Here is a 115,343-nt window from a genome sequence, read left to right as displayed (position 1 = left end):
CTTTTAAGAGTTCAGCTGGACCAATTGTATCCACACATTTCCCTTGATTTTTTGATTGCCAGCAATATGTGCCGAGTTTTGTCTCATACATTCGGCTACCAATCTGAATCTCAGCCTTAGGCGGTTGCTCTCCCTCAAGGTTCTTACCTATTGGCTGTTTTTCACCATTTGATTGAGTACCAGAACAACCAACTGAGCCCATAAGCATAAGAGTCATCACGAAAAACAATAGAAATCTCTTCAAATCCAGTCCCTCCAGTCTTTATAACGACGTTTATTGTTCAAACGAAAGAACAAGTATTAAGGTTGCAATCAAAAATATAGGGATTAGTGAGCAACATGTATGACTCGTCATTTTCATAATTCCCGTAACCTCATTGAGCGATTCTGCTCGTTAACGTAATGAAGAAGCTACCGATCGTGTCGGCAGCTTCTTCATTGATGTTTATTCAACTAAAGTTCTGCTGTTACTTTAACGATGTAATCGAACTGAAGCTAAATGCATTAGATCCAAATATCATTGACTGCTGTTAATTCTGACTCAGTCCCACCAGTGTTTACTACGCCCCTGGGCTCTACCAACATGATATGACACTCTTTGTTAGCGAAAGGTTTGTGTTCGACACCCCTTGGTACAATAAACATCTCACCTTGGGAAATCTTTACTTGACCATCGCGGAAATCGATGAACATCTCCCCTTCGAGCACGATAAACACCTCGTCGGTATCTTGATGATCGTGCCATACAAAATCCCCATCTATCTTGACCAATTTAAATTGATAGTCATTCATTTCACCAATGACTTTCGGAGACCAATGTTCATTGAACTTAGATAATTTCTCATTCAGATTAATAGCTTGGTAATGAATATTAATCCCTCCTTTTTCTTGATTTTCAATATACCATATTATTAACTTGGATAGCTTAAAAGATAATATTCATCAATACAGCGTGGGTATCCTGCCCGTTACTTCAACAGACTGCCGATTAAGCCGAGTTATTGCTTTTATCGTTTTTTTCAAACAGATTAAATACATGCTAAGGAAGTGCCAGCTTTCCCAAGTCGAGTTGATTGATCTTATCTTCAGGCAGATTTTTAATCTTATTAACCGTTTTTATACCACTCAACGTAATACTATATTTGTTCTTTAAATACGCATGGATATCATTCATCTCTTCTTCTGTTATTTTAGTTATACTCTGTTCTCCTTTTAGCTTTCCAAGTATGACACCAATGACTTCAGCAGCCAACGAAGTGTTGGCTTGGATACGAGCACTACCATAAGCGACTGCTGAAGCCCCCACGTTCTTACCCGCTAGAATTACATTTGAATAACCTTTTGGAATAAAAGATCGTAAGGGCATCCCATATTTGTCTGGGTCTCCACTATGCTGACCCCAAGTATGGCTAGCTGTTCCTTGCAGATCTATGGGGTATCCCCCAATACTTACGTTATCCCAGAACATCTTTCCACTCATAAGATCTGATGCTTGCAGGACATATTCAGTTTGGTAACGGTTATAATCACGTATGTATAAGTAGTTTGGATAGCCGTTGATTTCAGCCTTTTCCCAACCTGGCAGTTCTTGGCGAAGATGAGGTAGGATACGTATCGTTTCCGATTTCCCCAAGTCTATTGCCCTTTGGATGCTTCCATTGTTAGAAGGATCGACATTAAATAGTAAAAGGGCGTTTATCAGCACCTCACCGTCTCGTTGGTTGATCGTGTTTAACCCACGAAGAAACACTTCCCTGTTACTTGGAGTGAAATTTGCCCCGACATTCCCGAAGCCCCACGTAAATTTATCTGTAACAGTAGAAGTAGAACCATATTTATCCTCAATTTCTTTTCTAGTTAAACGATTGATTTCCGTTTGGAACTTCTCCCAATCTACATTGCGAAATTTCATCATTACCGAAGACGCCATGTAATCTTTTGTTCCACCAAATACGGTTTCGATACCTGGAATGCGTTCTAATCCTATGCCACCTGTTAAAGCATTGAAATCTGTATTCTCTACCCAGTAGTTAGCACTGATGGTCTTTTCTAAACCATCTGCTGTGCGATAAGTAATTGAATTAATTTTCTGTGTTGACGTCCCAATATTCTTTGCCTTATCCACGTTAATAATTGTGATACCAGATTCCATTGGTATCCCTTTAATAAGTGAGTTATAGTATTGTTCAAATTCATTTGCCTTACGAATCTCACCTTTTTTGTAGCGAATAAATAAGTCTTTGACTCTTCCTTGAAGCAATGAATTATTTTGATCATCGATTGGTTCATCCAAAAACTGCATTTGACCTTGAATGAGTTGACCTCCTGGTTTTTCCCTTGGATCTAAAATAATCACTGTCAGTCCTTCATCCATGGCAGCTCTTGCCAAATAAACCCCTTCAATTTCTGAACCGATCACAACAACATGTGTCTGACCTGAAGCATTCTTTTCATTTTGAATATGGACTTTATCTCCTTTACAAGCTGCTAAAAATAATATCCAAGCAAAAAGTAACACTACTAATAAAATCGGATGTCTTTTCATCGTTTCCTCCAAATACATAATATGGATATTAACTAATAGACGATAATGGTGAACTAAAGTTTCAATCTCTATCACATAGATGTATGGATATAAGTTTAGTTGGGGATATTTTGAACATTTCTGCCCGTTCGGAATAGGCCGCCGAGTGGATCACTCGCAGCCTAGATAGTACAATATTATGAAGCTATCGTTACCCGTTAGCGTAACGAAATACAAAAAAGTTATTATTTTTCTAACTTTTTTGATAACCAATGTAAACGTATTACTAATATGGATGTATAAACGGACGGGAGCAACAAGAAATAGCTCTAAAGAAATTTGAATTTAGTTGTGAGTTTCATAATCTTCATGTGCATTAACAACAATGAAGGAATGGCTCCCATTATTAGGACTATCTGTACTATATAGTCGTGCACTAGGAGTAAAAGAAATAGATGAGTTATAGTAGCCTCCACTAAAAAATAGAAATGCATCACCTTTAGGGTGTACTCTACCTTGAACCCAATAATGGGTACCAGATCTCAAAATGTAACTACCACTCCTCGGAATCTGAGGACTCCAGTTACCATTAGATGTGTTTAGATCAAAAGTGTTCTGAGAGCCTTGAGATTTAGAATAAAGAACTGTGTTATCGTCCTCCTGCGAAGATAAAACTTTATCCCAAATTTTAGAGTCTTTATCCATGCCTAAACTTGTCATGTTCATATATCCGCCTGTAATTAGACCAGGTCCCGCATCTATGTCATTTTGGATAACGACTTTAACACGGGAATATGAAACATAAGATTTGCTCGGAGCCTGCATAATTTGAAGATTTGTACGTTTGCCGCTAGAATCGTAGGTTGCAAAGTTAAACTTCATATCAACAACTCCGTTTCTATAAGGGTCATTAGGATCTTCCATATCGACAACGATAAACTCTTCACCGTATTCGTGATAGTTGCCATCACTAGACTTCCAATTTGCCTGGGTAATATCAAAGTTATCTATGAAGTTTTGAGGAAAATATCGTGGCCACATAGTAAATACGTTTGTTCCATGCCAATGTACTTCAGCACGAGATACAGCATGTTTATCTACTTTTAGTTTGGTGCCATTCTTAACAGAAAGTACCCTCTCAATTATGGTCACAGATTGAGCACGTGTCGTTGTATTGTCCACTCCAAGTATACCTGTATCATCCATACCCATTATTAAACCTGCTTTTGTTGCCAAATACATCCATTTATTATCATCAGTGTTCTTATCACCTGTAGCAGCACGAACGGCTATGCGAGCCATTTCTTGGCGTGTCAGAGCGGTATTCCAATCCCCACTGGAAAAGTCGCTCCACTGATGAAATCCTGAAGTTACTGCTGCGTTAATGTACGGTACATACCAAGAGTCACCTATTTTTTTTCCCGCCACGCTTACATGAAGAGCATTATCAACCATTTTGATAAACTCTGCTCGAGTGATATCTCCATTGGGTTTAAAAGTGCCATCTGGATATCCATCTACATATCCTTTGTCAACAGCAGCTGTAATTACTGACTCTCCCCAATGCCCCTTTAAGTCCAAAAACTCTGTAACATTAGGATCTGTAATTTTCGATGCATTAATATTGGACAAAGCATTACTTTCGGCGTTTGATTGATTGGGGGAAATCATATATCCCATTAGTACAAGTGCAAGTACTTGCTTTGATAAATTTTTGTATCTAATCATATTATTCTCCCTAACTATAACGAATTAATAAACAATAGCCATTTAGGCGAAACAACTACTCATTTACCTTTTTTTGGATAAGATTCACGGTTCAGTATATCTCAAAATGTCATATTTATCATCTATATATTTCAATAAAAAAACCTTGAAGGGAGAATTCGGCGTCTTCAAGGGAGTAAATACCGCTTTTTATACGGCTTAATGATAAAATCCTCTTTTCAGTTGCTACCATGCTAATCTGCTCGTTACTTTAATGAAAACAGGGAGCAGCTGCCGCGGCAATCTGCTCCCTGTTTATTGTGCTATTGTTTTCCGTTAGTTCAATAGATCATTTTAAAAACAACAAACCAGACAGTTAATTATTAAGCTTAAATGAGGTTTTGATTTTGTTTATCTGATCCGACATTGAGAGGTATTCTGCCTTTAACTTCTCATCATGAACATCGTATTCAACATCTCCTGGGGGGCTTAGTGTGAATACTTTATCCCCGTCTTCTCCTATTTTATATATTTGACCAACCTCGATAGCTGATGGACCGTTTTTGATCCAATCCTCTTTTGTCCATACAGAGATAGAAAAAATCATTCCTCCGTACCTTATATTTGCTTTATCAATAAAACCAAAACTTTCAAAGATTGAAGATGAACTTACAGTGTCCACGACTTCATATTTCCCTTCCCAACTTTTAGGAAGCTTAAGCGTGAAATTGTATTTCGTGTTTTCATAAATTATGCTTGGTGCTTCACTAATAATATGATTGTTTACAGCACCGATATGAAGGTTGACCGCTGAGTAGGCTCTGAAATCACCTGAACCCTCTGACACGAATGTTTGGGAATCGACCCCAAAATCATTTCCGTTTATGGCAATATCGCCAATTTTTTCACTTTTATCATTATAAAAAGATAAACTTGCTCCAATCATATTTTTTGTGCTTCCTACACCTTCCATTTTCAATTGACCAGTAACTTTTGTGTTATTACCCTCTTTAGTTAATATTAAATTACCAATAGATATACCTTTGTAATCTGGATCTGTTAAGTCTAGGGTTTTATTTTTGACAAAAATCTTTTGTGATTCAGCATCATAGTCGATGGTTCCTCCCAAATTTTCAGCTATAAAGCGAATGGGTACATACGCATGTCCATCTACGTTCAGAACCTTGTAATCATTATTTAATTCAATATCACTACCATTAATTTCAAAGCTTGCTGGAAATAAAAATGCTTGGATAGAACCCGATGCGAAAGCAACAGATGAACAGGCAATAGCTAAACCTAAACTCAATCCCAATATGAATTTTTTCAAAATGACACCTCTTTTTCATTGTTTATAAGTGTAGACGTTAATTAAATGAATTTGTTACCAAAATATGGTTCTTATTTAAAAATAATTATAAGAATCCTTATTCAACCATTCTGCCCGTTAGCGTAACGAGGTTGCCGTTCGTTTCCTGCGGCAACCTCGTGGTGTTGGATTTTGAACTATCGTTCTGCGTTAGCGTAGCTAGCCATTTGATCCGATTTGGAGTATAGCGGGCCTGAAATATTTCCCTACCTTCTCAAGCTCATTCATTACGTATCTTATTCTATCTTCATCTAGAAACCAGTTATCCTTGGAAGTACCCTTCTTGTCAATCACTGGACTTACGTAAAAAATTGTCTCTCTTGGAAAAATAATTTGATATGTTAAAAGTGCTCTACGTGCGTGATAGTTTTTACAAACCAGCACTACTTTTTTAGGGTTTAATCCTTTATCTTGTAATACTTTTAAAGAGAATCGTGCATTTTCAAAGGTATTAGTTGCTTTATCTTCTTGAAGTATTGCTTGTGGAGGAACGCCTAACGACACCCCTACATTTCGCAAAAACTCCCATTCAGTTGTTTCTACATGTGGGGTGACACCACCAGAAGACAGGATCAACGGAGCTATACCTTGTTGATATAACATTGCGGCTCTTTCCATTAATTGAGGATGGCTTGCACCTGGAACTAAAATTACATCTGAATGACCCAACTCGGTTTCGAAAAACATAAAATCACTAATACAGTCAAATGGAAAAGACATATAAAAATCTCCCTTCTAACCATACGGGATAGATTAATTCATTTTTGTCTGAAATTTTTCAAAAAGCACGACTTATTACTTGACCATGATACTCCAATGCGTCTAAAGCCCTTATTCGTTGAACCTCGCTTAGTGAAGAAATATCCGCCCATTTATATTCAGAATGTTCGGAACTAAGTTTTATTTCCGCATCCTCTGGTATGGAACAGCGAAATATTCCAACTTGTGCATTAATACTACTATGATAATAAAATCCCGTTAATACAGCATTCTGAACTTCTATCCCAAGCTCTTCACAACATTCTCGAAATAACGCTTGATGAATAGTTTCACAAGCGTCTACACCACCACCTGGTAAACTCCATCCCTTATTTCCATATGTTCGCTTTAACAGAAGTATTTGACCTTCGGAATTTGTTATTATAGCATGAACGCCAAATCCAAACGTAACAAAACCCACTAATATCCTTTCCATTTCAAATCTCAGAGCCATCGTCAATTTCGGTTCAGTGCTTTTTTATAATACCACATATTGTAAGTATCCTGCCCGTTAGCGGAGCGAAGGGTTGCAACACTGAAACTCCTTACGATATCCAACTTTTTTTCTCTCCGCGACAATCGGTACAGATTCTTGTCATGGCACTTCCGCGAGATGTTGTACCGATAAATAAAAAAACCGCGATTTTCGCGGTCTAAAATCGGTAAAGATTTATGACTCTCGACACTTGTCGAACTGTCGTCGGAGGACAAGAACATATATCGTTAAAAGACAAGAAATATAACGTTTGCCCGTTTGCCCACTTTTGCGACCAAAACATTGCCTCGATGGATTTTCTGGCAGTTACATATATTGCCTCAATATATAATTCTACAGTAAAAAAGCCAAGTTAGTCGACTCGGCAATCAGATTCAAAGCTGGCTAAGATACCTGCCGTTCTCTCTCGTCGCTTCATCAGGATGGGTCTCCGCGTATGCAGATTCCTCCTCTACCATGATCCAACCCTGATAACCAGACTGTTTCAGCAGCGAAATCAATTCAGGATGAGGAATAGTTCCCTTCCCCATTGTTCGCCATTCACTTGTTTGCAGATCATAATCCTTGAAATGCACATGCTTGATCTGAGACATCTGCTCCGTAAATATCTTTACAGGGTCCATCCCTCCCCTTGCGATATGACCGGAATCGGGGCAATACCCAACATACCTGTCATCGAGTCCTGCAAATAAGATCCCATAATCCTCCTCTGTTCTGAATACAGAGCCGGATGGGGAATTTGGATGGTAAGCAGCTGTTATTCCAGCTTCATACGCACGTTTGCCTATGGCATTTGCACAGGCTATTGCGGTTTGCTGTCTGGAGGCTATATTCATGTGATCTTTGCCTGGGAGCTGAACCAGAATGAGCTTTGCCTCAGGAAAATGCTGCAAATAGCGAATCAGCTTGTCAGCATTCGCTCGTTCTTCAGCCGTTTCTTCCATTTCTAGCCAAGGCTCAGCCAAGGTTAATGCGGCCAAGCGAAGATCGCGTTCCGCTAGGTCTCCCGAAAGAAGCTTTGGATTCTCATAGTACGCCCCTAACATGAAGACCTCAGCCTCCACGCCGCGAAATCCCGATTGCTGGATAACATCCAAAATGGCGGTAAGTTTATCCTGGTAACAGTTGAGATTCATTTGCCAGGTGTAGGTCTGGCAGCCATAAGTGATCATGATCGAACTGCCTCTTTTATGGCATTGCGAATGAAACGGACAGCCTGTTTCCCCCATGCCTCAACCTCAGCATTGAAGCAGAAATCAACACACCACCAGTCCAAAGGCCGGATAATACTCTCCGTTTCTCTCAGAAAGCTCGGAAAGTCGATCTTGCCGGCACCGAACTCTGCGTGCGTACTTGTTTCTTCATCATGCAACGTGCCATCTGAATCAATCAGGTGGAAATGTCCAATATGCCCTTCTAGCTGCTTAGCGTATGCCACAATTCCACCATGTAGCCGTTCTTGCACACCTGCTTGTCTAGCGCCTACAACACCGCTCATATACGCATGACTTGTATCGAAAAGCACCTGGAACGCAGGATGATTAACTTCCTTGACTGCACGCACGACCTCACTAGGCTTATTCAGCCAAAAGCCTGGCTCGAATTCCCAAACAATTCGCAAGCCAGCTTCTGCTGCTAACTCTGCGGACGCATGCCAAGTATCCATTAATCGATCAAAACGATTGGCATACGTCTGTTCATTTACTGGAGCTGGAGACGTAACGGTATCCACACGTAAAATATCAGTACCCAAATCGACGGTAAAGTCAATGTAACGCTTTAATAACTCCACATAGGCTTCTTTATCCGCGACTGCAGGAGGAGCCTTGCGAAAATCAGGGGCATACGCAGATACAGCAAGTCCATGGGAGCGAATTTCATTTAGCAGCTCCTTACGTTTGGCAATCGTATCGTATACATCAGGAACTGGATGCGGAAGAAAGCCATTCACTTCAACACCGTCATATCCCGATTCCTTGGCATAAGCTAAAATACGGGAAAAAGACCACGGTTGCTGCTCATAGGGACCAAAGGCGAATGCCCATGAGCCAATGGATAATTTAGGATTCATTCAAAGCTCTCTCCTGTCTTAACATAAATGATAACGTCAACTGATTAAACCTCTCTAGCTGATCCCAGTGATGCGTATGTCCGCTGCCTTCAAAGACAACAAACTCCACTTGAGAAATTTCATCTGCAATTGACTGCGACAAATGAGGTGGCGTAAAGACATCCCGTTCCCCCACAGTGACGAGCGTTGGCGCAAAGATGCTTCCTAGAAGTCCTACCGTATCATGCGTCATGCAGGCATCGCATTGGGCTTGAAAGGCATGGATCGGCATCGGATGCTCATACTCACTGGCCACTTGCTGTTTCGCCAACAGGTCATCCAAATGTGCTTCATGGTAAGCAGGAGTAAAAATGATCAGCTGCAGCAGCTTCTGAAAGTCGCTCACATTCATAATTTCATAAGCAATCCGCAGTGTTTCAAAAGTCCTACGCGTATATATATCAACCATTTGCCATGGACAATTTAAGGTTAACGAGAGAATTCGTTCCGGACAGAGCAGCGCAACCTGCTGTGCAATTGCACTTCCCATGGAAATGCCGGATACATGGGCTCGTTCAATGCCAAGTTCATCGAGCACCGTAAGTGTATCTTTCGCCATCTTCCGAGTTGTATAAGGACCACTAGGCTTGCCGGACTGTCCCGCACCTCGGTTATCGACAAGAATACATCGGAAGTGCGCCTCATAAGCTTGCACGTGCTGTTCCCAAACCGAGCTGTCAGCCCCCAGTCCCATCAGGAGTACTAAGGGAGTACCCTTTCCTCGTTCCGTGTAATAAATCGGGCAACCCTCATGATCAATGGTTGGCATGCTTAGCTGACCTCCGTTCCACAGCTCGTCGTAACTGTTCTTGAATATAAACGATTCCCTGACTAGCAGCAGAATCGGTACTCTCCGCATAAGCTCGCCAGAGGTGCAGTCGAGGAATCAGATCTGGCACTGCCTGACTGAAGGCCTCAATGGACACCCATTTGTCATAGTCAAGATCTACCAGTAAATCAAAGATGTCCTGAGGTATGGCATGGCCAGTCCCAGGCACTCCACGATGATTCTCAGAGATATGTACATGATAAATATACGATGCTGCCTCGCGCCAAGCATCGACTACGTTTCCTTCCTCGATGTTGCTATGATGTGTGTCAGCAAGCAATCCTACGTTCGGAAGGTCCACTTCCTTCACAAAGCGCAAGCCTGCTTCCATCGTATTCACCATATACATCTCAAAACGGTTCAATGGCTCTAAAGCCATTCGTATGCCGAGTGATTGTGCGTATTCGCCAACCTCACGCAAAGTCTCCACAGCATATTGCCACTCATCGGGTTGTGGACCTTTACCGCTGAAGCGGCCCAAACCTTGGAAAAGGGGGCCGCATAGCAGCTCTGCACCGAGGATATGCGTATGATCCAGTGCCTTTTTAAGAACCTCAACTGCGTTCTTGCGTAAGATTAGATTTCGACTTGCAGGATCGGCAATATTCGCGTCAAGGGCCGCAATCGTTGTTCTGCCTAGGTTAAGTTCGTCAAGAAGTTCACGGAATGTTACCGCGTCAGACCTCTCCATGGAATCAGCAGCTAGCTCTACGCCGTCAAAGCCCCAAGCTTTAATTTGTCTTAGTAGTGGAGCATGGATATCCGGCTTGGCTTGATCCGTCCATAATAGCAGATTCATTCCAACTTTCATCGCACTCACTCCCATGGTTTCAGAATGATTTTACCGCTACGGCCTGATGCAGAAACTTCGAATGCTTCTTGAATATTGCTCAGCGGGAATGTATGTGTAATTAAATCCTCTGTTGATGGGGAGTTCTTAATGATCTCCATTATTTTGTTAAATTCATTCAGGTTATAATGCCAGGAGCCGATTAATTGAATGCCTTTGCGCAGCATATCATCGCTAATTCGAATTGGCGTTTCTGCATTGCACTCTCCTACAAAGGTTACTTTTCCCTTACGCTTCACGGCATCAATTAATAAACGATGTGCCGATACAACACCGGAGCAGTCGAGTCCATAATCAGGTCCGATCGCCCTCGTTATTCCTTTAATCTTGGCAACAGCATCCTCATCTCTGGGATCAATGATATGGTCCACGCCTAGCTTTCGAGCTAATTCAATGCGAAATTCGTTCATTTCAACCGCAATGACTTGAGCTCCTCGATATTTGGCGGTCACGATCGCACCTAATCCCACAGGACCCAACCCTGTTATCAGGACAGTCGAGAAGGCATCGACACCCATCACTCCAAAGGCCCCATGTGATGGCCCAAGCGCACAGCAAGCAAGCGATGCCTTATCGTACGTAACTCCGTGTGGAATTTTCGGGAGAATCCAAGACGGCTTTGCAATATATTGAGCCATAGTCGCACCTGAATATGGCAGGTTATGCTCACAATAGATATAATCTCCCGATAGACAAAGTTGGCACTCTCCACACGGATATTGCGGCATCACAACTACCCGATCTCCCACTCTAAGGTGGCTGCCAGAAGCTACTTTGACTACCTCGCCTGCTGCTTCATGCCCCAAACATTCGGACGTGTGTCCATGCAGAAAACCTTTATATTCCGCACACATCGGTGCGGCATGAATCTTGACTAAAGCCCAACCCTCGCGCAGTTCCGGTTCAGGTAAATCCCTAATACCAGTAAGCTTTTCTCCAATAATTGCTGCCTGTTTCATTGCCACTCACTCCTCTAATTCTGTTTGTAGAGCCCAAATTATGCTATTCTTCACAAGCGTCCGAAATGCCCCATGTTCAAAATCCTCCTGATGCCCAATCGTCGTCATGAATACCTTGCCTCCCCAAGGGTTCGTTCTGGTCCATGCCACAGGATGAATCCTAGGTGCATGCATTCTCTTATCTTCATCGAGTTCAGGTTCTACTGTTTGACCGTTTAACAAAATGTGGGCACCTTCTGGCGGATATGGCAGCGTGTGATATAGCCAGCTCCTTACATGGAAAAATGGGGGTACACCCTGCACGATCGGATGCGTTTCCGCACCCCAAGCTAGGGAGACATCCGTTGATGAGGAATGTCCGAAGTGATGGATCCAGGGCGCCCCTAGAACGTCTATGCCGAATCTATCATTTAAATCCTGCCGAGCATGACCCTCTGGATACCGAAAAGCATGCGTACTTGTCCGAAAAGCAATGACTGGCTTTCCGGATTCCACATAATTTAACACATGATTCAATTGCTCTTCAGGCAGTTCTCGAAAACGTAAATACAAGATAGCTAAATCCGCTTCTTTGAGAATTTCCAATTGTGGAATATGGGAAGGAAACGTTGGATCGGGAATAGAGGTCAACAGCGTAACACGAGCGCCATATAACTCCTGGACCTCTTTAGCTAGTGACGCTAAGGTAATCTCCGAATGATATTCATCTTCACCGGCTATAAAAACGATATGCTTCCTGGCTAACAAATTGCTGTTACTCATTTTAATTACCCTCCAATATTTTACACGAATCAGTTAGGAACACCTTCATTATATCGCTTACATTCTTTATTGAAATGGACTTCTCATTTGATGATTTGCACTTTCCTTTTGCCATTTAATGAAAGCAAGGTTGCAATCACTGACATCAAGCTTGTACAATTTAGCTAACCCTTACATTGGGAATTGACCAGAGGAGGTATTGAATGAATGCACCCATTGACATCATTTTATTTGGAATGGATACACCGCATGATCCCGATTTTGTCATTGACCGCCCCTCCGGGTTTGAATCCTATGTGCTCATGTGTTTCTCCACGCCTTTCTTTACACAAACCCTACATAGCATTGAACTCGGTAAACCGGGAGATTGTATTCTCCACGATCCTAATTTTCCTGAATATCATGGGACACCAGAGGGGATGGTGGAAGGGTTTCGAAATGATTGGATTCATTTCACAGGTAATACGATTACTGAGATAGCCCAACGATATCAAGTCCCCTTTAATGAAATTATTCACACAGGAGAGCCAAACCTTCTAGGGCCTTATATGCGTGCAATCGCATTGGAATTATCCGTACGCAAACCATTTTGGGAGCAAAAGATTAACCTGTTGATGGAAGACATCTTATTAATACTGGGCAGACATAAGCAGCTACAGGATGAATTTGATAAACTCACACCCACAGAGCAAGATTTCAAGGACAAGTTCGTGACAGCCCGCATGTTTATTCACCAGCATTACGAGCAGGATTGGACGGTTAAACAAATGTCTGAGTTAGTCAACTTAAGCCCAGAACGATTTTGGGTTCTCTATCAGAAATATTTTCGTAATAGCCCAAAAGATGACCTTATTTCGAAGCGGTTAGAGGAAACCAAAATTCACCTTATCAACAGCCATCAAAGCATCGAGCAAATTGCACTGCAATGCGGATTCCATAGTTTATATTACTTTTCGAGAATCTTTAAAAAACGTGTGGGCTGCTCCCCCAGTGACTATCGTAGGAATATGGGAAATTGAAAAAGGAATTCAAGATTAACTTGAATTCCTAGATATATAGATTCTTTGGCATTTAATGTAAAAAAGTTATTTTTTCTATTATTTCAACTCCTTAGGTGTTGGTATATGTTTTAATCTTTAACATTATGGTCTATTGTGAATTTATCTATAAGATATAAAGAAAAAGGCAATTGATCCACTAATGTGATCAATTGCCTTTTCATTTGCTAAACTTGCTAAACAAACGATTTCCTGATAGTTGATTTAAACTCTTCTCCTTTAAGGTTCCTGACTTTCATACTTTCCTTCAACATAACAAAGGCAACCGATCTTATATTTAACCGGTTGCCTTTTTCTTTGTTGAACTATTGTTCCTCGTTAGCGTAATAGGGCCGCCAATTTATCGGCACCCCCTACGTTATTAAACTTAGTTTACAATTATGACCCATAGTTCCCGAAACTCATTCTTATCTTTTTTTATTAATTCTTTCCAGCGACCTATAATACTCATCTGAATCATTTTGTTTAGATCCTTCGATAAAGTTAAGTATCCTTAATAAAGCTATACCTGCAAATATTAATATAAATGGAAGCATGTAAAGTGAAAAACCAAAAACGATTGTATAAACAATGATTAAAACCAATATCAAACATATTAGCCAAAACCACTTTTTCATAGGATTACCCCGATCTTGTAATGTTGATTACAATGGTTTCATTAAGTTTTATTGCTATCCTATAATACCATATTTAGGAATAAGTCCGTGTAAAATTTATCAAGAATTCACATTTATCTTTACATCACATAACTGCCCGTCCCTCGGAATAGGCTGCAGAACGTTTCACCCGCAGCCTGGAGACTATATTATTATGGAGCTATAGTTTTGCGTTAGCTCAATGGCTTCTCAAAGGCTTGGCTTTGTACTATTTTCACTTACTTGAATCCGGCCATTCATCGCCTTCTCTTCTGCAAACCCAATCAAAATACATTTCGGAGCCAAATGGTTCTGTTGCCATCTTAACCCCATTCTTTGCAATTTCAAAGCCTTCAAGGTTAATCTGATCGGTTAAATAAACAAGAACATCATGGATCCCACCATCGCGAGCAGATTGAGCAATTAGTGCAAATACTCTTTTTGCTCTGTATTTAGCTCGCCTAAGACTTTGTTGACCTTTTCATTCTCAACCGTTTTAGGCCAACCATCTCCCATTATCCAGCGAGGGAGCACACCTGGGCGTAGCTTGACTAAATCATCAATGAATGTTTTATAAAGTTCTAGTGCTTCCCTGTCCATTCGCTTATCCCCCAAGTTTATGTAGTATCGGGTCTTTGAACTTCTTTACCACTTATATTCAGCTATCGTTCTGCGTTAGGTTAATCTAGTAACGTGCAATCACTTTCCTTAATGAACATTTTAACTGTTCCCCGATGGCTAAAACATCATGTTCAGAAATATCTATCGACGGGTTCAATATTTCTATTGAAAATCGAGCAAAGCCAGCCTCCCAGTTATAATTTAGTTCATTTAGTGTTGTCTTCTGATTACAACATGGGGTTATTGATGTGAGTTCGTGAAAAGAACTTTCTGAAGCTTTCTCCATTTTGTCTTGCCACCATTTGATCTCAATGGCACTAGAACAAAAAGGACATTTAATATCCTCAAAATTTTCTTCCTGATCTATGAAACGCACTTCATCGGTAATAACAATTTGTGCATTATACTGTTGTACCATTCATCGATCATTTCAATGCTTTTCGCAGTTGGAACATATTCTGGAATAGTTGGAATTAAGTTAATAACGGTGGCAGACATCTTATCTCCACACCTTTCTGTCCTGTATCCTGATTTGAAATATAGGCTATATTCAAGACAATCACCACATAATCCTGCCCGTTAATTGAATCGAGTAGGAGGGGGCGGCTAGCCCCCGACCTCTCACACCACCGTACGTACCGTTCGGTATACGGCGGTTCATGACATATTCCGTAAGTAGTTGTTCTGTCCAACAGACTCTTGAATCCATTGGATTTCCAGTATTGGTTGTCCAATGTTATCCCTAAGATCGGACTTCCTGCAATTCGCCAATACCCTTTTCGGGTATTTCCCCATTCAAAGGCTTTATTCTTAGGAACCCCCAAGGATAGAAGCCTTTTTACTTTGGTTTTCGGTAACTTCCTTTGCTTCCAAAGGCACATACGCAGCCTTCTTCGAATCCACTTGTCCATATCTCTAAAGATACTTGGCGTATCTGCGAGCGAGAAATAGCCGCACCATCCTGTTAGAAATTGATTCAGCTCTTTTATTCGCTCCTCCATCTTCATTGGCTTCCTCCGAGAAGTAATCTCTCGGATTTTAACTTGAGCTTTCTGTAGAGATTGCTTGGCAATTCTTACTTTCGGCTGCTCGTTTTCGCTAAAACTAAACCCTAGAAACTTTCGTTTCCAAGGGCGATCTACCGCACTTTTCGCTTGGTTTACCTTAAGTTTGAGTTTGCTCTCAATGAAATGGGTCACAGATGCCTTGACTCGTTCACCTGCTCTTTGTGTTTTTACTTAGATATTGCAGTCGTCCGCATAGCGGACGAAACGGTGTCCACGTTTCTCCAATTCTTGGTCTAGTTCATCCAGTACAATGTTGGATAACAGCGGACTTAATGGACCACCTTGTGGCGTTCCTTCCGCTGCCCACTTGACCAGACCACCTTCCATGACGCCTGCCTGCAAATATTTGCGTATAAGAAGGAGGAATTTCTTGTCCTTCACTCTAGTCGCAACTTTCATCATGAGCCGGTCGTGATGGACACGGTCGAAGAATTTCTCCAAATCAAGATCGACGAAGAATCGATATCCTTCTGTCATGTACGCTCTAGCCTTCCTCACCGCGTCATGTCCTCGCCGCTTGGGACGAAAGCCATAGCTATGTTCGGAAAACTGTGGATCGAACAATGGTGTTAGTACCTGAGCGATTGCTTGTTGAATCAGTCGGTCTGTCACGGTAGGGATACCTAACATCCGTATCCCGCCATTCGGTTTCGGGATTTCGACCCGACGAACAGGACTCGGATGGTAGACTCCTTCTTCTATTTCTTGCCGTATCGTCTGCCAGTTTTGTTTGATGTGTTCTCGTAAGGATTTTACAGACATTCCATCTACGCCATGGCTTCCCTTATTGGCCTCGACACGCTTTAATGCTTGTAGAAGATTTTCCCGTGACAGCAATTGCTCCAACAATTTTTTTTACCTCTCCTTACGTGATTTGTACCTTCCTCTTGTGCCAGAGATGAATTCTGCCCTTTTGAAGTCCCCCACGGATTCACCGTTTCCTCCTTCGGATAAGTCCTTTCGGATTTTCTGCTTTCACTACTCACTCTGAACGCCTTGATGTACAAATACCTATTTCATGTTCAGCCCTTCCGCAGGGTGTTGCAACACCTCACGTACTATGGCTTCTGCTGACTTCTGTACGTTCAGCCTGTATTCCTATACAGGTTTACAAAGTTCGATTTGCGTTCCGTACAGATCTCCCCAGGTAAGAACGCTATCTTCCTCTCCATCTATCTGCTCCATTTACTCTCGTACGCCTTCGGCAGTAAGGGCTTTGACTTGTTACGCAGTCTCTCCCAACGTACGCTAGCCTTATATGGAATTCGTGTTCCTCAGACCGGAGATTTGCCGCCGACTTCCTTCAGATTCGACCTCGCGGTCGACACCCTTGTCTTAAGCTATGGCTACTACTGCCTTCGCCATTCGGGACTTGAACCCTAGAGATAGCGCCCATGCTGGGCGCACGTAAAAAGCCGGCCCACGGCCGGCTTTTATTAAGCTATCTTTTCCTCGTTAGTCCCGCAATCCGTCGTTGATGGTAATCCATCTTGGAAAGCTCATCTTGAGGCAACCAAACGAAACGAGCCTAACCGTAGATCAAAATGGAGCAATGAAAGAAGACGTTCGCGCTGCAGCTGAACATCAAGCTAAACGCACCGTAACGATAGCTAAATCGGTAAAAGAAGGTTTATAACTATGATATAAGGCATCATATACTTGAGATCTTATAGTTGGATTTAGAATAAAGATCTCGGTGAAACCGGCTACCTGACGACTCCGATCTGTCAGTAATACATAAGAAGCCCCCTATCGACCATGCGGCCGACAGGGGGTTAGGTAACGATCTGAAACGCCAGTCGTGGTCACACTACGGCGTCGTTGGGTAGTCCCAAACATCGGGCGGCAGCTTATCCTTGAGCGATTCATACATGGAGTCGCGGAACAGTTTCACCGCCGGATACGGCCGGAGGGCAATAGTGCGCTCCTCTATCAGCCCCTGCTCGTTGTCCACGATGATCTCCAAGCTCTCGATCTTGTGGCCATCCATGGTCCCCACCCAGCGCAAGAAGGTGGTGCGCTCATCGAGCTTAAACTCGGCTGTGTAGGTACCGGAACCACGCGTAGAGCTCGACTGAGCGAAAATCGCCGCGATGACGTCACGCCCCTCGATCGGCAGTACCAGGATTGGGCTGTTGAATACGACGTTTTCGGCAAGCAACTCTCTCACCTGGGCAGGTGTAGCATTACCGGATTCCCGTAGTTTGCGTAAAGGATGCATTGTGATTTCTCCTATGCTATGTTATTTGCTGCTGAAATCGAGCAAAGGCTTACCCTCGCGACCCATCTTTTGGAACCAGCCCTCAACCGCAACGCTGTATAGGGTAGCCTCGGGGCAGATAGCGTCATTTCAAAGGCGGATGAGCGCCACCTTAAGTATCTGTAGGATTATAGCCTATTATACCGTTCCCGACACTGGGTAAGGGCTCGCTGGCTGACCTCACGATGATCGTGAAAAGCTTCTGCGTGCACAGCGTGACTAGAGCCACGATGCGAAAAACCGTTTTAGGCGTTCTCGGCATTAGCGTGACGTGCATGAAGTCGCTTATATTACGGGTAACCCATGAAGTTATTTGGAGAAATAATACGATATAACAAATCGAAACGAATCCGCCAACATACTTCCCCAAGACTTTATTAGATTAGCGAGAGATCCGGATGCTGGCTCGATAGGTAAATCCATATTGCCCCGATCGCTATCCCGAATCTGGTACTCCATAATTGAGCCACCCACCCATACTGTTTCGAATCAATGATCGTTGCAGTCGGTAGTAAGAGAAAGGTTGTTCCAACCACGTAGCAAGTCGTAATAAAAAACATTTGAATCGCACTTATCGATGTTTGTCCAATGGAAATCCCCTACTCATATGGTGTAATCATGTTACCCTTGGTCGTTACTTTCGATTGAACTTCAAAGTCCACAGTAAAATCTTCCCACTTGGTATAGCCTTGTTTTGTATCACCAATACCAAGCAAATCCCAATGATGATCCCAGGCGAAACGTACAAACTTATTTCACTTTTCTTTATAATAATCATTGAAATATTTTTTCATTTCGTCAATATTCTTTAATGTTAATAATCGATTCTGTGCATTGTACGTGATTCCCAACTCCGTATGGATGCGAATATGGTTAACACTCTCTTCATGTAAGGAGAAAGCTTCATGGCTGCGATGTGAAAACCCGTTTAAGTCATAAAACATTTTTTTATGTCTTTATCTACCTTTCCGACCATTTTCGCATGAAGAAATTAGATATAATACGTTTAACCATGCATTTCTTGAGAAGACCAAACTTTCTCTTGAGCACATGATCACTTCCGCTTCCAGCGACTTCATGTCCTGGAGTCCTTGGATATGATATTCCAGGGATTATCCCATTCTTTTTGGAACGGAGCTCTTAGCCATCTTTCAATGTAAAGAATGATCCCTTTTTCCCAAGCTTGGTCCGCCACATCCTTATATGTAACCATTGGGACATCGTAGGCACGGCTGTTGCGAACAGGAATACAACGGCAAATCCTATAATTTTCTTGTACACATGTTTCTCTTCTTCTCTGTAACGTCAACTCTATTAAACGTACAGAATTTACTCTCGGGTAATCATTCCTTCTTCCAAACCTTTTCGCAACGCATTTACTCGTTTTGATTTCATGAAATCTAAGATTCATGCCTATGAAAAACTCCAGGAATTAATTGTTAACTACTGGGTAAATTAACCTTTAGATTGAATTTGGAGAGGAGCATACTAAGAATATACATGAACAAATCGGAACGGTACGCCAATATTATACCAATGGTTGAATTGAACACGAAGGAAAAACGACTTCAACCTTTTTCGGTGTTTAACCAACTTCGCCAAACGACGCCTGTTCGTTATGATGAAAGTAGAAGTTGTTGGGATGTATTTCGCTATGAAGACATCTATCGTATTCTCAAAGATTCCGCCACCTTCTCTTCCAGACGAGGATTGGCTGTAAAAGACAGAGAGACCATTCTTACGATGGATCCTCCTCGTCATGCACAACTGCGGGGTTTGGTAAGCAAGGCGTTTACACCCAAGGTAATCTCGGATTTGGCATCACGAATCTCCTCAATCACCGAAGAATTGCTGGATGCTGTGGAAATCGAAGGAACTATAGACATAGTTTCCGCTCTGGCCGTTCCTCTGCCGGTGATTATTATAGCGGAGCTGCTTGGGGTCCCCCCAGAGGATCGCAACTTATTCAAGGAATGGTCGGACATTCTTGTGAAGGGACCTGACCAAAATACTGACGAGGCGTTCAATCAAGTCATCGCGGAGAAAGAGAAGGCCACTGACGAGCTGAATGATTATTTCGCCCAGATTATCGAGCAGCGTCGTATGGAGCCTAAAGAGGATCTGATTTCACTTCTGCTGAAAGCCGAAGTAGAAGGAGAGAAGCTCAGCGACAAAGAGATTCTTGGCTTTTCAATCCTACTCCTCGCTGCTGGTAATGAAACGACGACCAATTTGATTACAAACGCTGTCCGCCGCGTGACGGAAGACCGAACGCTCCAACAGCAACTTCGCGGTAACCCAGAGCTTATTCCTGGTTTTATTGAAGAAGTCCTGCGTTTCTATCCCCCCATTCTGGCCATAGGACGAGTAGCGACGAAGGACGTGGAGATCGGAGACATCATGATAAAAAAAGGGCAACAAGTCGTCTCTTGGGTGGCATCTGCTAATCGCGATGAGGCTAAATTTGCAGATCCGGATACGTTTATTGTGGACCGCAAACCAAATGCTCACCTTTCGTTTGGATTCGGCATACATTTCTGCCTAGGAGCACCTTTAGCACGGCTTGAAGGGCAAATCGTGATTGAGATGCTCTTGAAACGGCTCGGGGATATTCAATTTGTCACAGATTCGGAGATGACGTATATTCAAAGTCCTTTTGTTTATGGAGTTAAACAGTTTACAGTTAGCTTCGCTAGTTTCTAATTCGATAAAACGAAAGCTAGATCAAGAAGGCGGGGTTCAGTGAGAATAAAGTTTAGACTGAACACCCTGTGAATCATTAGAAATTTCTTAAAGACTTTGACGACAGCTCCTATGAATTAAGTTGTGGAATCTGTATTAGAATAAAAAGGCAGCTACTGTTTAGAATTTGAAGAAATAGTCTCAGACTTTCAGCCTAATGGTTTCTCTCGCGTATACTCACTCCATTCTTTAAGCCAAGTTTAGACCTGCTTTGGACCAAGGCCTTTGATCGATCGAAGTCGATTGGCCAGGAGAAGTCTTTTAAATGAGTTTAAATAAAAGATTCGACAGACTCGGTTAAGCATAGCTAATCATAATGTTCCTGAATTCCAGCATTTTTGATTAATAGATTTATTTTATACAAATAATGCAAAAAAAGGCCACCCAACATCCGGTAACCTGATTATGATAAATTTAAAACTTTATAATTTCTATATGCTTAATCCTAATTTTCTATAATGTCTCTCTAATTCTCCCTTCAGCTTTTTCCAATTCTTCGAAGGCCTTCTTGGGAGTTAGTCCTTTCAATTTCATGATGATGGTAACCTTTGCACCACCTCCGATTGTTCCACCAGTGGTTACAATACTATCTCAAGCCCCTGGCCGACAAGCTGAACCGTCTTCAGAACACGCTGGGTCATTTCATTACCCAGCAAAGAATCAATCACCCAAGCCGACAAATCTTGTCCGGCCAAACACCCGGCAGCCGTGCTGATGTTACCGTTATTTACAAAGCTCTCGTTAACGATCTCTACGCCAAACACGGCTAACTGTCCGGCCACAGTCGGATAAGTGGTAGCTCGCTTCCCTGCCAAATAACCCAATGCTCCCAAGAGCAAAGCACCCGAACACATGGATCCGATCAATTGCCGATCCGGAGAAAGTTGAAATCGGCTTAGATAAGCCGGGTCCTTGAACAAGGGCTGCACTCCTCTTCCGCTCGCGAATAGGACGGCATCCAATGTATTCGCCTCCTCAACCATCCCATGCATGGGGATTCTTAATCCGGCCGAAGAAATATGTGATGATGCGGTCCCCAGCAGCTTTACTTCCCAATCGGCGATACCACCGACCAATCGCACTCTATTCAACAAATCCCAAGGCATGAACACATCAAGATCCGTAAAATCATCAAAGCAAATGATGGCTATTTTCATTTGTAAACAGCCCCTCTCACCTTTTTTTGGGAAACGATACCTAATCCCTAGTATAGCGCATCCTTAAGAGTTTACAATTCCTAATTTTTTTCTTTTTTTTAAGAAAATTTCTATATAAATATCAGATGCTTCAAAACAATAATAAAAACGGAGGATTTTAAATGCTTAGATTTTCCACTTTAGCATTATTCAGACATTTAGCGGGTATAGCAATTTATATCTAGGCTCATAATAAAGTGTATATTTTAACTGTGGGGTGTTCCCAATTCCAGAAAATATATATACGGTTTTGAAAGATACGATCAAATCGAATGATTTAGTACAAACAGTGCATGCTTTTCATAATAAACGAATTCACTTTACATATTGCAAAGCCATTGTTGACCAAAATCTTATTCACAACGAAATATTGCACCGAATTCAAATTTCGAGAACTGAAATTGATAATCTTCTTTCGTTACAAAATTTGATTCCGATAGAGAATATCAAGTTATCTTCAGATATGGACGAGATCTCACAAGGTTTGCTTAAAGGGTTTATTTATGTTCAGTTGGAACCTGATTTACATGAAGGGCTACTAATCAATATTGCGGATTTAAAACGCGGGTATCGGAGTAATAATGAAGCGGATAACGAATACAGCGTCATTGGTCCGAAAGTTGGCTTTGTGGAAGATCTCGATACCAACTTAAATTTACTTCGAAAAGAGATTATTTCTGACAGTTTACGATTTGAGGAGCACATCGTAGGTTCAGTTTCACAAACAAGAGTAACGATTGTCTATATGGACGGAATTTGCAACCCCCAGCACATAAACACGGTAAGACAAAGAATAGTAGATGCCGATGACGACGTGTTATTTGATAGTTCTATTCTTGACCAAATCATAACGGATAACGCAAACTCACCTTTCCCTTTATTTATGTCCTCGGAACGCGTAGACAGGGCGAAATTTAATCTTATTAACGGCCAAGTGGTCATATTAAGCAGTGGGTCACCTTATTTCATTTCCGGACCTACCACTGTGTTTGATTTTTTTGCCTCACCCGAAGATTACTACCTGCCATGGATTTTGTCTTCTTTCTTTCGATGTATTAGGTACTTGGGAGTTGCCTTCTCTATTCTTGCGTCTCCCTCCTATGTTGCAGTGTTAACCTTTCATTATTCGGTCATACCACAATCTCTTCTAGGACCGATTATAGAATCTAGAGCAAACGTTCCATTTGCGCCGTTTCTTGAAGTATTGCTCTTAGAATTCACCGTGGAACTATTACGTGAAGCTGGCGCCAGATTGCCGAACAAAGTCGGACAAACGTTGGGGATTGTAGGCGGTATCGTACTCGGAGAAGCAGCCGTACAAGCCTCTCTTACGAGTAATATATTAATTATCATTGTTTCTTTTTCTGCTCTTTCCTCGTTTGCTACACCTATTTTCAAAATGGCGAATACCATCCGCTTTCTAAGGTTTCCATTGATAGTCTTAGCGGCAGCATGGGGGGGGGCTAGGCATAATGATTGGAATTGTGCTTATTTTAGGCCATTTATTGAGATTGAAATCGTTGGGTACTCCCTATTTTGTTCCCTTGTTCCCATTTCGTTTCCATGAATTCACAGATAGTATTATTCGCTCCTCCCTCACACTTACTTTTAATCGACCTCGTTATTTACGACCACTCTCGTTGAAAAGATATAAGGTAAGCAAACCGAAGGATATTAGTCACGATTACAATAACGAATAAATTACTAAGTAAGGGAACTAGAGTCAATGAAAAGATATTTCTCCCTCCTTTTCTTTTGCTTCCTTTTATCGGGATGCGCAAAAGAACAAATTATAGATCGAGTTAAGCTCATAAAAACCATTGGATTAGACTTGCAAGGGGAAACATTTAGAGTGAGTGCCTCCTATTCTGCATTTGAAAAGAAAGCGAAATTGTTTTTGCTTAATGGAGAAGCCAAATCGTTTAATGAGGTACTTACATCTTTCACTTCGCAATCGGATCACCAGATTGCAATCGGTCAATTGCGGACATTTGTAATTAGTGAAAAAACGGCAAGAAGAGGCATTTCAGAGCTTGCCGGCTCCATTGTTCGAGATCCTCTTATTAGTAATCTCTCTACACTTGTTTTAACAACAAATCAGGCTAGTGATATCTTAGCAGAAACTTTAAAATATCCACCCGTCTATTTATCTAATCTGATTAAACAAAATATGGAGAACGGGAATACACCTTCCACAAATGGCCATATATTTCTTGACCAATACTTTGGAGAAGGACAAGATGTTTTTTTGCCCGTTCTGGTTAAAAGCCCCGATGATGTTTTGCAAATAAATGGTGTAGGTGTTTTTCATGGTGATAAATTAAAACTTTTGCTCACAGATAAAAAAGGCTTACTCATTAAGCTCCTTAAAGACGATAAAGTCGATATTCAATCAAGCACATACACCTTCAAAAATGACCAAAACGAGCAAATTTCATATAAAATTATTTACGCGAAACATAAAATGATCGTAGAAAATGAAAAAGCCTTAATTTCACTTCATCTCAATATTTACCTTGGAAAATATCCTGCAACCTTAAATGCTTTTGAAAACAACAACGATATGCTTAATTTGAAGAAAGAAATCGAAAATAACTTAACAGTGGAAATTAAAGCCATGCTGGAAGATTTCCAAAAGAATCATGTAGATCCAATTGGAATAGGCAATCTTCATAGAGCTCGTCAAAGAAATTGGAATGAGCAAAAATTTACTGCTCAAATTTACCCAAAACTAAAATTTGATGTTGTGACAGAGTAAAAATATTATCTTTGGGAGTTGGGCATTAGTGCAGAACGTGGTAAAGGAAAACTACTTGGTCTCCGGTTTCTTTGTATTTTTCCTCATCCATGCTTCTATGGTCGGGGTTGGTATGTTAAGTTTTCAACATTTTATTTTTGAATTTGCAGGCAACGATGCTTGGATCCCGGTTCTGTTAATGGGGATAAGCCTTCATGTCATAATTTGGATGATATTTAAAATGCTTGGTAATCCATCCAAAGATGTAATCGACTTACATCGCATCCTTTTTGGAAAATTCCTAGGGAGTGTCTTTTCCTTTGTTATGATCGGGTACTATTTTATAATAGCTTTAACAGTCTTTCGCAGCTATATCGAAATCATCCAAATTTGGATGTTTCCCAACCTTAGAACATGGTTATTGGCATCCTTGCTCGTCTTTATCATTTATTACGCCGTTTCCGGAGGATTTCGAGTATTAGTCGGCTATTGTTTTTTTGGGGTCATTTTCGGCTCGCTGCTACCATTGTTATTGTACTTCAATATCAAATATGGACATTTTATTAATGTATTGCCTATGTTTAATCATTCTATAAAAGATCTGCTCACGTCTTCAAAATACTCAGGCATTATGTTTATGGGATTCGAAGGCTTACTCATATATTTTCCATTTATAAAAGCCCCCGAGAAAAATGTAAAATGGGCTCATCTCGGTTTATTTTTTTGTACACTCAAGTATTTCATACTAACGTTTGTAACGCTCATATATTTTAGTCAGGGACTATTAAGGCATACCTACTGGCCAACCTTGGTCATGATAAAAGTGATTGAATTTTCGCTTATTGCAAGGGTTGAATTTATTTTCATATGTATCTGGCTAATAATTATTATCCCCGTGCTTTGTCTCTCGATTTGGAGCTGTACAAGAATATTAAAAAGAGTTACGAATCTTAAACCCACATTGTCACTAACACTTATCCTCATTGCAGTCTTCCTGGCTTCTCTTCCATTTAACGATCGCGTTAAGATTGACTGGTTAGGAAGAAATGTTGTTGAGATTGGGTTTTATTTTATTTATGCATATATCCCGTTACTTTTCATCCTTTATTTAATTCGAAGCAAAATCTTACAGAAAAAATCAGCGATGATACAATCCGAATAAGAAAACCAGTCCAACATGAACAATGTTGGACTGGTGTATAAACGAACGCCGGCCGCGCTTTACAATCTAATGGCAACAATTCACGTGTATTAAGAATATCCTTGGCCTTCTCCTCAATCTACCGGAACCGTCCGTGGATATCACATCTTCATCACTCTTATTTAAAAATTTTTCGCCATATATTAACCGATAAATGCATCCTTATTTGCTCGAGCAAAAGTCTCAAAAGAGGTTGCTTTTTGTCCGGTTATTTCTTCTACCGTACTGGAAACTTTTGCAGTGTATCCTAACTTCATCATTTGATAATGTTCTAACAAAGCTTCGACGATTTCAGCAGGCATGCCTGCTTTTTGCATACCAGCGCGAGCAGCTTCAACCGGTGCATCTACGTACTTAATTGATTTTCCGGTTACTGAAGAAAGAATATCCGCAATTTCGGCGCTGGAAAGTGCTTCTGGCCCCGACAAGTAATATGCTTTGTTCTCATGGCCTTCTTCCGTTAAAACCCGATGGGCAACCTGGGCTATATCGCGGGCATCAATGTAAGCCGATTTTCCGTCGCCATGCGGCTCATAGAAGGCTCCCTGAGCACGAATGGTATGAGAGTTGAATTTAACAAAATTTTGCATAAAAGTATTTGACTGCAAGAACGTATAAGCCATGCCGGACTGCTCCATTTCTTTTTCGACTGCCCTATGCCACTTGGCCATTGTATCCATTTCAGCCCCGCCGCCCGATAACTTCACTAGATGCTTCACACCGGCTTTTTTAGCTGCACGAATAATCGAAGAAGAAAGTTCCACCATATTCGGAACAAGAGGTGTTGCAAAATATACTTTTTGGAGGCCGTTCATGGCATTTACCAGTGAGTCGACATCGGTTAGATCAGCTTGAACCAATTCGACTCCCAATGCTTGCAGTTCACTTGTGTTGCTTGTCGAACGAACGGTAACACGCGTTTTTTGGCCGTTCTTCGCCAGAAGTTTCACCAATTCTTTGCCTGTTGTTCCTGTTGCTCCAATCACTAAAATAGCTGCGTTCATACTAAATAAACCCCTCTCATTGGTAAAATTCACTTTAATTATGATCAAAATTTCAAAATTTATTATAATTAATCGCTCATTCCTTATGCTGCCGCCAATTCTTCTCCTTATTTGATGCGAGGCTTACGAAGAATTAAGCTTAAAATCGCACCACCCGTGGCAATGCAGGCTATAATTAAGAACGTGTCACCAAAAGCTAAGGCAGAGATCTTTAAATTTTGGGCGTGTTCACCAGCTTCCACCATACGCTTTCCTATTCGCGAAGATAAGTGTCCCGTTAAAGCAGCTATGGCAAATGAATTCACAACCTGTAAAGAAGCTGAGTTTAATGGTGTTACTCGGCTTACCAGTTCACGCGGAGCAGACTTTAAAATATGCGCATTTAAGGGCATCATTGATAAGGCCATCCCACATCCCACCATAAAAAGTGGAATCATTAAAGTAATTACTCCGGTATTGAGGTTTACCCCCGAAAGCAAGAATAAAGCAATGGACATAAGGCTCAAACCGCTAAACACAAGAGGTCGAGCGCCAATTTTATCTGATATTTTCCCCGCGAATGGCGTAAATAGTAGACCTCCCAAAGAAATGGGGAGGGAGATTGCCGCACTTACGAGGGGTGTTCGACCTAATACTCCTTGCTGGAATAAGGGATTCAAGAGAATAGTCCCGATCATGGAGGCTTGCAAAGCCCAGTTTATAATAATACCGAGAGTAAAATCTGGTGATTTAAATGCACGCAACTCCAGCAATGGTTGCTTATGACGCAGCTCCACGAAAATGAATAGAAGAAGTGCGACACCCCCAACAATCAATCCCGTTAATGCGCCAGTGGAACTCCAGCCCCTTCCCCCCTCACTCATACCATAAGTCAGCATGGAAAAGGCGATCGGGGCAAGAATTATTCCTAGAATATCGAGGGCAGGCGCTTTACCACGCTGCTGATTGGGCAGAAATTTAAGACCTACAATCACGGCAGCGATTCCAATAGGTAAATTGATTAGGAAAATCCAATGCCAAGATGCTATTCCAATTAACCATCCAGATAATAAAGGACCTGTAGCAGGGGCAATTAGCATAGGTAAACCAAGCATCCCCATAACGGCTCCTCTTTTATCGGGGGGGGCCATCCTAAAAGACATTGCCATACCGATGGGAGCTACCATTCCACCACCAAGGCCTTGTATTATGCGGAATATTACGAGCTGTTCAGTAGTTTGGGCTAAGGCACAAAGGACTGAACCAATAGTAAACAAGGTAATCGTAATGAGGAATATTCGTTTGGCTCCAAATTTATCTGTCATCCAGCCAGCTAAAGGGATAATCGTAGCTAGCGCAAGAGTATAACCGGTAATGGTCCATTGAATTGTTTTTAATGAACTGTTAAAATATTTTTGTAAACTTGGGATAGCAACATTCATAATCGTAGTATCTAGAAGAACCATAATCATACCAATCATAACGGCAAGAAGTGGAGCGATAATGGTTTTGAGCGAAAACTCTGGTGAAGATGCTAATTTCTCAGCTGATTGTGCAGACATATGAATGTTCCTCTCTTCTGTGGCTTGATGTTTAAGCATACATCATATACATATGACCAATAGTTTTCCGGAAAAACCGATCGGTCATCATGTGCTTAATTTTATCTAGTTTTTGAAGAATGTCAATTTTTTTTTGAAAAGAGGAAGTAGATTGAGTATAGTCAAACAAAACATCATGGATTCCGCTGAACGTTTTTTTTCGGAAAAAGGCTATCTTGCTACATCGATTCAGGATATCGCAGATGATTGCAAAATCGCAAAAGGGTCGCTATACAAATTTTTCCCTTCTAAAGAGGATTTATTCGTAGAAGTGCATCACTCAAAGCAGAATAGCCTTTTCGAAAAAATGGAAGAGATTAGATCGGACCCGACACTTACCTTAAGAGAGATTTTCATTCGTGAAACCGAATGTCAATTTTATTTTTTTATTGAGAATAATTTTATAGTGAAGAACACTTTTGAAATGCAAGCTAGTGAAGGGAAAATTGCCTCTATTCTGCTTAGTCAACGAGCAAATATTTTTAATATGAATAGAGATGCCTTGACTCGTAGGTTTGGTAAAGAAATAGAACTTAATATATGGGACCTTGTATCGATTTATAATGGGATCGTTAAAGAGTATCTTTTCTTAATTATTTTTGATAACAGGCCGTTAAATATAAAAGATGTTTCTGTATTTATTGTGGATCTCTTGGAGGAGGTCGTTGACGGCGTCCTGAATAAGAAGCCAAAAGCAATTTTACAAAATACGATGATGGATAATTATGTGGAATCAGCTTGTAAGGGTAACTCTGTTTCTGTAGTTGAACAAAGACGTAAGCTGTTCGAACTTCTTTTCTCTACCCTAAAAGAATTGGCTATAACAAATTATCACAGAACAGGACTACATGAAGCGCTCGTTATACTCCAGGAGGAAGTTGAGCGAGATCAGCCTAGATCTGTACTAATCCTTGCCATGCTTCAGTTTTTGAAGAAAGAGAATGAGCTTAAAAGCATCATTGAACAATTGAGAAAACTCTGCTTCAATTTGGGTGAGTAATTATTTCTTAAGTTACTAATCATTTAAAAGAGAATGGCATATTGGCTTTCAAGGCAATATTGTTTCAGTGGACTATAAAATTAAAATTCCAACGATATTTGATTTAACGGCAGGACAGAAGGAACCGATTTACCCCTTCGTTATTTTCAAAAGATATACTCATATTGGAAATAGCTACTCCTTATCCGATATTCTCGAATACATCCCCAATAAAAAATAAACCGCGCCCAATTAGGAACGCGGTTTTTACTTTTTGACTAATTTAACTATCAGTTCCTCGTTAGTTCAATGGATCATTGTGAATGGGTTACTGAACTTATTCAATTTTTATAGAATAAACCTTAATTAATACGAGCCAAACAAGGTTTTTCACATAAGTATGAAGCTATCCGATCCATAAAATGGTATCTTCTGTTTTAAAAGCCAATGGCAATTCTTTTAAAAGCAAATCAATCCTAGTGACCATATATTCCAAATCATTATTTTTAAGATTTGATTGTGCCCAAATTCTTAAATTTTTTAGCTCTAAAAGTGTAGATTCTAACTGGTCTTTTCTTAATTCTATTCCATTCTGAAATCGAGTTATTTTGAGCTCCTCAATAGCTGGTTGCCAAAACTTTGTAAAGAATTCTTCGCGAGATATTGGTATTTCAAAACCTAGTTCAAATGAATCATCCTCTTGAATCATTCTAAACAAACTAACAGACATTATTAGCCTCCAATCCGAGCCGAAAAATTATAACTCAGATAAATTGAGAAAGTGTAATAATTCTCATACACATTCATTAGTAATAATCCGATTGATTCGCCGAAGTGATTGAACTCTCGTTCTTCGTTAGCGCAATGATGCGCTTATTTTTCGAAATCGATTGGTACTTCCCCCTCATGATGGAACTCAATTACAAATTATTATGGCAACAGATCAATAGGTATAAGCCTTTCCGCAAATCTCCTCGTCATCATAGGATATACACATCCGCATTGGAGGAGGAGTGTACGTTTTGGAAGAGATTAAAAAGATGAACACTGAATCTTCTTCATTAAAAAAGAAAAAGTATATTTCTGTAAAAAAGAAAATAGCCACTAGCCCATCTAATTGCAAAACGTGTGAGGAAGAATTAAAGCCCTTCATTCGTAGAACAATCCGTCAGTTTTTGAGAAAAGTACACTGTGTTCCTGGACCCCGCGGTCGGAAGGGACGTAGAGGAATTGCGGGACCTCAAGGTCCGCAAGGTGTAACTGGACCGGCAGGGCCAGTCGGGCCGCGAGGTTTAGCAGGATCCCCTGGTATAATTGGACCTCAAGGAATACAAGGTCCAACCGGGCAACAAGGTGTTATCGGTCCTCCAGGTCTAGATGGACCTCAAGGCATTCAAGGCCCAGCCGGGCAACAAGGTGTTACCGGTCCTCCAGGTCTAGATGGACCTCAGGGCATTCAAGGCCCAACCGGACCTCAAGGTGTAATCGGCCCTACGGGTCCTACTCAGTTACTTGTGAATCAGACGGCATTTGTCGATCCTGTGTATGGTAACAATGCAACCGCCATGCTTGACGACGAGACAAAACCTTGGCAGACGGCCGCTGCAGCTGTGGCTAGTGTCCCTTCGGGCACGACAATTATTGTACGTCCCGGAGTATATACGGAGACGAACTTGGCTAAAGACGGGATCGACTGGGTATTTGAAAAGGGAGCCATAGTGATAGCAGTCGGAAACCTTTTTGATGATCTGGGGGCAGTTATCGCTTTTGATGTGCTTGGTGAGGGACAGTTTCTGACTAATGGAGCAACAGCTGCAGGTAGTTCCATTCTTCAGAGTACAGGAGCCAGCACGGTCCACTTTGAATGTGAATCAATGAGTGATACGGTTGGTAACACGATCAGTCTCCTAGGTGGCGGGAATTATACCATTAATGTTAGGGAGAGTATCACGAACAACTTCATCGGAGGCTCTGCGGTTGTGATTGCTAGTGGTGTGCTGTTTTTGAAAGCTTTTGAAATATCGAATGATATCACCGGTACAGATGACCTCATCCTTTTTACGGGGACAGAAACGATTAGTATTGGTCTTGAAGTAACCATGATTAATAGTGGAGGCAGGGCTATTGTTGTGTCCAACAGTGCCGCAACCCAGACAACAGCTATCACAATGCGAACACGCAACATACAGTCCAACTCTGGTTTAATTATAGATGTCACTCCGACATTTACAGGAACCTTTATTTGTTACTCCATTGCTCTGGTAGGCAATTCCCAAGGGGTCTCGATCCAAGCCGGTAATACTAGTTTATTTTCTTATATATTGGTCGTGATTAATTCAGCAGCTCCGGCACTCGTTATTAATGGGAATACGCAATTCACGGGTGATTTCGATAGAATATTTAGTCAAGATCGATGTATTCTTATGCAGAACGGTGAGGCAGTTATCCATGTCAAAACAATGAATTCCTTCCAGACGGTGAACCCGGCCATCGATCTTCAAAATGGGCAAATGAGATTACAGGTGGATCTCATTTCTAGCGAGGCAGGAAATATCAACGTAGCCGGAGGTAGTCACAAGGTGACTGTGATGCAGATGACCACAAACGGGTTAACCATTCCATCCGTACGTGTTGAAAACAACAGTGTTCTATTCCTGAATTTCCAGGAAATATCTGGATCGGTAAATGGGCTTATTACAGTTGGGACCGGCGGAAATTTAAACATGATTGGAGAACGTATCAGCACATTCGATCGTGGTAACGGTTTAAATACAGCCTTGCTAATCACGGATGGTCAAGTCGATGCGAATGTTAATGTGATATCAGCTTTTGGGAATTGTATCCATCTCTCTTCTGGCGGTGGCAATCCAAACCTCCGTTGTTATGTAGATGAACTCTCCAGCAATATAAACACAGATCCTATATTTACAGGATCCAGCTTAATACTTCAAGAAGCAGGTACTGCAAACATTAGATTCAATCGAATGGATGCCTTCTTTCCAGCGCAGATGATACGACTAGTGAATGGCAATCTTGACATAGAAGGAGGACTCATGTTCAACACTTTTACGCCTTCTTCTATAGGAATTATGGTCTCCGGAGGCAATTTCTATGGCAACATTGATAAAATTCAATTGGGCACACGTGCTTTAGAAGCGAGTTCAGGCAATGTAGCACTTACTTTTGACGAGATCTCTGTCTTCCAGCCTAGTTTAGATCAAAATATCATTTTGCTAAGCGGGAACGTCATCACTCGAATCGTTGGTAACCTTCTTCAGGGTGGCACGGATTATACAGGCATTTCTGTTCAGGATTCGGCGAATCTCGAAGCACATATCAAAGATTTTAGAGTCGGTGGTGTATGTATTCAATATAATTCTACGGCCACCTCAGACATTTACTTCGATAGTATTTTTACTCCTGGCGGCGTAACCCTTGCCGGTACAGCAGCCATAGTTGTAACTGCAGGTACCTTAAGGGTAAAGGGAGGACAACTCGAAAACGGGGCCGGACTTAATACGGGAACTGGTATTCTACTTGCTAATGATGCAAGTTTTATCGCTGATATTGACTTCATTCGCACATCAAACAACGCGCTAAATACCTCTAGTACAGGGAGGATCAAATTATATGCGGATGAGGTGGAGTCGGATACGGAAGTCATTAACATTAACAACCTTCCTAATGCAAACTCAGCGGATTATACGTTCAAAGGTCTATATCGATCTACAGGACCCAACACATCGGCCATTACCATTAATAGCCTAGATCCACCTAATGTGATGCGGTTAATCGATACAACTCTTATTAGTGGAGCAGGACCTTCGATATCATCGACAGTTGCAGTATTAGTAAAGAACTATGGTGTCCTTACGGCTACTTTTTCACCGGATGCTACGGTTACATTTTTATTCCCTGCTTCTGTTAATATTGATCCAGCAGTTAATTAGTGTTGTTATTCGAGCAAAACCGTCGTTGATGTGCGGCGGATTTTTTGCTTAGACAGAAGATTTTTCATCAACTACCTGAGACACGGCAGTATTACTTCTAAAGTAAAAAGCATATGCAGAAGAATACGTTCATGGAGCAGTGCCGTGGCGGTCTGCTCCCTGTTTTGGTTAAACTATCGTGCCCGTTAGCCACACATGCCACTCATGCGGTACCACAGATTATTGAAGTTATTTCTTTCTTCCATGGGAGTTTAGCAAAAAAAACTATCGCAATTCTTTTACAAACAAAACTCGATCTTGTCCTATCCCATCATAGTTAACTGTAACTGGTACACCATCAACTTCACCAGTTGCTTCTTCAATCAGGAATCCCATACGTGTATGAAAAGCTATCGATGTTTTGTTTACTGGTGATGTGACACAACGAACTACTTTACATCCCTTCTCTCGGGCTTTCTTGAAGAACATCTGGTACAGATTTTTTGCAACTCCATCTTTCCTGCAATCTGGGTGAGTCCCAATAAAGTGAACATATGCTACGGTCGGAAATGTTTGTGAGACAAAACCAACTAAGAAACCAATGATTAGACCGTCTTTTTCAGCCACAAAACTTGTGTCTTGAAAATGTTGAAAAAAAAGTTTTGGCAACATATCAACCATATGCCGACCGCCCCACCAGTCATTTATTACAGAAATTACTGGTATATAGTCGGATTCAAGTACATGCCTGACATTCATAAAGGCATCTAATCCTCCTCAAGTATTTTCCACCACATTTTACCACATTATCCTGCCCGTTACTTTAATGCGAAGAGGGAGCAGCTGCCACGGCAGAACTGCTCCCTCTGGATCGTTCAACTAACGTTATTATCCATTAGCGGTGTGATCTATTCTTCAAATAAACTACTGCTTTGTAGATCCTAATATATAGAAATATCCGTTCCATAAAGGTGAAGCTGAAGGCGTGAGTTCTTCTGGTTTTCGCAGCTTCATTGTCGATTATACCATAATATGGGTTTCACGAAATGTTATTCATTTTCTAGAATCCTGCACGTTACTTCAACAAAATTAAAAAGAAGCCTGCCAACAAGCAAGCTCCTGAACTATAGTTCCTCGATAGCTTAATGTACTATGTCATACTTTCCCACGTACTCTTGGTAATTTTATAATAATAATATTTCTCGTTTTCGATGTCGACTGTACTTTTAAAACTAAATCCACTCTTCTGTATTACACGATTTGATGGTGTGTTACGTAAGAGAGCAATGGCACTAAGCTCCTCAACGTCTGTATACTTAAATAAAAACTTGATTAACCCTTGAGTAGCTTGTGTGGTGTAACTTTGGCCTCTATAGTCCTTGGAGATTGCAAACATAATCTCCCGGTTTGGAGCTGGCAGTTCGTCTTTGATTCCAGTACAGCACCAACCAATAAACTCTCCCGTATTTTTAAGTACGATTCCCAAACGAAGTCGAAGATCACCAATGATACTACCTTGCGATACAGCATTTAAAAATTGTTCATTTTCTGGAATTTCATAATTTATAAACCAATTCTTCCTCTGTTCTTTCGCTACGTTCCAACCCGGCAAATATTCATGTATTTCAGGCTGCCAGGTTAAGGAATGAAATGCATCTAAATCAGCAGTTATAAAATCTCTTAAAATGACATCCTTACAGACGATTGTAAAAGGCCTTTGTTTCGAAATGAATTGGGCATTAGCTCTCATCATTGACTCCTTCGTAATTATTGGGGGCGATTCCCATAGAGTAATAATAGCTAATTTTATCAATCATCGCCTGTAGAGAACAATTATAACTAAACTGCCCAATAGCTTAATGAGGCTACCCGACCAATTTCGCGGCAGCCTCACTTATTAGTATCTGAACTAACGTTACGCGTTAGTTAAATGGTGTTGATCGTATATCATTTATATTAATAAAGCTGTCTTCAATTCATTGAAGTTGGATACTCGTTCAGTTCCTGCTCTCTGAGTGTCATATTTATCAAAGAAGATTGACTTCATTCCCATTCTCTGTGGTGTTAAAAAATCATTCTCATAATCATCGCCAACAAAATGCTCCCCTTCAAGAGAATTACAACAGGCTTGTTGGGTTCTGCTAGATGCAATCATTGAAACTTCTTCCTCTTTAGCATATTACCTTAGAGAACATTTAATTAGATCTCGGAGAATTGAAAATTAAAATCTGTAGAGCTCTAGGCTATTAGCCAGAGCTCTTATAACACACTAGTATTCATGTTAAATTGAATACTAGTACGAACCTATTTACTATATTTAATATATAATCAATTCATCATTTGATCCTTCAATTCTTCAGCTAATTTCTTCGAACCACTTAAACCTTTTACGTATTTTAGCGGACCGTCCGTCGACCATTCGACAGATAATTTATTAACATATTTTATGATTGCTGACAGATCTACCTGCTTTTTATTTTCCCTTAAAGAAGAGGCTATCACATGGCTCCCGGCAATTGATAAAGCATCAATACATACAATATGAGTTACTCGGTACCCCTTGTAATCTTTCCATTCAAAAAGAAATTTATCACGTAGAGTATTATAGTAAGTAAGAGCTACCGATAGTTTTTCTTCTTTAGGCAGGTTGTTAATAAATTCATTTTTCATTAAATAGGTTAACGTTCTATATAGGTTCTGGAGCGTTACATGTCTTCCTTTTGTTCGTTTCCCAATAATACTTCCTATCAAATTAAAAGGACTTTCTCTTCTTGTCATCATCTCTGTTGCCATCCAACTGATATCATCAGAATCGCGGCGGAGAAATTTACTCAGAGAAGTTCCTATCCCCTTTGCCTTCGTGTTTATGGTATCGAATAGTTTGATTTCCTCGTCCTCGTCTAAACTATGAAAGGCAAGAAACGGAATATTTATATCAGAATTCGTTTCACGCACATATTTTTCTATTCCACCAACACGATGTTGGCCATCCATCAGCGAAGCTCTTCCTTTACACAGCAATCTACCGTATGATGGCCGGTGTTTATCATAACAAACGAATTCCCAATTAGCTCCAGCATTCAATAATATAGGAGTAAAAAGAGCATCTTCGCCCTTAGATAAGTAATATGCAAAATCCGCACATCTTTTTGCATCAACAGGACGTTGATACCCTTTTCCAGAGGGATGATCATATGGCTTTACAAAGATCAAATTTACTCCAACAGAGGCAGGGAAATAACTCTGATATGCGACCTTACCTCGCATTTTGCATTGGAGAACATTTTCAATAACATACTGCTGTGGCAAAGTACTCATGCTGTTGTATCCTCTCAATATATAGTATATAAAAATAATAGATCTTATAAGATATAAAATCAAATGGTTATATATGTTATAAGTGTCTGTAATTTAACCCCTGGCTAACCTACTCTTGAACAAGAGGTGAGTCAGATTGTACAAACTCTCAAAGCACGTAGGGATTCGAATTAGAAACTTTCGGAAAAACAGAGGACTTACACAAGAGCAACTGGGCGAGCTTGTTCAACTTCCTCAGCCATACATTGGTGGTATCGAACGTGGTGAAAAGAACATCTCCTTGGAAACTTTAGAGAGGATTATCGAGACTCTCAAGCTAGATCCCAGTGATTTGTTCAATGGTTATAACTTTACGGATTCACAGTATGAGAACTCAAAGTTATTGGATTCAATACACGTTCTACTCAAACCATGCTCAGATCAAGAATTAAGTCTAATCAAAAAATTAGTGCAAGTAGTGATATCTGAAGGTCGGTCTGGAAATCAAAAATAATACAATAAACGTCTAAGAACCTGAACTGTGGAATTTCAGTTCAGGTTCTTAGACGTTAGTTAACGAGCATTAACAATTAAAGACGCTCTTTAAGTTCCGATATGCTACAACTGCTTGATTGCGCACATCTGGTTCTATATCTCTTAAAGCAATGCCTAAGAGAGTTTTGGCTTCATCCTCATTGAACCATCGAGTTTCCGTCACTTCTTGTACCAATCTTCTTCTGACTTCCGGGTTTTCACTTTCAATTAGAGAATACAGTTGCTTCTTGATTTCTAGTCCCCCTAGATGCTCTACGTTGAAGACCGCGTCAAGCAGATGCCAGGATAATCTCCCTTCATGAATATCAATGACTGTTGAATATAAGTGGTCAAGGTCAAAGGATAAACAGTACGATAGGCCTCTCAACCCAATTTCCCGTACATCCGAACGATCATGGTTGGAGTAATACAATGCTTCATCAAATGTGATACTTTTAAAGTTTATTAATAAAGACAGTAATTCGGGAAGAGGGCTCTCAGGGACAGTATGACATTCGGGGCAAGATGAGCCTTTTACATGTATACCATGAGTATCACAAAGAACTCCTTTCTCATTCCAATAAACTACAGCTTCCCTAACAACATCCTCACCAATTTTTGTCTCTAAATCGATGATAGCCTTGGCTGCAGCTTTCACCACCAACGGATGTGAATCACCGATCCCACTCACTAATACTTGATGAAGACGATCAGTTTTTTCTACACCGGGGACCTTGCTTAGTAGATCGTATAAATATCGGAACCCCTCAGAATGTTCGTCTTCCAATCGATGTAGCAACATGTCTAGGACCTCTTCTTCTAAAAGCAAAATAGCCACAGCAGCTGCATAATTTAATATCGCACCACTCCCTTTTAATAACATTTCTCTGACAAGTGGTTTAACTTCCTCGCCACCAACTCCTGCAGCCAATAGCCTTGTTGCATTATAAGCGATAGCATGCGATGGATGACTAAGCGCACGTACTAAAGATTCTTTGTCCAATCCAGAGGCTGCAGCCCGTTCCCAATTAGGCTCGTCTATAAAAACATCGGGAAGACTAGACAGCAACATCCGATCATCAGATTTTTCGAAAACTCTTAATGCTTCTGAATAAAGTTCGTCCTCCTGAACCTCAAAAGCTGCCATAATGCCTTTAACTACCGTTTCAACAGCTTTGGAATCGATCCCTTCAACAACTGGTTGTAAATCACCTAATGTACACTCCCCGAGCTGCATTCCATGGTAGAGGGTACTTATCTGGATAAGTGATCCATTTTCATTTCGTGCCACAGTTCCTTGCGGTTGTTCAATCCCTTTTATCGCAGCCCTTATTATAGCAAGCTCACCATTAATAATAGCGACATCCATCTTACCAAAATCTATCTTTGGCATTTTACTTGAAAATTTTTCGTTAATTTTACTTACCAAATCTTGACGGTTATATTCCTTAAATATCACAATAACTTCTCGCAGTGATCTCATACTTAGCTTCGCTGCGACCAAGGCTTCAGTTATTAGTTGCAATTTATCGTCACCGACTTGACTTTCTAGTAGTTGTCTTATACCCAATACAATTGTTTCATTCCAAGTCAACCAGCCAGTTGGAACTTCAAGCAGCTTTATTCTTTTTTCTTGAGGTGGATTCGAAATCCATTCCAAAAAACTGTTTGCATCATAAACATGCATTCCCGCCGCAAGCGCCAACCTATGACCAGCCAATCTTGTCCATTCTTGCTGGTGTGTTAAGAGGGGCTCTATGAAGGAAATAAACCACTCGCCTTCCTGGCATGCTATCCCTTTTAATGCTTCTACAGCTTCATAACACAATACCGGAAATGGAGAGCTTATTCTATCGATCAATCGCTCCGTTACCTTCTTGTTACTATCTGGCAATGATCTAGTTTCGCCCAATACCGCGGCCGCTAGAACTATATCATTGAATATCCCTTCTGGGTCTGTACTCACTGCCAAAAGGGTCTCCACGATTAGACCAGCGGAGCCTAGACCACCAGCTAATAGTATTGTTTCACGCCACGATGATAAGCGGTGTGTCTCTATAACTGTTTGCTTTTTGACACTGTCTTCTAATGAGGAGAGATATCGTGCAGCAGTAAACTCTCCAAAAGTCAAATGAATAAAGGTATATGCATCCTCATATCCAATGCGCAGATGTTCCAAAACACCCTTTTCAACCCAGTATTTCAAGCAACGTGAAGCAATTCCCTGTGCTTCTAAACGTTTTAATTGCAACTCATCTTCCAGAAAAGAAGTTATTTTGAGCAATAATTCTTTTTCAGACCTACCGATCCCATTCTCGTTTGCCTTTTGAAGCAACCAACCAATATACTCCAAAGATCGAATGGCAATTTGAGGATTTAGCCCCAATTGCTCACCCCTCTCACTTTCTCTTATCCACTCTTCTAAAATTTTATCGTACAGTTCCGCCCGATATGTGCCAAAGGGTTTCCCTAATATAGCTAATTGGATTAAAAAGTTGAGTAACAGCGGACTTCTAGCTGCTACTTTCACTGTTCTATTTGATTCCATCTGCCGTTTAAAACTAGCATATACATCTTGCCCGTCCTTCTCAACCTTAATTAGTATACTAATCAATTTTTTGGCATACCGATGAATTTCGTCATTATTTAGCGGCACAATCTCAGCATGATGATATGTGTGGAATTGTGTAGATTCATATCCAATCGGTCGAGTAGTTAATACAACTCTTGTACTGAGTCTTCCGAGTGTCCATTCATGTAATGCGGCACTAATCATTCTGCGATGTGGCTCACATTCATCTAATCCATCAGCAATAAGTGCATCGGGTTCAGCCAACAACGGTTTTAATAAATTCTTATCTCCGGCATAGCCATCAGTTGCAACCGACCATAATGATTCCTCAAAGGATTTTCCTTGAACCATCTCTTTACATACGTTTGAGAGCCGTACGTATACTGTTTTTTGACGGAGATTTGCCAAACGATGGGCAGTACGGCGAGCTAACGTACTTTTTCCGGAACCGGGACCTCCTATTAGAACTAAGCGTTTCCCAAGCTCTGTCACATCTTGAGCGCTCCATGTATTCGTATTACGAGATAGTCTTTCCCATTCATGATAGTGAACAAGGGCTGTTTCCAATGAGTTACTTGGTGTATCGCTCGGGTGCTCTAACACCTGCAATCCAGCCCAAGCATCCTCAATTGGAAGAGGAATTTGTATACCTGGTACGATGAAGGTGTTCGTTTTAGCTTTCAACCATTGCAGGTAATTATCTAACTGGGTTTCTGCAACGTTTACCCGTTCATTTGACTTGCGCTTAAAATAATCGATTAATAATCGGTACACTGTGTTCCCAGAATCGATTTTACAGATACTACGATGATTCTCCTCCACTACGTCCGTATCTGAAATGTAAGCTGCGTTTGAAGATGCTGTTGCAACAGTCCTGTCAGATTGCCCATAAATGTTCTTTTGCCGTACTTGAGAAAGCTGATTACTGGTATAACGGAACCACTTCACACTTTGTTCAGCAAGTTCTTCACTGAGTATCTTCAACGACCTCACTTGCACAGAGATTGTATATTCACCAATAATTGGCGGTATGATGGCATAAGCCTTTGAAGCAATGGACGCTATAGTAGATCCAGCGAAAGGAACAGCTAAATAGACTATTCCACGAATTCGTTGAATAAAACTATCATTGCTTCGTTCCACCTGCTCAATGAGCATTCTTTGAACCACAACGCCCCCCATACTATGAGTAATAAAATAAATTTCTTTATGGTTAAGTCGAGCCTTTATTTCTGTATACAAAAGATCAGAAATTTGCTTGAAATGATGTCTTTTAAATACAAACCCAGTTTTATAACCAAACGTGAACAAGTCGAAGCGATTATAAGACTCATCTTTTACTAGAAGATGAGGTAAGGAATCACAATTCTTTTTTGTCCATGTACGATAGGGATGTCCTCCAAGTCCATGTACGAAAATAATAGCTGCCTCATTATTAACTTCACGTACGATATGTAAGCCTTCATTCTTTTCATTTTGACTGCTACTCTGAGAAGCTATATTCGCTATAATCCCTGCATTTTTATTTCTCTTAAATTTCAAAACATCTTCCCACCAATCTCTCTAGTTCACTCAGATATATTTTACAATATTTTCCCTGTTGCCGCTTGTGTAAAACAGAACAAAATTATTAGTAACACTTATTAAACATTATTGAAATCATAATACTCATAATTCCAAAAAATTCACTTGCATAACGAATACGTGTTCGGTATATAATATGTAATACGAATACACGTTCGCATACGAGGTGTTGTTATGAGTATAAATCCAAGAGTCGAGACAGAAGAGGATATTCAAATCATCAAGGAATATACGTTACTGCCCATTTTGCTGGATATGTTAGTAAGAGATATTGATGAATTAAAAACCTACAATGATAAAATTGTGTACAATCATATCATTTTTTACCTTAAGGAAGTGGAACACTCGATTTATCCCGAACTACACAACATTAAGAACAAGATGAAGAAACGGGATATTAAAGTACTAAATACAGAAACAAATGCTTTAGGTATTAATATTGAATACAAAGTTCGTGGTTATATCCATTACTTTACAATGTTGAGAAGTTTGGTAAAAGCAGAGCTAATGACAATGCTTATGAATATGCGGGGGGGATTGCGTTGAGCGGAGTACGTGAAAAGATTATATTTCTAGCGGACTGCCAGAGTTTTTATGCCAGCGTTGAAAAAGCAGATCACCCAGGATGTAAAAATAAACCTGTTGCTGTTGCTGGAGACCCCGCACGTAGGTCTGGAATAATATTAGCCGCTTGTCCAATTGCAAAAAGTTATGGGGTAACTACAGCCGAACGGCTTGGTAAAGCCCTTAAAAAGTGCCCCGATCTAATTGTTATGCGTCCCCGCATGCAACACTATATCGATGTTTCGCTCATGATTACAAAGATTTACGAAGAATTTACGGACCTTGTTGAAATTTTCAGCGTGGATGAGCAGTTCTTGGATATCTCATCAAGCATTCCAATTTTTGGTGATCCCATTACAATTGCAAAGTCAATTCAGCAAAAGGTTCTAATTCAAACAGGCATATGGGTAAGAGTTGGTATAAGTTCAAATAAAATACTAGCTAAAATTGCAACTGATATTTGGGCAAAGAAAAACGAAAGTGGTATTTTTACTCTGCCCGAGTCAGAAGTCGAAACTTTGCTGTGGCCTCAGCCAGTCAATAAAATGTTCGGGGTCGGATCACGTATGACAGCGCATTTTGCCCGCCTTGGAATGCATACAATCGGCGATATTGCCAGAACACCGCTACCACGTCTCAAAGAAAAATTTCGCGCTCGCTTCGGTAAGCAATCGGATATTCATGCAGAGGTGATGTGGCGAACTGCAAATGGTTTAGATAATAGCCCAGTTACACCTGGAACATTCGATACACCTCCAAAATCAGTCGGCCATATGATGACTTTGCCAAGAGACTATAGTGAAAGATCAGAAGTAGATACAATCCTACTGGAACTCACAGAAGAAGTTTGCCGCGACAGCCGGCGAAAAGGATATATGGGCTCCGTAGTCACGGTCAGTTGCATGTGCAGTCCCTACGAAGCACCCACTGGATTCTCACGCCAAATGAAGATGCCTGATCCTACCAACAATACAAATACCGTATTCCAAGCAGTTAAAGTACTGTTTTATAAGTTTTGGGACAGAATGCCTGTACGTCGCGCTGGCGTAACATTAAGCCAGTTGGTAGATGATCAAGATTACCAGCTTACACTTTTCGAGGATCAGATAAAATCTAGAGCATTGGAGAAAGTTACTGATCGTATTAAAGACCGATATGGCAGTGCCGCAATAGTACGGGCTTCCTCGCTTACCACGGCCGGGCAAGCAACGGATAGGTCGATGAAAATCGGAGGGCACTACAAATGAGCAAAAAACTTGAGAACAATGGTCTTTGGGAATCTAGCAGGATGATGCTACCGCAGCATAAAGAAGCAGTGCAAAACAGACGTAACGATAAACCAATTGGCCCAAGTCGCCCAACAACAGAAGAAATAGAGCTGATGAGAGATTCTATTTTATTACCCATTATGCATTCAATTATAATAAAAAAGGCACGAGAAGTTGAAAACTCATCCGAAACTTTAAAATTACTTTATTCAAGAGTGGCCCATGCTCTTGCGAAAAACATTCATACTGATTTATCCAAAGTAAAAAGATGCTTATTAGAAAAAAGTATCCGCGTTTTTGAAGATGAAAAAGATGATCTTATGGTTCGTTACCGATATATCTGTCGTGAATATGAAGAAAGCTTTACAATAACTAGAGACTACATGCGTGCTGAAATAAGTATGAGAATTGGACGATACGCTGAAAGCATAGTAGCAACCGTATATGGCAAAATGTCGGTGGAGTAAAAGAAAAAAGATGCAAGAAAGCCTAGAGATACTTTTCCATAGGATACTCTATCAGGCTAATGATATTGCATTTTTTTAATGAAAATAAGTCTCCATTGACTTTTTTTAACTATGCAATTCATGGCAGTCCACTGAAAATCACTCATAGCAAAAAACCTTCCTTTAATCGGAAAGGTTTTTTGCCATCAGTGGTGATCTCGCGCTATTCGTCAAATGGATCCCTTAATTCTTCTCTCTCGGCCTCACGCTCATATGATTCAGCCACGAGTCTAAGAGCATTAGCAAGCCTTTGGTATCCACAAGCATCCACTTCCGTAGCCATTTCAAAATATTTTTTTGCCAGCTCTCTTTCCTCGCGGCCGGCTGAACCCCAATAAGCGCCTCTTGAGTTGAACAACTCGGTAGTAAAACCATTTCTCATGTCGTTTACATCTTTTGCATTCAACATTTTTGCTACTGAATGATGTAACCATAGGCCATCAGGATCAGGTGGAGAATAGATTAAAACTTTACCTATCATTGAAAGAGCAATTTCCAAATGACCAGATTCCTCACAAGCCGCTTTAACATGTTCAAACCATAAATTTAATGCATTACCATCAAACTCTCCATCTATCTGGTTACCTGGAGGGGTGTTCCACTCACGTAGCAATCGGTATGCATTTGTCGCTATATCCTTCTGTTGTTCTGTAAGCTCCTCTTTCAATGTGTCTTTTACAAATTTAGATCGAAATACAGTGCGAATTACCTCACAAAAAAATTCAGGATGCTCGGCCAATTTCCGCTCCAATAGCTTCGCTGAGGCATCGTTATTTCGATCGAGAAGAGGCAGAAATGCCCACTCAATTTGAAAGAGATCATTAGGATCTGTCTCCCTGGAATCTTGAAGGGCCTTGATAACCTCGATGATTGCATGGACATTCATTGTATGTGACTCTTCTGAGGATGAAACTACCGCTTGAAGTGTACGTACAGCTTGTGAAGCATTCAAAGGCATCTTCTCATATAACTGTCGTTCAATACATCTAATGGCTGCATTTGGTCTTCCGTATTTTACTAAAAGATCAATTGCTCGTTCAAGATGCTCCTCAGCCTCATACTGGTTTACATTGGCTTTCGCCCAATATGCAGGTTCGTCTTCACCAAGTAGTTTCGTGGCACGTTCCCACGTTTCGAGAGTGAATGGCAAGTACGCCAAAAATTGTCCTTTCTGCGATGATGTCCACATTGATGTATCAATACCGTCGATCCATTGCCATCCCCTCTCGCGAAATGAGCCCCAAACGAATCCACCTGCGAATTGTGCAAGATGCTTATTTTTTGACTCTAGCATCGCAGGTAAAATCTCTGTCTCTGCCCCTGTCTCTATCTCATTTACAGAAATATAACCAAGCATATAGCCGACACGCCATGGAGTTTCTATAGATAGTGCAAAGTCTAGAACCGACTCTAGTCCCCCAAAAATAAAAACTTCTCGTACTGCTTTCTGCCTTCGATCTTCGAGTTCTTTACGTTGCTCCTCGTAATTTCCTCTTACCTCATATAATTCATTCTCACTAAAAAGTCTTTGATACAAGTAAAATGGCTTCAAAGGTGCAATGTTTTCAGCAATAGATGCAATTTCATTGACTAAGCCAGGTTTCATTGCCCATTCGGCTTCAGAGAATTTTTTATGCTTTGAAACCAAATCGATAAGTTTAGTCCATAATTTAACGCGATCCGCTTCAGACATCGATAGAACCTTCTCAGATTGTAAATAAGCAAGCAAGTGATTGCGGGCAGGAACAGGAAGATCATTAAGTCGATCAACGAGCTCAGAGAGTTTTGAGAGATCTTGTTCTGCTGCCCTAGTAGCTAACTCCGAGTACATAGTTATTTGTTCCCGATACTCTTGATGTGTTACGCCTCCAGACCAATCATCAGAAATTAACTCCCTCCATGCTGGTTTATGGGAACCTGAAGATGATTGATGTTTACTGGGAATAAGCTTTAGTAGTAATTTCCAAGCAACTTCGGGAGTTTCTTTCAAAAGTGTCTCGATTGCTACCCTCCTCGTGGGTAGAGAAGCACAAGTCTGCGGCAGCCAAGGCAGTAATATTGTTGAAAGAGAATTTGAAGGGCGATTTGCCCAGGTTCCACCTGGGTCCCTCTCAGCCAGTTCGCCAAGAATTACAACCACGCGTGTGAGATACTTAGAATCCCATGCCAGTGACTCCAATGCCCAGAGAAGTCCAGTCAAGTAGTTCCATCCCATTAAACCAGAACCTTCTTGTGCAAAGAGTTGATCAAATGGACATTCCTTTAGATTCATAGCGTCCTCAACAAGATTAAGGAACTCGTTGGGAGCAGCCTCAGCCAACAAGGGAAGATGGTGGTTCAGGCTAGCCCAAAGAACCCAGTCTGCTCCATCAAGTAATTCCCTTACTGCAAGTGTGGCTATAGTCTCAGCTTTTCCCCTTGAACAGGACGTAAGAGCATTTGGATGACTCCCGAGAAGAGCTAAAGTTTCCGCCAAACCATTTCGCAATAATTTTGAATGTGTTAAAACATTGCCGTGAATACTCGCAGTATATCGCTGATCTGATGGCAAATCAAACTGCGGGTCTCGTTCACTAAGTACATCAACAGCAGCCTCTTTCAGCCGGATAAGATGTTCCTCATACATTCTAGATCCAAGCGCATACCATCCTTCATAACGCATAACGACCTTCCACTTCCCATCGCGTTGAATCAGGGGACTAGCCGGACGATGTGCAATGTTACGAATTTTACCGATCCAATCCCCATAATGGTTTCCCGATAATTTCTCGATTACTTTCTTATCGGCTTCAGAGGTTTCTGTCCAACCACCTAATAATTCCGCAATTGCAAGTTCAGCAGCATCTGTACCTTGCGCCCATTCTGGCATAAGTGATAAATTTTGAAGACATCTTAGCAAAGAGCTTAAATTACCATCGCTTTTCTGTGCAAGCAACCGAGCTCGCTCTTCGTTGTATCCTGATTTTTCAAGTTGTTCCTTTATGTGATAACTTTTTGGGTTGTTAAGGGTAACCCGATTGGGGTGGGGTACACCTCCTGGCATCCCTGGGAAAATAACTGCATGTCCACCTTTGCGTGCTCTTTGTAAGAGCTTCGTCCCAATTGAATCATTCTCATCAAAATTAAAGTTAGCAATAAGAACGTGTGGTTCTAGAATTGACGTTATGGCATTCCAAGCCTCAGCACTCGATATAATAAGACTACGACCAATTGTATCAGCCTTGGTGTCTGTATCCATGTTTGCCAAAAAAGCTGAGACAAAATCTACAACCTGGTCAGGGTAATGCGAGTCAATTTTCAACTGAATTGTTGCCCCAGAAAATATCTCATTGAGCCTAATGAAGGCTTCCTCGCGGTTTGCAAGAAAAACATTTGGTTTTAAAGGTGGTGGGTCACCTATAGACATTAACTCGGCCCAGTGCTGCTCTGCGGTTAATATATCTTGGAATGGGATGCCCATCGTTTCCGCAAGCCATCGTTCAACGGCTGGAAAATGATTCAGCCAATCAATTATTCCTGATCCATCAATTACACGTACATCAGACCACTCGTTACGCTGACGGCGGTCTAATAACCACCTTGCTTGAGACTCCTCCTTCCAAGTATGTTGCCAGTCCCTTCTCCCGGATAATGGAGTTATGAAAATAAATGTGGATTCTTGTCTAACTGCTTGAGGCGTTACCTCAGTGAGTTCTCTATAATCAGTTGTTGCTTTTGATCCAGCATCAATGCCGGTTCCAATCTCCCAGAATGACTTTCCCTCGGGTACGAATGGATCGAAGCCAATTACTGTATTTAAAACACCATCGGGACCAGGCTGCCCAATACTATCACCCAAAGGAAATCGTCTCTCTATAGGTCTAGGAGAAGATGCAGCTATCAGTCGCCAGACTAGTTCAACTATTTTACCTTGAGCTTCTCTAGTGTTTCCACGTACCCACTCATCAAGTTGATTTTCTGATATAAACACTAAGGCACCCCTTCTTCAAGCGAAGATTAATTTCTATTTACGTATTAACGGTTACTGCTTGGATTATTTTTAATCCTAAATAAAGCAACAAAGAACACAACTTGTAATATGAATGAGTATGCTATAAATTTATTACTAATAATATAAAAAATACAAGGGCAAAAAATAATACCCACGATAAATAACCACGACAGAATTCCTACTCCACGTTTCCATTTATTCTCAAAAAATATATTTAATATTGTGAGAAGAAAAAGTATAGAAATGGTAATACAAGCATACCTCGTCATCACTTCTAACTTACTCCAATAATCTTCTGCTTGACTGAATGCTAAATAATTAGACCCTATTCCAAAAAGCAATACAATTAGAGATACCAGTGGTAATATAGGTTTAAAAAGCTTACCCATTAGTGCAAAAATCCGATCTAAAAGCATAATTTGTTCGCCAAAAGTCGGAAAAGAATCTACTTCTAAGATAACAAATTTTTTTATGGTCGAAAGTGTTTGATCAGACTGGTTTTCATAAAACATCCTAACTTTTTTTTTTGAGTTCCCATGAGAAATATACATAGCACTCACCAAATTTTTCTATTAATTTGTCCTTGGCAGAGCGATCCTTTTGGCTATTTTCATATATTATTATTGCGGATTCAAGTTTTCCTAAAAGTTCTCCGGTTTTAAACTTTAGTGGCTGAAATTGCTTATCCTCTTCCGAAAACATACTAAAAAAGGTTTTATACAAAAAAATTACTAGACCAAAAAACAGAGTGAAAAATAGCTTTGATGCAGGATCTAACTCACTAAACTGATTGTATATTAGTTCGGGACTCATATGAACAACTCCTTGTTGGGTGTATATTACGTCTTAATTAAAGTATCACCTTCCTTCAAGAAGGACAAGAGTTGGATTCATCCTAGAAAGCAGTAGACGTTCCCTCAGTAACTTTCTCAATTAAAGGACTAGAATAGTTAGTTACGAATCTCTTAGCTATGCCTTCTAACGGAGCAATTAGAAGAATTTTAATGACAGGTTGGAGACTAGTTAAGACTGGAATTCAACTACTCGGTTTGAAGTACGGGAGATTGTTCGTGGGATCAATATATAAAGCTATTCCAAAAGATAAGTTTAACGTCGAGAGTTTACGCGGACTAAATATTGATCAAGTAAAGTTGATATTGCCACAGCTTATGGAATGGCTGCAAGATATTAATTAGCCTGTTACTCCGGCTCTGTCTAAAGTTTTGGCCGAATATGGTAATGCTATAGTGCCGTATATCAGGTCTGTGTTACGGAGTGGAGATCCTCAATGGCAATTTAGCATAATGCATGCCTTGATAAGAGAATTACCGAGAGATATTTCTGTTCTACTTGTGGAAGATTTATTGCGAATTGCTTTACAACCAACCAAGGGTGAATTGCTTGAGTAATTAGATATTTTGGCTAAAGAAACAGTCAATTACATAGAGGCACTATGAATTGAGTTCTACCCTAAAGGCGAACAATAGTCAAGCGATGAGGTGAATATAAACTTTGGAAAGTCAAATCCTGTTTGTTGAGATTCTCCGGGAAGTACGGAATCTTATTGATTCCCCTTATACTGACGTTACTTGGTCAAGCTATAATACAACAGAAGAAGTCTTGTCAGCAGTGGATATTTATATCATAAGACTTACTGAGCGTGATAATTCTGTACTATCTGAATTGAAGCTTTTTTTTGCTCCAACAGGCCCCCTACAAGACATTTCAATCAATAGTGGCTGGAGTAATAAATATCTGGATATATCTAGTCGCTTTGATGATATTATTTATGACTCACACATTTGATCAAATGCATTAACAAGTTATTAACTGGGAACGTTTGTTCAAACGCGACCAGATATAGCACTAATCGAGAGGTGATTACAATTAAAATTAAAATCAATCTTTATCTAGATGATTTAAGGGACTGCCCCGAGGGATTTATTGTGGCAAGAACATTCGAAGAAGCAATACAATCTTTTCGGATGTATACAATAGAACTATTATCACTTGACCATGACTTAGGCGAAGATGAGAATGGAAATGAATCACGTAATGGTTACGATTTCGTTAAATACTTTTGTGAGAATGGTTTAAGGGCCAGGAAAATTTACTTACATACAGATAATCCTGTAGGTCGAAAGAATATGTATGAAACACTGTTAGCAGCACAAAGAAGAGGATTTATTGATGAGGATATTGAGATATACCATTACCCAATTACGGCAAACAAGTACTCAGGAGAATGATCACACTTTCCGCTAACGGCGAACGATAGTGAAGTAAACAAACACCAGTCTAACACTTTATTTTCGTGTTTTGACTGGCATTTTTTTAAATCATATATCTAAAACTTATTTTGGGAAAGCAACCGATTTCCCCGCGTAAAACCTAGTCAGTCTAATACTTTGCTTTCCACGAACACTTGTACTTCGACATCTTCAAACTCACTAATGTCGATGCCACGAACATGGAGTTTCCGTAATATTCGTAAATTATGATGCAAAACCGCTTGATGATGCTCTTTAATCTTCTCGAAATCTAATCTATACACCTTACTACGCGCTTTTTCATTTTCGAGTTCACGGATCAATTGATCAACTTGATGTTGGCTTTTTTTTAGCTGTAATTCTAAAGATATTATTTTTTCTTCAAGTTTTCTGGTTTCGCGCTGTTGAATATCTGCACTGTGTTTCCTTTGAACCTCCAAAAGATCAGTTTTATATGTTTTATCCCATAGTGGTCTCAAATGTTTCTTATATAGTGCTGCACGACTTAATCCAGAAATATCAGATATTTTTAGTGCTGTAATGCGACAAGAAGATCCCTCTGTATCATGAAGAAAATTCACAGCCCATTTCACCTTTTCCACGCTATCATCCCGTTTTAACTGTTGTACTTGTTGCAGCCCTACATTTAACAAAACTATTCACTCCCAAGGAATTAAATTCGGAATCTTACTAGAGATGTTATCAATTAAACCCTCTGTATATTGCTCAAGACCATTTTTACATACATCAATTATGCGCTCTAAATAACTCACATTGCGTACTGCATTCTCAAAATGCGCGGAACGTTGAGGCTTGTTGGCTGTACGGTCAATAACATTCATCCAATAAGCATGTTCAGATTTGTAATCTTCATAATACTCGAGCTTTGGAACAAACCAGTCACAAGCATAGCATTCAAAATGTACAGAAGTACCTTTAGGGTTGCACCCAGAAATATCACTACATATTCCAACACCCTTTTTCCCATTAGCTTCCCAGGTTAAATAACGCCGTTGATCTTTAGAAAGATGTGCTACGGTTCTTTCATCTAGATTAATAATTTTCCCTTTAAATTCAAAGGCACTTTCATTTGGGTGTCGAAGCTCAGCGAGTCCTAGATGTATCTCTTTATGCTTCTCAATCATCTGATGGGTATATTTTTTAGTCATTGCTTCATTCTTATGCCCCGTTAATTTACGAACCTGTTCAATAGTATAGCCCACAGTATATAAACGATCTGAGACAGCATGGTGGCGAAATTGGTGGGTCGTGGGTTGAATCAAAGAATTATTTTCATTACGAATATTTATTTTAATAGCAAGATCAGCAAAATAATCATTGATATGCTCACTAGTCAAATTACGAATGGGATATCGATAAGCTGTTCTACCCATATCGTAGTATTTAACACCAAGACAACCTCCATCGTCAAAAAAACTCCATACTCGCACAGTAAAAAGACGATCTTTATTTATATGATCGTATTTGGGATACAACTTTAAGTATCCTTCAGTTTGTTCCTGTAATTTACGAATTAAGTCTATTACATATTTTCCATGACCGCTGTAAACAACTGGTATTGGTTTCGTTTCTTCTCTACCATAATTCCCAGTTGACTTAAATGTAGGCATTTGAATAACATACTCACTATAAAATGATTTCAAGCAATCACGTTTGAGTGAAAGTACTTCAGTAATCCTATTAGGAAAAGAACGAATTAACCAGTATACTGTTCTGAGTTCTAAAGGGATATTAACTGAATCATCTTTCATAATTTTATCAAGGGTACGTAAAACTTTCGCTGGTAATCTGCGATCAGATTGATTATTTGACTGCTTAAAAGGGTTTTGGTGCTTAGTTGGGATAACATTTGGCATCTCGGGAAAATCAGATAGCATGATGAAAAATTCTTGTAATGATGCATAAGTAAACTGCTTCGTAGTTTCTGATGCATCTGAAAGTCGTAACTCAAACTCAAAAGCATTAACTATTTTTCGAGTTACTTTGGAAAGATCCTTAGAATTATATTTTTCTTCTAAGAACTTTAAAAATAACGATATTTTATAGCATTTTTTCTTAATTGTTATTGGAGTAGCTGTACAGTACAATGCATAGTACTTTACCCATTCCTTGTATGAGTCTGGAGCTTGATAAAAAGTAATAGTGTAGCACCCTTTTGGAAGTGCATTTTTATGGTTTTTAATGTAATACCACGAGTCATCTGAAAAATTAAAGTCCCCCAGTTGATCAATTTTATTAATAAGTAGATACTTCAATCTTGAAGAAAAATCTTTATTAGATCCTTTTGGGGACAATTTAGATTGCATTTATAGATTCCTTTCCAATATGAATTTCTCTATTTTACTAATGGTATCTTCATACAAGGATAATAAATGGTTTTCAGATTGAAAATCTCTAAATGATTCAAAATCTGCAATCCCTTGAGCGATCATCGTATTCGCCATAGACCCAATATAATTAATTTGTTCATCTCGTAATTTTTTCCACATGGGTAACTTTTGTGGTCCAGTTAATAAAAGTGAACATCCCACACAAGATTTTTTTTTGCAAGGTCCGAAGGAAACATGTTTAAGGCAGCTACCATGACCCTCAGGCGTTTGTCTTGCTCCAGTTAAAATTTCTTTCTTCAGACTCTCGAATTCTATTGGGTTGTACGCTTGTTTTATTTCAATATCGATTGTTTCAAATAACATCTCAAAAAGTTGATGATCTAATTGTGCTATCTTTAGCGCATCAACGTCTTGATAATATTGACGTGTTGTTTTTTCTTCTGAGTGTCCAAGTATTTCACCAACTTCGCTAGTAGTGCTCCCTGCGGTGAGTAAGTTTACTGCTAACGTTTTACGACACTGGTGATTTCCATAAACCCAAAGATTTCCGTCATTATCCTTAACTTGGTGACGCCTTAAGGCATTATTAATAGCATTTGAAATGTTTGCACTTGTATGTCTGGTCACAACTATTTCGAGATCTAACATTTTCCGTTTTGCCAATTTTATAAAAATGTACTTGGTTTTACCTATTTCACGAAGATGTTGGGTTTCAAGATTTTGTTCATTTATTGTTTTAACAATCTCTTCACTTATTGGAACAGAATGATAGTCTTCGAGACCTATCTTTCTACGAGAATTAAATGTCTTTTTAGTGATACCTTTTAGGTACCAGGCACCCTCATCTTTATTATAAAACAAGCAGTTTTCATCCAAATTCAAGACATCTGAGACTCTTAAACCTGAATTCATCATAATCAACCAAATACGCTGCACTTGAAGTGAGCAGTCCTGAATAGCAATTGATATATGCTCTATTAGCTCCTCAGGAATGTATTCAGCATTTTTTACGAAGCTGTTAATGTTGTGAAACTTAAATCTACGAAAGGGGTTTTTAAGTGTATCATTGTTTTTGGAACGTATCCAATCAAACAATAACCTTGCTTCTGAAATATGGCCTTGAATTGATTTAAGAGCATACTTTTTGCTGCCATTATCTTTTCTTTGCTGTTGTAGGTGTTCAAACATGCCCCTTACTTCGACATAACTTAGATCAAGAAAATTTACAATTTCAGGTGTAGTTACTCGAATAGTTGCAACAATAGGCTTTAAATGATGGAATCGTCTAACAAGTTGTAATGGATTTTCTCCTTTTTCAACCCAACTAACTAGATACTCTTGGATTTCAACTCGAAAATATTCCGGGATATCGGAAAAATCTAAAGTCACAGTCCGTGTTTGTTGAATCTCTTTGTAGGGAAGATTCCACATTGAAGAGCCTACCACCATTTGGGTCATGTTATTTGATTCTTCCTGCCTGGAACGCCAATGCTCAATTACCCCATTGCACAGATTTATAAGTACATTACTGTATTTAATATCCAACTGATACCCCACAATGGCTGTACGCGAGATCTTTCTCCAAGAAACCTCTTGATTAGCATCAAATATTTGCTTACAACAGGCATTAATATAATTATTAAAGCTTGAACGCAACTCATGAGAAACGAGTTCAATAAATTTAGATGCACCAAGTGAAATGAAAATCTTTTTTACTGAATCAATATCAAAATCGTTAAAAGCTGTCCCTAAGGTGGTTATTATAATGGGATTAACGCATTCCATTGTACGCATCATAAAAGCACGATACGGACGGTATGAACTCGTGTAACTTTTTGATCCACTTAAGTAACTTAAAATCGATGGGAATGAAAGGAGGGTACCATCATTCAAAAACATAACACTACATACTTGAAATATCCTTTCGAACAAATGCGGATATTTTTGCTCGAAAATGGGGTAAGTTTTTGAAAATTTTATTGTGGATTCAGATAAAAAATTTCTTAATAATTCAGCATCTTGATTATTCAGAATATCCTCAATGTCAGAAAAAAAGGATGCCAAAGACAGCTCACGCATAATTTTTTTGTTAGTAGTAGCCATTAGTTTCCTATCCTTAGTCCTTAACTTTTGTTATTTTTACCGCTTTGACCCGCGCAAGTATCTTTCTTTTTTGCCGCATTGTATATCCCTTAACATAGACCTTGAGTGTCCTTTCACTTTTCCATCCCATTTCTTCCTCAATGAAAGTAGGGGTTATACCAGTTTCCGGATGTTGCCTCATTAATTCAACTAATTGCTGGGCACGAGTACTTCTTCCACTATGGGTTCTTATTTCTTCTCTTTGTAAACCCGAACGTTCTCCGGCATCCTTAAGAACTCGCAAGAAATTACGCGGCTTAAGAGGCTTACCTTTATGAATACCTATAGAGTTAATAAATAAATAATCAGTTCCATAAACATCTGTTGCATATCGTTCTGTGGCCATATAATCTTGAATGAGTCTTCCCAGTGTATAGTCTATAATTAGTAGTCGTTCCTTAGTTTTTGCCCTAGCACCATTTTCAATGTTTTCTTCACGTACTACTTCCAAAGAAGGTTCAAATGAATTAAAGTGTGTTTTCTTTAATCCAAGTATTTCACCAACTCGCATACCAGTTTCTACACTAATCATGAAAATAACTTCATCACGTAAAGAAGGTAGTTCCTTTCTAATATTTTGTATTTCTTTTTCGGTATACCACTTCAAATGATTTCTTTTTTTTCGGTACGTGATGTGACTTAAAACATTCTCCCTAATTGTGAAGTTCCACACCTGTCCATATAGGAGTTTTGTATTAACAAAAGGTGCTTGTCTTGTTCTTCTGCTGCTATACAAAACAGGATTCATGGTTGCTTTCTGTTCATCTTCTAACCAGTTATAGAAAGACTTAATAACCGTAATGTAAGTATTTAGAGCTGTAAACGTCATTTTAGTTTCAATATTTATTATTTTTTGGCCTAACCCCAGGAGATCTTTAATGTACTCCTCAATAACTTTTTTACTTACCACTTCAAGATAATCTAAATTATTCTTTTTTAAGAAACGGAGATACCGGAGTAACGCGTATGCATAACGCTCACCAGTTAGGTAACTATTGATACTTACTACATCCAACCAAAGGCAAGGATCTTGCATCGGAATTCCTTTTTCAGTGATTAGATACCTCATTTCATTTCCAAATTTAGCAATTTCCACTCGAATTTCGTTTTCGTTAGACAAAATAATCCTCCTAACTTGAATAATAGGCAATCGTATACATCGATGTTACATCGTCTACCATATATGAACCCATTATAGACTAATATTTAAGTAACTTTGTAAACTATTAATCTATCATTGACATTATCATAACAGAACATCTATGCTGTACGGCTCAACCTGATCAGTAAAAGACTCAAAGATCTCAGTAATGAATATGGATATGGCAATGTAGGTTTGCATCCGCGGCCGAATGATGTTCAAATTCGGGCATTTAGCAAGCGCCTCACCTACCCTTTCAGCCGTTGTCACTCCGTGAGACTTGGCGACTGGGCAAGCCGCGAGAATGATGCCTGATCTTCGTGAAGGATCGCCTACGGCTACCGGTTTATCTTTTAGCTCAGGATGAGCGGCCTTTTCGATTGAAGCGTAGAATGATTGGCCATCCACCAGAAAAATTGTCCTTTCAGGCATAGCGTTTCACTTCCTGTATAGCCATGATCCGATCGATCCGAAAAACACGAGGCGCTTTCGCGGTAAAACAAAATGCTTTAATCATGTCCTCTTTTACGTAATCAACACGTATATGTCGCTTAGTGAATATGCGACGTTCCCCGCTGTGGCGATGTTTGCTCACCGCAATCCCCCCCGCATATTCATGAGCGTGGTCATAAGCTCAGCCTTGACCAAGCTGCGAAGCATCGTGAAATGATGAATGTAGCCTCGGACTTTGTACTCTACGTTAATACCTAAGGCATTCATTTCGGTATGGATAACTTTAATATCTCGTTTCTTCATCTGGCTCTTAATACTTTGTAATTCCGGATAAATAGCCATTTCAACCTCTCTGAGATAAAAAAGAATATGATTGTACACGATTTTATCCTTATAAACCTTGAGCTCCTCCATGTCCCTTGCCAGCATATCGAGCAAAATGGGCAGCAGTGTGTATTCCTTAATAATTTGAACATCCTCTTCTGTCTCAATTCTTGAACTTGAACTAACTTTCATATTTCCACCACCATATGCGAACATATATTCGTGTTACTTATTATATACCGAACAGGTATTCGTTATGCAAGTGAATTTTTTTGGAAACAAAAAAAGCTACTTAACGGGGCATCTTTAGCCCTGTAAGCGGCTCATTTTGTTTAGTCTATCGAAACATGGACCATAGTTTAATCAAGTGAAAGGCATTGTTGGGATCAATCTTTTGGGCTAGGATAAACTCGAGAATTTGGTTCGTTTGGCTCCCGCTCAGCTTCTCGCCGAGAATGCCGGCAGCAAGCCCTATTAGGCGTGTAACCTTTGTATAATTTTGCAAATCAGCCTTCGTAACGCCCTGCAGCAGCATCTTCATGCGTTCCTTGATTTCCGGATTTTTCATCTTGAACTTTACGCGCTCCACGAGCGCAGGATCGATGCCATAGTGCTGGTAACTCAATGTTCGCACCTCCGATACCTGTCATGCTCCTATCTTATGAATGAAAACGCGCAAACTTGACTCAGGGCTTTGTATAAAAAAAGAAAACAGCCGCCGCTGCCGGTGACTGTTTGTCTATATAGCTATGCTACATATAAATCGCTATCAGAATGACGCATATACTATTTAACGCAACAAGCAGCGGCATGCCAATGACGAATGAGGTATGTTTCGTCTTATGGCGCCAAACCCGCATACCGAGCCACCCGCCAATCCCGCCACCGAGAGCAGCCAGTATAAAAAGACGTTTTTCAGGCACTCTACGCCCACCTTTTTTGGCTTGTCCCTTGTCATGTCCCATTTCTATGAACGTAACGATATTCATCAGCAGTAAATAACAGAGGAAATAAGTCAAATTCCATACACCTTCGTTTCCAAAAGAATAGTAAGCTTCCTACTATCATCTTAAAATCGAATGCGGGCACGGTCAAATGTTAATTTATTTCCTTGTTTAGAGTAACTCCAACTCCACAACCGTAGCTCTTTGATCCGGCAGCGGATAGCTGGAGTGCTCGGGTTTAGCGAAACTAATGAACGCATCGTCCGGATACTGGGCGGCATTCCAAGGACGGCTTAGGAAAAGCTCGGAACCGTTAGACAGCAGCCTGGCTTTCTTAACCTTACCAGCCAACCCGTTCAAGTTAATGGGGCCTATGCTTTCCTCAAACAAGTGGGCATACAGCAGATTGCCCTTTTGCGTATACCTGCCCCACTCCGGTTTCGGTAAGTAGGCTTGCCCACAGCCGTAAATGCTTTCCCCATTTTTCTGAACCCAATCGCCGATCTCTGCCAAAATGTCCAGCGACTCTTTCGGAATCTCGCCGAGCGCATTCGGACCCACGTTCAAGAGCAGATTCCCATTTTTGCTGACGCACTCTATCAGTTTCCGGATAAGGGTAGTTGAAGATTTATATTGGAAATCTTGGGCTGCGTACCCCCAGTTATTATTCAGCGTGATACAAGCTTCCCATGGAAGCGAATTGCCTTCGTCATCCGTCACGCCTTGCGGTGGAATGATCTGTTCCGGTGAAGCAAAGTCGCCCGAATAGCTGAGCGGATTTTTAGTGAAAATAGTTCCGCCTTCTTCACCGCTTGCGTCCAATCGGTTGTCTACGATGATATGCGGCTGCAGAGATCGAATCATCGCCATCAGCTCGGTTGCTTTCCACGTCTCCCCCTTCATGTGATCATAAGAGAAGTCAAACCACATCACATCCAACTTGCCATAGTTCGTCAGCAGTTCTCTTACTTGTCCATGCATATACTGAAGGTACCGATCGAACGTCTCCGGATTTCTTGCGTAGCTCTCATTATCCCGCATTGGATGAATGCGATCCCCATAGGCCGGATAATCCTCATGATGCCAATCGATTAGCGAATAATAGAGCCCCACCTTTAAGCCTTCCGCCCGAAACGCTTCAATAAATTCGCGAACCAAATCTCGCCCGGCCCGTGTATTCGTTGACTTATAATCAGTGAGAGCGCTATCAAATAAACAAAACCCGTCATGATGCTTTGCTGTCAATACCGCATATTTCATACCCGCTTGCTTCGCTGCACGCGCCCACGCCTTAGGATCATAACGGACAGGATCGAATTCATCATAATACGTTTGATAGTCCTCTACCGAAATACGCTCGACGCTGCGCACCCATTCTCCTCTAGCTGGAATGGCGTAAAGTCCCCAGTGAATAAACATACCGAAACGATCCTGCAGAAACCACTGCGTACGCTCCGTTCGTTCTTGAATAATCGGATGATTGCTTGTCATCAGCTACACACCTTTCGAATTATATGCGTGTTTAACAACCTCTTAAAACTTCACAGCTTTAGTCTACCAAGCCTGTGCTATAATAGACAGGTACGAAACTAACCTCAATCAGGATATAATTAACATTCTCAGGTGAACATGATGATGAATACGCAGCAAATTACATTCCTATCGGACCTTTTGCAGAACCTACAGATTCACATTTTGGAAGCCCATCTTACGCAGTGCGCCACCTCGTGGAAGGAGCTTAATTTTACACCAGAGCATAATAAGCTGTATTGGATTCTGGAAGGCGAAGGCTGGGTTAAGGTTGACCATCAAGAGCTTAATCCTATGCCTGGTCAGCTATGTCTGCTTCCTGCCCACGTGCTCCATTCTTACTCCACGATCAGCGATCGTCCTTATTTAAAATATTGGTGCCATTTCACAGCACATATCGGTTCTTTTGATCTCTTTCAATGGCTGGACATACCTTTGTTCATCCAAATTCAGAGCGTCGAGCAGATGACGGCATGGTTTCAGGAGCTTGCCGCCTTGCATCATGAACCGTCGCTAACTTCACGTTTGCGGGAAAAGGCGATCCTGCTGCAAATCATATCCAGCTATTTGGAAGCGGTTCCTGTACAGGTGCTGCAAAAGCGTACGGATGAAATGGACCGGCTCGGCCAATTACGGCAATTCATTGAGCAGAATCTTCATAAGAGCATCACGGTGGAACAGATGGCCAAGTCCGTTCACCTGCACCCCAATTACTTGATCAAATATTTTAAAAAGCACTTTGGCATGCCGCCAGCCAAATACATGCAGCGCAAGCGCATCGACAAGGCCAAATTTCTGCTTACGACCACGTCGCTCAGTATGAAAGAAATTGCCGAGCAAACTGGTTATGAGGATACGAACCATTTCGCGAAAAGCTTCCGCAAAGATACCGGCTTTCCGCCTACGGAATATCGGATGAATGTGCGAGGCAAAGAATAAAAATAGCAAAAAACGCTAGGATTAGCGACTGATTGTTCATCAGTCCATCCTAGCGTTTTGTTTTGTTATACAGCTGGTTAATCCAGCACTTCACTGTCAAAAATATGAGAGCGCTGCAAGTAGGCCCTCAGCGGCATGAAGGAGGCGCCCGTCCAGAAGGACGAGTCACCGACAAGCTCAGCCGCATCATCGCGTGCCTGCTCCATGACTTCAAAGTCCGCCATCATGTCGGCGATCCGGAACTCCGGCAGCCCGCTCTGCTTCGTGCCGAAGAAGTCCCCCGGCCCGCGCAGCTCTAGATCGCGCCGGGCAATCTCGAAGCCGTCGGTCGTTTCGGTCATCGCCTTCATGCGCTCCTTGCCGACCTCGGTCTTCGGGTCGGCGATGAGCACGCAGAAGGACTGGTGCTCGCCGCGGCCAACCCGCCCGCGCAGCTGATGCAGCTGCGACAGGCCGAAGCGGTCGGCGTCGTAGATCACCATCAGCGTGGCGTTCGGCACGTCCACGCCGACCTCGATCACCGTGGTCGATACAAGCGCCTCCACGGTGCCTTCCTTGAAAGCGCGCATGATCGCTTCCTTCTCCTGCGCGCTCATTCGCCCGTGCAGCAGGCCGATCCGCATGTGCGGAAAATGCTGCTGCAGTTGAATGTGGACGTCGATGGCATTCTGCACGTCCAGCTTGTCCGACTCTTCGATAAGCGGACAAATGATATAGGCCTGCCGCCCTGCGGCGACTTCGCGCTGGATGAAGCCGAGCACACGCTCCAGCATCGCGTGCTGAACCGCGTACGTCTTGATCGGCTTCCTCCCCTTCGGCAGCTCACGCAGCGTCGAAACGTCCATGTCGCCGAAGGCCGTAATCGCCAGCGTGCGCGGAATCGGCGTCGCCGTCATCGTCAGCACGTCGGGGTTCATGCCCTTTCGCCGCAGAATGCTGCGCTGGTTGACTCCGAAGCGGTGCTGCTCGTCCGTCACGACCAGACCCAGCTGGCGGAAGTAGACATCTTCTTGGATGAGGGCATGCGTGCCAACCAGCACGTCGATCATGCCCATCTGCAAGGAGGCCAGCAGATCCCGCCGCTGCCGGTCGGTTGAGCTGCCTGTCAGCAGCGCAACCTGCAGCCCGTAGGGCTCGAACAAGCCGCTCAGCGAGCGCATATGCTGCTCAGCCAGAATCTCCGTCGGCACCATCAGCGCGCCTTGGTAGCCGGCCTTCACCGTCGCGTAGAGGCCTATGGCCGCGACGATCGTCTTCCCCGCACCGACATCGCCTTGCAGCAGTCGGTTCATGGCGTATGGCTCCTGCATGTCGTGCAGAATCTCGCCTACGACCTTCTTCTGCGACTCCGTCAGCTGGAAGGGGAGCGCGCGCACGAAGGCGCGGACAGCAGGCAAATCCACCTGCTGTTTCAGCCCGTCCGCGCGGCTGCGCGTCACGGCGCGGTAAGCCTGGAGCTTGAGCTGGAATAGGAACAGCTCCTCATAGACCATACGCCTGCGCGCCTGCGCGCCCTCCTCCACACCGCTTGGCGTGTGGATGACCGCCAGCGCCTTGCTGCGCGGCATAAACCCATACCTGCCGGTAATGCCAGCCGGCAGCACTTCACTGATCATCGCGCTGTACTGCGTCAGCGCCTGTTGTATAACCTTACGCATCCACTTCTGCGTAACAGAGCCTACAACCGAATAGACCGGCTGTATGGTGCCGGTATTGGAATCGCCTTGTCCGGGAAACTCCGAATCGGACACGCTCATTTGCCTGCGCTTGCCATCCCATTTGCCGGTGAGTATAATCTCCTGCTGCGGCCGCAAGCGGTCCTTCAAGAAGTGGCGGTTGAACCATACCGCCGTCAGCAGGAACTCATCGACCATCACCTTGCAGGATAGTCGGGACTTGCCGCTGTAGCGCTGCAGCACCGGCTCTCCGATGATATACCCCTTCACCGTGACGCGGTCGCCGTCCTTCACACTAGCTAAATCACGCACCGTGTAATCCTCATACCGGAACGGCACATATTCCAGTAAATCCATAACCGTAAAAATGCCCATGGAGTTGAGCTCAAGTGCCTTCTGAGCGCCCACTCCATGGACTTCGCGTACTTCGAATTGATTCAAATCCATCTCTTACACCGTACTCACGAACGCTGCGATGGTGCCTGGTCCAGCGTGTGCGCCAATAACAGGCCCCAATGTAATGTAGTCCACATGCTCCACAACAAATTGCTGCATGATGGCCGCGCGCAGCTGTTCTGCACCTTCCAAATTGTTTGCATGAGCAATATGTAAACTGCGGATTGTCTTACCGGGTACATCCGCCGCCAACAGCTCTAAGATTCGCGCAACCGCTTTTTTGTGACCGCGAACCTTATCAATCGCAGCAACTTCGCCCGTTCGATCCAGCGAAAGGATGGGCTTTATGTTTAGCAAAGAACCGAAAAGAGCGGATGCTTTGCCGATTCTTCCACCTTTTTGCAGAAATTCTAGCGTATCTACGAGGAAGTATATGTAAAAGTTCTCTCTCATCGTTCGTACAAGTTCCAAAATCTCATCAACACTTTGCCCCGCCTTAGCTGCTCGGGCAGCAGCTACAGCAAGAGCGCCAATCCCATAGGAAGCCGAGCAGGAATCGAACACATGAACCTTGCCTGACGAGTCCTCCAGCATCGTGGAAGCCAGCAGCGCTGACTGGTATGTTCCGCTCAGCACGGATGCCAAGTGAATCGAGATAACCTCCGTATCGGGCTCTCCCAGCAGTCCCTGATACAAGTCCAGAAACTCCGCAGGAGACGGCTGCGACGTTCGGGGAAAGTGCGGTGACGAGGTCAGCTTCGGATAAAATTCCTCAGACTGCAGCGTCACCGTATCTAAATATTCTTCATCTCCAAAATGAATCTTGAGAGGCACCATCTCGATGTTAAGTTCTTGTCTGAGTGCCAAAGGTATGTCGGCCGTGCTGTCCGTTACGATACGAATGTTTGTCAACAGGGCTCACTCCATTTCACGAATTTACTCAACGGCTAATGGTATTCTTTTACTCAACGGAAAACAGGTACGCATACAAAGGCTGTCCACCAGGATGAAGCTCAATTTCTATTTCGGGATAAGCCGATTGAATGAACGCCTCCAGCTCCTCCGTCTCTGCATCGACCGAATCTTCTCCGGTGAGGATAGTGACAATTTCGCTGCTTTCTTCAATCATTTCCTCCAGCAGCTTCTTGCAAGCATCCAGAAGACTCGGCTGTGAAGATACAATACGCCCATCTTGAATGCCAATAAAATGGCCCTGTTTGATGTCAATGCCGTCCATGTTCGTATCGCGCACAGCGTAAGTAACTTGGCCCGATTTTACACGTCGAAGTGATTCACTCATAGCTTCCGTATTTGTTTTGGCATCCGCTTTCTCTTGGAACGCCAGAATGGCTGCAAGACCCTGCGGAATCGATTTGGACGGGATCACAATCAGCGTTTTGTTGTCTACCAGCCCAGCAGCTTGCTGCGCAGCCAAAATAATGTTGGAATTGTTGGGCAGCACATAAATCGTGTCTGCCTCAATGCTGTTAACCGCATTCACAATATCCTCGGTGCTCGGGTTCATCGTTTGTCCACCGGACAGAACGACATCAACGCCTACACTAGACAAAATATCGGTAATACCATCACCTAGAGCAACCGCAACGAAACCATACGGCTTGCTTGTCGTTACAGCTGTGGCCGCGGTAGAAACAGGAGTTTCATACCCTTCGGTCATATCTTCCAATATATGTGAATGCTGATCGCGCATATTTTCAATTTTGATACGGCTCAAAGCACCGTAATTCATCGCTTGGTTCATCACTTCCCCCGGGTATTCCGCGTGAATATGAACCTTCACCAACTCGTCATCGGCTACAACCAGTAGCGAATCCCCCAACTTGCTCAGTTGATCACGGAACGTGCCTTCATCGAAAACAAACCCTTTGACCTTGCCTGGAGCAATCGTCAGCATAAATTCTGTGCAGTATCCGAATTCGATGTCTTCCGTGGCCAAATGTGCCTGTGCGGGAAGATGTGCGTGCACTTCCTTCGCTAGGTTCATGCCAGGAACGAGTGAAACCGCACCAAGTGTTGTATCCATCGAAGCATAGTCATCGTTCACTTGAACCAGACCGCCGCTTAACGCCGTAACAAAGCCTTCATAGACACATACAAGCCCTTGTCCACCTGCATCTACCACACCGACCTGTTTGAGCACAGCAAGCTGCTCAGGCGTTCTAGCGAGGGCTTCCTTCGCTTTACCCAGAACCTCCTGCATGAGATCAAGCAGATCGCTTCCACGTCGATACTGTGTGGCATGCTTAGCGGCTTCTTTCGATACCGTCAAAATCGTTCCTTCCACCGGCTTCACAACAGCTTTGTAAGCTGTCTCTACACCTTGCTGCAGAGCGCCCGCGAATTGCTGTACATTTACATGCTCAAGATCATGCACATGCTTCGCGAATCCGCGAAACAGCTGTGACAGAATAACCCCTGAGTTGCCTCTCGCGCCCATCAGTAACCCTTTGGACAATGCATCAGCTGCTTTCCCAATATGGGAGGATGGCTTCTTTTTAAGTTCCTCACAACCCGCAGTGAGTGTCAAATTCATGTTGGTGCCGGTATCTCCGTCGGGTACAGGAAAAACGTTCAATCCATTAACCTTATCTACATTTCTGCGAAGGTTTTCCGCACCCGCCAAGACCATGGCAGTGAAGTCATTTCCATTTATTGAAATAAAGCGCTTACTCAAAGTGATTCCCCTTCCTGGTTATCGGGCTTTTACTTGGCTACACGAACGCCTTGAACAAAAATGTTCACATCGTCTACATGCAGCCCTACAACGTCGTTCAAAATATATTTGACTTTCGTTTGGACATTACCTGCGACTACGGATATTTTCGTTCCATAGCTGACAATAATATAAAGATCAATTTCGAGTCGCCCGTTTTCACGACGAACTTCGACACCGCGGCTTAAATTGTCCCGGCCTAGCAGTTCAGCTATCCCGTCTTTCAGTTGCTTTCTCGTTGCCATGCCAACAAGTCCATAACAATCTAACGCAGCGGATCCCGCCAGTGTTGAAATCACTTCATTGGTAATAAACACTTTTCCGTACTCAGTTGTGAGTTCAATTGGCATTATCTAACAACTCCTTCAAGTTTCGCTTTAGCAAGACTAACTTTGTAAGCATTCCCTATCCTGCTTTGCTTTAGCAAATTCGACATTATAAGTCAACTACTATGTACTTGGAATGTGGGTTAATCTTCATTGTACTATAACATACTGAATAAATAAACGGCAAAAGTGCAGGTAATTCGTTGACTAGGCTCCTTTTGCTATGCTATTATATTTAAGTGTGTTTTTGCTGGTTATATCATGAATCGCAACAAACCTAACAATGTCGAAAATTATGGAAAGCTGTCATGTCAAGCTTAGGCTTGCCACCCAGGCTGCTTTGTATACTGCCCAAGGAGGTGTCAAACATGTCCCGCAAATGTTTCATTACAGGTAAAAGTCCTAAAACAGGAAATCACGTGTCCCACGCTAACAATAAAAACAAGCGTACTTGGGGAGTAAACGTTCAAAAGGTTCGCATCCTCGTCGATGGTAAACCAAAACGGGTTTACGTAAGTACTCGTGCGTTGAAATCCGGAAAAGTGGCTCGCGTTTAATTTGCAGCCGCGCATACTTACACTTTCTATGTGAAAGACAAAAAGCACCTTATCGGTGCTTTTTTTGCATTTCTGGGGAATGGAGTAAGTATGTGTTAGCCTAGTTTTTACTAAACGTATTAAGTACGGCTTTCACGAATCCACCCAAAAATCTTGGTAGTTTGATTGTGTAGAACTTCATTCTCTACCCCTCCTTAGAGTTTTGTCAGCAAACTGACTACATAAGCATCAGCTTAAAGTTTTCGCCTGAAAACGGATTTCATAAGCATTAGCTTATCCTTTGCGTCAGAGAACTGACTTCGTGAGCATTGGCTTAGAGTTTTCGGAGAAAACTTATGTCGTAAGCTTCACTGGCTGCATGATTGCTCCTTAGCATCGTTACAACAGTATATGCCCCGATCGTGAAAAAGTACCTTCTATTTTACTTTCTCCCATCAATTCGCTTCCAGAAAACAAAAAAAGCTACAAGAGTAGTTCGCTCTTGTAACTATATGTATGCGGCTAAGGGGCAGTTATACCCAGCTGCGTGTAAAGCGCATAAATTAAACTGAAAATAAAATAGAGGAGAACAGAAATAACGATAAACCAAATACGAAACCCAATTTGCTCAAACCGGCGAAAGAATCGCATCCCTACATACAGGGCGCCAAGCGAGAATATATACTTCGTGACATCGTGCATATTTGAAAAACACGCCAGTAGGACTGCGCAAAGCAGACTGTACATCAATAACCAGAGAAATCTCATCGTCCTTCGTTCCCCCTCTACCCGCGTATCCGCTTGATAGCCTCCGCACGATCAGACTGCCCGAACACAGCATTTCCGGCAACCAACACATCGGCTCCAGCTTCCACCACCTGGCGTGCCGTCACCTCGTTAATACCGCCGTCCACTTCAATATGAAGCCCGTTCAATCCCTTAGCATTCGCTTGCTCACGCAAGGCGCGAATTTTGCTCAGCATGCCAGGAATGAAAGCCTGTCCGCCGAATCCAGGATTGACCGTCATAATAAGCACAAGATCCAATTGTTCATCGAGTACATGCTCAATTAGCGAAATAGGGGTCGCAGGATTGAGAACAACCCCCGCTTTGACTCCGCTCTGCTTAATAAGATGAAGGGTCCGATGCAGATGCGTACAAGCCTCCACATGGACGGATATCAAATCGGCACCCGCTTTGACAAAATCAGGGATATAGCGATCTGGCTGCTCAATCATCAAATGAACATCAAGCGGCAGCTTGGTCACTGGGCGTATCGCTTCAACAACAAGTGGACCAATTGTGATATTGGGCACGAAATGGCCGTCCATGACATCCACATGGATCCAGTCGGCTCCGCCAAGCTCCGCATTCTTAATCTCTTCCCCAAGCTTAGCGAAGTTGGCTGATAAAATAGAAGGTGCTACGTGTACCATCCGTCCTAATACCTCCTCTTCCGATCCTTGATTTCAGTTAAAAACAACAAGTAATGATCATAACGAGAAGCTGCAATCGTTCCCTCTGCTACCGCATCACGAACCTTGCAATCCGGCTCATGCAGATGCAAACAGCCTCTAAACCTGCAGCCCTCCGCTATCGCGGCAAACTCCTTAAAACAGCTGCTAAGACCCTCCGCTTCGACTTCCATAAAGTCTAACTGGCTGAATCCCGGCGTATCGGCTACAAGGCCACCATTCGTGAGCGGCATCAGCTCAACATGACGTGTTGTATGCTTTCCTCTGCCTAATCGCTGAGAAATGGCATTCGTCTCTAGATTAAGTCCACTAATCATCGCGTTAAGCAGAGAAGACTTGCCCACACCAGATTGTCCAGCAAAAACACTGACGGCTCCGTCCAAATGATGCAAAATCGCATCCACGCCTTCTTGCAGCTTAGAACTCGTCTTCACTACCGTATAACCAATTCCCTCATAGAGCTTCGTAATCCGTTCCAGCTCGGCAACTGTCATATCTTTGGGAACGGAAGACTCATCATCTTCGGTCAATAAATCACTTTTTGTGAAACATAACAAAACATCAATGCCCGTATTTTCAATATGGACCAGAAATTTATCTAACAACTGTAAATTGAGAACAGGCTCTGTCACCGAAAAAACGAGCACAACCACGTTTACATTGGCGATTGGAGGTCGGATGAGCTCCGAAGTGCGGGGAAGGATTTCTGTAACGGTCCCTTCCCCATTCTCCGTTTCCGCATACATAACGCGATCTCCAACAAGGGGGGTTATGTTTCTGTTTTTGAAAACGCCTCTTCCGCGGCAGGTAACCGTCTTGGCTTCACGAAGATCCGACTCCTCGGGCAGCACATAGTAATAGCCGCTCAGCGCTTTTACAATATATCCTTGCGGCATTAAGGTGTGCCTCCAGCAGGTGGTTTAGCAACAGCGCCGCCTGTTTGCCCATTTCCAGTGCCGCCAACCGGAATAGCCGGTCCATTGCTTTGCTGTTTAGGTGAAGGCGATGGTGACGTGGAAGGGCTAGGCGATACTGTCTTTCCATTTTTTTGATCTAAGTAGTCTTGATAGGTGCGAGTAATGGAGTTGACCAAGTTATCTCCTTCTTTAATCAAGATGACAGCTTTCTTATCTGGAGAAACAATGACTTTGACATCCATGTTCTGAGGCTTCGTTACTTTTTCTGTTTTGTATTCGAAGTTCTCATACTGGGCATCACTTACGACAATTTTAAACTCGGAATCTTTGCCCTCCGTCGTTGGCTTCACAGCAATACTTACCGTCAGCTGTCCCGCATCTTCCGGCAATCCGTCACTAATGATCAAAGAAATCTCAGAGCCAACGGATACATCCTGGTTTTTTTCAAAAGGAAACTGTTTGACAACCTTCCCTTTGGCCACTTTGTAGCTTTTCTCACGGGTAATGCCATTCACAGGGAGCTTAAGATTCAGCTTTGTGAGTTGGGCCTTGGCATCTGCTTCTGTCATTCCGACGAGATCCGGCATTTTGAACGTTTCCTTAGCTTTGCTTACGGTAAAAGCAATGACCGCTTTGTCAAGATCAAACTCTTCGCCAGCCAGAGGGGCTTGCTTCAAAATGATATCTGGCGTACCATCTGTCGTCTCTTGTGTAATCGTAATCTGATCATCCTTGATGCCGAGGGCTTGCAGCTTCAGCTTAACATCCTTATATGGTTGCCCTGCATAATTATCCATCTTGATTTTGGGCGTACCCTGACTAACATACAGTGTCACTTTGGTCCCCACATTCATTCTCATCCCCGTAGGATCTTGGCGAATGACAATGTCTTTAGCCAGCTTGCTGTCCTTATCATATTCGACCGTGGAGCCCAGTTTAACTGCCGTTAATTCCGCTTGAGCTTGAATCAACGGTTTGCCTGCCACATTGGGAACCTCCACCGTTTCAATCGCGAACATCCCTTTCACATACCCGACCATATACCACATAGCGCCGAGAACCATTAACAAAACGACAATCCAAATGAGCGGCTTAATCCACCCTTTCCCTTTGGAAGGAGCTGGATCTTCCCGCAAGGCAGGTTTTTCAGGCTCATCATCATCCTCGAACTGTCCAAGTTGGTCTGCGCGAATCGCAGGCATCACTAAGGTACGCTCTTCGTCCATCCCATCCGCATCCCAGAAAACGACCTTCGCTTCATTCCGGCGATCTGGATTCAAACAGGTATCGAGATCCGCCATCATTAGCTTCGCAGACTGGTAGCGTTCTTCAGGCTTTTTGCGCATAGCTTTCAAAATAATGTTTTCCACGCTTTGCGGAATGAGAGGGTTCACCTTGCGCGGATCTTCCACATCTTCCTGCAAATGCTTCAAAGCTACAGAAATCGGGCTCTCACCGAGAAAAGGCAGCCGGGCTGTCAGCATTTGATACATCACGATACCTAGAGAATACAAATCGGATTTCTCCCCTGTATTCGTCCCTTTGGCATGTTCCGGTGAGAAATAGTGCACAGAACCGACAACCGATCCGGTTTGTGTGATAGTGGAAGACGTAGCAGCACGCGCGATACCGAAATCCGTCACTTTAACACGGCCATTTTTGCCGATCAAAATATTGTGCGGTTTGATATCCCGATGAATGATTTCATTATGATGGGCGTGATCGAGGGCATCTGCAATCTGACTCGCGTAGTGAACCGCATCTTCGACCTGCAGCGGTGCTCTCTCTTTGATTAAATCATTCAAAGTGGTGCCTTCTATGTATTCCATCACAATATAATGCACGTCTTCTTCTTGTCCAACGTCATAAATACTGACGACATTAGGATGAGAAAGTGAAGCGGCTGCTTGAGCTTCTCTACGGAAACGACGAATGAATTCTTCATCGTGCACATACTGCTGGCGCAGTACTTTCACAGCCACTTTACGATTTAATAATAGATCATGCCCTTTGTAGACTAAAGCCATGCCGCCTCCGCCAATGCGATCTAAGATTTCATAGCGGCCTCCAAGCTTTCTACCGATCAATTCCCATCACCCCTTTTTTCGTCCGAATCATGATCGTGCGCAAGTAAAACGACCGTTACGTTATCGTCTCCACCTTCATCAAGCGCGCTTTGAATCAACTTTTCCGCCGCATCTTCCATACGTTCATGTGAATTGACGATTCTTAAAATGGCGCTGGAATCCACCAACCCGCTCAAACCGTCCGTACAGATCAGAACGATATCACCCGGACGCCACGCGTACTCATAGAGATCCACCTCTACGCCCGGCTCTGTGCCTAGCGCACGAGTAATCCAGTTGCGTCTAGGGTGATGATCGGCCTCTTCGATGGTAATCTGCCCGTTCTTCACGAGCTCATACACCAAAGAATGATCTTCCGTTAGTTGTGTGATCGATTCACCGGCGATCTTGTAAGCGCGACTGTCACCGATATGTCCAATAATTAGAAGCTCTTGCGAAGCAATAATGGCAACAACCGTCGTTCCCATACCATGATAACTTTCTTGCCCTGAGGCGAATTCATAAATTTTCTCATTCGCCTTTTCAATGGCTTCCTTCAGCACTTGCTTACAAGCTTCAACAGACATTCCCCAATGGATCGATTGCAGCTCGTCTGCAATCATTTCGATGGCCATTTGGCTGGCAATATCACCAGCTTGATGTCCTCCCATGCCATCAGCCACAATAGCCAAAGATAAGCCATTGAGATCATGATGGATGGCAGCTCGGTCCTCATTCACTAAACGGACTTTGCCAATATCGGTACGGCTTACCATCTTCATCCGGATTTCACCTCATTACTTGTTCTCCATATGCTTCGCGCGCAGTTGTCCGCAGGCAGCAGCAATGTCACTACCTTGTTCACGACGTATGGTGGCATTAATTTTGCCCTTCTCAAGAATACGTTGGAAGGTGAAAATATCATCCCTAGGCGTACGTTTGAAATCCCGTTCGGCCACGAAATTCACAGGAATCAGGTTCACGTGGCTAAGCGGCATATCCTTCAGCACTTGCGCTAGTTCCTCAGCATGTTCAGGCTGGTCATTCACTTCCCCCATAAGGGCATATTCAAACGTAATGCGTCTGCCGGTTTTGGCAATGTAATACTTGCAAGCTTCAATTAAATCTACGAATGGGAATCTACGATTGACCGGCATTAGCTTGGATCTGAGCGTATCATTCGGCGCATGAATTGAAATCGCCAAATTCACTTGCAAATTCTCATCCGCAAACTTATAAATGTTCGGCACAATACCACTCGTCGAAACCGTGATATGGCGCTGTCCGATGTTCAATCCCTTCGGATGAATCATGACGCGCAGGAAATTCATAGTCGCTTCATAGTTTTCAAACGGCTCGCCGATCCCCATGATCACGATGGAAGAAATTCGTTCCTGCGTCTCATCCAGCAATTTCTGCGCCTTAACGACTTGAGCTACAATCTCACCTGGTCTCAAATCCCGCTTCAAACCGCCCAACGTCGATGCACAAAACGTACAACCTACACGACACCCTACCTGCGTTGTTACGCAAATACTGTTACCGTAGTTGTGCTTCATGACAACTGTTTCAATGGCGTTCTTGTCTTCCAATTCAAACAAAAATTTGACTGTACCGTCCTGCGACTGATACTTGGCAATTTCGGAAAGCGTAACGAACTCAAACTGATCTTTCAGTTTGTCACGCAGCGACTTCGGCAAGTTCGACATCTCATCGAAGCTGAATACCCGCTTAATATAAAGCCAATCGAAAATTTGCCCGGCACGAAAAGAGGACTCGCCGTTCTCTTTCACCCAGCTTTGCCATTCGTCCCAATTCAAATCATATACAAACGGTTTATCTTTCTCATAAGGCTTATTTCCCACATTTATCACAACCTGTTGTTATTTGTCCTGATTTTTTGCTAATCGTATGTTATTTTATCACAAAGCGAGAACGAACACACGTCCCCGTGGCTAGCCGCTGCGAACGATAGGCATTTTACCTGACCGAGTACCCTTATAGAGAGGCCATATGGGATCAGAATTTACTTAATTGACGTGTACCGCCTATGCAAATCGACTTCGACCGAAAGTTCAAGAGAAACCACCACCGTGAAGCCATTTACGCTCTCTATCAAACCATTGAACTCGACCACCCGAACATTAGCTGCATAAAGTGCAGTTAAATCGAACGCCAACGCCTATTTTTAGGCAATTAACTGTAAAAAGTGCAGTTGATTTAGACGAAATCAGCTTAATTTCCCCGATTAGGTCATTTTTGCTGTACAACATGCAGTTTGTCCCCTTCGATGCCCCGTTTTTCTTAATTTTACTGTAGTAAATACAGTTAAATTAAGAAAAACCGATGCGCAGTCTGCGGCCAACACGCTATGCACGTTTGCGCAGCCGTGCAATGAAGAAACCGTCGGAATGGAACTGCTGCGGCAGGATTTGCACCATACCAGCTGCGGCTGCGGCAGGGTCAATGCTTGCGAACACATCCGCCGGCAGTGGCGCTAGCTCAAACTCGCTATGCTCAGCGAGGAAGCGCTCAACCATGCCCGCGTTCTCCGCGTGCTCAATCGTGCACGTGCTGTAGACCAGCACGCCGCCCGGCTTGAGCAGCCTATGCACTTTGCTCAGAATAGCACGCTGCAGCTCGCTAATCGCGTCAATCTCCGCCTCCTGCTTCGCCCACTTGAGGTCGGGCTTGCGGCGAATGACCCCAAGGCCCGAGCAAGGCGCATCGAGCAGGATGCGGTCAAATGACTCCGCCGCAAAATGTTCGTCCAGCTTCGCAGCATCCATCACCAGCGTCTGAATGGACGACAGTCCCAGACGCTCCGCTTGATCTGCGATCAGCTTCTGCTTGTGCTCGTGCAGATCACAAGCCCAGATCTTGCCCACATCGTCCATCTTCTCGGCGATGTGCGCGGTCTTGCCGCCAGGGGCGGCGCAGCAGTCCAGCACCGTCATGCCTGGACGCGGATCCAGAGCTTCGGCGACGAGCATCGAGCTCTCGTCTTGAATCGAGAAGTCCCCCTGCTGGAAGCCGGGGACTAACGCCATGTTCCCGGCTCCCTGCACAAGGATGCCGGCCGGGGCCAGCTCTGACGCTTCCGCGCTGAGGCCGCTGCCTTGGAGCTGCTCCAGCAGCTCCAAGCGACTGCGGCGCCTCGCGTTCGCGCGAATGCTGACGTGCGGCGGCTCATTGTTCGCCGCACAGATCTGTTCCGTCAGCTCGGCACCCAGCTGACGAATCCACCGGCGCACGAGCCATTCCGGATGGGAATGGCTCAGCGCGATGCGCTTCACGTCGCCGAGCGCAGCCGGCAGCGTGAGCTCCTCTTTGCTGCGGATGACTGCGCGCAGCACGCCGTTGACCATGCCCGAGATGCCTTGATGGCCTCGGCGCTTCGCGATATTGACCGCTTCGCTCACGACCGCATGGTCGGGAATGCGGTCCAAATAATGCAGCTGGTAGAAGCTCAGCCGCAGCAAGCATCTCACCCAGGGTTCGAGCTTCGCGAGCCCTTTGCTAACGAAACGCTCCAAGAAGAAATCGATCGTATTTTTCCGTCCGATGGTCCCATAAACAAGCTCCGTCGCCAGTCCCGCATCCGCCCGCTCCAGAGCATGCTTTTGCAATATCTGGTTTAGCAGCAAATTGCTGTACGATTGATTTTCTTCAACCCGAATCAACACATCGAGCGCCGCATCACGGGCAGAATGCTTAACAGCGCTGCTCTTCGCAGCGCCTGAGGATGATTTTGGAGCAGAGGGCTTGCCGGCCCCCTGCGGTTTCATAAGTCCGTTTTGCGGACGAGTTGGTTTTTGCGTTGACAAATCGAATACCTCATTTTTTAGTTACTCTGTCCGAATACCGTACCCGCTGGGATTTGCACCCCTCTTACGAACTCTGACACGGGCATCGCCTTTTTGCCCGAAGGTTGGATCTCGGTCAACCACAGCGTACCTTCACCTGTCATCACTTCAATGCCCTGCTCACTACTGCCGAGTACAGTTCCCGGAACAGGTGCGTCACCGCTGATTTCGGAGAAGTTTCGGCTTCTTGGATCCGAAAAACTTTTCGGATTGGCGCTAGCCCACACTTTCATAACTTCCCCATTCCAGAGCGTATAGGCGCCGGGGAACGGGTTTAAACCGCGTACTTGATTCCAAAGCTCGACAGCAGAACGTGACCAATCGATCAACTCGTCCTCCCTGCGGATATTCGGAGAATAAATGGCTTCTGCCTCATTTTGTGTAACAGCCTGAATACGTCCTGCCAGTAAATCCGGCAATGTACGCTTAAGTAGATCAGCACCGGCTATACTTAGCTTTTCAAATAATGAGCCCGTCGTATCCGTATCTTCGATCGGAAGCTCCACCTTTGAAATCATATCGCCGGTATCAAGACCTACGGCCATGTACATAATCGTAACGCCAGTTACGGCTTCACCGCGAATCACAGCATGATGAATCGGCGCCCCGCCTCGATATTTGGGCAGCAGCGAAGCATGGATGTTAATACACCCATACTGGGGCAGATCCAAAACAGCTTTGGGCAAAATCTGTCCGTAAGCGGCTGTCACAATCAAATCCGGTTTCAATTGTCTCAAAAGCTCAACCGAATCCGCTTGACGCAATTTCTCCGGCTGAAGCACCGGAATCCCGTGCTTTTCTGCTTCCACCTTCACCGGAGGCGGCGTCAGAACGCGCTTGCGCCCTTTCGGCCGATCCGGTTGCGTGACAACTGTCGTTACGTTATAGCCTTCCTCCAAGAGCAGACGCAAGGAGGGTACTGCAAAATCCGGCGTGCCCATGAAAATAATGTTCACTCGGAATCTTCCTCTTCTTCAGCCGTATACGTTTTGGTCGCAAGATCCGTAAAGAGAACACCGTTCAAGTGATCAATTTCATGGAAAATGCAGCGAGCCAGCAAATCCGTACCCGTCACTTCAATCGGATTTCCATCACGATCTTGACCTTTGGCCGTAACATGGAGCGGTCGAAGCACATCGCCGCGAAGTCCGGGAATGCTTAAGCAGCCTTCCGGCCCCAGTTGTTCACCACTGGAAGTGACAACCTCAGGATTTACCATTTCAATTAATCCACCGTGTTCTTCTCCGCAATCCATAACAATAACACGTTTAAGAATACCGATTTGCGGGGCAGCAAGACCCACGCCCTCCGCTTCATACATCGTATCTGCCATATCATCGAGCAGTTTATGCAGATTGGAATTAAATTTCGTAACCGTGATGGCTTTCTCACGCAGCACCGGATCTGGATCTTTAACAATAATACGAATAGCCATAATGTGCACCTACCTTTGAAGTCTTCTCTATTTGGGGTTCATTACATCAAATATTGCGGGTCTACATCCACGCTAATCAGCAGCTTTTCTTTCGCTGAGCGCTCTTCAAACCAAGCCACTGCTTTAGCCACGATCTCTGCAGCCTGATCTTCCCCACGATATTTTACCACGCATTGGAATCGATATCTATCTTTGATTCGTGAAATCGGCGATGCAACAGGTCCTAACACGTCCATTTGAAAAGATTGATCCGTGGACAACGTGTTCGTAAACAGATCCACCTGCTGAGCCTGATACGTAAAAGCAATCTCTTTCAATCTCGTTACAAAAGCCTCCGCAGAACGCACCAGAAGTGGGACCTGCTCATGCGAGAAGGTGACCAGAATCAACCGCTGATAAGGCGGATAGCCTAAATTTGCGCGTATATCAAGTTCGTGGTTCGCAAAAGCGATATAATCGTGCTGGCTTGCATACTGCACACTATAATGTTCAGGTGTGTAGGTCTGGACGAACACTTCCCCTTGCTTTTCATGACGACCCGCCCGGCCAGCAACCTGTGTTAACAACTGAAAAGTCCGCTCCGCTGAACGGAAATCCGGCAGATTAAGCACCGTATCCGCTGCGATAACCCCCACTAGGGTCACGTCGGGAAAATCCAGCCCTTTGGCTACCATCTGCGTGCCAAGCAGCACATCCGCCTGCTTCTCGCGAAACATCGTCAGCCATTTTTCATGCGAGCCTTTCTCCGTCGTGGTATCGACATCCATGCGGATGACCCGAATCCCGGGAAAAATCTTACTAAGCTCCTCTTCCACACGCTGTGTTCCTGTTCCAAAATGACGAATATGCTCCGACTGACAGCTAGGACACTGCGTAACCTCGCGCTCCGCATAGCCGCAATAATGACAGCGCAGCATGCGCGAGCTTTGATGATAGGTAAGTGAAATATCACAATGCGGACATTGCGAGACGAAGCCGCATGTACGGCACATCACGAACGTTGCATACCCACGCCGATTCAGCAGTAAAACAATCTGTTCTTTCTTTTGTAACCGATCTTCGATCGCTTTATACAAGGAACGGCTAAACATAGAACGATTGCCGTTTTTCAGCTCCTCACGCATATCGACAATAGCAACTGGGGGCATCGGCCTACTGGCCACGCGTTCCCGCATCGTCAGCAACCGAAAAGGAGGTTTCTCCCTGTCACGGCGTCGCCTTGTCTTCTCGATACTTTCCAGAGAGGGAGTTGCGGAACCAAGTACAACGACAGCGTTTTGCTGCTTTGCTCTTTGAACCGCCACATCACGGGTGTGATATTTGGGGCTCTCCTCCTGCTTATAGGAAGATTCGTGCTCTTCATCAATAATAATAAGGCCAATTCTCGTAAAAGGAGCAAAAATCGCCGAACGAGCGCCGATCACAACCTTCACTTGCTTGCGCATAATTTTGCGCCATTCGTCGTACCGTTCGCCATTCGATAACCGACTGTGCAGGACGGCGACCAAATCGCCGAACCTCCCTTTAAATCGTTCTACCATCTGTGGTGTCAGCGAAATTTCGGGAACAAGTACAATCGCTTCTTTATCCATATCCAAGCACTGCTGAATGGATTGTAAATACACTTCGGTTTTACCGCTACCCGTTACCCCATGCAGCAGAAATACCTCATTCCGTTCCTCCGCTACAGCATCCCGAATTTCCGCGAAGACACGGCTCTGTTCTTCCGTTAAGGGAAGCGGCTTCGTCCGCGTGAAAGCACGACCCGCATAGGGGTCGCGCATCACTTCGACCTCGCGCAGCTCAATCCACCCGCGGTCCGCCAAGCTTTTGACCGTACTAGCGCCGACCTCCACCGTTTCCATCAGCTCCGTAAGCCGAATCGCGTGCGGATGCTCCATTAAATAGCGCAGCACATCCTGCTGTTTATTAGCCCTGGCTGGAAGTTCGGCCAAAGCCTCTTCCAGTCCGCTCCCTCCGGCTGGAGGGAAAACGGTCAACGCCTTCTTGGTGTTCATGCGGTCTTTGACCACTTGTACTTCCGTTAGGATACCTGCGCTCAGCAGTTGTTTAATGAGGGCGCCGTCACTTGCAAAACGCTCCATCAAAGCATCCATCGAGACGGAACCTTTGGACTTCACGAAGCTAACAATCTCTTGCAGATCAGACATGTCCAGCAGCGAATGCTCACCAGACTCCTCGCCGACCCCAATCGCTCGTTCATATTTCGCTTTAAGCGCAGCGGGCAGCATCGCCTGGAGCGCCGTAACTTCGTGGCACAAGTACATGCGGCTGACCCATCTCCCCAGACTCACAAGTTCCTCCGTAAGTGGAGGAACCAAGTCTAGGACGTTCTGGATCGGCTTGATCCGAGCCGAATCCACCTGCGTTTCCTCGTGGAGTTCGACAACAAAGCCTTGCAGCACCCGAGGGCCGAAAGGTACGCCAACGCGACTGCCCACTTCGACCCATTTGCTTAAGGATGCGGGTACTTCATAGTCGAATGCCCGATTTGTTTGTTTCGCTGGGACATCGACAATGACTTTGGCGTACATCAGGATTCCCCCGCTGCGGTATGCATACGATCCGCTGCAAGCTCAAGCAGTCTACGTGCCACATCTTTCTTACTCTGTATAGGCAGGGCCTCTACGAGCCCATTACGATCATAAAACCGCACCACATTCGTATCTCCGCTAAAGCCCGCACCTTCCTGTGACACATCATTACCAACGATGAGATCACAGTTTTTGCGGTTCAGCTTGTCCATCGCATGCTCATCCAAACGCTCCGTCTCCGCAGCAAATCCGATGACGAACTGATGCTTTTTGAGCACACCGATTTCCTGTAAAATATCCGGATTTTTAATCAGCTCCAGCGTTAGCGAGTCCGACTTCTTTTTGATCTTTTGTTCGGAAACAACCGCTGGGCGATAATCGGCAACCGCAGCGGCCTTGACAATGAGATTACTTTCATCTAAACGCGCTAGCACGGCATCTCTCATATCCAAAGCTGACTGAACTTTAATAAGCTGGACGCCCTCAGGCGCGCATAACGCGGATGGCCCTGATATCAATGACACCTTGGCTCCCATACGTGCCGCTTCTTCAGCGATCGCGTAGCCCATTTTGCCGGAAGAGTCATTCGTAATGTAACGTACCGGATCAATGCGTTCAACGGTGCCTCCGGCAGTCACAAGGACATGTTGTCCTTCTAAGCGTCTAACCTCGCCCTTAAAGTGCCGCTCAATCGCAGCAAGAATCTCCTCAGGTTCAGCAAGCCGTCCTTTCCCAACGTAACCGCAGGCTAACTGCCCTTCTCCCGGTTCGATAAAACGCACGCCACGGCTCAAAAGCGTCTGCATGTTATGCTGTACCGCCGGATTCGCATACATATGCACGTTCATCGCAGGTGCTACCCAGATCGGCGCCATGGTTGCAAGCAGCGTAGTGCTTAGCATATCATCGCCAAGACCAAGCGCCAGCTTGCCAATCATATTCGCCGTCGCAGGCGCAACAAGCACGAGGTCAGCGCTGTCCGCTAAGTTGATATGGGACACAACCGAAGGATCTTTCTCGTCAAAGGTATCCACGAAAACATGATGACGAGACAGCGTTTGAAACGTTAATGGCGCTACGAATTCAACAGCTGATTTGGTCATAATTACACGTACAATTGCACCAGCTTGTGTCAATTTACTCGTTAACGCAGCAGCTTTATAAGCGGCAATGCCTCCGCACACGCCGAGTACAATCGTTTTGCCATGCAGTACACTCATGGGTATCCCCTTTCTACGTACAATTTGAGAAAAAAATAACAACCACTAGGGTTGTTGGGTAAACCAATTTATTTCTGGTATTTCTCTGTCTCTGTCGTCTCAATTTTCTCGTAACCGATATAGTTGCCGTAAAGTTCTTCTAACGCAAGACCAACATGTTTGTGTGCCTTTTGGCCTTTCAAATTTGATTTAGCGCCGTCACGCAAAGATCTTGCTCTTTTGGAAGCAGCTACAACTAGTGAATACTTGCTATCCACGATATCAAGCAGTTTATCAATTGAAGGGTATAGCATTCAATTCACCTCATCCATCCATTGTACGATTTTGGGATACATCCGATCTTTTTTGCAATGTTCTGCTAAGAGAATCGCTTGTATTTTGGAACAAGCCGTTTCTACATGGTCATTTACAATCGCATAGTCATAGTGCTCCATCAAGCGAATTTCGTCTATAGCTACCGACATGCGGCTGCGAATGACTTCATCCGTTTCCGTACCACGCGTTACAATGCGATTCTCAAGCTCATCTAGAGAAGGCGGCAGCAAGAAAATGAAAACACCTTCGGAAAACTTTTGTTTGACTTGCAGAGCACCCTGCACTTCGATTTCCAAGATGACATCCTGACCGGAGCGCAGCGTTTCCTCAACAAAACGTCTCGGAGTGCCGTAGAAGTTACCTACATATTCGGCCCATTCCAGCACTTCATCCGTTTCGATCATCTGTTGAAATTGTTCCCGAGTTTTGAAGAAATAGTTCACTCCGTCCACTTCCCCTTGTCTAGGAGAACGGGTTGTCGCTGATACCGAGTACACGATATCCGGTGAACAGTTGCGCAGCGCGGCGCAAACGGTCCCCTTGCCGACACCGGAAGGACCCGATAAAACAATCAGAATGCCTCTCTCACGCTCAAGGGTATTCGTATTACTCGTCATGATCATCGTCCTTGTTGGAAAGTCTATGCGCTACCGTCTCTGGTTGTACTGCCGACAATATCACATGGTCGCTGTCAGTGATAATAACGGCACGGGTTCTTCTACCATATGTAGCGTCAATCAGCATGTGACGATCACGCGCTTCTTGAATGATCCTCTTGATCGGAGCCGATTCCGGACTTACGATCGAGATAATGCGGTTCGCCGATACGATGTTGCCGAACCCGATATTAATTAATTTGATAGCCATTACGACTTCCTCCTCGCGAAGCTCCATGCCGCTTCACTCGATATTCTGTATTTGTTCGCGCATCTTCTCAAGCTCTGCTTTCATCGTAATCACTCTAGCCGTAGGCTCCGAGTGATTGGACTTGGATCCGATCGTGTTCACTTCTCGATTCATTTCTTGAATTAAGAAATCCAACTTTCGTCCAACAGGCTCTTTCTCTGTAAGCAATTGATCACATTGCTCAAAATGACTTTTCAGTCGAGTTAATTCCTCATCCACATTCGAACGATCTGCGAATATCGCAATTTCTGTCGCTAGGCGCTGCTCATCCACAGGGGTTTGCTCCTGAAGAAGTGACTGAATTCTGTTCGTCATCTTAGCCGCATAGTCTTGAACCACCTGAGGTGCTAAAGCTACCAATTCGACATGGATTCGCTTCAGTTCCGCCAAGCGCTCACGAATATCTTGCTCCAGAAACGCTCCTTCCCGCAGCCGCATGTCGGATAATCTGGCAACGGCCTCCTGCAAGCAGGCGCATAGTTCCTGTTCAATCTCTTCATCAGGTTCCTGACGCGACTCCCTCATCTGAATGAGATCCGGAAGTTTCAATAAATCTTTGAGCTCGACCTGCTCGGCATACCCATAGCGCTCCTTCAACTGCTCCGCGGCCTGCAAATAAGCATCCGCTAAAGCAAAGTTAACCGTTACGCTCTTCGGAGCAGCCGTTTCACGTTCCGCCGTGACGAAGACGTCTACCCGTCCTCTCTTCACAGCTTGCAGCACCGTTTTCTTCAAAGCGTCTTCAAAAGCCGCCCATTCCTTCGGCAATCGAATCGACACTTCACTATACCTATGATTGACCGATTTCACATCGATAAACACGTTGTATCCCGCAAAAGAACGATTCGCTTGTCCGAATCCGGTCATACTGCAAATCATCCTAATCACATCCATTACCCTATTTTAATTCATTTTGAAAGTGGGTACAAGTGGAAATCATGCCGATTCGACTTTTCCCATACATATTTCGTCAGGTCTACGCACATCTCATAAGCCAGAAAAGGGGTCATCAGATAGATGCCATTAAAGAAAGGCATGGCTGCATCCAGAAGCTCTTTGGCAATCTCAACGCCCATTTCCCGGCCTTCTGGACCCTTAAGTCCATTCATGCGTTCCCTCACTTCATCGGACAACCGAATACCTGGAACTTCATTGTGCAGATATTCTGCGTTCCCTCCGCTAGCTAGCGGAGCAATACCTATGAAAATCGGTATATTTAAATGTTTCGTCGCTTCATAAATTTGTTCAATCAGCTTGGCGTCGTAGACGGGCTGCGTCATGATGTAATCGGCGCCAGCTTCAATCTTGCGTTCCAAGCGCTGAACCGCTTTGTCCAAATGTTTCACATTCGGATTAAAAGCAGCCCCTACAACGAAATTGGCCTTCTGCTTAAGCGGCTTACCTGAGAAGGCAATGCCTTCGTTAAGCTGCTTAATCATCCGAATAATCTCGAATGAGGTCAAATCGTAAACAGAGCTGGACCCGGGGAGATCGCCGAATTTGGCGGGATCGCCGGTCACGGCCAGCACGTGGTCGATGCCCAGCGCGTGAAGACCCATCAGATGGGACTGCGTCCCAATCATGTTGCGGTCGCGGCACGCGATATGGATCAGCGGACGCGCGCTTAAGCGTTCCTGCACGAGGTAGCCGAGTGCCAGGTTGCTCATGCGCGTCACGGCCAGTGAATTGTCGGCCATCGTAATGGCGTCGACATGCGCATCCTGCAGGGCTTTCGACCCCTGCATAAATTTCTCGATGTCGAGATCCCGCGGGGGATCCAGCTCGACAATGACGGTTTTGCGCTGCTTCACGATTTCGAGCAGCGAAGGTTTGCCGGCCGGCGGCGCAGGCTTCGCCGGGGCGGGCTCGCTCACGCGCACGGCTCGCGCGGAGGCCATCGTACCAGGCGCAGCCGGGACGTAGCCTTGCAGCGCCTGGGCGACGGCGGCGATATGCTCCGGCGTGGTGCCGCAGCAGCCGCCGATGATGCGTGCGCCGAGATCGGCGAAGCGCAGCGCGCAATCGGCGAAGTACTGAGGCGTCGCCGCATAGGTGTAGTGCCCGTCGACGTAGTCAGGCAGCCCCGCGTTCGGGAACGCAGAGAACGGGATGCCGGCGATCGGAGTCAGCTTCTCCATCGAACGGAGAATCCCGTTCGGGCCGACGCGGCAGTTGAAGCCGATGACGTCAGCCCCGTCGTCGCGCAACCTGTGGAACGCTTCTTGCAGCAGAACGCCGTCCTGGGTGCTGCCAGTGCCTTCATTAGCGAACTGACAAATGACAGGCAGCTCACTCATGCTGCGAATGATACGCAGCGCGAGCTGCAGCTCTTCCAAATCATAGAAGGTCTCAAGCAAGAGCCCGTCCACAGGAGAATCCAGCAAGATGCCAATCTGCTCGCGAAGTGATTCCTCAACATCCGCCGTACGAACGTTTTTGCGCTTTCCCGCACGAATAGATCCGATAGCCCCAACGACATACGCTTCGTCGCCAACCGCTTTTCTGGCTAGCTCAACACCTGCGCGGTTAATCGCTTCAACGTCGCCTTCAAGCCCGTACTTGGATAATTTTTCGCGATTAGCCGAGAATGTATTCGTTTCAATAAGACGCGCACCTGCCTCAAAATAACGGCGGTGCACGTCAGCAACCGTTTCCGGTCTAAGTAAATTCAATTCTTCATAAGAAATGCCGACAGGAAATCCCATCTGATATAAATAAGTCCCCATAGCGCCGTCACCGACCAAAATGTCACGCTGCAGCGCCGTACGAAGATCCAATTTCATGATAAATTCCCCACCTACCAAAAAATGTGATTGACTTAAACCTTGCCCGTGAACACTTCTTCCGCAGGTCCGGTCATATAAACATGGTTGTCTTCTTCATTCCATTCGATAAACAACTCTCCGCCTTTGAGCGATACTGTTGCTTCACGGTCCGTTAAACCGTTTAATACGGAGGATACAAGCGTTGCACAAGCGCCAGTTCCGCAAGCAAGTGTAGGACCTGCTCCTCTTTCCCAAACACGCATATCCGTATAAGCGCGATTTTTTACCGTAACGAATTCGACATTTATTTTACGCGGGAACATCGGGTGCACTTCTAGCTTCGGCCCCCATGCAGCAAGATCGAAATTCACAGCATCCTCGACATAAATGACACAGTGCGGGTTCCCCATCGAAACAGCTGTAAAACGAAACTCTTTCCCGTCAACTTCAATCGGGTAATCAATAACTTTAGCTTCATCGACCGTAGTTGGAACTTGAAGTCCGTTCAGGATCGGTTGACCCATATCTACGCGAACAGTCCGAACTTTGCCATCTTGTACGTTTAATTGCACCTTTTGTACACCTGCGCCAAGTGTTTCAACGGTAATCTCCGTTTTATCAATTAGCTTATGATCGTATACATATTTAGAAACGCAGCGGATGGCATTGCCGCATTGCTCGGCTTCAGATCCGTCGGAGTTGATAATGCGCATTTTGAAATCAGCATTGTCAGAAGGAAGAATATAGACGATGCCGTCGGCACCAATACTAAAGAAACGATTGCACAGCTGGATCGCACGCTGATCTGCATCAGCAGGAATTTCTTTCTCACCAGCTACTACGATAAAGTCGTTGCCTAGACCATGCATTTTTGTAAAATTCATTGTATATAGCACTCCCAGTATGCGGTTTAGCCATTATCATAGCGTAAAACCGTCCAAATGCATAGTCCTTTCCCCTATTCAGAGCGATTCTCTCGCTTATTCACCATTTCATGAGCCAAGGGGAGAGCACCAATAGATTCCTAATATAAGAATAAGTTTAATCGAGGAACGACATCGATTATTACTTCATACCTAAATATTTTAATTCCTTCACTATAACCCTTCAAAATTATATTTACAGGTTATAAAATCAGCTCTATAATATAAATTATAACCTGATAAACGCTTTTTAAAGGTTATATAGAAGGGGATGCCCCTACAAACCGAGAGGAATGATCATTCATGATAATTCAGAAGCTTCCATGGGCCGGCATACGTGTGCAAGGAGAAACAACAAATGTGGTGATCGACCCTCTTTTCCATTTTCCAAGTAAATTCAACCTGCCACATGAAACTTTCTATCCACTTCATGAATTCGGTCCTGTCGATGCCGTCTTGATCACGCACCATCACGGTGACCATTTCGACCCTGAGGCCATATCCGCTTTCTACGGCGACGATATTCCCGTCTACTTCCCTAAAGAATCAGCAAAGCTTGCGAGAGAAACCTCTCTAAACAACATACATGAAGCAGCTTTAGGCGAATCGTTCTCGATCGGTGATCTTACAATAATTGCAACCTATTCGGTTGACGGCATTGGAGATCCACAAGTCGCCTGGATTGTAGAAAGCAGCGAAAAAAAACTCATTCACTGCGGGGATACTTTATGGCACGGTTATTGGTGGAAAATAGCGAAAACTTACGGCCCCTTCGATGCGGCTTGTCTTCCCGTGAATGCAGCTGTGTTGGAGCTTCCAGGAATGACACCTAGCGGGCAACCGATTACCCTATCTCCCGAGCAAGCGGTATCAGCGGCAACAGTTCTTGGCGCATCCACATTAGTGCCTATCCATTACACAGCTATCCATCACCCGCCTCTCTATACAGAAACTCCTAACATACTTGTCCGCTTGCAGGCAGCAAACGCTGATAATAAACTGAATTTAGCTATTCTAGCTTCAAAAGAAACTCTCTCTCTATAGCCAGACTTACTCTCAATTTGGAGCTGAATTTGTATGGATACATCGTTATTTGTCTTAGGCGGAGCCACTTGGATCAACTTACTGAACACAGTGGTCATACACAATAAACAACCGACCGATCTTCTGGCTGACCCTGTAATTACAATGTCATGGCTTGAGGAGAATGGCTTGTTGCTACCTGGCATGCATTCTCCCTCAGACCCAGCAAATGATGTCCGAATACGAAGCCGGCTTGTCATTTTACGAGAGATTTTCACGCATGTCCTAAACGATTTAAAGCGCCAGGGGACCCTCTCAGCTTCCATATATGATGAGATAAAGAAATGCACGGAAGCCCTGGATATTAAACTGACAACGAGCTTCAAGGGCGCTAAGCTTGTATTGATGTACGAAGGTAAAACCCCTTTGGATCAAATTGCTTATACAATTATCCATTCAGCATTCGATATGTTAAGCAACATCTCGCCGGACAGAATCCGAAAATGCGAGCATAAGGATTGCATCCTTCATTTCGTTGATGTCTCCAAAAGCGGGCGAAGGCGCTGGTGCAGCATGGAACAATGCGGCAATCGTCATAAAGCGGCGCAGTTCTACGAAAAGAAAAAAACGAAGAAAACCTAATTCGAGGAGGGAATTACAATGCTTCCGGAGGGGGCGCACAGCAAAAAGCCGCCTCACGGCAGCTTTCTTGCACTTCATAGTCAATTCATATTCATCTAAAGCTCGGTTTGGAAGAATTGTACGAAACAGAACGCGGTGCATTTTTGTTGCGTTTTGGCGATAACACACTGCCCAGTCCCATTAAGAAGGTCGGAATGCCAGCGGCGACCAGGACCAAAATCCAATCCTTCCAACCAAGCGGAACGGTTTTGAAGATAGGTTGAAGAGCTTCCACATACATAACAGCCAGCATCAAGATGAGCGAGGAAAGCACAGCGAGAACAAGGTACCGATTTTGAAAAGGATTCCGGTGGAAAATAGAGCGTGAACTCCGGCAATCAAACACGTGAATGAGTTGAGCCATGACCAAAGTGGCAAATGCGACGCTTTGCGCTTTCAGTAAGGTATCGGCATCAGATGGGTTAACTCGTAATACGAGCCAGAAAGCACCCAAGGTGCAAACGCCGATCAGAATACCTCTAGAAATGATTTTCCAACCTAATCGTCTTGCGAAAATATTTTCTTTCGACGAGCGCGGTTTGTGCTGCATCAGATCCTTCTCCGCTTGATCCACACCTAGCGCCATAGCGGGAAGACCGTCGGTGACAAGATTCACCCATAGAATTTGAATCGGTACAAGCGGCAAAGGCAGACCGGCCATCATCGCAATGAACATCGTCATAATTTCGCCCACATTAGAGGCAAGCAGATACCGGATGAATTTACGAATATTTTCATAAATACCGCGTCCTTCTTCAATCGCCGCAACGATCGTGGAGAAGTTATCATCGCTTAGAATTAAAGAGGAAGCTTCCTTGGATACGTCCGTCCCTGTAATCCCCATCGCGATACCGATATCCGCAGCTTTGATCGCTGGCGCATCGTTCACGCCATCCCCCGTCATAGCGACGACATGTCCTTTGCGCTGCAAAGCTTTGACGATACGCAGTTTATGCTCTGGTGATACTCTCGCATACACGTAGGTATCATTCACTTTAGCATCCAGTTCATCGTCCGAGAGACTCGAAATCTGCTGACCACTCATGCTGACTCCATTTGCTGGAATCATACCAAGCTGCTTAGCGATCGCCTCAGCTGTTGTCTGATGGTCACCTGTAATCATGATCGTTTTGATACCTGCTTTACGGCACTTCGAGATCGATTCACGCACTTCTTTGCGCGGTGGATCAATCATGCCGGTCAATCCGACAAAGATCAGATTATTTTCTACATCTTCATAATCCTCGTAGCGGTCACTGCTCTTAAGTTCTCTGTAAGCAATCCCCAACACCCGCAGAGCGGATTTGGCCATGCCTTCGTTGGCAGAAATCACTTTCTGTTTCAGCGTTGACGTGAACGGAATCACCTTTCCATCCCATAGGATGTAGCTGCAATGTTGAATGAGAACATCAGGAGCCCCCTTCGTGCAAGCCATCCGACCCTGCTCAGAAGTCACAAGTACAGACATCCGTTTACGCTCAGAGTCAAAAGGAAATTCAGCGATACGCTTATATTTCTCGCTTAGCGACTCCTGGGTTATACCACTCTTCGCACTAAGGACAACTAATGCACCTTCGGTTGGGTCCCCTTTAATATTCCAAACAGAGACAACGCCGTCTTTGCCATCCTTACCCTTCTTCCGTTTCAACTCCTGCTTTTCCTCATACAAAGTAGCATTATTACATAGCGCAGACACATGAAGCAGCTTACTAAGTGATGGGTTCCTAAGAACATCGGTGCTTTGTCCACTTAATTGGATATCCCCAACCGGCGTATACCCGTCCCCCGTCACTTCCAACACGTCACCGCCCACCCATAAGTGGGTCACCGTCATTTTATTCTGAGTCAGGGTTCCTGTTTTATCTGAGCAGATGACCGAGGCACAACCTAAGGTTTCTACAGAAGGCAATTTCCTTACAATGGCTTTACGCTTAATCATACGCTGTACGCCAAGCGCAAGCGCAATGGTTACTATAGCCGGAAGTCCTTCCGGAATAGCGGCGACGGCTAAGCTGACACCAGCCAGGAACATCGCATAAGGTGGTTGTCCATGCATAATACCTGCGATAACAACAAGAACTGTCAATGCAATCGCGACAATGATTAGAATCTTCCCAAGCTGTTCCAAGCGATGCTGCAGCGGTGTTTCCATAGATTCTGTATTTTGAATCAAATCAGCGATTTTCCCCATCTCTGTGCTCATCCCAACACGAACAACAACGGCTTTGGCTGTTCCACGCGCGACCATCGTACCCATGAAGCCTAGATTTCGCTGATCACCAAGTGGTACTTCATCGTTAGAAATAGGAGATGTTGTTTTACCGACGGCTACGGACTCACCTGTTAGAGCTGACTCCTCGATATATACGCCATTCGTTTCCAGAAAGCGCACATCTGCCGGCACCCGGTCCCCACTTTCGAGCAAAATAATATCGCCTGGTACCAAATCACGAGCCGGTATTTGATGAACTGCGCCTTCTCTCCATACGTTTGCGTTAGGGGCTGACAGTTCTTTAAGTGCACGTAATGATCGTTCTGCCCGAAATTCCTGTGTAAAGCCAAGAATGCCATTCATCACAATAATAACAATAATGGTAATGGCATCTAAATATTCACCCAACAAGCCGGAAATCAAGGTCGCCCCCAATAAGACCAGCACCATGAAATCTTTGAATTGATTCAAAAGCAGTGTAATCGGAGAAACACGCTTCCCTTCGGAAAGCTCGTTTCGCCCAACTTCCGCCTGTCGCTTCCAAGCTTCCTCCCAGGGCAATCCTTGCTGCATGCTCACCTGCTGTGACTGCAGGACTTCTTCCGATGTCAACTGGTACCACTTATTCTGACTCATCTGCCCTTCTCCCTCCCACTTCCACATAATCTCGTCGTTAACTCATAAGTAAATGTATTCAGACAAGCAGGAAAATATCCCTGAAATCATCTTTCTTGCCGACTAACGCTTAAGTTTTTGTGAAAAGTATGGCATCATAGAGGTTAGCAAAGTTTTCATCCTAGAATGGAGTTGTATGTATCATGGCTTTAGACGGACTAGTCCTTCATGCAATTGTTCACGAACTGCAAGCGTGTGTAGGAGGCCGAATCAATAAAATTCACCAGCCCACCGAAAATGACGTTATTATGCACATCCGAGCACAAGGGCAAAATTTGAAACTTCTTCTTTCAGCAAATCCTACCTATCCGAGGGTCCAAATCACCGAGCAGTCCTCTTTAAATCCAATGGATGCTCCTATGTTCTGCATGCTGCTTCGCAAGCACTGTGAGAGCGGCGTTATTGAAGCTGTGGAACAAATCGGCATGGAGCGGGTCATCCGTATGCAAATTCGTCATCGCGATGAATTAGGAGATATGAGCACCAAACAAATTATTGTAGAAATCATGGGCCGACACAGCAATATTATTCTTCTGGATCCGGCAACAGAAACGATTCTAGACGGCATTCATCATGTAACGCCTGCCATTAGTTCTTATCGGATTGTTATGCCGGGAAGCAGGTATGTCACGCCGCCTGAGCAGGATAAGCAAAATCCACTAGAGGCCGATGCCTCCTCGTTCCTGCAAGCTATTCATCAAGATTCCGGTGAAGAAGAGTCCAAGGAAAAACCTGAACAAAAATTAGTCGCAGCATTCAGTGGGCTAAGCCCTTTGATCGCCAAAGAAATCGTATACCGCAGTCGTCAAGACGGGAATAACGAACAAGAAGATGACCCAGCGGCCTTGTGGACAGCTTTCGATGGTGTGATGTCGGCTGTACGGCAGCATCGCTACGAACCCGTCATTGTAGAGCAAGAAGGTACCGGTAAATTGTTCTTTGCCATGACACCTTTAACACACATAACCGGCATTTCCACGTCCTATGCGACTCCGAGTGATTGTTTGGAGCATTTTTATGGAGATAAAGCGGAAAGAGATACGGTCAAACAACGTGTGGCCGATTTGCTCCGTTTTTTGCATAATGAAGCAAATAAAAATGTTAAAAAGTTGGAAAAACTTCAAGAAACCGTTGATGACTCCAAAGATGCCGACAAATATCGAATTCTCGGCGAGCTGTTGACGGCCTCCCTTCATCTGATCAAGAGAGGGGATCGTGAGGTCGAGATCATCAACTACTATGATGAGGACCAGGCTTTGATAAAAATAAAGCTGGATCCGCTATTGAACCCCTCTGAAAATGCTCAGCGATATTTTAAAAAATACACAAAAATGAAAAACAGCACCGCGATTGTCGAGGAACAAATTGCACAAACCCATCAAGAGATTACGTACTTAAACTCCTTGCTGCAGCAGCTCAGTGTCGCTTCTTTAACCGATATCGAAGAGATCCGCGATGAGCTTATGGAGCAAGGTTATGTACGTGACCGCAATAAAAAACAGCGTAAAAAGAAAAAGAAAGATAAGCCGGCGTTGGCCTGCTACCTTTCCAGTGAAGGAGTCCCCATCTATGTTGGTAAAAATAATACGCAGAACGAATATTTAACGAATCGGCTTGCCTCTTCGATGGATACATGGCTGCATACAAAGGATATTCCTGGCTCCCATGTCGTTATTCGCAGCGATAGCTTCTCAGAGACTACCTTGCTGGAGGCAGCTCAATTGGCCGCTTATTTCAGTCAAGCCAAACATTCCAGTCAAGTCCCTGTCGACTATACAGCCATTAAACATGTCCACAAGCCTAATGGGTCAAAGCCCGGATTTGTTATCTATGTGAATCAGAAGACGCTTTTCGTTACGCCGGATGAGAACATGATTAAACAAATGAACGTCACAATAAAATAAAACTCTCTTTGAAGAATAAAGAACCTAGCGACTTAACCCGCTAGGTTCTTTATTTCATGTTTTATGAAATAACCATGTCCAACAAGGCTGTTTTTCTGCCAATCGATACATAGGTAAACCCTAGTCTGCTCATCTCCTCCGGATCAAACATATTCCGTCCATCCACGATGAGGGGTTGCTTCACAAGGCTTCTAACCAGACGCCAGTTCAAGCGGCGAATATCTTCCCACTCCGTCGTGATAACCACAGCATCAGCCTCATGGAGGGCAAGATAAGGATCGGAGCACAGGTTCACTTCCGGAAGGAGCCGAGCGGCATGCCCTGTAGATACAGGGTCATAGGCATTAACTATGGCGCCCCGTCCTTTAAGTGCGGCAATAATATCGAGCGCAGGTGCATCACGCAAATCGTCTGTATTTGGCTTAAAAGCCAAACCTAAAACAGCTATTCGCTTCCCGTTCAACTGGCCGACTGCACGTTCAATTTTATGTACAAAGCGTTCTCGCTGCAGGTGATTCACTTCTATCACGGAACGTAATATTTTGAAGTCATAATCAACATTCTGAGCAAGCTTAAGCTGCGCTTTCGTATCTTTGGGGAAGCAGGAGCCCCCGTATCCAATACCCGCGTTCAGAAAATGAGGACCAATGCGGCGATCCAGCCCCATGCCTTTGGCCACAAGGCCAACATTAGCACCCACTTTCTCACACACTTGAGCCATTTCGTTAATGAATGAAATTTTGGCTGCCAGAAAGGCATTCGAGGCGTATTTGATAAGCTCAGCGCTTTCGCGGTCAGTCAAAAGCAGCTCTGTTCGTATAGAAGCATGCAGGGCAGCAATTCGAGCCCCTGCTTCCGGGTGATCCGAACCAATGACGATACGATCCGGATGAAAGGTATCCTCTATCGCAGAGCCTTCTCTAAGAAATTCAGGGTTAGATACGACATGCATATCTAAATGAGGAGCAGCTAACGACTTCAGCTGTTCTTCTACCCAGCGACCGGTCCCAACCGGTACGGTGCTTTTCATCACGATGATCTTGGAAGTTGTGGAATAGGCGGCAATACTTGCAATGACACTGTTAACTTGGGTCATATCCACATCGCCATTGTCTTCTGTTGGTGTTCCAACCGCAATGAAGATGATATCGGATAAGACTATGGCGTCACTGATTAGCGAAGTAAACGATAGGCGGTGGGCTAGAAGATTGGACGAGACTAGCTCCTTCAGCCCCGGTTCATAGATTGGCATATCCCCTTGCTGCAAGCGAGCTATTTTACCTTCGTCACGATCAGCGCAAATCACCTGATGCCCCATCTCCGCGAAGCAAGTACCCGATACCAGTCCGACATATCCCGTTCCAATAACCGCAATTCGCTGCACCTGTACCATTCCATCCAACCTCCCAAGTTCAATCGCGTTTCTCTATTTTACTTCCAACTGACGAATCAGAGATAATAGATAGGCTTTTACTTGGTCCTGTAAATCCGGACGCTGCAAGGCAAGCTCGATGGTCGCTTCAATGTATCCCATCTTATCGCCAACGTCATAGCGCTTAGCTTGCATTAGATAGGCAGCCATTTGCTGCTGCCTGTTGAGTACACGCAAAGCGTCGGTCAATTGAATTTCACCGCCGCGGCCAGGCTCTTGCCTCTCCAAGATGCCGAAAATTTCCGGCATGATGATATATCGGCCAATAACAGCTAAATTCGAAGGTGCCTGATCACGGTCCGGCTTCTCAACCAGATCTTCGATCAACTGGTACTTGTCCAGGCTGCTTGCCGGGGAGACGATACCATACTTACTTACATCTTCCCATGGCACTTCTTGCACAGCAATGACCGACGTTTTGGATTGTTCATAAATGTCCATCATTTGCTTAAGTCCCGGCGGCGAGGATTGGAGAATATCATCGCCAAGCAGAACCGCGAATGGTTCATCCCCAATAAATTTGCGGGCGCATAGAATCGCGTGACCAAGTCCGAGAGGTTGCTTTTGGCGAATGTAGTGAACATCGGCCAGATTCGATACCGATTGCACAATTTCAAGAAGCTGCGTACTGCCTTTTTCCTCCAGCATCATCTCTAGTTCAACCGATTTGTCGAAGTGATCTTCAATGGCACGTTTATTGCGTCCAGTGACAATAATAATATCTTCAATGCCAGATTCAATTGCTTCTTCTACGATATATTGAATAGCAGGTTTATCAACGATAGGCAGCATCTCTTTGGGCTGCGCCTTAGTAGCTGGCAGGAATCGAGTTCCCAGACCTGCTGCAGGGATAATAGCTTTGCGAATTTTCTTCATGTACGCCGCTCCTTCTCTGATTTGAGGCTTTGTAAAACATCAATTCCGATTCGCCTCGAACCGATAGGTGCGTGGAATACGACACCGCCTCGTTCACCATGGAAATCGGAACCAGCCGTTATGAGAAGTCCGGAGCGTCGTGCAAGACTGAGATATTTCGCCTCATCTTCAGGCGTATGATCGGAGTGGTAGACTTCTATACCATCCAAGCCTTGCTGGACAATTGTCTCTACAAGGGCATCGTCATGGTATATACCTGGGTGTGCGAGGACAGCCTTCCCTCCCGCTTCTCGGATCCACTCAATCGCCGTAGCTGGCTCAATTCTTGGTGGATTGGCATAAGCGGCAGCACCAGATCCTAGATACCTGTCAAAAGCCTCGCTAATCGAGCTCACGTAGCCTTTGTGTAGCAGTACCGCGGCGATGTGAGGCCTTCCAACTGTGTCGCCTTTACGCTTAATATTCTCTACTTCCCGCAGCACTTCCGCCATCGTAATGTCTAGCCCAAGCTGCTGCAAGCGCTCAATAATCATGTTATTGCGGGTATCTCTCGTGTCTCGCAAAGATGCCAGTCTCTGAAGAAATTGCTCATTATGAATGTCAATATAATAACCCAAGACGTGGATATCCTGACCATTAGCAACTGTGGAAATTTCAACGCCTGGCACAACCTCAATACCGAGCTCACGACCCGCTAAGAGCGCCTCTGCGACACCTGAGACCGTATCGTGGTCAGTTATCGCCAATGCGCCTAGTCCAGCATCAAAAGCCATTTGAACGTTTGCCGCAGGGCGCTGAGTCCCATCTGATGCTGTCGTATGTGTATGTAAATCCGCTTCGATTCTTGCAGACATTTTCTTTCCCCTCCTTCATCGTAAATGACAACTATGAACACATCATTAAGCGAACTGTAGACTTATGTAAAATATTAAAGGAAGCGGCTCAAATCCTCTTGCCGCAAGAACGTCATGAAGCTTACTGCCGAAATTGGCAGCAGCGTAGAGTTCAAGTAAATAGCATAGAAGCTGCGTTCGAAGGTAATGTTCTCGATCTGCTTCACTTTAAATAGGCCTAGCGTCACTTCATGCTTGACGGAAGACTGGGAGAGAATGGATATACCCAAACCCGCTTCAACTGCAGATTTAATAGCACCTGTGCTGCCAAGCTCCATGACAATCTTCATGGAAGAGCAATCCATGTTGCAGCGCGCAAACTCTTCTTCCATCACTCTTCTCGTCCCGGATCCTTGCTCCCGAAGAACAAACGGATATTTCAGCAGCTCCTCCAGTGTGACAACCTCCAGATCGGCTAGCGGATGGTCCGCAGGCACGATGAGCTTAAGCTCATCACTAAGAATCGCTTCGGTATGGACATCCGGATGATGAATAGGCGCTTCGACAAGTCCGAAATTGAGCTGATGGCCCAGGACCTCGTCTAAAATCTGAGTCGTGTTCATCACTTTCATCGATACGGAGATGTTCGGATAGTCTTTGCTGAAGGGTCCAAGAAGACGAGGTAAAATGTATTCCCCCATCGTCAAGCTGGCGCCCAACTGCAGCCGTCCTTCAATCATCTTCGTAAATTTGGACATAGCAACATCGGTCTCACGGATAAGCTCAATGCTGTTTTTAGCAAAAGGCAGCAGAGCTCGTCCCGCTTCGGACAGCTCGATCTTTTTGGTGCTGCGGTGAAATAGCTTGACGCCGAAATAATCTTCCAGGGATTGCACCTGCATGGTCACCGCAGGCTGTGTCATATGCAGGGCTCCCGCCGCATGAGAGAAGCTGCCTTTCTCCGCCACGGTAAAGAAGATATGTAGCTGATGAAAATTAAGTGCCATGTAAACCCGCCTCTCTTTGTTTCCATTATATGAAATCGCAAGCACACAGTCCATTAAGACGCAAAAAAGAGCATGCCTTCATCGACACACTCCAGTTAAGCAACCTATTCGGTTATCGACGCTTGCGACTGTTCTTGATCAGTGTCATGCGACGCGAGTGTCTAAGCCAAGAATAATAAGACTTCAAATCACGAAGCTCCATCGTTTCCGACATTTTCCCAAGGAAAGTAACTATAATCATTTTGTGAAGCGGATTGCCCACGAGATCAGTCTCATGCTCCAAATGGGAAAACTCGGCAACAACAACTAAGTCATCATCAATGAGATAAACGTCTTCTTCATTACGATAATAAGGGACGATGCTATCATTTTTAAGCTTTTCCCACAGAAAAGCGCAAATTTCCTCGAGTGAATTGTTTTCGCTAGAAACACGATCACTCCATCTCAGCTTCGCATGATTCGTGATCACGACGTCCGCCACTTTCTTGTCACCCAGCTGTACGAAGAATGGTTCATAAGTACTCCATCTCCCCATCACCTTGTCTTTCATGATCACAACCCCTTTCCTACTAAAATGAGACCGTGTACCTATTCCCTATCTGCATGTAAGTTATATTTTACTTGATTATAACTTTTTTTCCCATGAAAGAATATATAAAATTATTAATAAATATTTGTGAGATCATGAAAAAATGCTTATTTTCTAAAAATTCAAAAAATAAAAAAAGCTTCTTACGAAGCTTTCGTTTTGCACTGCAGCCTCAAAGGGTGTAAAATCTAGTTTTGTCCGGCACATCACTACTGTATTCGGTTTTAATTTCGTTACGGTAAGACTTCTCTACCTTTTTGACGTAAGGGAGCTTCAAAAGGTTCCGTGTTGTCTCCTCTACTTTGCTGGCATGTATATAAAGAACGGCATAATTCATTTTCTTGGATATGTAATGAAGGGAACCGAACCGTTCCAAGTTTCTCGCGGCTTTGATATCGTTTACCCAAATGATTAATCCGCAACGCTCGATCATCATGATTGCAACCTCTTTTCAATAATCCTAGTATGGAGTGAACCCGCTACATGAAGCCTTCTGACACCATTGTCCGCATATTCCGTGGAAGCATAACAGAAAGTATTCACCGCGTCCACCTCGCGGTCGTTAACGCTGGGGGGACGCTGCTGCATCAAGCAGGCGACCCGCAGCTGCTCACCTTCGCCCGTTCGACGGCGAAGCTCATTCAAGCCTTGCCGGTGATTGAATCCGGCGCGGCTGATCATTTCGGCCTCACCGATGCCGAAATCGCCTTATGCTGCGCTTCCCACAACGGGGAAGCAGAGCACGTGAGCACGGCCCAGGGGATCCTGGGCAAGCTCGGTTACCATCATGAGCACCTGCAATGCGGTGCACATGAACCTTACCACGCGCCGACCGCACAGGCGATGCGCGAGCGAGGCGAATCCCCGAGCACCTTGCACAACAATTGCTCGGGCAAACATTCGGGTATGCTTGCGCTTAGCGCACACCTAGGTGCATCGCCGGATACGTACATGAGCATCCAGCATCCGGTTCAGCAGATTATGCTGGGTGCCGTAAGCGCTATGACCGACGTGCCGAAGCCGCAGATGCAGCTCGGGATTGACGGTTGCGGGGTGCCCGTATTCGGCATGAGGATTGACCAACTGGCACTTGCTTTCGCCAGATTGGGCCGCCCTGACGAATTACCGCAAGCACGTGCAAACGCTTGCCAAAGAATTGTCGCCGCGGTGCGAAAATATCCTCAATTCCTCGCGGGAAGCGACCGCTTCGATACGCGATTAATCGAGGTAACGGGTGGCCGTATCATCGGCAAGATGGGAGCAGAAGGCATCTTCGCCATCACGATTCCTGAGCAGGGCTTAGGCTTCGTACTGAAGATCGAAGACGGTCATGTTCGGGCCTTATATCCCGCTGTCGTCGAAGCTTTGAAGCAGCTAAGCTTGCTTTCGGAATCCGAAGTAAGCGAACTTGCATCCTATCATACCCCTACTATTCATAACTGGCAGGGAACCGAGGTCGGCATCATCCGCCCCGATTTCCAGCTTTAGTTATTACCCGCAATTCCCGCTGCAGCTTCCACCGGAACTGCAGCCTTTGCCAGTTGGAAGTGGATTATTGCTTGGGACTTTAATCGTATCGGAGACCGCATGCGCGATCGTTGTAGAAACTGAAAACAGCAAATCGTCCAATCGGTCTTCTGCTTCTTTGAACCTGCGCACCGCTTCAACAGCATGCAGCTTCTCCTGAATCTCTTTCACCGCGGCTAATGCTTCGTGATAGCTTGGGTGGTAATGCCCGAAGCGTTCACATTCCTCGAAAGCATCTTTCTTTCTGGCGAATACAGCTTTAAGATCCCGAACTTCCGCGCTGTTCTCCACAGCGATCTTCCAATATAAATAATCTGCCACTTCTGCAGAGGAATTAATCATATCACCCATGTCATAGGCCTGCATCAGAACGGCCGACATATCTATTGTTTCTGCTTCCATCGTCTGTAACATAACTAAGATCAACATCCTTCCTCTCAAAAAATATATAACATCTCTACTATACCACAGTTCCCCAAGAGTTTCTTCCTTTTCTCTTTGAAGCGAAATCCTCGTCCATTGCTCAATCGCTCATTCTACCCTACGTATAAACACCCTCATCATTGATACCTGGCAAAATAAGCTTCATTTCCTCCCAATCCTCGCTCGCCAATGAAATTTCCTGATATTCCTCCAGTCCTTCCAATATCCAGCCTGATCGTTCCTCGCGTAGAATTCGGGGGATAATGAAGCGATTTCGTCCTTCTTTACGAAGCTGCAAAACGCTTTTCCATTCGATAGCTTTACGGATCATTTCTTTGCGAGTTGAGCCGTGATAGTCACGAAATTCCTTCATCCAGCTTACAGGAATATCCTGCATATCCGGATACAATTCGTCCCGTTCTGGCAAGTGGGTATCCATTTCATAGAGCTGGATAGTATCCCGTGAATAACAAAGGCCGCCTGTCTGATTTTCAGACGAAATCAAGGTATTGCCAACCGCTGCATCCTCGTCTCTTCGGCTGCTTCTTGGATGGAAACCCATTTTCTCTAGACACTTCGTGAGCAGTGTAAGATGTTCACGCATAATAATAAAGTTTGAGCTGCCAACACGTTCCCCAAGAAATGGAAGGCATTTCTCATTTCTAAGCAAAGCTTCCGCTATATCCTCGGAACGGCAGCGAAGCAGCGTTACTTCTTCGATATACAGCTTACCGGCTTGCTCTCCCCATTGCTGCAACGTAATTGTTATATGCGCGGGCACTTCGTAAAGAGCATTCTCGTTCAGCATCCGAATCATCTCCTCGCTGCTCATCCCCTTTTCCCAAGCACGGTAGAAGCTTTCTTTGGTTATGCGATAGGTACGAACAAGATCTGTCGTTTGGAGATCAGCAAAAGCCGCGATATCCCATTCTGTCCGAAGCGATACGTCAGGGGGGAGTAACATTTCGAAATCTGGCTGTACATAAAGCGAGGGACGCACCTCAACATGCGTTTCTGACGAACTGAGGTTACTATCCCCATTACGTGATGTCTCCTGTATCGGTGTGATTAACCATCGAAACCAAAGACGATCTTCCCCGTCGGTACCCAATTCTATGAAACGGAAAACAGATAAAGGAGTTATCCATGTGGTGATGATAGCCGCGCGAAGCGAGGATTCATCCGTCACCTGACCCCCAAGGGAACAGCAAGAACGGATTCCTTTCGCAATAGCGTCCACCTCATACCACTGCCCAAACTCTCCCCTTTCCATCAATGATATGCCATGTTCAAGCCAAACAGGTGCAGGAACCAACAACTGACGCCAAATCTGGTATAATTGCCCTTGCTGGCTATCGTAGGGTTCCTGAAGCCATCTTAAACAAGCCTGCTGATTGAAGAGGTAACGGTCACCTTGGCTATTCATGGATAGGAAACCCATACGAATAGCCACTTCGATCATTAACGCGGCAGATTCGTCATAAACGTCTCTAAATGCGTAAGTAATCCCAGCAGAGCGCAATATATCATTTGGTAAGGCTAGCTGTTCCGTTAGTTTTTGCAGCTGCTTTTTATGTAAAGTCCCTTTGTTTGTGAGAGATAGAGATGATTGTTGGTTACAAGCCACCAGAAAATGAAACAGCTGCTGTGCCAAGCCTCTAGGATGTACCGGTGCTGCAGCATCTGATATGTTTAATTGCCCTGAGTTCCCGGCTTCGTACAGCTCAAAAGTCATATCCTCTTTACCTTTTTGAAGTTGATCTGAAGGAAATAACAACAGCTGCCACGCTGCAAAAGCATCCTCAGGCAGGATAAAAAGCTGCTCCCCCCAAGCTTTGCGAAAAGCCGCTATAACGCCTGCTCTTCTAAGTCCTATAAGGCCTAGAGCGACTTGCGCACCTGCCATACGAAGAGCTGCTTGCTTTTCTAGCGCTCCCTTTGTAAACGGTTCACAGCCAAATGCGGATATGATGAGACGCAGCGTATGCTTTTCATCCAATGACAAATGCCGGTTCAACTCTGCAAGGTACTCCCGATCAGTCAATAAATCAGGTAATGTCACGCCTTGTTTCAGCAAAGAAGAGCACCATTTTTGTTCCATAATTAGCTCTCTCAGTTCTCGGGGCATTTTCTTATCGATATGTTCAAATCTCATCCTTTGCTCCTTCTCGTCATATCGCCGTTTGATTCCAACTTGTTATGCTATATTGATAGCCCTGTTCAACTAGAAACAACTGCCTTTTCATAGCAAAATCCTGCTCCTTCGTATCCTCGCTAATAAGAGAATAGAAGACAGCTGCGTTCGTACCGCTACTCTTAGGGCGAAGGATGCGCCCAAGCCGCTGCGCCTCTTCTTGCCGCGAACCATAACTGCCTGACACCTGAATGGCTACGACGGCGTCAGGCAGGTCTACAGCAAAATTGGCAACCTTCGATACAATAAGGAGGGGCAACTGTCCCTTCTTAAATTGTTCGTATAGGTCTTCTCGGATTTCATGCGCCACTCCGCCGCTGATCATGGGCGCGCCGGTATGGGCAGCGATAAGTTCTAACTGACTAATATATTGGCCGATGATTAACGTCTGTTCATTAGCATGAAGCTGCAATAAGTGGTCAATAACGTCTAGCTTAGCGGCATTTTCTCCAGCAATCCTGAACTGCTGCCTGGCACCCGAGGCTCCATAACGATCCCGATCCAATGCCGATAGGGGCACTCGCACTTCCTTGCAGGCGACCTTGGCTAACCAGCCCTTGGACTCAAGCTCTTTCCAAGCCATATCATATTTCTTCGGTCCCACAAGTGAGAAAACGTCTTCTTCTCGGCCGTCTTCCCTAATTAAAGTAGCCGTTAAGCCGAGTCTGCGAGTCGCTTGTATCTCTGCTGTGGCCCGGAAAACGGGGGCTGGCAAAAGATGTACCTCATCATATATAATCAACCCCCAATCTCTCTGACTGAACAGCCGCATATGCGAGAATTCATCTTCTTTCTTCCCTCGATGTGTCAAAATCTGATAAGTCGCAATTGTGATAGGCCTTACTTCCTTCGAAGTGCCGTTATATTCCCCTACCTGGTCTTCCGCTAAACCCGTTTTGCTTAAAATCTCACGTTTCCACTGCTTCACCGAAGTAACATTGGTTGTCAGAATCAATGTCGCACAGTTGCACCTGGCCATTGCAGCAATGCCAACCACAGTCTTCCCTGCTCCACAAGGAAGCACTAACACACCGCTGCCGCCTTCGCCGACACGGTTAAAGGCATCTACAGCATGCTTTTGGTAATCCCGCAATTGGAAAGGCGCTTCCTTCGTTTCTTCATTCCGAAGCTGTATCGGAAGAAACTCACCACGGCGATAAGCGGCCAAATCTTCTACAGGATACCCCAGTTTGATAAGTTCTTGCTTCAAGACACCTCGTGAAATCGGAGAAATAGCAATAGCACGCTCACCGCGGGTATCCTCAAGATACCTCTTCAACGAATCGTAAGCGCTAATTTCTTTTAACACGACTGTATCATCGCTAACTAAATAGAGCTCGTTTCCGACATTCTCCATCCGCAGTATGCCATACCGCTTTACATATTTACGTATGCTGCTTAGTACCCCGGTAGGTACTCCAAATTTGGCATTCCGCTGTAAAAAGTCCGACATTTCTTCTATTAGCATTCCAGCAGCTGATGCATTCCACAGCGATAATGGCGTAATTCGATACGTATGGAGATGCTCCGGGCTTTTGATCAGATCCGCGAAACGGGATATCGTCCCTCTTACAGCTTCAAATTCCGGGTGATTCGTTTCCACTAATATCGATAAATCGCTCTGTATAATCAGAGGACGGGTAGGATCCATGGCAATCATGTACTGCCTCCTTTTTTCCTAGTATGAAAGGAAAGCACTTGATTTAAACATCCCCGTCATGCTAACGTCTAAAACATACTTGAGGAATGCTTACGAAAACTCAGTATATGCTTACGATGCAAGTTTTCCTAAAGGAAAACTCAGCCTATGCTTACGAAGATAGTTTTCTTATGAAAACTCTAAGGAGGTGCTACATGCGCAAATGGATGATCTCTCTTGCTATGCTGCTTAGTCTTGTTATTTTGATGACTGCTTGTGGGACTAAACCCGCAACTGCAGCTGGCAGAGAGCGTGTAAAAGTAGAACGTATCGTGGACGGTGACACGCTTGAGGTCACAATGAAGGGGAAGAAAGAGAAAGTTCGATTAATTGGTGTGGACACACCGGAGACGAAGAAACCTAATACCCCGGTTATGTTTTATGGGAAAGAAGCAAGTGCTTATACGAAGAAGCGGTTGGAGAAGGAAACCGTCGAGCTTGAATTTGATGTAGATAAAAAAGATCAATATGATCGCTTGCTTGCCTACGTATGGATTGGTGAAGAACTGTTTAACCGTACCCTGGTTCAAGAGGGGTATGCGCGGATCGCTACATATCCTCCGAACGTTAAGTACGTAGATGACTTTAAGAAAGATCAAGAAACAGCCCGTAATAAAAAGAAAGGCTTATGGAAGGATTACGATAAAGCATTTGATACCAAAAAATAACCGATAACTACCAGGGCAAGCGCTGATAGCACGCCAGCAATCGGGAGCAAACGAAAGCCCCTTTTCTCCTTCTTTTCGTACCAATGGGCCCTTCTTGAGCGCTTTTCTATTTCTCTGATATGATGCTCAAATCTTTTCTCTATCTCGTATAGATTCCACATGGTAACTCCCCCTATCCTTTGGTTGAGAACGATTTTACCATGGCAGGAACTACCAGAGTTATCTATAATAAATGATAGTAACCATCAGAAATAGTGATGATTGGAGGGCGACTAGCATGGATCTTACCTTGTATAAAACGCTGCTTGAAGTCGCCAAATGGCAAAACTATACGAAAGCAGGTGAAAGTCTCGGCTACGCTCAGTCGAGTGTGACATCTCAAATTCAAAAGTTGGAAATGGAATATGGTATCGAAATATTTGAACGTATCGGCAAAAAGATGAGACCGACGCCAGCCGGCGACATTTTACTCCGATATGCTTCCAAGCTTGTCAAATTAGTTGAGGAATCGAAGATTACTGTTGCGGGTCAAACGACGGGGAGCTTTATCATCGGCACACACGAGACAACCATGTGCTCTTATATGCTGCCGCCGTATTTAGGAGCTTTCAAGAGGCGTTATCCGCAAATTACGATCACCATCATCGAAGTGGTCGAGAATGATATTTATCGAGCTCTTAAGGCAGGCGAATGCGATATGGGGTTCATCGTTGAACGTGACATACATGACCCCGATTTAATATTTGAAAATATTCAAGAAGAGGAATTCGTCATTATTGCCTCGCCGGATCATCCGTTAGCAGCCAAATCATCCATTGTTCCACAAGATTTGAACGGCTGCGAAATTCTGATGTCAACAGCAGGAAGCCGCTGTCGCAATCTATTTGAAAAGATGCTGCGTAAGCACCAAATCCAATATACGCTGGCTTATGAAATCAACAACTATGAAACGGTCAAAAAATGCGCGATGCATGGACTGGGTCTTTCCTTGCTTCCCAAAACAACCGTTACCGCTGAAACGCAAAACGGGCAGCTAGCGATATTGCCGCTAGACTACCCGAATTTTAAGCTTAACGTACAGCTGTGCTATCATGCCAAAAGGCAATTATCGATGCCTATGAAGGCTTTTGTCCAGTTAATGTGTAGATCTACTCCACACGGATTGCATTCGCCTGAGCAAGCAAGCAAAGCTCTGCTGCTTTGAACGTATGCGCCTGTGTCATAGCATGCTCCGTCCGATTCAGACAGTCCAAAATCAACTGACCGAAGAAAGGAAAGCCTACTTGTCCGTGAAGGCTGTAGTGCTTTTCTCCTTGCTGGTTGACCAGGTATAGCTGATCTCCCTGCGGATCGCGAGCGATGTCAATATATTTACGCAGCTCAATATAGCCTTCTGTTCCTAGAATAACCGTCCGTCCATCTCCCCAAGTACCCAAACCACTCGGTGTAAGCCAATCCACACGGAAATAGTTTGTCGCCCCGTTGTCCCCGATCAGTGTTGCGTCACCGAAATCCTCCAGCTCCGGATAATCCTTCGCATGGTAATTTGCCACTTTGCTGCTTACTACGGTAGCATCCTTACAACCTGCATAATGCAGAAATTGTTCGATTTGATGACTGCCGATATCACAGAGAATGCCTCCGTAGTTTTCTTTCTTGAAAAACCAATCCGGGCGATTCGAATGACCCAATCTGTGCGGCCCTAAACCAATGACCTGTACGACACGGCCAATTGCACCCTCTTCAATAAGCTGTCCCGCAAATACGGCGCTCTCCACATGTAGACGCTCACTATAATATACGGCAAATTTGCGACCCGTCGCTTCAACCGTTGCCTTGGCGGTAGCCAGTTGATCTAACGTTGTGAAGGGAGCTTTATCTGTAAAATAATCTTTGCCATTCTCCATCGCCCGGACACCTAACGCTCCGCGTTCAGAAGGTACGGCAGCAGAAGCGATTAGCTTAACTTCGGCATCGTCAAATATTTCTTGCTCAGACGCAGCCACTTTCACATGGGGATACTTCTCAACAAATGCCTTTACCTTAGCAGCGTCCTGGTCATAAACCCATTTGAGCTCTGCTCCCGCTTCCTGTAAGCCATTACACATCCCATAGATATGACCGTGATCCAAGGCAATAGCTGCGAAAACGAACTCCCCTTTTTGTACGACAATGTTCGGCTTCCCTTTTGGTGCGTAATTCATTCCATCGCTTTTCTGCATGTCCCAATTCCTCCACTATCCTACCCATGTACGCAATAGCGCTAGGTGTTCATGTTATTAGACTACAAGTGTTTTAAAGCCAGCTTCTTTATTGACAGTGGAATTTTTTATTTTATCTTGCAAATGCTGCTCGAACAGTTCTTCGTCAATCGGCAGATCTACCCAATTGTCTGTCCATGTCGACAACAGCATTGCGTTGGAAAGCATAAGACCTTTGATTCCTTCTTCTCCTGGAGCAACCAATGGCGTGCCATGTAGAATGGCATCCACCCAGTTTTGCGTGATGCCTTTGTGGCCTGTTTCTTGTCCTTCAATTGGAATCTCGCACTTCCAGCATTCCGGTTGACCAAATCCACCTTGGTAGGTTTCATTAAATTCTCTCTCGGATACGCGCAAACGCCAGAAAGTTAGCTTGCCATCTTCGATCACAATTTTACCGCGGTCACCGGACAACTCGAATCGGTTTGTCCCCGGTGCTTCACCCGTTGTTGTAACGAACAAGCCCGTAGCACCATTCTCATACTCTACGAATGCGGTTACATCATCCTCTACTTCGATATTGCGATGCTTGCCGAAATAGCAAAATGCACGAACTCGTTTAGGCATCATATCGATCGTCCACTGCCACAAGTCAAGCTGATGCGGATCTTGGTTAATGAGTACGCCGCCGCCTTCGCCTGCCCATGTTGCACGCCAGCCGCCTGAATCGTAGTAGCTTTGGGATCTATACCAATTCGTAATAATCCAGTTTGTTCTGCGAATTTCACCAAGCTCACCAGATGAAACCAGGTCCTTCAACTTTTTATATAAAGGATTTGTACGTTGATTGTACATCATACTGAATACTTTACCTGAAGCTTGCGCAGCTTCGTTCATTTGACGAACTTGTTTGGTGTAAACACCTGCGGGTTTCTCACACAACACATGGAGTCCGGCTTTAAATGCACGGGCAGCTACATCTGGGTGATCATAATGTGGAGTCGCAATCAATACACCGTCAACTGTCCCCGAAGTAAGGAATGTATCAAGATTGTCGAATAATTGGACGCCTTCGCCTAGGTTTTCTTTCGCCCATTCCAAGCGGTCAGCTCTGAACTCACATACAGCGGTTAGCTGAGCACCCTTCACTTCATTGTTCACCAAATATTTGGCATGTCCGGTTCCCATATTGCCCAGACCAATAATACCAATCCTTACTTTCTCCATATGGTTATCACCTTTTTCTTGTTAGATTCACAATTATTGAACACGTTATCAATGTAGCATATTTAGAAGACCGCATCTTGTCGCAGATTGACCACCTTATTGCGAACTTTGACAGTTGCAAGAAATCGACAATGAAAAAAGGACCAGTTTCCTGGTCCATTCCCTCCCTTTTTCACGAAAAAGCTGGCAGTTGGATAAGGACAGTCGTGCCAACGCCAAGCTTACTTTGATATTCGATATGCCCTTGATGTTCATCGATAATTGCGAAGCTAACCATGACGCCGAGCCCAGTTCCCTTCTCTTTGGTCGTATAAAAAGGTTCCCCTATGCGCGGCAGCCGCTCCTCCGATATACCCATTCCCTGATCTGCGAAATAGAGAGCTACACCGCCCGCAACCTTTTTCACAGATACATGCAGACCGCCTCCTGTTGGCATCGCCTCAATGGCATTTTTAATCATATTCACGAAAACCTGCTTCAATTGGTTTCGCTCACATTTAACCAGAGGAAGATCAGGTTCACAATCTAGTTCGATGATCACATTGCTCATGATTGCCTCCGTATTCAGCAGTTCAATGACTTCGCTAAGAATAGCTTTCGTATCATGAGGTTGAAATGCTACTACCTGCGGCTTAGCAAGAATCAGAAGCTCTCCCAAAATCAGTTCGATCCGGTTAAATTCTTCCTGCATGATCTGAAAATACCGAAGCTTGCTTTCTTCGTTTGCATGACACATCAGCTTCGCAAATCCTTTGAGTGCCGTAAGCGGATTACGAATCTCATGTGCAATACCTGCTGCCAATTGCCCAGCGACATTTAATTTTTCCGTTTTGCGAAGAAGCTCTTCTGTCTGTTTCTGTATGGTGATATCCTGCACCGTTCCAAACAGACGCAGCGGTCTCCCCCATTCGTCATAGGTCGTTTTGGCCATAGTATGAATCATGCGAATTTCATTCTCATTCACAATAATTCGATACACCATATCTAATAAACCGCCATGCAGCGCATCACGGATTGCCTCTTTCACTTTAACGGTATCATCCGGATGAACTGTATTAAAAAATGCTTCTATTGTATTCCCAAAAGATTCACGGCGAATACGAAACAGCGTAAATAATTCATCAGACCAGTACAAGTCATTTCTGATCACATCCCAGTCATAGTGACCCAATCCCGCGATTTCTTGCGCAATTTCCAAATTGGCTTTGCTTCTTTTTAGCTCAGATTCAATTTGTTTATATGTTGTAATATCGTGAATGAGTCCCCGTATTGCCGTGCGACCATTATCCCGGATGACTCGCTCGATTTGAGATTTCAGATGGCGCACTTCTCCATCTTTGCGAACAATCCTGTACTCGACTTCTGATAAACCAACCTGTAAAGCGGTCTCAAAAGCAAGAGCAACTTTCTCGCGATCATCCAATACAATTTGATTAATAGCTTCGCTTAATTCAATGGAATCAACGGGATCAAGACCATGTATACGGTACATTTCCTCGGACCATATGCAATACTCATCGTTCAAATATCGTTCAAAACTGCCAAATTGCCCCAGCCTCTGTGCTTGAACAAAACGCTCCTCGACCTGCTTACGCTCCGTGATATCGCGCCAAATGCCTAATATCTGAATTCTCTTGCCCTCGTCATCGAACATCCATTTGAAATTTTTCTCAAACCACACGTACCACCCTTTTTTATGCAAAAAGCGACAGGTGATCATCCCTTGGTCTGCAACAGCCGATTGGTTTTCATCATTAAAAATGGTTCTCAGAATCTCTAAGTCTTCCGAATGACAGTACGTCAAGATACGGGTACCGACCATTTCCTCAACCTCATAACCGAGCAGCGAGTGAATAGCAGGGGAGACATATCGAAATTTGCCTTCAACGGTAGTCAATGTGATTAAATCTTGAAAATTCTCTGTATATTTAAGATAATACTCGCTTTCCAGCAATGAACTAATTTCAGCATAATCCGGTTTGCGGAGTGCGATATGCAAGCTCCCGCTATATGGATACGCACTAATCCTCACCCACTGATTGGACGCTTTTATGTACTCTTCAAAATGAACCTCTTCCTTATTTTTAAGGGCTTTATGGAACTGATCGTAACAAGCGTACCGTATCGCGTCAGGAAATTCTGCCCATGCGACTTTACCCAACAATTCATCGGGCGTACGATTTAAAATTTTTGCTGCATATTCGTTGATATATGTATAATGCCAACCTGCGTCTAGAATAATGACACCAATAAATGCGCTGTCTTCGACCCTATTCATTCTAAGATGTTAACCTCCCCCTACCCTTTTCGCTATCATTATCTCTCATGATTTATCGGTAGTAAAGACAACAATTTTTCTTGACAAAAAAAGCAACCTTTCTCCATAGCATGGAAAACAGGTTGCTCACTATGATTGGTGATCCTAATTATTTACTGCCGACTAGTGTTTTGTCTGATGAAATTTTACTAAGCGCTTCCCCTGCTTCATCCTCAAAAATGCCGCGAACCGCTAGGTCACCGATGGCTACGATTCCGACAAGCTCGCCGTTCTCCATTACAGGTAAACGTCGAATTTGATCTTTAGCCATTATTTTGGCAGCTTCATCAACAGATGTATCAGGGGTTATTGTCGCGATATCCTTCGTAATGACTTTATCGACAGCAGTAGAACCAGAATGCTTTTCTGCGTATCCGCGAACAACGAGGTCACGGTCTGTTACAACACCAATGAGTTTCTTACCCTCTACAACGGCAACGAATCCGATATCGTGCTGTTTCATTTTCAAGGCGATCTCGTAAATATTATCCTGCAGAGTAACGGTTACGCAATCTTTACTCATGATGTCCCTTACTGTTTTACCTGCCATTTCCAATAATCCCTCCTCGGAGTTAACTTACCTCTATAGCATTCTCCAAAGGACGGACGGCATTCATGCCATATAATCCAAAGCCATTCCTAACAGCAAATTTGCCGCATTCAGCATAGATTTCTCATCAATATCGAACTTCGGATGATGATGCGGATGTATGATGCCAGCCTCAACATTACCTGCACCAACGAACATAAAACAACCTGGTCGGTGGTTCAAATAATAGGAAAAGTCCTCTCCGGCCATAATAAGCGGAGACTCGTGAACAGCTTCTGCCCCAAATAATTCGCTTCCGACTTTGAAGAAACGCTCAGCTTCTTTCCCGTCATTAACAACCGTAGGGTAACCTAGTTTATAGTTTATCTTGTAAGAAGCCTGATACATCTCACAAGTGGCGTGTACAATCCGTTCTAGGCGCTCCTTCACATCTTGTCTAAGTTCCGCATTGAAAGTGCGCACAGTGCCATTCAGCACACTCGTTTCAGCTATGACATTGAAGCTAGAGCCTCCATGGAAGGATCCTACGCTAACCACACATGGTTCTATCGGATCTATTTGTCGGCTCACGATCGATTGAAGATTAACAACTAATTGTGAAGCTACATAAATACTGTCAATGGTTTGATGAGGTAACCCCCCATGTCCACCTTTTCCTTGAATGTGAATGGTGAATTCGTCGGGTGCCGCCATTAAGGGACCTGCTTTGGAATAATAATGGCCAACTGGAAATGGTGTCCATAAATGAACGCCGAACACGGCATCAACACCTTCAAGAGCTCCATCTTGGATCATGGAATCAGCGCCACCAGGCGTAATTTCTTCAGCATGCTGGAACAAGAAAACCAGATTCCCTTTCAGTTGAGAACGATGTTGACTCGCCACTTTGGCAATGCCAAGCAGTGTTGAGGTGTGTGCGTCGTGTCCGCAAGCATGCATAACTCCCTTCGTGAGCGAAGAGTACGCACAGTTCTTTTCATCTTGAATAGGCAGTGCATCCATGTCTGCTCGAAGCGCAACCGTAGGACCTTCGCTGCTGCCGCGGAGCAGTCCGACAATGCCATTGCCTCCTACATTTTTGCGCACTTCTATATCCCAACTTTGTAAATGATTCGCCACAAATTCAGCGGTACGATATTCATGGAAAGAGAGTTCTGGGTTTTGATGTAAGTAGCGCCTCCAGGCAACCATTTCTTCATAATTCGCTTGTAAGCTAGCTTGAAAATCGTTCATAAGGAAAATCCTCCGCCCATCCTTGTTTCTTAACTTTTCACGCTTGCTGTGTCATTGAACCTATTCTACCAAATAAATGAACATGTTTCATCTGTAAAGTGCCATCAAATATTAGAAAATTGACGTTGCTATCGACTTGCAGAACCTTGGGAAACATACTATCATGAATAAAGAATGCATACGTACAATATGGAGGCGTTAAAAGTGATTATTGAAGCAACTGGCCTAAAAGGCTTAAAAAGTGATTTGGCTCACCTGGATGAAGTAACGACTAAACTTGGTTTCGTGCGTTGGCAGTGGGAATACACGCGTGCTACTTATGATTTTAAAATGGAAGATAAAGCAAGTAATTCCGTATATTTCTTACGTGTAAATGCTCGCGTAGAATCCGGTAAACTAGAATCTCCTTATGCAATCCTATTCTTAGAAGATGCTTACATAGGTAAAGAAACGTTCCCGCACGGCTTGGATTACAATTCTCCTATCCCTGAGTCCGTTCTCAAAATCTCCAATCAAAAATTAGCACAGCTGCAGCAATTATTAGCAGACTAGGCGAGGAAACAGCATGAATCCCCCTCGAAGAGGAACGCCGGATTTTCTGCTGCTATTTTTAACGTTTGTACTTGTTTGCTTCGGTCTTGCCATGGTCTTTAGTGCAAGCTCAATGACGAGTGCTTATTATGCCAAATTTAACAATGATCCATGGTTCTTTACAAAAAAGCAGCTCATGGCCGTAGGCATAGGGACGGTCGGCATGCTTTTCTGTATGAACCTCCACTACTCCAAGCTCAAGAAGTTAGTTATTCCTGCTTTCTTTGTTGTCGTAGTGCTGCTCGTTCTCGTTATTTTCACTTCAAAATCAAATGGTGCAGCCAGCTGGTTTAACGTAGGTAAATTTGGTATTCAGCCTACGGAGTTTGCCAAACTCATTGTTATCCTTTACTTGGCTTCTCTCATTAGTAATAAAGAAGAGAAGTTCCGTAATTTCAAGAAAGGGCTGCTCCCTGCCATTCTTATCGTTGGCTTTGTATGCTTTCTAATCATGTTACAGCCAGACTTTGGCTCCTGTATGATTCTGCTCGTATGCGCAGCCATCGTCATTATGGTCGGTGGCTCCAATTTGAAGCATATATTCTTTATTGGGACAGGCTTTGTTTCCATTGCCGCGATAGGGGGAGCTCTTTACCTGCTCAAAGGAAACACTGATAACAATTACCGGTTAAACCGTCTGACCTCCTTTCTAGATCCTTTCTCTGATCCACAAGGTAATGGACTTCAAGTTGTTCAATCTTTGTACGCCTTTGGTCATGGCGGATTAACGGGCGCAGGATTCGGACAAGGTATTCAGAAGCTGCATTATTTGCCTGAAGCTCATACTGACTTCATTTTTGCGATCATCGGGGAAGAACTCGGATTCATTGGTAGTGCCTTATTCATCCTTATTTTTCTTATCTTCCTATGGCGAGGCATTCTCGTTGCAGTGCGCAGTCCTGATATGTTCGGAATGCTAACTGGTGTTGGTATCATGGTTATGTTTGCTTTTCAAGCCTTCATTAATATCGGCGGAGTAACAAACACCATCCCTTTAACTGGTGTAACCTTGCCCTTTATTTCGGCAGGAGGTTCCTCCATGATGGTCTCACTCATCAGTATGGGGATCCTGCTCAGTATATCTCGGGAACAATCACACAAAGAAGATGCAAAACCCAAAAAAAGACCCAATCGATTTCAGTGAATTCGATTGAGTCTTTTTTTATTTTACACGATGTGGATCGTCTGACGTCTCTTCTTCCTTGAACGCGACACCTTCCACCTTGACGTTGACTTCCACCACGGTTAGTCCAGTCATATTTTCAACAGCTTCTCTCACGTTTTCTTGGAGATCCCTGCATACATCCTGAATTCGGGAACCGTAATTGACGATAACACGCAGATCGATGGCAGCTTCCACTTGCCCAACCTCAACAGAAACGCCGCGCTGCACATTCTTACCACTTAGTCGCTTAGCTAAGCCTTCCGAGATACCGCCTGACATGCCTGCTATGCCTGCTGTCTCTAGAGCTGCAAGTCCTGCTATTGTTGATACTACATCATCAGAAATACGAATTAAGCCGGTTTGATTGTCTTCGGACATACAGATCAACTCCTCATATTGGGAACTTTGAGTGGAGCTCAAAGTCTCTCCACTCTGGTATAAATCTATTGTAATAAGTTCACTAGATGAAAGCAAGAACAGAGATAACAGTCAAATCGAATTTACATTGGGTTCCAAAGTAGGTATATTAAAAGAAGTCAAAAAGTACCAATAAAAGAATGAGTCGGAGGGTTTACTTTGAAAGGAAAAATGTTTTACATCGGGTTAATCATTTCTTTCGTTGCAACGGGTATCGCTCATTACATGCATCTGAATTCAACACTTCAATTCATTATTGCTTGTATAGCGATCATTTTTGTAGCTGGATTTCTAGGTAAAGCGACAGAAAGTGTTGCGCACTATGCAGGTGAGCGAGTAGGCGGCTTTCTCAATGCAACATTCGGTAACGCAGCTGAGTTAATTATTGCATTCTTCTTAGTTAGAGACGGATTGTTCGATGTTGTCAAGGCCAGTCTCACCGGAGCCATAATCGGCAATCTGCTGCTTGTTCTGGGACTGAGTATATTTACAGGTGGATTAAAGTTTAAAGAACAGTCATTTAACGTAAAACTTGCTTCACACAATTCTTCCTTAATGATTCTTGGCGTTGTTGCGCTATTCATTCCAGCCATCTTTACCGGTGGATTGACAACCAAGGAAACGTCAACGATGAGCATGATCGTCGCCATATTACTGATCGTCGCCTACCTGCTTTGGCTCCTATTCTCCATGGTTACACACAAAAGTGTACTTTCTGACGAAGCCATTGAACATGGTGAGGCAGCGTGGTCCAAAGGAACTTCGATTCTATTTCTAATCCTTGCCACAGTCATGGTAGCTTTCACCAGTGAGTGGTTAGTTGGTACCTTAGAAGAAGTTACCCATAGATTTGGATTATCTGAACTGTTTGTAGGCGCATTCCTCATTGCCATTATTGGAAATGCCGCAGAACATAGCGCAGCCGTGATGATGGCTATGAAGAATAAAATGGGCGCAGCCGTCGAAATAGCCATCGGCAGTTCATTACAGATCGCCTTATTCGTAGCTCCTGTGCTTATACTTATCAGTTTCTTCGTAAGTGGAACACCTATGAACATTGTCTTCTCCACTTATGAAATTGCTGCCATCGGAGTCGCCGTCTTTATTACGAAGTCGATAACCCAAGATGGCTCTACCAACTGGTATGAAGGACTTCTGCTGCTCGTGGTCTATATCATTCTAGGCGTCGTATTCTTCCTCGTCTAACTACATAACAAAGACAAAAAAAAGTAACCCATTGTGAAGGGTTACTTTTTGTTATTCAACGCTTCATATAGCTGCGCAAGGTTACGTTCAAGCTTGCTGAGAATTTGTTTGCCAGGCATTTCGGAAATAAGTCCCGCTCGAATGGCAAAATCAATTTCTCTAGAAAGTCCGTACATTTGCGTATCTAAAACTTCTTCATACAGTGGACATTGACGCGTTGTCAAGTTCTCCATTTGTACTTCGATGAGTTTTTCGATTTTATCTGCATCTTCTTGGAGAAGATTAAGCGCTTTTTGATTCATGTCCAGCAATAGATCAGATGAAGACATTCCCAACTTCCCCCTATACGCATAGTCATCCGTCCTTATATGATCTATATTAAGCGAAATTGGATCAATATACAAGAGAAGGTACCCTCAGAGATTCTGAGAGTACCTTCTTAAAGCATGAACGCTATTCTTGAACAACGTTTACGCCCAAATTGTGCTTTGCGAACACTTCAGCCATAGCGACTTTCGCTTCTTCTGCATCCGGCCCATGAACATGAAGATCATAGTTGCTGGAACTAAGCAATGTAGTGAACAAACCTAAGATACTTTTTACATCGATATACTTATTATCATATTGGAGAACGATTGACGATCTGAATTTATTAGCTGTTTGTGAAATTTCAACAATTGCGGCATTATTAGCACTTGGCATATTTCATTCCTCCATTTATTCGCATCTGAATTGGTCGTCTTGCTCCCTATATGATAACTTGGAAAGGTTACTTAACGCAACTAAAAATTTCCTTCATTCTCCAAGTAAAGCGCTTTACTTCGTCTTTGCTGCAATGGCTTTCTTCACGCCGTTCCCCACTAGAATCAAAACAACGAAAATACCGAGCAACCAAAGTAATCTTCCCTTATATTTCTGGAAATGAAATAAATCATGCGCAATCATCGATTCCAGAAATACGATTGGCAGTTTCCCCAGCAAGGTCCCCCATAGAAAATGAGTAAACCGCATTCGAGTTAGCCCCGCACCAAAATTAATCGCCGAAGAAGGTAAAATCGGAATCAATCTGCCTAGAAGGACATACAGGAATCCACGCTTTTCCATCCGCTTACTAAACTGCGTCACTAACGGGAATCGCTCGAGCTTTTTCTCTACCCATGCATGTCCATAATAGCGAGCAAAATAAAAAGAGGCAATGGCTCCCAAACAAGACATTATGTAATTAACAAGAAACCCTATTTTAATACCGAAAATAGCAACATTCGTACCTGCAACAACAACAAACGGAATAAACGGAAAGAACGTTTGAAAAAAAATTAAAGCCATTCCGATGATTTTACCGGGCCAACCAATGTCCCTTAAATGTTCAGATAGCTGTCGCATATTACTGTGAGTAAGTTTAATGCCTGTAGGGTTATAAAATAAAAAGGCAATCAGAGCAACGAGCAGAATACAAATAAAAAAACCTAACAAAATGTGCTTTCTGTTTCTGTTTAACACCGACAAATTTCGACCATCCTTCCCTTAGACCAAAACCATTGTAACATTTTACAGAAGGTTCAGGAAGAGAAAATTGAAGAGTTATCTGTTCAACAATGGCGAAGTACCCTAGCCTATTTCCATCCTTCATGTAGTTTACCCTACCAATGTAAATTTATTAGATAAGATAGCTTTTATCGACATTTTTTGCAAGTTGAGCAACCGCGTTCTTGATGTGAAAAGTGTTAGAGCGAAGCAAAAGCACCTGTCCTTAGACAAGTGCTTTTTACTAACCGATTCGAATTTGGTTACGACCGTTATTTTTCGCTTGATAGAGAGCCATATCTGCCCTATAGAACAGTGATTCTACACTAATCTTATCTTCTTCCCAATTCCAATCCGAAACACCACAGGAAACGGTTACTTGCGGATTAGTCTCCTCAAGAACACGAACACGAATACGTTCAGCAATTCGAATCGTTTGAGCCTTGGCAACTTGAGGTAAATAGACCGCTAGCTCTTCCCCGCCCCACCTTGCTGCGATATCACTATCCCTAATACTAGTTTTAATAATTTGACTTACCTGGATCAAGATTTTATCGCCCACCTGATGACCGTAAGTATCATTAACTTGTTTGAAATTGTCAATATCAACTACGATGAGTGAACCGCAAAAATCCTTCTTTTGCATCGAATTAGCCTGTTCATCCAAATAATGACGTACATAAAGTCCTGTCAAATTGTCTGTAATAACCATCCGTTTCACTTCAGCATGCAGGGAAGCATTCGTCATGGCAAGGCCGATATGCCCCGAAAGAACCTGCAGCAATTTGTAGTTATCGTAGGAAAAAAAATTGGGCTTGCTATGCACGACTAGAATAACGCCCTCAACTTGTCCATTCACGAGAATCGGCGAACCAATAAGCGAGCGGGAGTTCGTTAACTTCATCAGCTTTGACTCGATCTTGTCATTGCTCCAATAGTCCGAAATAATAATCGGTTCTTTGGAGGTATAGACTACGCCAGAAAAGCCTTGACCTATGGTAAAGGTCTCATGAAACATCGCAGGCAAATTAGTTGCTTGTACGATTAAATTCTCACTATTTTTATCCGCTTGCAGAATACAACTATAATCCGCTCCGAAAATACTTAAAATCTCGCTCGATGCTGAATTAAAGATTTCATTTAAACGTAAGCTCTGATTTAACTGCTTGGTGATTTCATTAATAAGTCGAAGCTCGTTAATCATTAAATTGGATTGTTCATACAACTTAGCGTTTTCAAAAGCAGACCCCGCTGTATCTGCAAGCAACGATATG

Annotated in this window: 108 protein-coding genes and 5 pseudogenes (2 of these 113 cut by a window edge); 28 read left to right on the top strand and 85 right to left on the bottom strand. The window is 43.8% G+C overall.

Features of this window, described 5'->3' with window-relative positions; genetic code table 11:
• From NYR53_RS15485 to NYR53_RS15425, 13 genes are all read right to left on the bottom strand, one after another.
• Window positions 1-244 carry the 5' portion of a hypothetical protein gene (locus tag NYR53_RS15485; RefSeq protein ID WP_261305972.1) on the bottom strand. Its footprint begins 272 nt before the window's first position, so 244 of the gene's 516 nt are visible here — the first part of the coding sequence; the start codon lies at window positions 242-244; its stop codon lies off the left edge, out of view.
• 260 nt (window positions 245-504) lie between these two features.
• A complete protein-coding gene (locus NYR53_RS15480; protein WP_261306386.1) occupies window positions 505-870 on the bottom strand; it encodes a cupin domain-containing protein in 366 nt (121 codons plus the stop codon).
• Between the two features lie 169 nt (window positions 871-1,039).
• The gene (locus NYR53_RS15475) at window positions 1,040-2,545 is read right to left on the bottom strand and encodes an FAD-dependent oxidoreductase (RefSeq protein WP_261305971.1); all 1,506 of its coding nucleotides are present in this window, start codon (window positions 2,543-2,545) and stop codon (window positions 1,040-1,042) included.
• Window positions 2,546-2,869: 324 nt separating this feature from the next.
• A complete protein-coding gene (locus tag NYR53_RS15470; RefSeq protein WP_261305970.1) occupies window positions 2,870-4,252 on the bottom strand; it encodes an S-layer homology domain-containing protein in 1,383 nt (460 codons plus the stop codon).
• Between the two features lie 355 nt (window positions 4,253-4,607).
• The gene (locus NYR53_RS15465) at window positions 4,608-5,561 is read right to left on the bottom strand and encodes a stalk domain-containing protein (protein ID WP_261305969.1); all 954 of its coding nucleotides are present in this window, start codon (window positions 5,559-5,561) and stop codon (window positions 4,608-4,610) included.
• A gap of 198 nt (window positions 5,562-5,759) precedes the next feature.
• Window positions 5,760-6,320: a YdcF family protein gene (locus NYR53_RS15460; RefSeq protein ID WP_261305968.1), complete on the bottom strand. Its 561-nt coding sequence runs from the start codon at window positions 6,318-6,320 to the stop codon at window positions 5,760-5,762.
• A gap of 58 nt (window positions 6,321-6,378) precedes the next feature.
• Entirely contained in the window at window positions 6,379-6,795 is a 417-nt protein-coding gene (locus NYR53_RS15455) for an NUDIX hydrolase (protein WP_261305967.1), read from the bottom strand.
• A 434-nt stretch (window positions 6,796-7,229) separates the two neighbouring features.
• Window positions 7,230-8,027, bottom strand: a complete 798-nt coding sequence (locus NYR53_RS15450; protein ID WP_261305966.1) for a sugar phosphate isomerase/epimerase family protein — start codon at window positions 8,025-8,027, stop codon at window positions 7,230-7,232.
• On the bottom strand, window positions 8,024-8,926 hold the full coding sequence (locus NYR53_RS15445; RefSeq protein WP_261305965.1) for a sugar phosphate isomerase/epimerase family protein: 903 nt from the start codon (window positions 8,924-8,926) through the stop codon (window positions 8,024-8,026). The genes NYR53_RS15450 and NYR53_RS15445 overlap by 4 nt, the downstream gene beginning before the upstream one ends.
• Window positions 8,916-9,734, bottom strand: a complete 819-nt coding sequence (locus NYR53_RS15440) for an alpha/beta fold hydrolase (protein ID WP_261305964.1) — start codon at window positions 9,732-9,734, stop codon at window positions 8,916-8,918. Before NYR53_RS15440 ends, NYR53_RS15445 begins: the two co-directional genes overlap by 11 nt.
• A complete protein-coding gene (locus NYR53_RS15435) occupies window positions 9,721-10,605 on the bottom strand; it encodes a sugar phosphate isomerase/epimerase family protein (protein ID WP_261305963.1) in 885 nt (294 codons plus the stop codon). Before NYR53_RS15435 ends, NYR53_RS15440 begins: the two co-directional genes overlap by 14 nt.
• Window positions 10,606-10,610: 5 nt before the next feature.
• The gene (locus tag NYR53_RS15430) at window positions 10,611-11,603 is read right to left on the bottom strand and encodes a zinc-dependent alcohol dehydrogenase (protein WP_261305962.1); all 993 of its coding nucleotides are present in this window, start codon (window positions 11,601-11,603) and stop codon (window positions 10,611-10,613) included.
• A 6-nt stretch (window positions 11,604-11,609) separates the two neighbouring features.
• Window positions 11,610-12,365, bottom strand: a complete 756-nt coding sequence (locus NYR53_RS15425) for a ThuA domain-containing protein (RefSeq protein WP_261305961.1) — start codon at window positions 12,363-12,365, stop codon at window positions 11,610-11,612.
• Window positions 12,366-12,568: 203 nt separating this feature from the next.
• Between NYR53_RS15425 and NYR53_RS15420 the strand changes: the two genes are divergently transcribed.
• On the top strand, window positions 12,569-13,384 hold the full coding sequence (locus tag NYR53_RS15420) for an AraC family transcriptional regulator (protein ID WP_261305960.1): 816 nt from the start codon (window positions 12,569-12,571) through the stop codon (window positions 13,382-13,384).
• A 909-nt stretch (window positions 13,385-14,293) separates the two neighbouring features.
• On the opposite strand, the pseudogene NYR53_RS34455 reads toward NYR53_RS15420, so the two are convergent.
• From NYR53_RS34455 to ltrA, 3 genes and pseudogenes are all read right to left on the bottom strand, one after another.
• Window positions 14,294-14,658, bottom strand: a pseudogene (locus NYR53_RS34455) (DUF6547 family protein).
• 85 nt (window positions 14,659-14,743) lie between these two features.
• Window positions 14,744-15,097, bottom strand: coding sequence for a hypothetical protein (locus NYR53_RS15410; protein ID WP_261305958.1), 354 nt, complete (start codon window positions 15,095-15,097; stop codon window positions 14,744-14,746).
• A 265-nt stretch (window positions 15,098-15,362) separates the two neighbouring features.
• Window positions 15,363-16,595: pseudogene (gene ltrA, locus NYR53_RS15405) on the bottom strand (group II intron reverse transcriptase/maturase); the annotation flags it as partial.
• 273 nt (window positions 16,596-16,868) lie between these two features.
• Here ltrA and NYR53_RS15400 point away from each other — a divergent pair.
• On the top strand, window positions 16,869-17,129 hold the full coding sequence (locus NYR53_RS15400) for a hypothetical protein (RefSeq protein ID WP_261305957.1): 261 nt from the start codon (window positions 16,869-16,871) through the stop codon (window positions 17,127-17,129).
• Between the two features lie 130 nt (window positions 17,130-17,259).
• Window positions 17,260-17,382, top strand: a pseudogene (locus NYR53_RS15395) (NAD(P)H:quinone oxidoreductase, type IV); the annotation flags it as partial.
• Window positions 17,383-17,556: 174 nt separating this feature from the next.
• Here NYR53_RS15395 and NYR53_RS15390 read toward each other — a convergent pair.
• The 5 genes from NYR53_RS15390 to NYR53_RS15375 all read right to left on the bottom strand — a co-directional run bounded on the left by NYR53_RS15390 (window position 17,557) and on the right by NYR53_RS15375 (window position 19,287).
• Complete coding sequence (locus NYR53_RS15390; protein ID WP_261305956.1) at window positions 17,557-17,967, bottom strand: hypothetical protein; 411 nt, start codon at window positions 17,965-17,967, stop codon at window positions 17,557-17,559.
• 151 nt (window positions 17,968-18,118) lie between these two features.
• Window positions 18,119-18,376 (bottom strand): GerAB/ArcD/ProY family transporter, encoded by a 258-nt coding sequence (locus tag NYR53_RS15385; RefSeq protein WP_261305955.1) that lies wholly within the window; start codon window positions 18,374-18,376, stop codon window positions 18,119-18,121.
• 7 nt (window positions 18,377-18,383) lie between these two features.
• A complete protein-coding gene (locus NYR53_RS34450; RefSeq protein ID WP_367618671.1) occupies window positions 18,384-18,572 on the bottom strand; it encodes a hypothetical protein in 189 nt (62 codons plus the stop codon).
• A 189-nt stretch (window positions 18,573-18,761) separates the two neighbouring features.
• Window positions 18,762-18,950, bottom strand: coding sequence for a hypothetical protein (locus tag NYR53_RS15380; protein ID WP_261305954.1), 189 nt, complete (start codon window positions 18,948-18,950; stop codon window positions 18,762-18,764).
• A 196-nt stretch (window positions 18,951-19,146) separates the two neighbouring features.
• A complete protein-coding gene (locus tag NYR53_RS15375; RefSeq protein ID WP_261305953.1) occupies window positions 19,147-19,287 on the bottom strand; it encodes a hypothetical protein in 141 nt (46 codons plus the stop codon).
• 219 nt (window positions 19,288-19,506) lie between these two features.
• Between NYR53_RS15375 and NYR53_RS15370 the strand changes: the two genes are divergently transcribed.
• Window positions 19,507-20,709 carry a cytochrome P450 gene (locus NYR53_RS15370; protein ID WP_261305952.1) on the top strand — a complete coding sequence of 401 codons (1,203 nt, stop codon included), beginning with the start codon at window positions 19,507-19,509 and terminating at the stop codon, window positions 20,707-20,709.
• A 617-nt stretch (window positions 20,710-21,326) separates the two neighbouring features.
• Here NYR53_RS15370 and NYR53_RS15365 read toward each other — a convergent pair.
• Window positions 21,327-21,905, bottom strand: a complete 579-nt coding sequence (locus NYR53_RS15365) for a DJ-1/PfpI family protein (RefSeq protein WP_261305951.1) — start codon at window positions 21,903-21,905, stop codon at window positions 21,327-21,329.
• 256 nt (window positions 21,906-22,161) lie between these two features.
• Between NYR53_RS15365 and NYR53_RS15360 the strand changes: the two genes are divergently transcribed.
• From NYR53_RS15360 to NYR53_RS15345, 4 genes are read left to right on the top strand one after another with little or no spacing between them, the layout of a single operon-like run.
• A complete protein-coding gene (locus NYR53_RS15360) occupies window positions 22,162-23,511 on the top strand; it encodes a spore germination protein (RefSeq protein WP_367618650.1) in 1,350 nt (449 codons plus the stop codon).
• Window positions 23,417-23,644 carry a spore germination protein gene (locus NYR53_RS15355; RefSeq protein WP_261305950.1) on the top strand — a complete coding sequence of 76 codons (228 nt, stop codon included), beginning with the start codon at window positions 23,417-23,419 and terminating at the stop codon, window positions 23,642-23,644. The genes NYR53_RS15360 and NYR53_RS15355 overlap by 95 nt, the downstream gene beginning before the upstream one ends.
• Before the next feature lie 26 nt (window positions 23,645-23,670).
• Window positions 23,671-24,702: a Ger(x)C family spore germination protein gene (locus NYR53_RS15350; protein ID WP_261305949.1), complete on the top strand. Its 1,032-nt coding sequence runs from the start codon at window positions 23,671-23,673 to the stop codon at window positions 24,700-24,702.
• 28 nt (window positions 24,703-24,730) lie between these two features.
• Window positions 24,731-25,843, top strand: coding sequence for a GerAB/ArcD/ProY family transporter (locus tag NYR53_RS15345; protein ID WP_261305948.1), 1,113 nt, complete (start codon window positions 24,731-24,733; stop codon window positions 25,841-25,843).
• A 182-nt stretch (window positions 25,844-26,025) separates the two neighbouring features.
• Here NYR53_RS15345 and NYR53_RS15340 read toward each other — a convergent pair whose 3' ends face one another.
• Window positions 26,026-26,886, bottom strand: coding sequence for an SDR family oxidoreductase (locus NYR53_RS15340; RefSeq protein ID WP_261305947.1), 861 nt, complete (start codon window positions 26,884-26,886; stop codon window positions 26,026-26,028).
• A gap of 107 nt (window positions 26,887-26,993) precedes the next feature.
• A complete protein-coding gene (locus NYR53_RS15335; protein WP_367618649.1) occupies window positions 26,994-28,466 on the bottom strand; it encodes a DHA2 family efflux MFS transporter permease subunit in 1,473 nt (490 codons plus the stop codon).
• Window positions 28,467-28,578: 112 nt separating this feature from the next.
• On the opposite strand from NYR53_RS15335, the gene NYR53_RS15330 reads away from it, so the two are divergent.
• Entirely contained in the window at window positions 28,579-29,466 is an 888-nt protein-coding gene (locus NYR53_RS15330) for a TetR/AcrR family transcriptional regulator (RefSeq protein WP_261305946.1), read from the top strand.
• A gap of 385 nt (window positions 29,467-29,851) precedes the next feature.
• Here NYR53_RS15330 and NYR53_RS15325 read toward each other — a convergent pair whose 3' ends face one another.
• Window positions 29,852-30,175, bottom strand: coding sequence for a hypothetical protein (locus NYR53_RS15325; RefSeq protein ID WP_261305945.1), 324 nt, complete (start codon window positions 30,173-30,175; stop codon window positions 29,852-29,854).
• A gap of 292 nt (window positions 30,176-30,467) precedes the next feature.
• Between NYR53_RS15325 and NYR53_RS15320 the strand changes: the two genes are divergently transcribed.
• Complete coding sequence (locus NYR53_RS15320; RefSeq protein WP_261305944.1) at window positions 30,468-33,395, top strand: collagen-like domain-containing protein; 2,928 nt, start codon at window positions 30,468-30,470, stop codon at window positions 33,393-33,395.
• 264 nt (window positions 33,396-33,659) lie between these two features.
• Here the strand turns inward: NYR53_RS15320 and NYR53_RS15315 are convergent, their stop codons facing one another.
• From NYR53_RS15315 to NYR53_RS15300, 4 genes are all read right to left on the bottom strand, one after another.
• On the bottom strand, window positions 33,660-34,133 hold the full coding sequence (locus tag NYR53_RS15315) for a GNAT family N-acetyltransferase (protein WP_261305943.1): 474 nt from the start codon (window positions 34,131-34,133) through the stop codon (window positions 33,660-33,662).
• A gap of 391 nt (window positions 34,134-34,524) precedes the next feature.
• On the bottom strand, window positions 34,525-35,127 hold the full coding sequence (locus NYR53_RS15310) for a GNAT family N-acetyltransferase (RefSeq protein ID WP_367618648.1): 603 nt from the start codon (window positions 35,125-35,127) through the stop codon (window positions 34,525-34,527).
• A gap of 198 nt (window positions 35,128-35,325) precedes the next feature.
• Window positions 35,326-35,529 (bottom strand): HAD family hydrolase, encoded by a 204-nt coding sequence (locus tag NYR53_RS15305; RefSeq protein WP_261305942.1) that lies wholly within the window; start codon window positions 35,527-35,529, stop codon window positions 35,326-35,328.
• Window positions 35,530-35,702: 173 nt separating this feature from the next.
• Entirely contained in the window at window positions 35,703-36,692 is a 990-nt protein-coding gene (locus tag NYR53_RS15300; RefSeq protein ID WP_261305941.1) for a DGQHR domain-containing protein, read from the bottom strand.
• A 136-nt stretch (window positions 36,693-36,828) separates the two neighbouring features.
• On the opposite strand from NYR53_RS15300, the gene NYR53_RS34445 reads away from it, so the two are divergent.
• On the top strand, window positions 36,829-37,185 hold the full coding sequence (locus tag NYR53_RS34445; RefSeq protein ID WP_367618647.1) for a helix-turn-helix domain-containing protein: 357 nt from the start codon (window positions 36,829-36,831) through the stop codon (window positions 37,183-37,185).
• A 69-nt stretch (window positions 37,186-37,254) separates the two neighbouring features.
• On the opposite strand, the gene NYR53_RS15295 is transcribed toward NYR53_RS34445, so the two are convergent.
• Window positions 37,255-41,319 (bottom strand): alpha/beta fold hydrolase, encoded by a 4,065-nt coding sequence (locus NYR53_RS15295; RefSeq protein WP_261305940.1) that lies wholly within the window; start codon window positions 41,317-41,319, stop codon window positions 37,255-37,257.
• Window positions 41,320-41,535: 216 nt separating this feature from the next.
• On the opposite strand from NYR53_RS15295, the gene NYR53_RS15290 reads away from it, so the two are divergent.
• From NYR53_RS15290 to NYR53_RS15280, 3 genes are read left to right on the top strand one after another with little or no spacing between them, the layout of a single operon-like run.
• Complete coding sequence (locus NYR53_RS15290; RefSeq protein WP_261305939.1) at window positions 41,536-41,907, top strand: YhjD family protein; 372 nt, start codon at window positions 41,536-41,538, stop codon at window positions 41,905-41,907.
• A complete protein-coding gene (locus tag NYR53_RS15285; protein WP_261305938.1) occupies window positions 41,904-43,172 on the top strand; it encodes a DNA polymerase IV in 1,269 nt (422 codons plus the stop codon). Before NYR53_RS15290 ends, NYR53_RS15285 begins: the two co-directional genes overlap by 4 nt.
• The gene (locus NYR53_RS15280) at window positions 43,169-43,660 is read left to right on the top strand and encodes a YhjD family protein (protein WP_261305937.1); all 492 of its coding nucleotides are present in this window, start codon (window positions 43,169-43,171) and stop codon (window positions 43,658-43,660) included. Before NYR53_RS15285 ends, NYR53_RS15280 begins: the two co-directional genes overlap by 4 nt.
• Window positions 43,661-43,862: 202 nt before the next feature.
• On the opposite strand, the gene NYR53_RS15275 is transcribed toward NYR53_RS15280, so the two are convergent.
• Genes NYR53_RS15275 through NYR53_RS15265 form a run of 3 tightly spaced genes read right to left on the bottom strand, consistent with a single transcriptional unit; the run spans window position 43,863 to window position 48,503 of the window.
• A complete protein-coding gene (locus NYR53_RS15275) occupies window positions 43,863-47,669 on the bottom strand; it encodes a hypothetical protein (protein WP_261305936.1) in 3,807 nt (1,268 codons plus the stop codon).
• Window positions 47,670-47,713: 44 nt separating this feature from the next.
• On the bottom strand, window positions 47,714-48,241 hold the full coding sequence (locus NYR53_RS15270; protein ID WP_261305935.1) for a hypothetical protein: 528 nt from the start codon (window positions 48,239-48,241) through the stop codon (window positions 47,714-47,716).
• The gene (locus tag NYR53_RS15265; protein ID WP_261305934.1) at window positions 48,204-48,503 is read right to left on the bottom strand and encodes a hypothetical protein; all 300 of its coding nucleotides are present in this window, start codon (window positions 48,501-48,503) and stop codon (window positions 48,204-48,206) included. Before NYR53_RS15265 ends, NYR53_RS15270 begins: the two co-directional genes overlap by 38 nt.
• A gap of 395 nt (window positions 48,504-48,898) precedes the next feature.
• On the opposite strand from NYR53_RS15265, the pseudogene NYR53_RS15260 reads away from it, so the two are divergent.
• The 3 genes and pseudogenes from NYR53_RS15260 to NYR53_RS15250 all read left to right on the top strand — a co-directional run.
• A pseudogene (locus tag NYR53_RS15260) lies at window positions 48,899-49,099 on the top strand (DUF5071 domain-containing protein); the annotation flags it as partial.
• Window positions 49,100-49,202: 103 nt separating this feature from the next.
• Window positions 49,203-49,496 carry a hypothetical protein gene (locus tag NYR53_RS15255; protein WP_261305933.1) on the top strand — a complete coding sequence of 98 codons (294 nt, stop codon included), beginning with the start codon at window positions 49,203-49,205 and terminating at the stop codon, window positions 49,494-49,496.
• Window positions 49,497-49,576: 80 nt separating this feature from the next.
• Complete coding sequence (locus NYR53_RS15250; protein ID WP_261306381.1) at window positions 49,577-49,939, top strand: cyclic-phosphate processing receiver domain-containing protein; 363 nt, start codon at window positions 49,577-49,579, stop codon at window positions 49,937-49,939.
• A 146-nt stretch (window positions 49,940-50,085) separates the two neighbouring features.
• Here the strand turns inward: NYR53_RS15250 and NYR53_RS15245 are convergent, their stop codons facing one another.
• The 10 genes and pseudogenes from NYR53_RS15245 to NYR53_RS15200 all read right to left on the bottom strand — a co-directional run bounded on the left by NYR53_RS15245 (window position 50,086) and on the right by NYR53_RS15200 (window position 58,806).
• Window positions 50,086-50,613: a DUF6262 family protein gene (locus NYR53_RS15245; RefSeq protein ID WP_261305932.1), complete on the bottom strand. Its 528-nt coding sequence runs from the start codon at window positions 50,611-50,613 to the stop codon at window positions 50,086-50,088.
• A 6-nt stretch (window positions 50,614-50,619) separates the two neighbouring features.
• Window positions 50,620-52,287: a tyrosine-type recombinase/integrase gene (locus tag NYR53_RS15240; RefSeq protein ID WP_261305931.1), complete on the bottom strand. Its 1,668-nt coding sequence runs from the start codon at window positions 52,285-52,287 to the stop codon at window positions 50,620-50,622.
• Entirely contained in the window at window positions 52,288-54,414 is a 2,127-nt protein-coding gene (locus tag NYR53_RS15235; RefSeq protein WP_261305930.1) for a tyrosine-type recombinase/integrase, read from the bottom strand.
• Window positions 54,415-54,427: 13 nt separating this feature from the next.
• Window positions 54,428-55,573: a tyrosine-type recombinase/integrase gene (locus NYR53_RS15230; RefSeq protein ID WP_261305929.1), complete on the bottom strand. Its 1,146-nt coding sequence runs from the start codon at window positions 55,571-55,573 to the stop codon at window positions 54,428-54,430.
• Between the two features lie 138 nt (window positions 55,574-55,711).
• Window positions 55,712-56,026: pseudogene (locus NYR53_RS15225) on the bottom strand (Y-family DNA polymerase); the annotation flags it as partial.
• A complete protein-coding gene (locus tag NYR53_RS15220) occupies window positions 56,019-56,189 on the bottom strand; it encodes a hypothetical protein (RefSeq protein WP_261305928.1) in 171 nt (56 codons plus the stop codon). The gene NYR53_RS15220 and the pseudogene NYR53_RS15225, both read right to left, overlap by 8 nt.
• Window positions 56,186-56,563 (bottom strand): YhjD family protein, encoded by a 378-nt coding sequence (locus NYR53_RS15215; protein WP_060645159.1) that lies wholly within the window; start codon window positions 56,561-56,563, stop codon window positions 56,186-56,188. The genes NYR53_RS15220 and NYR53_RS15215 overlap by 4 nt, the downstream gene beginning before the upstream one ends.
• Before the next feature lie 145 nt (window positions 56,564-56,708).
• Window positions 56,709-56,996: a stage VI sporulation protein F gene (locus tag NYR53_RS15210; RefSeq protein WP_047672692.1), complete on the bottom strand. Its 288-nt coding sequence runs from the start codon at window positions 56,994-56,996 to the stop codon at window positions 56,709-56,711.
• 127 nt (window positions 56,997-57,123) lie between these two features.
• Complete coding sequence (locus tag NYR53_RS15205) at window positions 57,124-57,360, bottom strand: DUF1294 domain-containing protein (RefSeq protein WP_261305927.1); 237 nt, start codon at window positions 57,358-57,360, stop codon at window positions 57,124-57,126.
• A 126-nt stretch (window positions 57,361-57,486) separates the two neighbouring features.
• Window positions 57,487-58,806, bottom strand: a complete 1,320-nt coding sequence (locus tag NYR53_RS15200; protein ID WP_261305926.1) for an alpha-L-fucosidase — start codon at window positions 58,804-58,806, stop codon at window positions 57,487-57,489.
• A gap of 138 nt (window positions 58,807-58,944) precedes the next feature.
• Between NYR53_RS15200 and NYR53_RS15195 the strand changes: the two genes are divergently transcribed.
• A complete protein-coding gene (locus tag NYR53_RS15195; RefSeq protein ID WP_261305925.1) occupies window positions 58,945-59,784 on the top strand; it encodes a helix-turn-helix domain-containing protein in 840 nt (279 codons plus the stop codon).
• Between the two features lie 77 nt (window positions 59,785-59,861).
• Here the strand turns inward: NYR53_RS15195 and recG are convergent, their stop codons facing one another.
• From recG to NYR53_RS15175, 4 genes are read right to left on the bottom strand one after another with little or no spacing between them, the layout of a single operon-like run.
• Window positions 59,862-61,907, bottom strand: a complete 2,046-nt coding sequence (gene recG / locus NYR53_RS15190) for an ATP-dependent DNA helicase RecG (protein WP_261305924.1) — start codon at window positions 61,905-61,907, stop codon at window positions 59,862-59,864.
• Window positions 61,908-61,910: 3 nt separating this feature from the next.
• Entirely contained in the window at window positions 61,911-62,768 is an 858-nt protein-coding gene (locus NYR53_RS15185) for a DegV family protein (RefSeq protein WP_261305923.1), read from the bottom strand.
• A 49-nt stretch (window positions 62,769-62,817) separates the two neighbouring features.
• Window positions 62,818-64,551, bottom strand: coding sequence for a DAK2 domain-containing protein (locus tag NYR53_RS15180; protein ID WP_261305922.1), 1,734 nt, complete (start codon window positions 64,549-64,551; stop codon window positions 62,818-62,820).
• A gap of 29 nt (window positions 64,552-64,580) precedes the next feature.
• A complete protein-coding gene (locus tag NYR53_RS15175) occupies window positions 64,581-64,940 on the bottom strand; it encodes an Asp23/Gls24 family envelope stress response protein (protein ID WP_029197754.1) in 360 nt (119 codons plus the stop codon).
• Window positions 64,941-65,284: 344 nt separating this feature from the next.
• Here NYR53_RS15175 and rpmB point away from each other — a divergent pair, with 344 nt between their 5' ends.
• Window positions 65,285-65,473: a 50S ribosomal protein L28 gene (gene rpmB / locus NYR53_RS15170; RefSeq protein ID WP_261305921.1), complete on the top strand. Its 189-nt coding sequence runs from the start codon at window positions 65,285-65,287 to the stop codon at window positions 65,471-65,473.
• A gap of 100 nt (window positions 65,474-65,573) precedes the next feature.
• Here rpmB and spoVM read toward each other — a convergent pair whose 3' ends face one another.
• The 18 genes from spoVM to dapF all read right to left on the bottom strand — a co-directional run bounded on the left by spoVM (window position 65,574) and on the right by dapF (window position 83,856).
• Window positions 65,574-65,654, bottom strand: a complete 81-nt coding sequence (gene spoVM, locus NYR53_RS15165; protein WP_036634233.1) for a stage V sporulation protein SpoVM — start codon at window positions 65,652-65,654, stop codon at window positions 65,574-65,576.
• A 320-nt stretch (window positions 65,655-65,974) separates the two neighbouring features.
• Window positions 65,975-66,220, bottom strand: a complete 246-nt coding sequence (locus NYR53_RS15160) for a hypothetical protein (RefSeq protein WP_261305920.1) — start codon at window positions 66,218-66,220, stop codon at window positions 65,975-65,977.
• Window positions 66,221-66,237: 17 nt separating this feature from the next.
• On the bottom strand, window positions 66,238-66,888 hold the full coding sequence (gene rpe, locus NYR53_RS15155) for a ribulose-phosphate 3-epimerase (RefSeq protein WP_261305919.1): 651 nt from the start codon (window positions 66,886-66,888) through the stop codon (window positions 66,238-66,240).
• Between the two features lie 5 nt (window positions 66,889-66,893).
• Window positions 66,894-67,823, bottom strand: a complete 930-nt coding sequence (gene rsgA, locus NYR53_RS15150; RefSeq protein WP_261305918.1) for a ribosome small subunit-dependent GTPase A — start codon at window positions 67,821-67,823, stop codon at window positions 66,894-66,896.
• Window positions 67,823-69,931 (bottom strand): Stk1 family PASTA domain-containing Ser/Thr kinase, encoded by a 2,109-nt coding sequence (gene pknB, locus NYR53_RS15145; protein ID WP_261305917.1) that lies wholly within the window; start codon window positions 69,929-69,931, stop codon window positions 67,823-67,825. Before pknB ends, rsgA begins: the two co-directional genes overlap by 1 nt.
• Entirely contained in the window at window positions 69,928-70,692 is a 765-nt protein-coding gene (locus tag NYR53_RS15140) for a Stp1/IreP family PP2C-type Ser/Thr phosphatase (protein WP_261305916.1), read from the bottom strand. The genes pknB and NYR53_RS15140 overlap by 4 nt, the downstream gene beginning before the upstream one ends.
• A gap of 15 nt (window positions 70,693-70,707) precedes the next feature.
• Complete coding sequence (gene rlmN / locus NYR53_RS15135; RefSeq protein WP_261306380.1) at window positions 70,708-71,775, bottom strand: dual-specificity RNA methyltransferase RlmN; 1,068 nt, start codon at window positions 71,773-71,775, stop codon at window positions 70,708-70,710.
• Window positions 71,776-72,279: 504 nt separating this feature from the next.
• Window positions 72,280-73,698 (bottom strand): 16S rRNA (cytosine(967)-C(5))-methyltransferase RsmB, encoded by a 1,419-nt coding sequence (gene rsmB / locus NYR53_RS15130; protein WP_261306379.1) that lies wholly within the window; start codon window positions 73,696-73,698, stop codon window positions 72,280-72,282.
• A 56-nt stretch (window positions 73,699-73,754) separates the two neighbouring features.
• Window positions 73,755-74,732, bottom strand: a complete 978-nt coding sequence (fmt, locus tag NYR53_RS15125) for a methionyl-tRNA formyltransferase (RefSeq protein WP_261305915.1) — start codon at window positions 74,730-74,732, stop codon at window positions 73,755-73,757.
• A complete protein-coding gene (gene def, locus NYR53_RS15120; protein ID WP_047672658.1) occupies window positions 74,729-75,211 on the bottom strand; it encodes a peptide deformylase in 483 nt (160 codons plus the stop codon). The genes fmt and def overlap by 4 nt, the downstream gene beginning before the upstream one ends.
• A 41-nt stretch (window positions 75,212-75,252) precedes the next feature.
• Window positions 75,253-77,766, bottom strand: coding sequence for a primosomal protein N' (gene priA / locus NYR53_RS15115; RefSeq protein ID WP_261305914.1), 2,514 nt, complete (start codon window positions 77,764-77,766; stop codon window positions 75,253-75,255).
• Entirely contained in the window at window positions 77,766-78,986 is a 1,221-nt protein-coding gene (gene coaBC, locus NYR53_RS15110) for a bifunctional phosphopantothenoylcysteine decarboxylase/phosphopantothenate--cysteine ligase CoaBC (protein ID WP_261305913.1), read from the bottom strand. Before coaBC ends, priA begins: the two co-directional genes overlap by 1 nt.
• Before the next feature lie 68 nt (window positions 78,987-79,054).
• Window positions 79,055-79,279 carry a DNA-directed RNA polymerase subunit omega gene (gene rpoZ / locus NYR53_RS15105; RefSeq protein ID WP_261305912.1) on the bottom strand — a complete coding sequence of 75 codons (225 nt, stop codon included), beginning with the start codon at window positions 79,277-79,279 and terminating at the stop codon, window positions 79,055-79,057.
• The gene (gene gmk, locus NYR53_RS15100; RefSeq protein ID WP_261305911.1) at window positions 79,280-79,918 is read right to left on the bottom strand and encodes a guanylate kinase; all 639 of its coding nucleotides are present in this window, start codon (window positions 79,916-79,918) and stop codon (window positions 79,280-79,282) included.
• The gene (gene remA / locus NYR53_RS15095; protein ID WP_009672664.1) at window positions 79,908-80,168 is read right to left on the bottom strand and encodes an extracellular matrix/biofilm regulator RemA; all 261 of its coding nucleotides are present in this window, start codon (window positions 80,166-80,168) and stop codon (window positions 79,908-79,910) included. The genes gmk and remA overlap by 11 nt, the downstream gene beginning before the upstream one ends.
• Window positions 80,169-80,201: 33 nt before the next feature.
• A complete protein-coding gene (locus tag NYR53_RS15090) occupies window positions 80,202-81,074 on the bottom strand; it encodes a YicC/YloC family endoribonuclease (RefSeq protein WP_367618646.1) in 873 nt (290 codons plus the stop codon).
• A gap of 41 nt (window positions 81,075-81,115) precedes the next feature.
• Window positions 81,116-82,990 carry a bifunctional homocysteine S-methyltransferase/methylenetetrahydrofolate reductase gene (locus NYR53_RS15085; RefSeq protein ID WP_261305910.1) on the bottom strand — a complete coding sequence of 625 codons (1,875 nt, stop codon included), beginning with the start codon at window positions 82,988-82,990 and terminating at the stop codon, window positions 81,116-81,118.
• Window positions 82,991-83,025: 35 nt separating this feature from the next.
• Window positions 83,026-83,856: a diaminopimelate epimerase gene (gene dapF / locus NYR53_RS15080; RefSeq protein ID WP_261305909.1), complete on the bottom strand. Its 831-nt coding sequence runs from the start codon at window positions 83,854-83,856 to the stop codon at window positions 83,026-83,028.
• A 342-nt stretch (window positions 83,857-84,198) separates the two neighbouring features.
• Between dapF and NYR53_RS15075 the strand changes: the two genes are divergently transcribed.
• The gene (locus NYR53_RS15075; protein WP_261305908.1) at window positions 84,199-84,939 is read left to right on the top strand and encodes an MBL fold metallo-hydrolase; all 741 of its coding nucleotides are present in this window, start codon (window positions 84,199-84,201) and stop codon (window positions 84,937-84,939) included.
• A gap of 33 nt (window positions 84,940-84,972) precedes the next feature.
• On the top strand, window positions 84,973-85,560 hold the full coding sequence (locus NYR53_RS15070) for a CGNR zinc finger domain-containing protein (RefSeq protein ID WP_261305907.1): 588 nt from the start codon (window positions 84,973-84,975) through the stop codon (window positions 85,558-85,560).
• Between the two features lie 91 nt (window positions 85,561-85,651).
• On the opposite strand, the gene NYR53_RS15065 is transcribed toward NYR53_RS15070, so the two are convergent.
• The gene (locus NYR53_RS15065) at window positions 85,652-88,447 is read right to left on the bottom strand and encodes a calcium-translocating P-type ATPase, SERCA-type (RefSeq protein ID WP_261305906.1); all 2,796 of its coding nucleotides are present in this window, start codon (window positions 88,445-88,447) and stop codon (window positions 85,652-85,654) included.
• A gap of 182 nt (window positions 88,448-88,629) precedes the next feature.
• On the opposite strand from NYR53_RS15065, the gene NYR53_RS15060 reads away from it, so the two are divergent.
• Window positions 88,630-90,390, top strand: a complete 1,761-nt coding sequence (locus NYR53_RS15060; protein ID WP_261305905.1) for an Rqc2 family fibronectin-binding protein — start codon at window positions 88,630-88,632, stop codon at window positions 90,388-90,390.
• A gap of 61 nt (window positions 90,391-90,451) precedes the next feature.
• Here the strand turns inward: NYR53_RS15060 and NYR53_RS15055 are convergent, their stop codons facing one another.
• The 6 genes from NYR53_RS15055 to NYR53_RS15030 form a co-directional block, all read right to left on the bottom strand.
• Window positions 90,452-91,774 (bottom strand): UDP-glucose dehydrogenase family protein, encoded by a 1,323-nt coding sequence (locus NYR53_RS15055; protein WP_290429010.1) that lies wholly within the window; start codon window positions 91,772-91,774, stop codon window positions 90,452-90,454.
• Window positions 91,775-91,816: 42 nt separating this feature from the next.
• Window positions 91,817-92,698 (bottom strand): UTP--glucose-1-phosphate uridylyltransferase GalU, encoded by an 882-nt coding sequence (galU, locus tag NYR53_RS15050; RefSeq protein ID WP_261305903.1) that lies wholly within the window; start codon window positions 92,696-92,698, stop codon window positions 91,817-91,819.
• Complete coding sequence (locus tag NYR53_RS15045; protein WP_261305902.1) at window positions 92,695-93,552, bottom strand: PHP domain-containing protein; 858 nt, start codon at window positions 93,550-93,552, stop codon at window positions 92,695-92,697. The genes galU and NYR53_RS15045 overlap by 4 nt, the downstream gene beginning before the upstream one ends.
• 74 nt (window positions 93,553-93,626) lie before the next feature.
• Window positions 93,627-94,538, bottom strand: a complete 912-nt coding sequence (locus NYR53_RS15040) for a selenium metabolism-associated LysR family transcriptional regulator (RefSeq protein WP_261305901.1) — start codon at window positions 94,536-94,538, stop codon at window positions 93,627-93,629.
• A 112-nt stretch (window positions 94,539-94,650) separates the two neighbouring features.
• The gene (locus tag NYR53_RS15035; protein WP_029195611.1) at window positions 94,651-95,088 is read right to left on the bottom strand and encodes a hypothetical protein; all 438 of its coding nucleotides are present in this window, start codon (window positions 95,086-95,088) and stop codon (window positions 94,651-94,653) included.
• Window positions 95,089-95,299: 211 nt separating this feature from the next.
• Entirely contained in the window at window positions 95,300-95,563 is a 264-nt protein-coding gene (locus NYR53_RS15030; protein ID WP_261305900.1) for a YlbG family protein, read from the bottom strand.
• Between the two features lie 47 nt (window positions 95,564-95,610).
• Between NYR53_RS15030 and NYR53_RS15025 the strand changes: the two genes are divergently transcribed.
• Complete coding sequence (locus NYR53_RS15025; protein ID WP_261305899.1) at window positions 95,611-96,615, top strand: asparaginase; 1,005 nt, start codon at window positions 95,611-95,613, stop codon at window positions 96,613-96,615.
• Window positions 96,616-96,618: 3 nt separating this feature from the next.
• Here NYR53_RS15025 and NYR53_RS15020 read toward each other — a convergent pair whose 3' ends face one another.
• The 3 genes from NYR53_RS15020 to NYR53_RS15010 form a co-directional block, all read right to left on the bottom strand.
• A complete protein-coding gene (locus NYR53_RS15020) occupies window positions 96,619-97,068 on the bottom strand; it encodes a YlbF/YmcA family competence regulator (RefSeq protein WP_261305898.1) in 450 nt (149 codons plus the stop codon).
• Between the two features lie 127 nt (window positions 97,069-97,195).
• Window positions 97,196-99,232: a helicase-associated domain-containing protein gene (locus tag NYR53_RS15015; RefSeq protein ID WP_261305897.1), complete on the bottom strand. Its 2,037-nt coding sequence runs from the start codon at window positions 99,230-99,232 to the stop codon at window positions 97,196-97,198.
• 16 nt (window positions 99,233-99,248) lie between these two features.
• On the bottom strand, window positions 99,249-100,931 hold the full coding sequence (locus NYR53_RS15010) for a DNA repair helicase XPB (RefSeq protein WP_261305896.1): 1,683 nt from the start codon (window positions 100,929-100,931) through the stop codon (window positions 99,249-99,251).
• 194 nt (window positions 100,932-101,125) lie between these two features.
• Here NYR53_RS15010 and NYR53_RS15005 point away from each other — a divergent pair, with 194 nt between their 5' ends.
• Both NYR53_RS15005 and NYR53_RS15000 read left to right on the top strand, forming a co-directional pair.
• Complete coding sequence (locus tag NYR53_RS15005; protein WP_261305895.1) at window positions 101,126-101,638, top strand: thermonuclease family protein; 513 nt, start codon at window positions 101,126-101,128, stop codon at window positions 101,636-101,638.
• A 277-nt stretch (window positions 101,639-101,915) separates the two neighbouring features.
• The gene (locus tag NYR53_RS15000) at window positions 101,916-102,842 is read left to right on the top strand and encodes a LysR family transcriptional regulator (protein ID WP_261305894.1); all 927 of its coding nucleotides are present in this window, start codon (window positions 101,916-101,918) and stop codon (window positions 102,840-102,842) included.
• Here the strand turns inward: NYR53_RS15000 and NYR53_RS14995 are convergent.
• From NYR53_RS14995 to NYR53_RS14975, 5 genes are all read right to left on the bottom strand, one after another.
• The gene (locus NYR53_RS14995) at window positions 102,787-103,860 is read right to left on the bottom strand and encodes a Gfo/Idh/MocA family protein (protein ID WP_261305893.1); all 1,074 of its coding nucleotides are present in this window, start codon (window positions 103,858-103,860) and stop codon (window positions 102,787-102,789) included. The two genes, NYR53_RS15000 and NYR53_RS14995, sit on opposite strands and share 56 nt — an antisense overlap.
• Before the next feature lie 57 nt (window positions 103,861-103,917).
• Window positions 103,918-105,066, bottom strand: coding sequence for a Gfo/Idh/MocA family protein (locus tag NYR53_RS14990; protein WP_047672603.1), 1,149 nt, complete (start codon window positions 105,064-105,066; stop codon window positions 103,918-103,920).
• Between the two features lie 172 nt (window positions 105,067-105,238).
• Window positions 105,239-107,344: a PAS domain-containing protein gene (locus tag NYR53_RS14985; protein ID WP_261305892.1), complete on the bottom strand. Its 2,106-nt coding sequence runs from the start codon at window positions 107,342-107,344 to the stop codon at window positions 105,239-105,241.
• A gap of 148 nt (window positions 107,345-107,492) precedes the next feature.
• Window positions 107,493-107,933 (bottom strand): CBS domain-containing protein, encoded by a 441-nt coding sequence (locus NYR53_RS14980; protein WP_261305891.1) that lies wholly within the window; start codon window positions 107,931-107,933, stop codon window positions 107,493-107,495.
• A 63-nt stretch (window positions 107,934-107,996) separates the two neighbouring features.
• Window positions 107,997-109,166, bottom strand: a complete 1,170-nt coding sequence (locus NYR53_RS14975; protein ID WP_261305890.1) for a M20 family metallopeptidase — start codon at window positions 109,164-109,166, stop codon at window positions 107,997-107,999.
• A gap of 204 nt (window positions 109,167-109,370) precedes the next feature.
• Between NYR53_RS14975 and NYR53_RS14970 the strand changes: the two genes are divergently transcribed.
• Both NYR53_RS14970 and ftsW read left to right on the top strand, forming a co-directional pair.
• Window positions 109,371-109,718 carry a YugN family protein gene (locus NYR53_RS14970; protein WP_261306377.1) on the top strand — a complete coding sequence of 116 codons (348 nt, stop codon included), beginning with the start codon at window positions 109,371-109,373 and terminating at the stop codon, window positions 109,716-109,718.
• 13 nt (window positions 109,719-109,731) lie between these two features.
• Window positions 109,732-110,901 carry a putative lipid II flippase FtsW gene (ftsW, locus tag NYR53_RS14965; protein ID WP_261305889.1) on the top strand — a complete coding sequence of 390 codons (1,170 nt, stop codon included), beginning with the start codon at window positions 109,732-109,734 and terminating at the stop codon, window positions 110,899-110,901.
• Window positions 110,902-110,919: 18 nt separating this feature from the next.
• Here ftsW and NYR53_RS14960 read toward each other — a convergent pair whose 3' ends face one another.
• Entirely contained in the window at window positions 110,920-111,300 is a 381-nt protein-coding gene (locus tag NYR53_RS14960) for an Asp23/Gls24 family envelope stress response protein (RefSeq protein WP_261305888.1), read from the bottom strand.
• A gap of 210 nt (window positions 111,301-111,510) precedes the next feature.
• On the opposite strand from NYR53_RS14960, the gene cax reads away from it, so the two are divergent.
• Window positions 111,511-112,545, top strand: a complete 1,035-nt coding sequence (gene cax / locus NYR53_RS14955; protein ID WP_496198192.1) for a calcium/proton exchanger — start codon at window positions 111,511-111,513, stop codon at window positions 112,543-112,545.
• A gap of 41 nt (window positions 112,546-112,586) precedes the next feature.
• Here the strand turns inward: cax and NYR53_RS14950 are convergent, their stop codons facing one another.
• From NYR53_RS14950 to NYR53_RS14935, 4 genes are all read right to left on the bottom strand, one after another.
• Window positions 112,587-112,874, bottom strand: a complete 288-nt coding sequence (locus tag NYR53_RS14950; protein WP_056833125.1) for an Fpa/YlaN family protein — start codon at window positions 112,872-112,874, stop codon at window positions 112,587-112,589.
• A gap of 124 nt (window positions 112,875-112,998) precedes the next feature.
• Entirely contained in the window at window positions 112,999-113,247 is a 249-nt protein-coding gene (locus tag NYR53_RS14945) for an HPr family phosphocarrier protein (RefSeq protein WP_029195595.1), read from the bottom strand.
• A 114-nt stretch (window positions 113,248-113,361) separates the two neighbouring features.
• Window positions 113,362-113,871 carry a TVP38/TMEM64 family protein gene (locus NYR53_RS14940; protein WP_261305886.1) on the bottom strand — a complete coding sequence of 170 codons (510 nt, stop codon included), beginning with the start codon at window positions 113,869-113,871 and terminating at the stop codon, window positions 113,362-113,364.
• 442 nt (window positions 113,872-114,313) lie between these two features.
• Window positions 114,314-115,343, bottom strand: partial view of a sensor domain-containing diguanylate cyclase gene (locus NYR53_RS14935; RefSeq protein ID WP_261305885.1) — the 3' portion only. 938 nt of this gene lie beyond the right edge of the window; the window shows 1,030 of its 1,968 coding nt (coding positions 939-1,968); the start codon falls outside the window, past its right edge; the stop codon is at window positions 114,314-114,316.

Origin of the sequence: Paenibacillus andongensis (assembly GCF_025369935.1) — a bacterium.
In the GTDB taxonomy this organism is placed as follows: Bacteria; Bacillota; Bacilli; order Paenibacillales; family NBRC-103111; genus Paenibacillus_E; species Paenibacillus_E andongensis.
This window is presented reverse-complemented; position numbering and strand designations above follow the sequence as displayed.

What these genes read in the sequence shown, in the direction of transcription:
- NYR53_RS15475 (WP_261305971.1), bottom strand. Translation starts at nt 2,545, where the DNA reads ATGAAAAGACATCCGATTTTATTAGTAGTGTTACTTTTTGCTTGGATA.
- NYR53_RS15470 (WP_261305970.1), bottom strand. Translation starts at nt 4,252, where the DNA reads ATGATTAGATACAAAAATTTATCAAAGCAAGTACTTGCACTTGTACTA.
- NYR53_RS15460 (WP_261305968.1), bottom strand. Translation starts at nt 6,320, where the DNA reads ATGTCTTTTCCATTTGACTGTATTAGTGATTTTATGTTTTTCGAAACC.
- NYR53_RS15455 (WP_261305967.1), bottom strand. Translation starts at nt 6,795, where the DNA reads ATGGAAAGGATATTAGTGGGTTTTGTTACGTTTGGATTTGGCGTTCAT.
- NYR53_RS15450 (WP_261305966.1), bottom strand. Translation starts at nt 8,027, where the DNA reads ATGATCACTTATGGCTGCCAGACCTACACCTGGCAAATGAATCTCAAC.
- NYR53_RS15445 (WP_261305965.1), bottom strand. Translation starts at nt 8,926, where the DNA reads ATGAATCCTAAATTATCCATTGGCTCATGGGCATTCGCCTTTGGTCCC.
- NYR53_RS15440 (WP_261305964.1), bottom strand. Translation starts at nt 9,734, where the DNA reads ATGCCAACCATTGATCATGAGGGTTGCCCGATTTATTACACGGAACGA.
- NYR53_RS15435 (WP_261305963.1), bottom strand. Translation starts at nt 10,605, where the DNA reads ATGAAAGTTGGAATGAATCTGCTATTATGGACGGATCAAGCCAAGCCG.
- NYR53_RS15430 (WP_261305962.1), bottom strand. Translation starts at nt 11,603, where the DNA reads ATGAAACAGGCAGCAATTATTGGAGAAAAGCTTACTGGTATTAGGGAT.
- NYR53_RS15425 (WP_261305961.1), bottom strand. Translation starts at nt 12,365, where the DNA reads ATGAGTAACAGCAATTTGTTAGCCAGGAAGCATATCGTTTTTATAGCC.
- NYR53_RS15420 (WP_261305960.1), top strand. Translation starts at nt 12,569, where the DNA reads ATGAATGCACCCATTGACATCATTTTATTTGGAATGGATACACCGCAT.
- NYR53_RS15410 (WP_261305958.1), bottom strand. Translation starts at nt 15,097, where the DNA reads ATGGTACAACAGTATAATGCACAAATTGTTATTACCGATGAAGTGCGT.
- NYR53_RS15390 (WP_261305956.1), bottom strand. Translation starts at nt 17,967, where the DNA reads ATGCATCCTTTACGCAAACTACGGGAATCCGGTAATGCTACACCTGCC.
- NYR53_RS15380 (WP_261305954.1), bottom strand. Translation starts at nt 18,950, where the DNA reads ATGTTTTATGACTTAAACGGGTTTTCACATCGCAGCCATGAAGCTTTC.
- NYR53_RS15370 (WP_261305952.1), top strand. Translation starts at nt 19,507, where the DNA reads ATGAACAAATCGGAACGGTACGCCAATATTATACCAATGGTTGAATTG.
- NYR53_RS15365 (WP_261305951.1), bottom strand. Translation starts at nt 21,905, where the DNA reads ATGAAAATAGCCATCATTTGCTTTGATGATTTTACGGATCTTGATGTG.
- NYR53_RS15355 (WP_261305950.1), top strand. Translation starts at nt 23,417, where the DNA reads ATGATTGGAATTGTGCTTATTTTAGGCCATTTATTGAGATTGAAATCG.
- NYR53_RS15350 (WP_261305949.1), top strand. Translation starts at nt 23,671, where the DNA reads ATGAAAAGATATTTCTCCCTCCTTTTCTTTTGCTTCCTTTTATCGGGA.
- NYR53_RS15340 (WP_261305947.1), bottom strand. Translation starts at nt 26,886, where the DNA reads ATGAACGCAGCTATTTTAGTGATTGGAGCAACAGGAACAACAGGCAAA.
- NYR53_RS15335 (WP_367618649.1), bottom strand. Translation starts at nt 28,466, where the DNA reads ATGCTTAAACATCAAGCCACAGAAGAGAGGAACATTCATATGTCTGCA.
- NYR53_RS15325 (WP_261305945.1), bottom strand. Translation starts at nt 30,175, where the DNA reads ATGTCTGTTAGTTTGTTTAGAATGATTCAAGAGGATGATTCATTTGAA.
- NYR53_RS15315 (WP_261305943.1), bottom strand. Translation starts at nt 34,133, where the DNA reads ATGAATGTCAGGCATGTACTTGAATCCGACTATATACCAGTAATTTCT.
- NYR53_RS15310 (WP_367618648.1), bottom strand. Translation starts at nt 35,127, where the DNA reads ATGATGAGAGCTAATGCCCAATTCATTTCGAAACAAAGGCCTTTTACA.
- NYR53_RS15305 (WP_261305942.1), bottom strand. Translation starts at nt 35,529, where the DNA reads ATGATTGCATCTAGCAGAACCCAACAAGCCTGTTGTAATTCTCTTGAA.
- NYR53_RS15300 (WP_261305941.1), bottom strand. Translation starts at nt 36,692, where the DNA reads ATGAGTACTTTGCCACAGCAGTATGTTATTGAAAATGTTCTCCAATGC.
- NYR53_RS15290 (WP_261305939.1), top strand. Translation starts at nt 41,536, where the DNA reads ATGAGTATAAATCCAAGAGTCGAGACAGAAGAGGATATTCAAATCATC.
- NYR53_RS15280 (WP_261305937.1), top strand. Translation starts at nt 43,169, where the DNA reads ATGAGCAAAAAACTTGAGAACAATGGTCTTTGGGAATCTAGCAGGATG.
- NYR53_RS15270 (WP_261305935.1), bottom strand. Translation starts at nt 48,241, where the DNA reads ATGTATATTTCTCATGGGAACTCAAAAAAAAAAGTTAGGATGTTTTAT.
- NYR53_RS15265 (WP_261305934.1), bottom strand. Translation starts at nt 48,503, where the DNA reads ATGAGTCCCGAACTAATATACAATCAGTTTAGTGAGTTAGATCCTGCA.
- NYR53_RS15240 (WP_261305931.1), bottom strand. Translation starts at nt 52,287, where the DNA reads ATGCAATCTAAATTGTCCCCAAAAGGATCTAATAAAGATTTTTCTTCA.
- NYR53_RS15235 (WP_261305930.1), bottom strand. Translation starts at nt 54,414, where the DNA reads ATGGCTACTACTAACAAAAAAATTATGCGTGAGCTGTCTTTGGCATCC.
- NYR53_RS15215 (WP_060645159.1), bottom strand. Translation starts at nt 56,563, where the DNA reads ATGAAAGTTAGTTCAAGTTCAAGAATTGAGACAGAAGAGGATGTTCAA.
- NYR53_RS15205 (WP_261305927.1), bottom strand. Translation starts at nt 57,360, where the DNA reads ATGAATATCGTTACGTTCATAGAAATGGGACATGACAAGGGACAAGCC.
- NYR53_RS15200 (WP_261305926.1), bottom strand. Translation starts at nt 58,806, where the DNA reads ATGACAAGCAATCATCCGATTATTCAAGAACGAACGGAGCGTACGCAG.
- NYR53_RS15195 (WP_261305925.1), top strand. Translation starts at nt 58,945, where the DNA reads ATGATGATGAATACGCAGCAAATTACATTCCTATCGGACCTTTTGCAG.
- recG (WP_261305924.1), bottom strand. Translation starts at nt 61,907, where the DNA reads ATGGATTTGAATCAATTCGAAGTACGCGAAGTCCATGGAGTGGGCGCT.
- NYR53_RS15175 (WP_029197754.1), bottom strand. Translation starts at nt 64,940, where the DNA reads ATGCCAATTGAACTCACAACTGAGTACGGAAAAGTGTTTATTACCAAT.
- rpmB (WP_261305921.1), top strand. Translation starts at nt 65,285, where the DNA reads ATGTCCCGCAAATGTTTCATTACAGGTAAAAGTCCTAAAACAGGAAAT.
- spoVM (WP_036634233.1), bottom strand. Translation starts at nt 65,654, where the DNA reads ATGAAGTTCTACACAATCAAACTACCAAGATTTTTGGGTGGATTCGTG.
- NYR53_RS15160 (WP_261305920.1), bottom strand. Translation starts at nt 66,220, where the DNA reads ATGAGATTTCTCTGGTTATTGATGTACAGTCTGCTTTGCGCAGTCCTA.
- rpe (WP_261305919.1), bottom strand. Translation starts at nt 66,888, where the DNA reads ATGGTACACGTAGCACCTTCTATTTTATCAGCCAACTTCGCTAAGCTT.
- rsgA (WP_261305918.1), bottom strand. Translation starts at nt 67,823, where the DNA reads ATGCCGCAAGGATATATTGTAAAAGCGCTGAGCGGCTATTACTATGTG.
- NYR53_RS15140 (WP_261305916.1), bottom strand. Translation starts at nt 70,692, where the DNA reads ATGAAGATGGTAAGCCGTACCGATATTGGCAAAGTCCGTTTAGTGAAT.
- rsmB (WP_261306379.1), bottom strand. Translation starts at nt 73,698, where the DNA reads ATGAAACCGCAGGGGGCCGGCAAGCCCTCTGCTCCAAAATCATCCTCA.
- def (WP_047672658.1), bottom strand. Translation starts at nt 75,211, where the DNA reads ATGGCTATTCGTATTATTGTTAAAGATCCAGATCCGGTGCTGCGTGAG.
- priA (WP_261305914.1), bottom strand. Translation starts at nt 77,766, where the DNA reads ATGTACGCCAAAGTCATTGTCGATGTCCCAGCGAAACAAACAAATCGG.
- coaBC (WP_261305913.1), bottom strand. Translation starts at nt 78,986, where the DNA reads ATGAGTGTACTGCATGGCAAAACGATTGTACTCGGCGTGTGCGGAGGC.
- rpoZ (WP_261305912.1), bottom strand. Translation starts at nt 79,279, where the DNA reads ATGCTATACCCTTCAATTGATAAACTGCTTGATATCGTGGATAGCAAG.
- gmk (WP_261305911.1), bottom strand. Translation starts at nt 79,918, where the DNA reads ATGACGAGTAATACGAATACCCTTGAGCGTGAGAGAGGCATTCTGATT.
- remA (WP_009672664.1), bottom strand. Translation starts at nt 80,168, where the DNA reads ATGGCTATCAAATTAATTAATATCGGGTTCGGCAACATCGTATCGGCG.
- NYR53_RS15090 (WP_367618646.1), bottom strand. Translation starts at nt 81,074, where the DNA reads ATGACCGGATTCGGACAAGCGAATCGTTCTTTTGCGGGATACAACGTG.
- NYR53_RS15085 (WP_261305910.1), bottom strand. Translation starts at nt 82,990, where the DNA reads ATGAAATTGGATCTTCGTACGGCGCTGCAGCGTGACATTTTGGTCGGT.
- dapF (WP_261305909.1), bottom strand. Translation starts at nt 83,856, where the DNA reads ATGAATTTTACAAAAATGCATGGTCTAGGCAACGACTTTATCGTAGTA.
- NYR53_RS15075 (WP_261305908.1), top strand. Translation starts at nt 84,199, where the DNA reads ATGATAATTCAGAAGCTTCCATGGGCCGGCATACGTGTGCAAGGAGAA.
- NYR53_RS15070 (WP_261305907.1), top strand. Translation starts at nt 84,973, where the DNA reads ATGGATACATCGTTATTTGTCTTAGGCGGAGCCACTTGGATCAACTTA.
- NYR53_RS15065 (WP_261305906.1), bottom strand. Translation starts at nt 88,447, where the DNA reads ATGAGTCAGAATAAGTGGTACCAGTTGACATCGGAAGAAGTCCTGCAG.
- NYR53_RS15060 (WP_261305905.1), top strand. Translation starts at nt 88,630, where the DNA reads ATGGCTTTAGACGGACTAGTCCTTCATGCAATTGTTCACGAACTGCAA.
- galU (WP_261305903.1), bottom strand. Translation starts at nt 92,698, where the DNA reads ATGAAGAAAATTCGCAAAGCTATTATCCCTGCAGCAGGTCTGGGAACT.
- NYR53_RS15045 (WP_261305902.1), bottom strand. Translation starts at nt 93,552, where the DNA reads ATGTCTGCAAGAATCGAAGCGGATTTACATACACATACGACAGCATCA.
- NYR53_RS15040 (WP_261305901.1), bottom strand. Translation starts at nt 94,538, where the DNA reads ATGGCACTTAATTTTCATCAGCTACATATCTTCTTTACCGTGGCGGAG.
- NYR53_RS15035 (WP_029195611.1), bottom strand. Translation starts at nt 95,088, where the DNA reads ATGAAAGACAAGGTGATGGGGAGATGGAGTACTTATGAACCATTCTTC.
- NYR53_RS15030 (WP_261305900.1), bottom strand. Translation starts at nt 95,563, where the DNA reads ATGATGATCGAGCGTTGCGGATTAATCATTTGGGTAAACGATATCAAA.
- NYR53_RS15025 (WP_261305899.1), top strand. Translation starts at nt 95,611, where the DNA reads ATGAAGCCTTCTGACACCATTGTCCGCATATTCCGTGGAAGCATAACA.
- NYR53_RS15020 (WP_261305898.1), bottom strand. Translation starts at nt 97,068, where the DNA reads ATGTTACAGACGATGGAAGCAGAAACAATAGATATGTCGGCCGTTCTG.
- NYR53_RS15015 (WP_261305897.1), bottom strand. Translation starts at nt 99,232, where the DNA reads ATGAGATTTGAACATATCGATAAGAAAATGCCCCGAGAACTGAGAGAG.
- NYR53_RS15010 (WP_261305896.1), bottom strand. Translation starts at nt 100,931, where the DNA reads ATGATTGCCATGGATCCTACCCGTCCTCTGATTATACAGAGCGATTTA.
- NYR53_RS15005 (WP_261305895.1), top strand. Translation starts at nt 101,126, where the DNA reads ATGCGCAAATGGATGATCTCTCTTGCTATGCTGCTTAGTCTTGTTATT.
- NYR53_RS15000 (WP_261305894.1), top strand. Translation starts at nt 101,916, where the DNA reads ATGGATCTTACCTTGTATAAAACGCTGCTTGAAGTCGCCAAATGGCAA.
- NYR53_RS14995 (WP_261305893.1), bottom strand. Translation starts at nt 103,860, where the DNA reads ATGCAGAAAAGCGATGGAATGAATTACGCACCAAAAGGGAAGCCGAAC.
- NYR53_RS14990 (WP_047672603.1), bottom strand. Translation starts at nt 105,066, where the DNA reads ATGGAGAAAGTAAGGATTGGTATTATTGGTCTGGGCAATATGGGAACC.
- NYR53_RS14985 (WP_261305892.1), bottom strand. Translation starts at nt 107,344, where the DNA reads ATGAATAGGGTCGAAGACAGCGCATTTATTGGTGTCATTATTCTAGAC.
- NYR53_RS14980 (WP_261305891.1), bottom strand. Translation starts at nt 107,933, where the DNA reads ATGGCAGGTAAAACAGTAAGGGACATCATGAGTAAAGATTGCGTAACC.
- NYR53_RS14975 (WP_261305890.1), bottom strand. Translation starts at nt 109,166, where the DNA reads ATGAACGATTTTCAAGCTAGCTTACAAGCGAATTATGAAGAAATGGTT.
- ftsW (WP_261305889.1), top strand. Translation starts at nt 109,732, where the DNA reads ATGAATCCCCCTCGAAGAGGAACGCCGGATTTTCTGCTGCTATTTTTA.
- NYR53_RS14960 (WP_261305888.1), bottom strand. Translation starts at nt 111,300, where the DNA reads ATGTCCGAAGACAATCAAACCGGCTTAATTCGTATTTCTGATGATGTA.
- cax (WP_496198192.1), top strand. Translation starts at nt 111,511, where the DNA reads ATGTTTTACATCGGGTTAATCATTTCTTTCGTTGCAACGGGTATCGCT.
- NYR53_RS14950 (WP_056833125.1), bottom strand. Translation starts at nt 112,874, where the DNA reads ATGTCTTCATCTGATCTATTGCTGGACATGAATCAAAAAGCGCTTAAT.
- NYR53_RS14945 (WP_029195595.1), bottom strand. Translation starts at nt 113,247, where the DNA reads ATGCCAAGTGCTAATAATGCCGCAATTGTTGAAATTTCACAAACAGCT.
- NYR53_RS14940 (WP_261305886.1), bottom strand. Translation starts at nt 113,871, where the DNA reads ATGGCTTTAATTTTTTTTCAAACGTTCTTTCCGTTTATTCCGTTTGTT.